Below are 84258 nucleotides of genomic sequence, written 5' to 3'. Positions count from 1 at the left end.
TTGTTTTCGAGGTCGAGAATAATCAGGTTAGTCAAGGATGCTAGCGGTTTAATGTCGTTGATTTGATTTTCGCCGAGACCGAGCCCAGTCAGGTTAGTCAAGGATGCTAGCGGTTTGATGTCGTTGATTTGATTGTTGTTGAGGCCGAGCGTAGCCAGGTTAGTCAAGGATGCTAGCGGTTTGATGTCGTTGATTTGATTTTCGCCGAGGCCGAGATCAGTCAGGTGAGTCAAGGATGCTAGCGGTTTGATATCGCTGATTTGATTTTTGAGGAGGTGGAGATCAGTCAGGTGAGTCAAGGATGCTAGCGGTTTGATGTCCCTGATTTGATTGTTGTAGAGGAAGAGCCTAGTCAGGTGAGTCAAGGATGCTAGCGGTTTGATGTCCTTGATTTGATTGTTGTAGAGGAAGAGATCGGTCAGGTGAGTCAAGGATGCTAGCGGTTTGATGTCCTTGATTTGATTGTTGTGGAGGTAGAGCCGAGTCAATGTAGTCACGGATGCTAGCGGTTTGAGATCACTAATTTGATTGTTCCAGAGTTCGAGCGCAGTCAGTTTAGTCAAAGATGCTAGCGGTTTGATGTCGCTGATTTTATTGTCAATGAGTCTGAGTCCCGTGAGACTCGAAAGTTTCCGATCGGCTGCATCGCACTCAGTAGTCTCAGCTTTCTGCAACAGCACATCAACAGTATGTTTAGTTTCAGGACTCAAAGAAGCTTTTTGGCGACACCAATCGGCAAATGTTCGTCTACTATTTCCCGGTTGCGTCTGTGCAACTTCGGCTCCAAGTAGATTTCCAGATAATGCTAGTACGATCGCACTCAAAGCAAATACTATCAATCTTGGTAAATTCATCTGTTTCTGTGCAACTATAATTTTCATCATCTTGCATCCCTAATTTTTTAAATAGACAATGGCAGGTTGGCAAACTGTCACGATACTGCCATAAAGTTGTAAAATAACTGCGATCTTAAACTTATAGCCAATAATTTTATCTCCATAAACTGAGGAAAATACCCTATGAACGGCCCAGCATCTTACACATCATCTCAAATGACCGATCGCGATCGCGCTAACCTCAGCCGCCTGATCGATTACAGTTCCATCCAATCAGTACCCGAAATTTGGGCGATCGTCAAACAAAAATTCGGTCAAACCGTCGCCCTCCACGACCCCCACAGCAAGCCAGAAATCAAACTCACCTACACCGACCTCTACCAGCAAATCCAGCAATTCGCCGCTGGCCTCCAAGCCCTCGGCATCGAACCAAATCCCGAAGAAGCAGTCCCTCCCCGCGTCGCCCTCTTCGCAGACAACAGCCCCCGCTGGCTGATAGCCGACCAAGGTATCATGATGGCCGGGGCCGCGAACGTTGTTCGAGGCGCCACCGCCGACCCCGAAGAACTCCTGTACATCATTCAAGACAGCGGCAGCACAGCCGTGGTAGTCGAAAACCTCGCATTACTCAAAAAACTGCAACACCGCCTCCCGGATTTGCCCATTCAACTCATCGTCCTCCTCTCCGACGAAGAACCGGAAACCAGCCAAACCCTAAGCACAGTCAAATTTTCCCAAGTCATGACCACAGGGGCCAACCGTCCCCTCAAACCCTCCAACTACAAGCCTCAAACCCTCGCCACCCTCCTCTACACCAGCGGCACCACAGGCAAACCAAAAGGTGTCATGCTGACCCACAGCAACCTCCTGCACCAAGTCACCACCTTCGGCACAATTCTCCAGCCCGAACCGGGCGACTCTGCACTCAGCATCCTGCCCAGTTGGCACGCCTACGAACGCAGCGTCGAATACTTCCTGCTTTCCCAGGGATGCACCCAAATTTACACCAATATTCGCTATTTCAAACAAGACTTTAAAACTTGCAAACCCCAGTACATGGTCAGTGTTCCGCGCATCTGGGAATCGATTTATGAGGCCGTACAAAAGCAGTTTCGGGAACAGCCGCCTAACAAACAAAAATTGGTGAATTTTCTGTTATCTTCCAGCCAGCAATACATCGAGAACCGCCGCATTTTCCAAGGATTAACTCTTAGTTTGAAACCGGCTTCTGCTTCCGAAAAATTAATCGCCCGCACCAAAACCATTCTGTTGTCGCCGGTACACGCCCTCGCCGAAAAATTGGTTTATCAAAAAGTCAGGGAAGCTACGGGAGGACGTTTTAAGTGGGCGATTAGCGGTGGCGGTTCTTTGGCAACGCATTTAGACAATTTCTTTGAAATAGCGAATATCGGCTTGTTGGTGGGATACGGTTTAACCGAAACTTCGCCGGTTTTAACTGTGCGTCGCCCTTGGCACAATCTTAAAGGTTCCGCAGGACAGCCGATCGCCCATACGGAAATTAAAATTGTAGACCCAGAAACCAGACAGCAACTGCCCACAGGCCAGCGCGGCTTGGTATTGGGCCGCGGGCCGCAAATCATGGCAGGTTATTATCTCAATCCCCAAGCGACTGCCAAAGCCATAGACTCCGAAGGCTGGTTCGACACGGGCGATTTGGGCTGGCTGACACCGGGAAACGATTTAATCTTGACCGGGCGGGCCAAAGATACGATCGTCCTCAGCAACGGCGAAAACATCGAACCCCAGCCCATAGAAGACGCCTGCGTCCGCAGCCCCTACATCGACCAAATTATGCTAGTAGGTCAAGACCAGAGATCCGTCGGCGCGTTAATTGTCCCTAATGAAGAAGCCGTGCAGAAATGGGCAGAAACTCAGAATCCCCCATTACACGAAATTGACTGGAATAGCAAGACAATTCAAGACTTATTCCGCAAAGAATTGACCCGAGAGGTGCAAAATCGCCCTGGATACCGCGCGGACGATCGCATCGGCCCGTTCCGGTTGATTCAGGAGCCATTTTCGATCGAAAATGGAATGTTGACCCAGACCCTGAAAATTAAGCGCCCGGTTGTGACGCAACACTACCGCGATATGATTGACGGGATGTTTTGAAATATTCGCAGGACTTGGGGAATGGAAAAGAAAAAATTATCCCAACACCCGAGTCCCGAGTCCGAGTCCTCAGTCCTGGACCATTAGTTCATATTTACCAACTAATGGCCCAGGACTAATGCCTAATTCCTAATTGACAAGCAACAACTTTATGGAACCACAATTACTCTTGAAGCGATCGATTAACGTTAAAGTCGTCGTTACTCCCCGCTGGAAAGAAGAAGCTCAACAGCAACTCCAAGCCCAAATCAACCAAATAGACTCTCAGCTACAACAGTTAGAAATGCAAGGGCAGCGGATGATTTCAGAAATCAAACAGCAAAATCTACAGCCCCCAGGCCCGCAAGTACAGCAGCAAATAGAAAACATTCAAGTGCAGGTGAATCAAAGAAAAAGCGAACTGCTAGAACAGAAAAACCAAAACCTGCAACAGCTTCAGCAAGTGCAGGTGCTAGACCTGGAACAAGAAGTGAGTCAAGGTCAAATTGACGGCACATTCACTGTCGGGCTCGGAGAAAACTTGATTCAAAAAATGCAAGTAGAAATTCTCCTCCGCGACGGTATAGTCGAAGAAATTCGAGGTGATATTTAGAAATTGGTAAGTGGTAATTGGCGATCGGTAATTGGCAATAGATTTTGAGTCAACAGTCACACATCAAGAATGCGAGAGACTGGCATAATAATAAGTATTGCCGGTGGCCGATAGCCAATGATCAATTGCCAAATACCGATTACCTATTACCAACACAAAAGGACTTTTTACAGATGATTCGCGAAGTTTTCATGCCAGCCCTGAGTTCTACCATGACAGAGGGCAAAATTGTTTCCTGGGTCAAATCAGCCGGAGACAAAGTAGAAAAAGGCGAAACGGTGGTAGTGGTTGAATCCGACAAAGCCGACATGGACGTGGAGTCTTTCTACGAAGGTTATTTAGCAATAATTATCGTAGCTGCGGGCGAAGTTGCTCCCGTGGGAGCGGCAATCGCTCTGGTAGCAGAAACAGAAGCCGAAATCGCCGTAGCTCAGCAGCAAGGAGCCGCCGCCCCAACCGCAGCAGCAGCCCCTGCTCCCAGCCCCGCTCCTGTGAGCGCAGCTACATCGTCAGCAGGTTTGCAGCAAAATGTTAGTCGCCAAAACGGCCGCAGCGTCGTTTCTCCCCGCGCTCGCAAATTAGCCAAAGAGTTTAAAGTAGATTTGAATTCTATCAAAGGCAGCGGGCCCAACGGTCGCATTGTCGCAGAGGATGTAGAAGCAGCAGCCGGCAAAGCCCAACCCGCTCCGGTTCAGCAAGCCGTAACAGTCCCCGCAGCACCAGCACCCACAGCACCCGTACCCGCCCCCGCAGCAGCCAAACCTGCACCCGTACCAGTCCCCGCGATCGCACTTTCGGGCCAAAGAGTACCGATGAATGCGCTGCAAAATGCGGTGGTGCGGAATATGGAAGCAAGTTTGAGCGTGCCGTCTTTCCGCGTGGGTTACACAATTACTACTGATAATCTCGACAAACTCTACAAACAAATTAAGTCGAAGGGCGTCACGATGACGGCTATGCTGGCGAAGGCTGTAGCAGTAACTTTACAAAAACATCCTCTGCTGAATGCTTCTTATGTGGAGTCGGGAATTCAATACCGCGCTGATATTAATGTGGCGGTAGCGGTGGCGATGGATGGCGGCGGTTTGATTACGCCGGTGTTGCAAAATGCCGATCGCCTCGATATTTATTCGCTCTCGCGCACTTGGAAGGATTTAGTCGATCGCGCCCGCACCAAGCAGTTGAAGCCTGATGAGTACAGCACGGGAACTTTCACTCTTTCCAATTTGGGAATGTTTGGTGTAGATAAGTTTGACGCGATTTTACCCCCGAATCAAGGCTCGATTTTGGCGATCGGTTCTTCGCGGCCGCAAGTAGTAGCAAACGAGGATGGTTTGATGGGAGTGAAGCGCCAAATGCAGGTGAATATTACTTGCGATCACCGGATTATTTACGGTGCTGACGCTGCATCTTTCTTGCAAGATTTAGCTAAATTGATTGAGACAAATCCTCAATCTTTGACACTTTAATTAGGACTAAAGTCCTGACTACAAACCTTACTCTGAGGTTCGTAGTCAGGACTTCAGTTGGGAACATCTCAGTATTGCAAAAAGGATTTTTATTATTATAGAACCCATTTGACATCTTTTGTAAAATCCTTACAGGGCAACTATTCTAGCCTAAATTTAGGATTCTACTGATTCGCCCCAAACCTAGTTGTGGTAATAAGTCTGGAATAGATGTCAAATGGGTTCTATAGGCCTGAACTATGCCTACAGCCATACCCTCGATAATAAAGAAATCATCTCCAAATTGAACGTTAATAACGTGTAATTTCTCAGCGTTAAAAAAGCACGCAATTTGGAAACACGTAAAAGAAAAATTATGAAAAATACTGTTTATCACCACCAAACTTTAGATTCAGGATGCCGGTTACGAAATCGCAAAGAAGGCTTTTGAAATATCTTTAGTGTGAGTGTGCAAAAAAGGGGATAACAGCCTAAACTTTTGCCTGCATCCCCTAAAAATCAAGTATTAAGTAGTTGTACAAAATTAATCACACAAAATATCCCCTGAAAGCCTTACAACGTAAAGAGTCTTTATCTAATTAATTTCGTTTGGTTACTTACGTAGGCTCTAAATACCACGCGATTCCAATGCTTTTGCTAAGCGTTCTAAAACTTCTGTCATCTTTTCCTGGTTGAGAGTAGCAGCATCAACAAGTGCAACTTCTGCTTCTGCTTCTGCTGCTTGCCGACGAATTAATCTTTTTTTTGCAGATTCTACGCTTCGGAGTAATAGAAAAATAACAAAGGCGATAATCACAAAACTAATTACAGATGCCAGGAAAACACCCCATTTTATACCTCCTGGTGCCCAACTTTCCAGGTCTTTAGCTCCTGCAGCCGTTAAAGCAGGATTAAGAAGAATGGGAGTAATAATATCTTTGACTAAAGAATCAATGATTTTTCCAAAGGCTCCACCAATGATGACGGCAACTGCCAGTTCAAGGACATTTCCCTGAACTAAAAACTTCCAGAAATCGCTCCAAAATCCGCTACTACTTCTTGCCATGATGGATGTTCCCCTATAGATAGGCCAGTAAAATTTATTTTCTCATGATTCAGGAAAAACTTTATTATATTTTAAACGAAACAAACTGGTCAAAGGCGATCGGGTTCAATCTAAGAACGGAGTGGCGCGACTTTTTGGTGCAACGGATGTTGTCCTTACTTTTCACGCTATCTCTGAAAGCCTTGTCAGGCAAGGGTTTCATCTGAAGACGTTTGTCAATGATTTCTACTTAGGGCTTGCTGAAAAAGTGTACGCAGTGGAAAAACGAGGCTACACAGCTTGAAAAATAGTAGGTTTATTGGTGAATTCCCAAATTTAGCCAGAGACGAACAACCAAGGTGCAAAGGTTTTGAGCCTCTATAAAACCCGTTTGACATCTTTTACGCTGTTATACGTGACCGCAAAAGCATTATCCAGCAGCAGCCATGCCTTATTGTAGCAGTCTAACGGATTCAGAATGGGAAATAATTGAACCCATACTACATGAGATATTGCCCAGGAAGAAGCTAACTAAAACCATGTAACTGGACAAAAAGAGAAATCTTAGATGGAATCTTCTATCAACTAAAAAATGGCTGCAATTGGTAAGACCTACCCAAGGATTGGCCCCCTTACAATGGCCGTATATTGGCTTTACTTGCAGTGGCGAACACAGGGAGTGATAGAAGAGCTGATGAGAGTGCTACATGGGCAAGTGCGTGAGCAGGTAAAAAAAGCCAAATGGACTACATTTTAGTTTTTCTTGATGCGGACTAAAGTCCTCACTACAAACCTTTGACTACTGACTACAAACTAATTACTCGATCGCACTGTCAAAACTTGCGGCGGCGTCGCATCCGGCGGATACAAGAAATCCACCTGCACCAAACGGCGTTCCCCCGGCTTCATATTCACATTCACCAAAGGTTCCCCCTGCTGTCCCCGCCGCTGCACAATGTGAATGTAGCGCGTCAAAGTCTTGCCCGTATCATCCTTAAACATCACCCGCACCGTACCTCGGAAAAATATCCGATTTTCAGGAGGGTCATAAAACATCAATCCCCCCGATTCTGTATTTGCTTTAATCGGTGTTTGCATTTTAATGCTAACAGATTGAGACTCGCGAGATTTGTTATAAAGCGGAAAAGTTAAGTTGTATTGAATCCCGTAATTACCGTGAGCAAAATAAGCAGTATCGGGATAGCGAGCTAACATTTTAGCGCTTTGAACTTGGCCAGTCCCAAAAGTACCCGTGTCCGTTGTGCTCAAAGCATAGGAAAATGACTCGCCGCGTTTGGGAATAGTTAAATAATCGGTTCTCGAATTGTCCGTAATTTTAGCTTGCCACTGGGAACCTTCAGCTACTCCTGCCACGCGCCCATAAATTTTTTGCACCGGATTTTCGCCTCTGGGAGTTGGTGCTAAATCTCTCGGCCCCGCTAAACCTTTGGTATATAAAATATTTTCCCACTGTTCTAAAGTCGGATCTTGCTCGACTCCTCCTTGACTTTTAGGAGCAAACATTGCTAATGATGCTACATAAACCGAATTGCTGCTGGACATTCGCATTAAAGTCGATCGACCATTGGAAGAAGGTGTGACATTCCCCACAGGTATCGGCAAATTCATCAGCATTCGGCTCTGATTTGCCGGAATCTCGATCGCAGCAGGCAAAATGCTTTGTCTGTATCCCCGCAATACATCGCTCGTGATGCGGCTTCCAGGCCCTGCAAACACAGTCCCAAATCGATTCTCTAAATACGACGGCAAATCGATAAACAAGGCATCCGGCCGAGTTAAATAAGTCGCTCCTTGCAATACTTTTAAAGTAACAGGTTCGGAGTTGGGATTGTGGACAATTATTCCTTGAAATAAGGTGCGAGTTTCGGCGCGATTTTTAGCTTTGGCGATGTGGTGGGCAAAGATATCAAATCGACCTTTGAAGGGAAAGTTTAAGTGTGCAGAAGGTACTTGTTTTCCTTCCGGGGGAAATGTGGAGAGCAAAATGCCTTCCGTTTGCACAACTTCGGGGCTGTTGCTGTTGAAAACCGGGATGTTGTCGAGTTGTCCCGGCAAAACGCGCACTTGCTGGGGCACTGTCAGGGTTTTCAGCGGGCTGCTGCTTGGCGGCAGCGGCAAATCCAGTTCGTTTTCGGGTACGGGGACTTCGGGCTGGATGAGCAGTTGTTGTTGGGCGGGAGGTGCGGCGATTGTTTGAGCGAGGGGGAAAAGTGGCAAAAACATTGCTGTAAGAGCGTTTAACTAAACTTGTATTGATATTTGGCCGATCCTCTTCGTTGGCGTAGCCCCCGTAGGGGCGGGCTCGGCTAACCGGCGATCGACACAAAACTTTACCACAAGTTGGTTGATGTGTTTGAGGAATTTTGGATTTTAGGTGGATGTTTGCAGTAAATTCGCCGATCGCCCAATTTAGCACAGACGTGGCGCTCAGCTTTCGATCGCACCTTCCTGAGTCCGCGCACCATTTCCAAAATTGTTGGGCGTGAAGTCGGTTTAGATCGTCAGCCGCTCAAACAATTTACCAATTACCAATTACCAATTACCAATTACAAACTTGCGTTATTTCTGTTTTATGACTACCAACGTAATGTCGTCAAAAACTGTATGTTTGTCAATATGTTGCAGCAGATCATCGATTACTGCTTGTCGAATTTGTTCAGCCGTTTTGTGGCGATTTTTTTTGGTTAATTCGCACAATCTTTCTATGCCGTAATACACTTTATCTATATTTATAGCTTCGGTAATTCCATCTGTGTAAAGCACTACTACATCCCCTGGATTAAGATGCACTTGAACTTGGGAAACAAAATCAGCAATATCTTCCTCTAATCCCACAGGAAAGCCGAGTTCCATTGTATCGATTCGTTCGATGTTACCATCAGTACGGACTACAATTATTTCTTCATGTTGACCGCTGAGGGTAAAGTTACTATCTTGATAATCTAACAAAGCCAAGGTCATGTTTTTAGACGAGTCGATGCGCTCGATATTGGCATAAAGGGTGCGGTTTAACACATCAAGAAACTTCACCGGATCGGTTTCGTTCATTTGTTGGAGAGTGCGGACGGCGGTTTGCGCCATAATCATTAATACGCCACTTTCTAAACCATGTCCCGTAACATCGCCGATGCTAATTTTTACCTGATCATTTTGGGTTAGCACGTCGTAGTAGTCGCCGCCAACTTCATCCGCAGGTTGCATATATCCAGCTATTTCTAATCCTTTAATTTTATCTAGTTCTGATTGTTTGGGCAAGATCATTTGTTGCAGTCGTTTCGTGACTTCTAACTCAGCACTGAGGCGGATGTTTTCGGCTTTAAGTTTGTTATTGAGGCTGCTAATTTCCTGGTTTGCTTGGGCGAGTTGGGCGGTGCGCTGTTGCACTTTTTCTTCTAAAGTTTGATAGAGACGGGCATTTTCGATGGAGATCGCAGCTTGGGCGGAAATGATGTTGAGGACTTCTAAGCGATCGCGCGTAAAAGCTCCCGCTGTTAAATTATTTTCTAGGTATAAGATGCCCACCAACTTACCTTGATTAATCAGGGGGCTACACAAGATAGATTTAGGTCGCTGCTGAATAATATACGGGTCAGATGCAAACCTAGTTTCAGTGGTTGCATCATCGATCGCAAGAGTTTCTTGCGTGCGTTCTACATAATTAACCAGCGAGATAGGAATCTCTTGACTTTCAGTCGCTGACTTGGATATTAATTGACATTGTTCACCCGTACATTGAGCTTCAATTTTCCACTTACCTGCTGGGTCAGGTATGATGAAATAAAACTTTTCTGCTCCGGCGTTTTCCAGCAAGACTTGCATCAAATTCGAGAGTAACTTATCTAAATGAACTTCCCCTGAGAGCGCTTGGGAGGCTTTGATAATTGTTGATAAATCCAGCTCGTTTGCAGCACCTGAACTGGTAGAAGTGATAGTGTTTCTGGTCTGAACAATCGTTGCGTCTCTTCGACTCGGAGGGCTGTTTTTCCTACCGACGACTGGTGCGAGTAATTCAGAATAGCGCTCTTCTAAATCTTTAACTTTTGCCTTTGCTCCCCAGCGAATATAAGCATAGTAAGCGTCAATCAGGTAGGTACGCGCTACTTTCTGACGACCTAAAGTTAAATAAAATTCTGCTGCTAGTTCATTGGCGAGGGCTTCGTGCTGGACATATCCATTTTCCTTGGCTCCATCTATCGCCCGGTCGTAATATTCCATTGCTGAGAAAGATTGCCCCAATACGCGGGCTTTTTCTGCCTCTACTAAGTCATACTCATGCTGGTAATTCATTGGGCAATGTTGAGCCCAATATTTCATCTTTTCCTGATTTTCTTCTACTTGTTTCAGGTATTGTTGCTGCTTTTCCTCACTTTCCTGAAAATACTGAGCTAAGAGAGCCAGAGAATAGTAATAAACATGGTTATTAAAGCTAATATTAGCTTGAACAAGCATTGAATTCTCTAACGCTGTTTTAGCATGAATTATAGCATTTTTATAATCTTTAAATAAATAGCAAAGTAGGGTTTTTGCAAAAAGCACTCTAAATAAAGACATTAAATTATTAATTTTTGTCAAATAAGCAATAGCTTCTCCCTCATTCAAAAATTCACCAGTTAAAATCAGGCTATTATCTGTTATGCCTCGTAAATTTGCGACTAATTGACCAATTATTTTGAGCAGATAAAACTGATATTCTTGGGAAAGATTATCGGCAAAATCAATATAGTGTTTTTGTTGTTCTTGCACGTAGTCTAGATGATCGCCATTAAAAAACAGATGAGCGCAGTAGTAATCAGCAGCATGACAAGCATATTCTATATCTCCAAATTCTAAGCCGCTATTAATTGCTTGACGAAGGGGTTCTATAGTTTCCCTAGTATGCTTTTTGAAGTGCGTAATACAGATGGAAACATTAACCAATATTTTAGAACGAAACTCTTTGGCATCTAACTGCTCTAATACTTGTAAAGAAAGTTTACCAAGTTGATAGGCAAAATCTATATCTGGTATGAGCCAAGACACCAGTGCTCCGTAAATAGAATAGGCAAAAGTACACTGTGGCGAATTCCCATAGTAACGAGAAAGTTCGATCATAGTATATAGAATTGGTAGCGATAGCGGGCTTTCTGCGAAGCAAGCTGGTGGGAAAATTAGAACTAAAAGCTCCATACCCGCCAGCTTGTAGGGATCGGTCATTTTTGGCAGCGTAGCTAACTCCTCAATATTAAGTTCTTGCGGGGCTAATTGAGATATTGTCACTCCCAGTATTTCTAGGATTTGTAGCCCAGTATCTAAAGCAGATTTAATCTGGTTTTTAGCCAGTTCAAGCCTAATTTTCAGCACATATAAGTTGACTTCTTCGAGGACTGTTTTGGCTTTTTTGAGAGTGCTATCGCACAAAATTACTGCTCGTTCTAAATTGGCATTGAGATATTCGGCTTCCGCCACTTCCCGATAAAAATCAAATGTCAGATCGTATCTACTTTCCCAGCTATCTTGACTCAGGAGTTCTATACCTACATTCAAATAATTAACAGCGGCTTCATATGCAGTAGCTGCCTTGGCTTTCTGTCCAGCAATCAGGTTTAATTGGGCCAACTCATCTTTTTCTGACTGATTAGTTAGCAAATCTGTGCCAAAATTCAGTTGGTTAACCAGAGCAAAAATATTATCTTTTCGCTCTTGCTCTGTTGTATTATTCAGCAACAGTTGACCAATTTTCAGGTGAGTGGCTTTTTTCTCTGACTCTGGAATCAAAGAATAAGCAGCTTGCTGCACGCGGTCATGCAAAAATTTGTAGTCAACTTTGATATCGCGTATAGATGCCAACTCTTCCTGGGCAAAGAGTAGAGGAATTTTGTAATTTTCAGACAGCGGCAGAATCAAACCCGCTTGCAGTGCTTCCCACAAATGAGCAGCCGTCGCTATGTTTGATTCTTCATTGACAATTGATAAAACTTCTAAGTTAAATTGGTTACCGATACAAGCGGCTAATTTTAATAATTTCTGGGTTGTGTCAGGGAGTTTGCGAATATTGCGAGCCACCAGTTCAACGATATTGAAGTCGGCGATGCCAATTGCTTGTATTTGTTGAATATCCCACTCCCAGCGGTCTGTGTCTACCTGATAAACCAGCAGATTTTCCGAATACAGGGTTTTGAGTAGCTGGGTTAAGAAAAACGGATTCCCTTGGGTTTTATTAAAAAGTAACTCTGAAAAAACTTTTATTTTGTCTGAATTTACGCTGGCATCGAGAGTGTCGGCGATTAATTGGTTGACGCTATCCAAAGCCAGCGCCTGAATGGTGATATTATTCACCACCGTTTCATTTTTTTGAATTTTTTCTATTGTCTGAATTAAAGGATGAACGGGACTGACTTCGTTATCTCGATAAGCTCCAATCGTTAACAAATATTTGTTATCTGGGTCAGTTACTAAGAGTTGGATTAACTTTAGAGATGCCGAATCTGCCCACTGTAAATCGTCTAGGAATATGACTAGCGGGTGTTCGGGTTGACAAAAAACACGAATAAATTGTTGAAATACGCGATTAAATCTGTTTTGAGATTCCGATGAACCCAGTTGAGGAACGTCAAGCTGTTTACCGATAATTAGTTCGACTTCGGGGATAACATCAATAATAACTTGACCGTTATTATCTAGCGCATTTAATAAGTTTTCTTTCCAAATAGCAATCTGTTCAGAACTTTCGGTTAATAGCTGACGAACTAATTCTTGAAATGCTTGGATTAACGCCGCATAGGGAATATTGCGCTTAAACTGGTCAAACTTACCCGCAATAAAATATCCCCTAGCTGCTACAATTGGTTTATGAACTTCATTGACGATTGAAGTTTTACCAATCCCGGAATAACCGGAAACTAACATCATTTCGGTAGCACCGAGGCTGACTCGTCCAAAGGCATCTAGAAGAATTTGGACTTCGGTTTCTCTACCATAAAGCTTCTGGGGAATGAGTAATTGGTTGCCGCGATCGCGTTGACCGATGGGAAAATTTTCAATCTTTCCAGTTGTCTGAAATTGCTGCAAACAAGTTTCCAGGTCAAATTTTAATCCCGCTGCACTTTGATATCGGTCTTCCGCATTTTTTGCTAACAGTTTCATGACAATATCTGAAACCGCTTGAGGAATTTCTGCTACCTCTTTAGGTGGGACGGGTTGTTTGGCAATATGACAGTAAACCAACTCCATCGGATCGGTGGTAGTAAATGGCAACTGGTTGGTCAGCATTTCATAGAAAGTCACTCCTAAAGAGTAGAAGTCGGTGCGGTAGTCAATTGCTCGATTCATCCTCCCCGTTTGTTCGGGTGACATATAAGCGAGAGTCCCTTCCAGCAAGTTGGGATTGCTAATGCTTTGGTTTTTCAATTCCAAGCGCGATGAAATACTAAAGTCAGTCAGTTTTACTTTTCCGGTCGCTGGATTGATAATGATATTTGAGGGCTTAATGTCTTTGTGAATGATCGGTACTTGATGGAGATAGATCAAAGTTTCGGATAGAGCGATCGCTACCCTCAGAAACTCCGTTATTGACAGGTTATTGGCTGCCATCAAATGATCGAGGGATAGACCCCCAAAATCTTCTAATATCAGCGCTAAACTATTGTGATAATTTTCTAAGTTGTAAGTTTTGACAATTCCTTCACAATCTAAATTTTGAGTAATTATAAATTCTTGCCTTAAATTGGTGATTTGTTCAAGGCTAGGATAATCATATTTAATAATTTTAATGATAACTGGTTGTCTGTAACCATCTTTTTTAGCTCTATATACAATAGTCCTTACTCCTTCGTAAATTTTTTCTATAATTTCGTATCCCGAAAGAACCATCATATTTTTCACCTTACCCTTTTCATTAACTATTGTAAATCGATGTTATCCAGTTCATCCTGACTTGCGGTCATAATCGACTGTGGAAAGGCACAGCCTGCTTTGGTATTGCTTTTAGTGGGTTAGTTCATGTGGCTATCCTGAGTTAAAATGTAATAATGGTAACAGTGTAGATAAGTATTTGATTTATGAATGGGAAATGAGGACTGTAACTTAGATACTATCTTTGATAAGAATTTCATATCTATTCTCCCATCCCCTGCCTCAAAGCGCAATAGGAATCGACATTAACTTATTATCGGCTCTCTCATACTTATGGTGATAACGCAAGCTAATAATTTAGCAGGAGCGAGGGTTTCAACGTTCAGTCTCAGATACTTAGTATCATCTCCTACTTTTAACACCTAGCATCGGGGAGAGCCGAGGAAAAAATTATGTGATTAATTGATGTTTGCATCGACACTGATGTCATGAATGCTGCACTGGGGCAAGCGTAACAAGTCGCTTTAGCTGTCATATCAAGGTGCGACTGGGCTAAAATGTGGCGCGCCACATTTCTGGGACAACTGTTCAATTAATGCCATGATATAAATGTGTGGCAATGCTCATACTGACGATCGCCACTAACCAACAACCAATTTGGGCTAAAGCTACCAGAAGGTTGCCAGCATCTGCGCTCTCAAATCGGTTCTATAAAACCGACACATTTTTAATGACGATAATTTTAACCAACGACGACGGCATAGACGCTCCGGGGATTCAGGCACTTTTGCAGGCTGTCAGCGGCAAAACAATTATGGTGGCTCCGCAGGGGCAATTGTCGGGCTGCGGGCATCAGGTGACGGCTCACAGTCCGATTCATGTCGATCGGCGATCGGAATTTGAGTATGCTGTAGGGGGAACACCGGCCGATTGTGTCCGCATCGCTCTTCATCACGTTTGTGCGAAGCCGGATTGGGTGCTTTCGGGTATTAACGCGGGTGGCAATTTGGGGGTTGACGTGTATATTTCGGGTACGGTTGCGGCTGTGCGCGAAGCAGCCATGCACGGTATTCCGGGAATCGCAATTTCCCACCGGATTAAAAGGCCGCTCGAAATAGACTGGGATGTCGCGACTCGCTGGACATCGCGGGTGTTGGCGGATTTGCTGAACCGAGAACCAAAGTCTGGGTATTTCTGGAATGTGAATTTGCCGCATTTAGCCCCCGGAAGCGGGGAACCGGAAATTGTGTTTTGCCAGCCTTCGACGCAGCCACTGCCTGTGGTTTACCGGGTGGAGGGAGAATACTTTTATTATGCCGGAGAATATGGGTCGCGCGATCGGGCGGCGGGCACTGATGTTGACGTGTGTTTTGAGGGTAATATTGCGGTGACTGAGATATCGCTGTGAGAGATTGGGGCGATCAAACTATATTTTTATTCAACAAAGTCTAAATAGACGGTCTTAAATTCTATCGGCGACAGAATGTTTCATATTCATGGCTAAAAACAGATTTCATTATACTTTGGGTTTAGGACTGCATATACCCTAGGTATAATAAACCTGTTTTCGGATTATCCCAAAATAGGATATTGCAATTTATTCAGGATTGATACTAATAAAACTTAAACAAAATTAATCACAGTTCAGAGAGTGCCAGCTATCTCTACTTGCGGCCCTCGGTGCTACCATAATTTTTTTTGTCATCCTTCGGCTTAGCAACACCATCAGGTTGTTTCTTTGGCTTTTTGACTTCTTTATTGCTTTTTCTTTCTTTTGACATGATCGTTCCTCAATTTTGACTCACCATAACATAGATTGACACATTTGCCTAACAGCCCGTAGAGGGGGTGCTCCTATACAGATACTACTCGCTTTTAGTTTTGTACCATCTGCAGTATATTATCCGCTAGGTTGTGAACGTCTACCCTCTACCGTTAGGCATATCGATAAATTCCTCAGAAGTACAAGGTCTGAAATTACTTTTCAGCCCGCTCGACTCAAAGAAATATTGAAAAGCACGATCGTATAACTGCTGTGAGACAACAGAGAAAAATTATCGCTGATTAAGGTGTTGTTCCACATCTAATTTTCCTGAAAAATGACAGTAGATAAAATATGGAGCTATGACCATGCCAGCCTTCGCGACACCTGACGCAAACACAACTAACAAATTTGCAGTCTCCGCTTAAAAAAGCTGTTAGCCAGAGTGGACAACAAGAATATTGATTTTAACTATTGATTAACACTTCGGACAGTGTTTGATGGCTTACCTACTGAGAATAACGGTTTCACAGGGTTCAGTACGATCGCAACGTTTGCCGAAGCACACTAGATACCCACGATAAATCAAGGGTTTCAGACTATGACCTCAAAACGGTCGGGACTCTGGAAAAAGCACAAAGTATATGTATAAATATAAATTTAATTGTCAGCTTTCTTGAAAGTGCGCTCCAGTCAGCTCCGTTTGAGATAAAATACTTATAAAGAGTGTTTATTTCTAGATAAATTTCCGCTATAAGGAATGTGACCCGTATGGAAGTAACCGAGCTGCTCAAAGAGTACGAAAATGGAAACAGAGACTTTGCTGACGCAAACCTCAGCGGAGCAAACCTCAGCGGAGCTATGTTGGCTGGCGTAAACCTTTCGAGGGCTAACCTGTCGGGAGCTAACCTGAGTCGGGCCAATCTGACCAAAGCAGAACTTAACGACGCAAACCTTTACAGGGCAAATCTGAGTTTTGCCAAAATGGGCCAAGCCAGACTAGCGGACGCAGAGCTTACCAAAGCCAATCTCAGCGGAGCTTTCCTCGTCAAAGCAAAACTGCCCAGGGCCAAGTTGAGTGGCGCCCAACTCATCGGTAGCAACCTGCGGAGCGCCATCCTCTGGAACGCCAATTTATGTACAGCCGACCTGCAGTTCATCAACCTGCGGGGCGCTAACCTGACCGGAGCCAACCTCAACTGGGCCAACTGCGGAGGGGCAAAACTCAGCGGTGCAAAGCTTTTTGGCGCTCAACTAACAGGCATCTATCTCAGGAAAGCTTACATCAATGGCATCGACCTGAGCAGGACGGATCTGAATGGCGTCAACCTGAGCGAAGCCAAACTAAACGGGGTAAACCTGGAAGGCTCGAACTTGTTAGCTGCCAATCTCAGCGGGGCTCAGTTGCGGGGCGTCCAGTTGATGGGAGCCGATTTAACCAGGGCAAATCTGGTGGGAGTTTCTTTGGTGCAGGCAAACCTCGATTGGGCTAGACTGTGCTATGCAGACTTGAGTGAAGCCGACTTGAGCGGGGCAACGTTCACGGGAGCCAACTTTGAGGGTACTCAGTTAGCCGGATCAACAATTCCCCCATCTTTGAGTAATGATGTCTACTTAACAGCAGCCCGTGGTGTAGCAGCTTAGGCAACGCCAAAAATTAATTTCGCATCCGAGTGGACGACTCTCGCATTGGTTTAACTTTTGATGCAGACATCATTACTTTTGTGAGAGTGTTGCACCGGCAAGAAATTTACTGATATTTGCGAGAGTTTGTAGCATCACAATTGAGCTCACCCGATTAATTTCGAGACTCGCAAAGCAGAGGTAATGGCTCCTTCGTGCAAACCATCCCCCAAATAAGCTCCCGCATGATAAGTGTTGTTCTCGCCATTAGTCTCTATAACTTCATCTCGATATCGAAAAGACTCGACAGTGTAGAGTGGCGTGTGATGTTTCTGAATGTGAATAATGTGCTTTTGGGCGATCGACTCCTGCAGTTGAAAAGCTAAACTGTACTCTCGTGGCGAGGAGATGCCGCAAAGCTGATTCAAGCTCGCATTATAGCCCCACCCTTTGTCCGTCTCGAAAAAATCAAATTCTGATAACTTGCGGATACCGTAGCGATCGTACATTGATGTATCCGAATGCAGTACAGTGGTTGCATAATTGGCTTTCCACCCCGAAAACCGCTTTGTTTCCGCATCCGTCGGATCAGACAATAGCCTCATAACTTGATCTGGTGGCATCGCAAAAACCACCTTATCAAATTCCTGGATTTCCCCATCAGAAAGCACAATTTTTACAGCATCAGCACTTCTAAAAATATTGGCAATCTCTACATTTAGCCGTATCTCGCCCTTAAACCGCTCCAAAATCTTTTGAATGTAAGAATACACCCCGCCTTTAATCCTCACCCAGTTGACCGAGGCATATTCGCGTAGAACAGGCATCGCTAATTCCGCCGGAAAATTGTCGAGCAATTCAAAGGGTATCGAGTAGCTATACATCGTCAGCAATCTCAGCCAATAATTGCGGATGCACGAGCTTTTCAAAGACTCAGAAAGCGGTACATCGTAGAAATCGTGCTGTTTAGCAAACCGCATTTTTAAAATAAATCCAGCCGAACGAGCGTAGAGACTATCCAGTCGCAAATACTCCATCAGGCGTTGGATTCCGGTGAAATTCTTTTGGATAGAAACCGCAGACAAAAAGTGGGTGCCATCTTTAAAAAACAGCGCTGAACCAATCTGCACAGGTTCTAATTCAACGCCTAGCTCCTGCATAAAAGCCATGAAATTGTAAAACACAGTCGGAAATTCCAGTACCCCATTTTCTAATATTTCATTACACTCAGATTGATTGGCTGCAACATTTTTGTTAAGTGTCCGAATGTGTCCGCCTAAAATCGGCTGACTTTCCAACACAGTGACGTGATGTCCCTGTTTATCGAGCCAGTAGGCTGCTGCCATACCGCTCGCTCCGCCCCCAACAATTGCAATTCTCATAGTTCACTCCTACTTGATAGAATGGAACATTAATCATCGAATGCTTAAGAGCTGTTGGAGAGACGATCCGATCCCCCCCTTAATAAGGGGGGAGAAGAACGTTTTTCTAGCTTTCTCTCGTTGCCCGGTTGGATGTGATGCCCTTTTTATTTTTTAGTCTGCGGAGGCAGACTTCGTTTCTGTAGTAGCGATTTCAATCGCCGCGTAACCAATTCCTCCTAGCCTAAAATCGCATCGCCGGATAAACGTTGATAAAGCAGCGCCCCCGTCCAAAATGTCGGCGCAAAGCCTGGATAGCCCGATGAGGCGTTGCAGAAATAGAAATTGTTGAGGGATGTTTCATGATTTAGCCGATCGACCCCCATGTTGCGCGGCGTCAGGCTGGAACCGTAGGAATTACCGTTAGGACACCAACAGAAGCGCTCGTTAGTCGTCGGACTTCCGGTAACATGAAAAACCATGTGTTTGCGGAAATTCGGAACATAGTGTTTTTCCACAACATCTAAAATCGAGTCGAGAATCTCTTGTTTCTTCTGTCTGTAAGCTTTGCGATCGCTCTCCCAAAGTTGTTTAAAATAGCTGTAATTAGCAACAGTCAGAAATTCCACAATTTGACAATCTTCTGGACAATCCCGCCGCGCTTCCGTGAGTAAAGTTGGCGTTGTAATTGCAAAACTCGGACGAGAAAAATCATTTTGGTCATACATTTGAGCAAAAGCTTCATTTAGATCCAAGTGTTCCGAATGAAACGTATTCCACTTGCCAAATCCATAGTCTCGGAGATCGATATCTTTGACAACGCAGTACACCATGTAGTTAGATGCAGAATACTCATAGTTGAGTTTCCGTCGTACTTTTTTAGAGAACAGTTCCTCTCCAATCATCTTGGCCGCTCTTTTCGGGTCAAGGTTGCAAATCACCGTGTCGCCCGTGAATTCATGGGTTTGATGGGTAGTCAAATCCATCGCTTCAACTCCCGTTACTGTTCTGTTTGTCACCCTAAAATTAGTGACTTCATGGTTTAATAAAACTTTCCCCCCGTTGGATTCAATGACTTTAACTAAAGAATTAATGACATCTTCAAAATGCTGCGTCGGGTAAAATGCACCTTCTTGATAGCCTCTAAACAAGGCAATCCAAGCATAGAAAGAAAGCTGATTTGGGGGCAGCAAAAAGTCCGGCCATTGCAGGGCTAATAAGGTTTGGGCGGCTTGGGGGAGTTGGAACTTGTCGAAAACGTCCTGAAGTGTACTGTTGAGGTGTTGGACGGCACAGAATACGTCACCGAAGTTTTTGAGCAATTCAATTGGTTTTACAGGAGGAGCGAGTTTTCTGAGTCCCTCGCCGGTTTTCTCGACTTCGTTGACGAATTGGCGAATTCTCTCGCCTGCTTCGGGGAACAGCGCCGACAATCTGCGGATCAGTTCCTCTGGTTCCGAGGGTATATCTAGCGCGTACCCAGGCATTCTCATGTGGTCGTAGCCATTCGGATCGTACCGCTCAAAGGTGACATCTTGATCGAGACCGAGTTTTTTGAGAACTCGATTGACTGTATGTCCTTCGCCGCAGTCCCAAACGTAGTGGAATTGGGCATTAAAGGTGTATTTTTTGGCCATCGTAAAGGTGTGACCAAAGCCTCCGGGATGCTCGTGAGCTTCGAGGATGTGTACGGTTTTGCCGGAGTTTGCCATCAAAGCTCCGAAAACCAGTGCTGATAAACCACTGCCGACGATGAGGTAATCTGTTGTCATGGTAAATTTCCTCGATCGATTGAATGGGGCGATCGTTGTTTATTTAAACTAGCTCTCAATTCTGAGAAAATTGTGAAGAGGGCTTACCACGCTATTTGTGGGGTACACACTGCGTACCTTACGCCTTTTTGGGCGGGCTAGAAGCCAACCCCTACTCGCCACAGTAGGGTGAAGCATCTAAATTTTACAGTCAAGTTTGAGCGAATTCTTGTGGGGTGGGCGTCCCGCCCGCCCAAAAAATACAATTTAGGTGGGCTTACTTACAGCTTATTTGTGCGGCACAATCACATCAAAAAAAGCATCGTCCAAATCATAACCAAACATCTGCGACATCGCCATCAACTTTGATTTACTGGGAATTCCCTGCTGATTAAACCAATCAGTCAACACGAATATTTTGCTCATCAAAAACATTTCCAAAGCTTCAGGATTGTACTGAATACCTTGGGTGCGGTGGAACTGGTGTGGCACCAACATCGCGGCATAGCGCGCCAATTCTCCCGCTTTCCAATCCAGCAAAAATGGCAGCCAAGGGTAACAAGCATCCAAGCGAATAAACCACAGCCGCACTTCGGGAATTTCCGAGATTTCTCGCGGATCTAACTCTTCGCGCGGATACTCAATTTCAAATTGTAGCTGTTGTTCGTTGTGGGCGATCGCTCCTTCTGCCAGCCACTTTTCAATCACAGTCCGCACCGGAGACAAATCTAAACTGTTTATGCGATCGGCATCTATCGATATCATAATACTCATAAAAAGTCAACCTTATAGCATTAAGTTACTATCTATAATACCACCAATTACCAATCACCCATCACCAATTCTATCAAATTTGACTGATTAATGTATTAATGTAAATCCCTTAAACCCCTTATACTGCTTCGTTCCCAAACTTCCTGTTACCCGTTTTTCCCAAACTTGGTATCTTGCAAAGAATTACCAATCCCCTGGATAATTCCCCGCCCGATCAAACCAATTCCCCGCCCTATTACCTGGGTCAAAACGTAAACAACAGCAGCACCCAACAGCGAAATAACCGCGCGAACTCTAGGTGCGATCGCATCCCTGGTTTCCAGCAGCAAAGTCAAGGCTAACTGCCACCCAGAAAGCTGTGCTAACTCCCGATTTCTCGGAGAATAAATAGAAATTCTCTTAATTCCCAAATCGCCCAAAACAAACAGCCAAAACTTGCTTTCAAAAATCGCTTTCGGCTCCACAAAATATCTATCCCAGCTATATCTCCACGACAAATTATTCCGAAACCTCTCAATTTCTCGCGTCGAAATCAACTTCCCATCGTAAAAAATTTGCTTAATTTCTTCAATATTTGCCAAATTATTTAGTAGAGGCTGTACCACTCCGCTAGCAACTTGTATTGCCAAATTTTCCAACAAAGCTTCAGCTCGCTGCATTGCTTCCGGGCTGCCTGAAACACAAGAAACATTGTCAACTGTTAGAGGAATTTCAAATAGCAAATGTGCAAAAAAATCAACTGTCATCGGTATTTTGTCAAGGATTTCTGCGGCAACTACATCAGCATCTGCCAGCAGCATCGGCACTACTTCTACGCCCCTGCCAGCCAAGAGATAAGCACCGCTTCCCCCTTGGCTTTCTTCCAGTTTTAAGCTTGCTTGACTGCCATCAAAAACCAGATTTTCTTTCGTTTGCAGTGTATAGTATCTGCCAAAAAAATCTATGATTGTCGCCTCCCACAAATTCCGTAAAATAGCAGGCATTTTTTGCGACAAGTGAGTTTGCTGTACTTGCGAAAAGCGCAATTCCTCCAGCAAATCCTTTAACTTCCGCAGGATGGAACTCATCAATTCACGCTTTTTGGGCGATCGCAAAATATCGATTTCCAAAGGCAAGCCAGTCAAATTCACCAACTCAAACTGGAATTTAGTCGCCACAGAGTCAAACAAGCTATTTTGCCAATTAGTTGCCACGTCCAAATCATTCGCCGAAACTTGAGAATTCGCTACTTGCAACAGAGAATTATTCAACAAATTCTCCCGTCTTCCTTCTGCCTCTGCCTTCTCCCTTCTTCCTTCTTCCTTCTTCCTTCTTCCTTCTTCCTTCTTCCTTCTTCCTTTTGCCTTCTCCCCTTTTCCTTCAAATAATAACTGACTGACAATCCAACGAGCTGCGAGTAATTCTCTGCGGCGCCCGCTGAGTACAACCCCATCTAAAATAGAGGGCAAATCCGTCGCATCTGCGGCTCTGAACTCTTGCAAATCAGCTTGGACAACCGCCAAAGTTGCATCTATTTCCCGTAGTCCAGAACGACAAAAATAAGCCAGCATTTTTTTGTGTACTGGCGTATCAACGGTCGAATTATCTGCATTTTTATCTGCAATTGCTGCGGAGTTTTCTACGGTTTGAACCACCGCTGCATTTAGTTCTATTTCCGAGTTAGCTGCCGCATCCGTCGCCCAATAAGTGTGACCAAATGCCACCGCGCGAACAGCTTCGATTGTCAGAGAAATATCTCTACCTTTAGGAGAATACCCATTCGCGCCTGCCGCCTGTAAATCCGCCAACAACTCCGGTGTCAGCGGCCCGCCTAGCAGCAACAGGGGCAGGTTGGGGTACAAACTTTTGAGTTCGCGACAAAATGCCAGCGCCTCTGTTTGACCCGATCGCAAATTTAGGGTCTCAACAGCCAAAATTGCCAAATCTCCCGGCTTCTTGGCTGTTTCAGAGCCGAGGGAGCGAGCTTCTAGAACCCGCAAAGCCTCGTTTCGCGTTGAAACCTCTGCGACAACTTGCAAGTCTGGATACTGCTCGCAAGCGACTCGCAGCCCCAGCCGGAAAATGGGGTCGCTATCGATCGTCAGCAGTTGCAAATTACTCACTTGATTTTAGATTGGAGATTTTAGAGCTCGATCGCGCGAAAACCCCATTACTCGGGGATCAAATTAGCATCAGGAGGACCAGCCGAGTCAGGAATCGAGGGCGGCGCGGGTTCCGGAGCCGGAGCCGGAGGAGGAGCAGGTTCCGGAGCCGGAGCCGGGGCCTGTTCTCTCGCGGGGGGATAGTAAGGTTCCGGCTCCCTCGCGGGGGGATAGTAAGGTTCCGGCTCCCTCGCGGGCGGAGAGTAAGGTTCCGGTTCCCTTGCGGGGGGATAGTAAGGTTCCGGTTCCCTTGCGGGGGCCTGTTGGCTCGCGGGCGGATAGTAAGGCTCGGGAGCCGGAGCCTGCTCGGGAGCCGGAGCCTGCTCCTCTTGTCGGGGAGCCGGCGCGTACTCCTCTTGTCGGGGAGCCGGCGCGTACTCGCGAGCGGGTTCTGGCGCGGACTCGCGAGCGGGTTCCGGCGGCGGTGCACTGTTGGCTCTGAGTTCAGCACTCCAGCGCCCGATCGCACCTGCAGCCTCTGAATACAGCGCCCTACCGTAACCGATTTGGGAAGCCGTATCGATCGCCGCTCCTAGACTGCCTTGAGATGCCAATTCCGCAGCTCGATCGAGAATCGGTCTGTCTTGAGCAACTTGCAGTTCGCTCACCCACTGATAGACATTATCCTGAGCTTTCGCGTACAAAGTCCTACCGCTCTTAATTGCCGAAGCTTTTTCAATAGCAGCACTAAGTTTTCCTTGCTTCGCTAGAGCGATGGCTTCATCCAAAAAAGGCTGATCTTGAATAACTTCTATGCGTTTCGTCCACTGAGCCAAGAGAGTTTGCGCTTCTACCCTGCGGGGGCGGTTTTGAGCAATCAGAACTACCTGAGCGATGCCCGCCTTGAGTCCTTCAACGGTTTGCGCTTCTGCCAACTGCTTCGCCAGAGTCAGAAAAGATTGGTCTTCGATCCGCTGAATTTCCCGACGCCAAGCAGCCACCAAAGTTTGAGCGTGAACCCGCCGCGGCTGCTTAAGTCCGATGGTTTGCGCTTGCTCGATCGCGAGTCCAAACGTCCCTATCTGACCGACACTAGCGATCGTGCTCGCCACTTGCAGACGCAGCAAATCTTGAAACTGCACCTGCAAATTTTCAATTTGAACTTGAGCTTGCTTGTACAGAGGGCGACCCGGAGCAATTTGGCTAGCAGCCCCCTGCCCTTCCAGCAAGCTAAAAATGTGTTGTGGCAGCGGAGTTGATATCGACTGGTTCCACGTCACTGCCTGAGCCCTACCCAACTGCATCAAATCTTGAGCTTCCGCAAACAGCGGGGAATCCTGCGGCACAACAGAAGCAGCCTCGATCGCCCCCGGCAGGTCTTTCGCCCCCAACCGTTTAGTAGCCATTGCCAGCAAAGTCCGGCTCCAGCCCTCAATTTCCTTCTCAGCTTTAGCGCGGGCAAAAAGCTGCGAGTCTATTTTACGAGCCAGGACGATCGCCTCAGCGAACTTTTGCGGAGTTCCGTCCTTCGCCAAATCTCTAGCCTCTTGCAAGCGCTGCCAGCCGTTTCTTTCCAAAGAAATCTGCTGGATCAGCTCGTTGTACCGCTTCTGACTCCAGAAAACATTTTCCAGCTTGAACAGAGCTTGAGCATAATCCCAGGCCTTCCTTAAATCCTCACTTTTCAAAGCTGCTAGGGCTGTATCGTAGAGTTTTTGACCCTCCTGCCAATTTTTTTCCCAAGCAGTCACAGCTTCCTGTACATCAGGGTAAGACGGACTGGTTTTCGGAATTTTCGCCACAATCTCCAGAGCGCCCTTCAAATCGCCCACCTCAATTTTCGCCCTGGCGAATCCCAGCATGGCTTTCGACCATTCCCCGATCAAATGTTGACCCTGCGAGTATAGAGGGTGTTCTTTCGGCCAAGCCTGCACCAGTGCTATTGCCGATTCTAGCTGTTCTAGCTTGCCCGACTTAGCAGCTTGCTGAGCGCAGTAAAGTCGCTCTCCATCCGCCGCGAGCGGCGACAGTTGCTGGCAATTGGGCGGCGGCGGCATCGTCAGCAACCACAGAAATGCAGCGGCACCGGTTACTCCAAATCCCACCAGGAGACTCAGCCAGATAAGTTGCCACTGCCAAAAAGTTCTTTTGCCCTCAATCGGCAGCGCCGTTACTGAGGAACTCGCATCGCCTGTCGCCTCTGCACTGAACTGTGCCGTCGGTTTGGGGGATGGGTTGTATTGCGGTGGTGTGTGGAATTGGTCAGATTGTCGTCTCGCCATTACTTCAGCCTGTCCTGTAATGCGCTGTAAAGCCTGACACTCCCACATCAAATCATAGATTGTGATGTCGGCTTCTGACTCTTGTTAAGGAGATCGAGAACTTCCTTCAAGGTACTGGAAATTTTTCCCTCTACGGCGTTTTATAGTGAGGTTCGTGTCCAGCCCCACTGGTTGCTTCCGAGTATTTTAGGCTCTCGAAGCACGTAAATCATACCAGTTATCACACAGTTATTGACAGATCCCGGGGCCGTTTAGCAGAAAAAACAGTATTAAGCCCCCGTCTGTCGAGCAATTTTAGATTTTAGATTTTAGATTTTAGAATTGACTCTGCACATAAATTGTGGGAGGGATTAAACTAAGGTCTAATATTAAATCCGGGTCAGAAATTCCCTTATCAGACTCAGCGGTTGAAACCAATCCTCCACAAACTTTCGTCTCCTACAAGCCGATTTCAAAATAAAGGGGTACTACAGCCGGATTTGGTCTACACTTTTACGTGTAGAGGGTAGAAATGATTTTTTGGGTTTAGTCGTAAATTTTATTCCCGATCGCCAAACTTGCCGATCGAGTTTCATTTTTCTGTTTTCATTTTTTTTCTACTGTGCCGAATTCCGGCTGGCGACTGCAAAGAAACCGATCGCACCCAGCAAAATAATTAAATCATTTTCTACAACCGCCAGGCCGAGCACAAAGATCTGTTTTGCTTCCAACAGCCGCTGCTTTATCCGTTACGAAGCCTTTGGCGTATCGCTGACACTCGATGCTTGCGTGGCGGACTCGGCAGATCGATATCCGTAGAAATCTATCCGGTAGTCTACAATTTTGACACCCGTTTGCTCTTGGATTAGCTCGATCAAGTCGATCGGCAATTCCACATGAACGTCCAGAATCTGAGCCGTATCAAGACAATTGACGTGAGAGTGAGAGTCGCTGACATTGCCGTACAAGCGTCCCTCCGAGCGTTCTATGCACTCAATAATCCCTTCTCTCGACAAAGCTTCTAGATTTTGATAAACCGAAGTATGACCGATCGAATGCGCTTGTTTGTTGAGGCGATCATAAATTTCGCGAGCCGAGAGGTGTTCTTTTGCCTCCCACAAAAGTTCTAGAATAAATCGACGCTGGCGGCTCAAGCGCATTCCCATCGCCTGACAGCGGTTTAAAGCATCTTCTAATGAACGAATTGGTTTCACAGCTACCGCCTTATAAAGCCTGCTCGATTTTTAATTCTGGTACAATATTGCACGCCTACATATCCAATCATTCTAACGCAGGGTTGCCCAACAGTAGAAGATAGAGCGCAAAAATCTCGAATGAGTGAATTTTTTCGAGTTGCTGCTCAACGAGCGGCTGCCAGCACCCACCATAAAATTATCCGCCTCACAAATATTGCTTTGATTCTATCTTCTACTGCAACAACTCCTAGTTCGAGGATTTGATGGCGTTAACCAGTAACTTGGCGATTTCCGAGAGTTGCTTTTTGTTGAAAGTTTTGAGCAAAAGCTTGACTACCGCCTTCGGTTCGGCCGGAAGTGCGACTTGCTTCGACGCTGCTGCTGGGGCGGCTGGGGCGGCTGGGGCGGCTGGGGCGGCTAGTTTTGGGCTTGCTGCCAAAAGTAGCAAATTTTTACTCGGAACGATCGTCTTGGCTTTCCCCCCTTGTACTAAATCGCCAGCTTCCTTGAGTTCTTTGATAATCAGCGGAGCTAAGACTTGATAAGAGTTTTTGGGATTAACGATCGCTGCTCTAGCTGTTTTTACTAAATTTTGCCAAGTCTCTATTTTACCTCCCAACTTATAGAGGCGAACGCACACAGCCGTCAACTCAGAGCGACTAGCAGCCGATTCTTTCTGCTTGAACACCTGCAACATTTCTTTCAGTAAAGTCATCACTTCAACAGCAAAATTTGGCGGCACAGCGCCCGCTGTTGGAGCTGAGGGCGTACCAGACCCAGCAGCAGCCTGCACTTTGCCCGACGCCAATTTATTGAGGTGAGTTTCCAGTTGAGCAAAAACAGGCATCACCTGCTGCACGAGTTTTTCTCCCTCCTCATTCCTCAAGCCGAAAGGCCCCTCCAGTCGCCCCAGCAAGTCCTTAAGCGTATCAACTCCCTTTAAAAATAGGGATTCTGCCGTTTGGTCAACCTGCTTGACGGGCCCGTCCTTGAGCACCTTAAAACAATCTTCCAAGCGGTGAGCGGTTGTTTTAATACTATCTAAGCCGAGCATAGCCGCCCCTCCTTTCACGGAATGGGCGGCTCGAAACATCTCTTGGACGCTTTCGGGGTCTTTCATCGTGGACTTTAAATCCACTAAACCATTTTCTAGAGTATCGAGGTGCTCCTTAGCCTCCTCTATAAACAAACGCATAATTCGGTCTTGCTGATCTGACACGACAGTCCTCCTAACAATCTGTGCACCCTCCAGAAAGCACCCTCTTCCCGAGAGAAAACGCGACTCCTGCCAAAAGTCGGAAGCTCCCATGCAAAACATTCTAGCCTGCCTCAGCTAGCAGACTCAAAATACTGGTGTCGCGGCAATCTTAGCTCTAAAACTGGTGCGGTGGAGATTGAGCCTAGAGTTCTGAGGGAGTATCTGGAGCGACTTCAATACCCATCCCTTGTTTCATCATCTGCTGAGCCGTAATCAAGTCGCTTAACTCCTTGACTTCGACGCCGATGTCTTGGCAAGCCTTTTTCAGTTCCCGCTCGAAGGTGTTGAGGTCGCTCCCGTAGCCGCAAAGGTTCGCGGCTGTGGCGATTCCTTGTTGGGCGTTAGCTTTGGCGCAGTCGATCAATTCAATGCCTTTGAGGGGTTGGGAGGATGCCATAATTTCAAGCCACAATTTATCTTTTCTCCCACTGTACCTAGAAGGTTGAGGTCGATCGATCTATCGAAAGGCATGAAAAATCCTGCCTGTGTTGCGTGTTACCAATTCATTATTTTTTGCGATTTCCTGGCAATATATCAGTAGTTAGCATTTTCTAACCCTTACTGTTCCTAACTTCATGGTGAAAAACGTTCGCCTATCTAAAATGCACTGGCTCTGGAGCGTCCGGCACCGCCTGTTTGCGTCTGTTCTGTTCGCTATAGCAGTCGCTGTTTTCCTGCCACCTCAATATTTCCTCCTGACTCGGACACTGTGCATTTGGAACGCGGGCGCTGTCAGTTTCCTGCTTTTGACTTGGATGCTGATGCTGCAAGGCACTCCCGAAATAATGCGCCACCACGCTCAGCAGTTGGATGCTGGCCGCTTGGCAATCTTAAGCACGATCGTAGCAGCCGCTTGTGCTAGCTTGTTGGCTATCTTCTTCCTGCTGCGCGATACCAAAGGCTTGCCCCCCGATTTGCTATTTCTGCACTTGGGGCTTTCTGTTCTTACAATTGTTGGCTCTTGGATGCAGGTCCACACTATTTTCACGATGCACTATGCCCGCAGCTACTACAAAAACCGCAGCAAACAGCACGGCAGCTACTCGCAGGCGAATGGTTTGGACTTTCCGGGCGACGAGGAACCAGATTACAAAGATTTTTTATATTTCTCCTTTGGTATTGGGATGACTTGCCAAGTTGCAGACGTGCAGATAACTTCTCGTTCCACGAGGTATCTCGTGCTTTTTCACAGCGTGCTGTCGTTCTTTTTTAACACCGCTATTCTGGCTATGAGCGTCAATATTATTGCTGGATTGAGTTGACATTCTGTCCCAGTGGAAAGTTTCACCCTAATAATAGTTCGACTGCTTAGGTTATATCGGGGCGGTCTATCAAAGTTATCTGTCCGAGTTGAGTATTTTAATAAAGTCCCGCTATCATTGGGATGGAGAACTAAGTATCAGGGTTTAGGTGAGTTTTTCAGTGACCAAGAAGAAACGGAAGAAAGAGAAAAATTCTGCTCAGGCAAATAATAAAAACCAGTCTAGAGGTTTTGGTACTCGTCGCGTCGAAAAAGAATTTACTGGATTCACTTATCACAAGATGCCATCACCGTTTGAGGGAATGACTGAAGACGCAAGAGTTGAATTAATTAAGAAATTAGGTGAAAACTTCGGGCAACAATTTGAGACCTCTTTTGAAACATTGCAAAAACAAGTTTTTCAGGTTGAGCCTTGTTCTTTACTATCGTTTTTTGCCTACTACGATTTAACTACTTCACCCGGTATAAATCGTGAATGGACTGAAAAAAATCCAATCCTTCAACATCATGTAGAATTTCTACAAGGTCTTCTTCTTCAGCATTCACAAGATTCATTTGATTTCAGATCAGCTCTACCACAAGACTTTGTTGAGTTTCGCCAACTGGTTCAGGATGTCACACGTGGATTTCAAATGAAGCCTTTATCCCTAGCAGATCCATCGACAACCATAGAGCAGCATCAGAAGCTTATCACAGTAGAAAGGATCAGGGCAGATACTCAAGCTGTACGTAACTGGGGATATCCACAACAAGTTAAGCGGATTGTTTCGGATTTATTCTCAAGCCTGGATGATACGATTGAGCAAAGAATTGGAGTTCGAGTTGGTTGTTTAGTTGAAATGTGGTTCCAAATACTCGATGTTGTTGAGTACAGAATTAATCAGCATCGGAATTTGGTTATGCCTGCGCTCCGCGCCAAAAACATCGAAACAGCTATCAAAGAATATTATCAAGCTTTTCCCGATCTTACTTCATCTCCAGAAGACCTCTCAGCCTTTGTTCAAGAGAAAGATTTAACTCTTGACGGCTTAAGAAGTATTATTTTCAGTCAAAGTGATCTACGACTAAAACATATTTACACATTAACACTCGATACGTTTGTAGATGCTTACCCAAAAGCTATTAATCCAGAAGCATTAAAAAATGTGCTGGATTCCTGGTCGCTATCTTTCGGAGATTTATCAAACTGGAATTCAGAACATTTATTTCTTGGCAATCCTGTTTGGCAGAAACCTCTCATCAAGCTTGAGGTTGGAACTTATTTCTGCCCAGTCATAACACTCTTTTTAAATTATTTAATAGATATTATGGAAGCTATTATTAAACCTCATCCTGAAATTTATAAAAAATATGAAGAGCGTAGAGGAAAATTTTTGGAGCAAGAGATTTATCAGCTTTTCCAAAAAGCTTTCCCATCTGCCAAGCTTTATCAAGGTAGCAAATGGTTCGATGCTACAACCAAGAAGACTTTTGAAACTGACCTTCTGGTTTTACTCGACTCTTATTTGCTAGTTGTGGAGGCTAAATCAGGTAGAGTGACTGAAGCGACAAAGCGTGGGGCATTTGAGAGCCTAAAGAAGATTGTCAAAAAATTAATGGTAGAACCATCCCTTCAATCCAAAAGATTTTCTGATTACCTAATAAAAAATCCAGGTTTGCATCAGTTGAATAATCGCAAAGGCGAATTAAATGAAGTTGACTGTTCAAAAGTACGTGAGGTGGTTCGCTTGAGTATCACTTTAGAGTCATTGGGGACTCTTTTTTGTCGAGCCACCGATTTGAAACAAGCGGGTTTAATTGCATCGGATATTGAAATGTCTCCAACTATGTCTCTTGCAGATCTCGAAATTATCTTTGAAATTTTGGAGGGAAGTTGTGAGAAACTACACTACTTAGTACGGCGAGCAGAATTTGAGAAAAATGCTGATTATAATGGCGATGAGATTGATTTGCTTGCGTTCTATATTGATACAGGGTTTAACATTGGGAATGCTGAGTTTACTCAACAGCGTCTTTCCTTACTTGGTATGTCCAACATTTTTGATCCATTTTTTATGAAGGAATTACCTAAAAGTGAAACTCCTAAACCGCAGCGTAAATTAACACGTTGGTGGAGAAGCATTATCCAGCATATTGAATCACGGCATTCTGAGCGTTGGACTGAAGTTGGTTGTGTACTTCTCAATTTTACTCATGACGATCAAACAAATTTTGAAGAAGGGTTCAAACGAATTAAAAAAATTGTCCATAAGTTTTGGCAACTACCCGATCACAATAATACTTGTATCTTGACTAATGAAATAGTTCCAGAGCGCGGAGCAGTCGTTGGCTTCGCCTATAAGCGTATTGATAGAGAAAAAAGAAATCGAACAATGGAAAATGCTCTGGATGAAGCTATGAGCATTTATCCTGTCAGTCGAGTTGTGGTTATTGGGGTAGATGTTGAGCAAAATGATTATCCATACAGTGTAGTTGCCCGTCATCTCAGTGAAGATGAGAATGCTTTTTAGTAAATGGACACTTGACAAGGGAAAATATAGTTTGAAAGCTCGAAACTTGAAAAGTGTAGACCGCAATCGAAGAATCTCGTCGCAACGAACGGTTGAGCGATTTCGGTGTGGATGCAGAGTTTAGTAGTCGCTGAACGAAATCATTATTCCGTTATCAGCAATATTGGCTTCAAGGGTTGTTGCTGATTTCGACGATCGCCTCTCCTTGACGCAATCGTTCTATTGCATCAGGTAAAGTGGCAGTTAACAATTGTCGCAGGTTACGGTTTGTTACATTGCCACAGGTCAACCACAAAATTTGAGGGGGCGCTCCTAATCGACATACCAAATCGATGAAGTCGCTGTCTTTGGTCATAATCACAGCTTTTTCGGCTTGTGCTGATTCAAAAATTTCGGTATCTTGGGCATCTCGAAGTTGAATATCTCGCAACGCAACCGCTTCTAAATTAAAGTTATCTGTCAGCCAATTTGCGAGAGTTGGTGGCAGTTGAGCATCGATCCATATCTTCATGCCGTCAGTCTTGGGAAATCGGTACGTCGTGCAGCAAACAGTAAGCAAGCTTGAATATCTGCAAGCTCCAAGTCCGGGAAATCTTCTAAAATCTCAGTAACGCTGACGTTCTCAGCCAGCATTTCTAAGATGTCGGTGACTCGAATTCGCATTCCTCGAATGCAGGGACGACCACCACACTGACCGGGGGTTTGGGTAATGCGAGTTAACAAGCCAGTCGTTGAGTTCATCAGGGGTTGCCTGTAAGTTGCTTTGTTCGTCTCCATCTTACTGAGTAATCATCTCGAAAGCAGGTTTTTGGGTAAGTCCTCATATTTGTGGCCAAAACGAAGTCATTACGAGTATGATTTAATAAGAAGCAAAAGAGACAGTCGCCATGAGGATCGAAGAAATACCCCTCAACCAGATTCGCCGCCCCCTGCCGCGAGTCAACGACCAAACCAAAGTCGCCACCCTCATGGAATCCATCCGCGAGGTAGGTTTAAACGAACCCATCGATGTGCTAGAAGTAGATGGCCAATATTACGGATTTTCCGGCTGCCACCGATACGAAGCTTGCCAGCGTCTCGGTTTAGAAACTATCCGCTGTAAAGTACGCCGAGCTCCCCGTGCCGTGTTGCAGATGCACTTAGCCTGAGCCTCTCAACAGAAATTCACAACAGGCAAACATTCGATCGCCCAAAGCTTTCTCAGATGTTCGATCGACAATCACTAAATAACAAGGTAAAAACCTATGACTACCAACAACCAAAAACAACATCTTTACCCGACCCGCATCGATATGTCAGCCGCCACCCGCTCTCAAGTAGTCGGACTGCTCAACGCCACACTAGCAACGACTCTGGACTTAAAAACTCAAGTCAAGCAAGCTCACTGGAACGTTAAAGGCATGGACTTCTACCAGTTACACTTGCTATTTGACGAAATGGCAACAGAACTCGAAGAATACATCGATTTGGTTGCCGAACGGGTCACAGCTTTGGGCGGTTTGGCTGTAGGAACAGCCCGCACAGCCGCCGCAGATTCGATTTTGCCAGAATTTCCTTTCGACATTTTAGACGGCAAAGAGTACGTGACGGCTTTAGCCGATCGCTACGCACCCTACGCCCAACACCTGCGAGTCGCCATCGACACAACAGGCGAACTCGGCGATGCCGATACAGCGGATCTCTACACCGAAATTTCGCGGACAATTGACAAGCGTTTGTGGTTCCTAGAAGCACATTTGCAAGGTTCGGCGACAACTGCAACAGCCACAGCCCCGGAAAAAGTAGGCGTCAGATAGCCACAAAAACATTTGTGGGGTGGGCGCGGGAGCCCGCCCCACAGATGTATTTCCTTAAGGCTCGTGACAGTTTACGATCGAGAATATGTCCATTTATTAATTTGGATGAGTTTTTCGTGACTGCCAATATTCCAGATTATGCTCCTCAACTGCAACGCCTGATTGAACAGGCGGGGCTTTCGAGCGATCGAGAACTCAGCCAAAAAGCAGGAGTTCCCGAAATTCAGGTCATCCGCCTGCGTCGTGGCTTAGCTTTGAAAACCCGAGCCGACATCCTGCTCAAAATTAGTCAAGCTTTGCAAATTTCCTTAACCGAACTGCTGACAACCTTGGCACCAGACTATGTAGAGTTAGAAAAGGCACCACCGACCGCCCTAGAACAAGAATATCAGCGCCTGCAAGCTTCGATCGAACAGCAGCGAGAATCTTTGATGCAGGAATTCCAGCTATCTAGCGTGCAAATTTTAGAATCTTGGATGTTGCAGTGGCCGACTGCTGCGAGCAAAGCTCAGGAAAATCACAATTTGCGGGCTCAGAAACTACTGCCCTTGCTGCGGCCCGTCGAGCAGTTATTGGAGCATTGGGGAGTGGAGTCGATCGCCCCAGTCGGAGTCCAGATTCCCTACAACCCCCAACAGCACCAGCTCATGGAAGGAACAGCCGAGCCAGGAGAACCCGTCAAAGTCCGCTACACAGGCTACAGACAAGGCGACAGACTGCTCTACCGCGCCAAAGTTAGCCGAGTTTGATTAATACCAGAAGGCATTCGGCAGAACAAAGATTGTCCCTATCTCAAAATTCACTCCCGGCGAAGCGCTGCGACTCTGATCAGCGTTACGATCCGCGACGAGCACCATCTTTTGCACTCAAAACTATTCTCCCGCTCTCAGGCTCTGGCGCTTTCCCCCTCTCTTATTTGGCTCGGAGTCCATCTCGCAGCTATACTAGCCTAGTCTGGCTAGAAATTCTGACATTCCCACCGCAAAATATGAGTCCTGTAGTTAAAATTATTCAGCCCTCTGGCATTTTAGACGGCACCAAGGCAAGTCAATTCCGCCAAGAGATTAGCGACCTAGTGGAAGCGGGAGCCGATGTGGTATTGATAGACTTCACGGATGTGACATTTATGGATAGTTCTGGTTTGGGCGCTTTAGTCTTGGCGCTCAAAACAGTCCGGGCCGCTGGGAGTCAATTAGTTGTCTGTTCTATCAACGAGCAAATCCGTATCTTATTTGAACTCACCAGCATGGATCGAGTTTTCGAGATATTTCAGACCCGCGATGCTTTTAATAGCAAAATTCCTTCCACTAACTAAATCTTTTGGCTGCTAGCTTCTTGCTATTTGGTCGCAGATGCAATGCAAGAAGTCAGCTAGCCAAAGTTTACCTTGAGTAAAGACCAATCATCATCAAAAACTGCTTTAGCGTTCAACTTTTGAATGTAGTTCAAAACCAGCTCTAACTGGTCGGCACTTGCACCGTTGTAAGCTGCTAACAAATCTACGAAAGGGTCAAGCCCCCAGATATTGCCGTCAGGTTGGTGGATCTCGTATACCCCGTCGCTAAAGATGTAGAGAGTGCTCAAATCCTCGACATCGCAGCAATTATCGACATAGGGGGCATCGGGGAACATCCCCACCGGCATTCCGGGGGTTTTTAATCGCTGGATTTTAGCAGTGCTCGCAGGGGACTGGGAAATCAACACGGCCGGTGGATGGCCGGCGCTAGCATAAACTAGCTGGCGAGAAATGCGGTTGTAAACGCCATACCAGATGGTGAAATACTTATCATTTTGGTAGCTCATCTGGAAGGTGGTGTTCAGGGCGCGCAAAACGTCGCTGGGTTTGTAGTAGTCTATGTTGGGGAGCGTGCGCGATCGCAGCAAATTCAGCACGGCCACAGAAGGCAGCGCCGCCCGCAAACCGTGACCGGCTACGTCGAGCAAGTAAATCGCTAAATAATCGGCATCTAGCCAGTTGTAGTCGAAGCAATCTCCCCCCAACTGCCGCGAGGGAATGAATTTTGCTTCGATGCTGAAAGGTTCCGTCATCGGATCTGGCAACAGCGATTGCACGTACTCAGCGGCCTCAGCTAACTCTGCTTCCAGACTTTGCTTGGCTATTTTCAAATCTCGGCTGAGTTGGTGCAGCCTCAATCCGGCGCGTACTCTCGCCTGTAACTCGTTGAGTTCGATCGGCTTCGAGATAAAATCGTCGGCACCGGCGTCGAGGCCTTTGACTCGATCGGCGATCGAGCCCAAAGAAGTCAACAAAAAGAATTGTGTAGTTGACAGATCCGGATCTGCCTTAACTCGACGGCAGACATCGATGCCGGTCAAGCGCGGCATGATCCAATCGCAAATGATCAGGGCCGGACGCAATTTTTGCGCCTGGGCTACACCGTCTTCGCCATTGCTTGCTACTGTTACTTCGTAACCCTGTTTTTTCAGGGTTCTTCTCAGCAGTTCTTGAACAGCCGTATCATCGTCAATAACCAGAATTTGAAACATGGGCACTTAGGTACTACAAGTTTTTCAAGGTCTGGGGGTCATTTAAAATATATCCTGTCAGCGCCCTTGTCTGAGATTGAGTATAGTTTATTGACATCGCTTTCGAGGTAATTGCTTTTGACGGCGGGTGGTTGAGTTCAATTTACGTTAAAGTTTGAGGAAAATTTGGCGCGATCGAACTTCACTCAGTTTATACTCAGAATATAAATTTTTATAGACTTTTATTTGCCACAGGTGCTGGTTGACACGGAAGTTCAATTTATGGTATGCTCGCTAACCGATTAGTGTATTAGACATCGCTAGACGGCCCACCAAAGCTAGTATCCTCAAACTACCATTCAATTTTGCCGCCGTTGTATTGTGTCTGGTTGTATTGTGTCTGGTTGTATTTTGCCCACCGGCCGATGAAGAACTTCTGTGGTGAGCGTGATTGAATTAAAAGGTTCCGAAAAGTTGCCGATGCTAAAAAAAGCGGATCTTCAAGTCAATACAGGTCTGAACGGATTAAGCTGGGTTTTGTCGTGGTTTGCACAATTGTACGACTCGCGAATTCCTACAAGTGTGTGGATACGGTGTCAGTTAGCTTTGGCGGAGGGCTTTACGAATGCGGTGCGTCACGCTCACAAGGGCAAACCAGCGGATTTGCCTGTTGACATTCAGGTGGCGGTGTTCGCTGAATCTTTAGAGATTAAAATTTGGGACTCGGGCGATCCGTTTGATTTAGAGAAAAAAATCAAAGATATTTCGGAAAAAGTCGATATTCACTCTCCCGGCGGGCGGGGCCTAAAATTGATTAAAGACATCGCAGACAGTATTAGTTACGAGAGAACGGCTGATGGACGGAACTGTTTGTCGATCATCAAAAATTATACTCCTGTCTCAAGGCCGAACAATGAACAGGATATTTTGGAAGTGGTAGAGGAAATTTCTGATTAATGGGTTCATCGGGTTTTAAACGCGGGATACAGGATTAAGCCACCGCAGAATTGTCCGTTTTAACTCATTTAATTCTCGATACACTTCTTGTTTGACCCATTGCCCGATCGCATCGAATGGCGTAAAAATTTGACCCATCGGCCAGCTAACATCTTGACCCAAGGGCGTTTGATGGTTGCCGGCGAGAGTCTGAACTGTAATCATGTCGGGGAATCTCTGTTTTAGCAGACCAGTCAAAAGTAGGGTTTGGTCGATGTTGTCGCCGTTAAATTTGACTAAAAGATTGCGCCGGATTTGATAGCTATCTTGGACGAGGCGATTAGTCTCTTGCGGGGAAGGGGTAAACTCGACTTTAAAGACGGGGGAAATTTGCTCGACGATCGGGATTGCTTCGGATGCCGCATAATTGTTGAAAGAAATCAGAATATTGCCTGCTCGTTCTACGTCAAATACAGAACCGATCAGCAAGTGCAGCTTGCATCCCATGCTGTGTCCCATACCGTAAATGGGGAGATAGGAAGATTTGAGCAATTTAGTGGCGCGTAGGCGATCGAGGGCATTTTCAAATTTGTTGAGGACATCGCGGGCGATCGCAATATGATCCAAAGTATTGACAAACGGCGTTGCGACTACAACATATCCTTGATTCCCTAAAGCCTCTAATAGCCAGCGATAGGTGAGTTGCGGTGCTGTCGCCACAAATGCACCTCCGAGAAAATGTACGATCGCGATCGGTCTTGAAGGAATTAATACCCAGTTGCCAGAAATTTCTTGCCAGTCCATAAATTAAATCTAATTCTAAGTAAAAAGGCGATCGTCCTCTGAAGGTAGAAGGCATAATTTTTTATAAATTTTTGCTTTTATTTTCTGCCTCAAGAATGGGTTTGCTACCCATTTTTTAATTCAAAAAACTTTGCTTTTTACTCATACATTGTTTAGTGTAACTGTTTTGACAGCAAATAGCACTGCGGGCGAGCGCTGCTATTGGCGCCCTGTATAGGGTGGAAGTTGGCGATCGAATAAATTAAGGCTGACATCGGCTGGCGGCTTTCAAAGATTTGTATATCGTGTCCGCTCGCACGACGGCAAGGCACTGTAGCTGGTATTGCGGGTAATTGACCCGACAGAATATTAACAGTCAAATACGGCTCAAAACCCCAATCTCGCGTATTAACCAGTCTCTGGGCGCTCGGCTTCGATTTGGCTTTATTGGCAGCACCTAATTTCTTAACTAAACCCCCATACAGCTATAACATCCTTTAGGAAAGCCGCCCGATTTCAGACGATCGCTGGGGGTTTAATTGTGGCGAATGACTGATACCTTCTGTCCTTTCCTTACTCAACTTTTCGTGAGTCTTCATCCATTTCCACTTGTTCACAGTAGCTTGCGGATTGAGAACTGTGGTAGCGAGGCCGTAAAAAATAGTAGGCAAAACCTCCCGATTTAACCAACTTTGTCCCAGCTTTCTCATGTAGTGCTGTGCCAAAACTTCTCGAAATTTGTTAAGCCTTTGCAAAAGCGGCAAATTCTTAAAGAATAGCTGTTCGTACTCGTTGAGCGATAACTCTTTTTCTCCCCGCAAGCGCCGGAGTTGGTTTTCCTTGACACAATCAGAAGCTATGCGCTTTTTCAGCCAGTGCTTATCTGTGAGAGATGTGCCTCTAATTCGATAATTTCCCAAAGGTGCCGTCGCCGCTAGCAAGCCGTACTTTTGAGCAAGTTTGGTAAATAACTCTGTATCTTCTCCTACCTGCCAATCTTCTGCAAAGCCACCTTCTTTGAGAAGAATGGAGCGATCGACTACAACAGAAGACGGGAAAACCCAAGGACATTCGCCTGTCTCCTTAATCGCCTGCATTTCTGCTTTAGTGGTAGGATAGGTGGGAATATAACTCAACTTGTTGCCACGCTTGTCTAAATATCGCAAAGCGTGAGCCACAGCTTTGACTTCGGGATTGTCTGCGAGCATCTTCAAACAAACTTCTAACTTATTGGGTTCCCAGGTATCGTCGCTGTCGATAAACGCTACATACTCGCCCGTTGCCAGATATATCATTAAATTTCTCGACTTAGAAACCCCGTAATTTTGGGGATTCCTGAAGTATTGAATTCTCGAATCTTGCTCGACCAGCTTAGCAGCAACTTTGTCAGTAGCATCAGTAGAGCAGTCATCAACAATTAAAACTTCTAGATTCTGGTGGGTGCCCTTAAGTACGGAGGCAACTGTCTCGGCCAGAGTGTCGGCAGCATTGAATGCAGGAATGATTACACTGACTTTTTGGCTGTTCATAACTTGCATTAAGGTGTGGTTTGGTAGTTGTTCGCCGAAGTATAGTCTCTCAGCAGACACTCTAACTCCTTTACGTGCAAGTACCTGTAGCCAGGAAACTTGCCTAGATACTGCCAATATAACAGGCTTACCAACCTCAGTGTTATCTACCATAAGGGGGGAAAGCCGTTAAAAGACGGAGTGCAGACTATTTGGGCGGCAATTTTTCTGACACAGGCCTCGGCTGCGAGGCATTTAGGGTTGGGTAGGGGGATGGGAATTTTCCTAAAGTCGATCGCATATTTTTGCTTTAATAGAACTTACCCAGAAAAACCCCACCTCACCCAAAATTATTGGTTTGAGAATTAGATATCTACTAAAAAACCTGGTTCCTGACTCAGAGCGATTCGGGTTAATCGCTGATAATAAAATTGTTTCTCGTGGAACCGGAGCGGGCGAGTGAGGAATCTTAGTCCTGACTACAAACCTAATTATCATCCTTTAACCCAACTTGATATCAAGAGTCTGTAAATCCTGTTTTATTGATTAACTCACCAGTCGAACAACTGCCAAAAAACTGATACGCTAACTCTGCTATGTGTGGCATTACCATAGCAATGACCTAAAAGTTTGAGTTAATTATTTTTGAGGTTTCATTTACTGACGAGGCTTAATCAGGCTAGGAAAAAAAATATTTTGAAAATTGAGAATATTGGTTTATCTAATTTGCCTCTTTAGGATTTCCCACCCTCAATCAGCAAGGTAGTTGGTCTGGGATTATCAGCTTTTTTGAAATTAGTAGCTTTTCAAAAAAGATGCTTTCTTCAACTTGTTTAATTATTAAATTGCCATAAGGTGTCACTCTTTTTTCTCTTCCTCTTGTACCGCGAGAGGTTCCCAGGGTCAAATCGTTTCCCCATCTGCCATAACAGGTAATTTATTTGCGGTTGAACTCAGTACCGCTAGGTTTTAGGGAAGATCCTTCTAAAAGTATACTATAAAAAATCCTCGCCTCACCCGTAAAAAATGTTGCCAAAGTTCTTGAGCAAAGTGCAAATTTATACTTGTTGCCTAACAGTCTTTGTGTTGGGCGGCTGCCAGCAGCAGCTACAGCCAAACTTGCAGCAGCAACAGCGCAGCAAACAGGGCATGGCAGTTTCGGCTCACCCTCTGGCGAGCGCTGCGGGGCTGGCCCTGCTGCAACAGGGAGGCAATGCAGTGGATGCGGCGGCTGCTACGGCTTTGGCGATTTCGGTGGTGGAGCCTTTTTCGGCGGGTATCGGCGGCGGGGGTTTTTTGCTCCTGCGGCGGGCAGAAACGGGGACTGTGCAAGCGCTGGATTTCCGGGAACGAGCTCCGAAACGGGCGGCGCGGGATATGTACCTCGACAAGCAAGGTAAGGTGCGCCCAAGGGCAAGTCGGGACGGGCATTTGGCGGCGGGTATTCCGGGTACTGTTGCTGGACTTTATACGGTTCACCGCGAGTATGGTAAGTTGCCTTGGGCTGCGGTGGTGGCGCCGGCGATCGCCCTGGCGGAAAATGGCTTTCCAGTAAGTTCGCGGTTTACCACGGCTACCGGGCGACGACAGGATGTGTTCAAAAAAAACCGGGCGGCGCGGGAGGTTTTTACTCGTGGTGGCATTTTATACCAGCCGGGTGAGCTTTTGGTGCAGCGGGATTTGGCGCGGACTTTGCGGCAGATTGCACAAAATCCGCAGAGTTTTTATACTGGGGACATTGCGCGGGCGATCGCCGCCGATATGGCTAAAAACGGCGGCCTTATCACTCTGGAAGATTTGAAAAACTATACGCCGATTTGGCGAAATCCGGTTTGTGGCAACTTTCGCACTTACGAAATTTGCGCGATGTCGCCTCCTTCTTCCGGCGGCGTTCATTTGTTGCAAATCTTAAATATTCTGGGAGATACGGATCTCAAAAGGTTGGGGAGGCAAAGTCCAGATACGCTACATTTACTGGCGGAGAGCATGAGGATTGCTTATGCTGACAGGGCTGAGTATTTGGGCGACCCGGGTTTTGTGAGTGTACCGGTCAAAGCTCTGACTAGCACCAATTATGGCAAATTGAGACGATCGCAAATCCAAATGTCCAAAGCCAGACCTTCGAGCGAGGTAAAGGCTGTTGACGCTGAAACTTTGAACCGTCTGGTGTGGGAGTCTCCCGAAACTACCCACCTGACGGTAGTTGACAAAGAGCGCAACGTAGTAAGCTTAACGTTTACGGTGAATGGGGGTTTTGGGGCTGGAGTCGTGGCCGCGGGTACGGGAATTTTGCTCAACAACGAGATGGATGATTTTGCAGCGGCGCCGGGAGTGCCGAATTTGTCGTCTGGTTTGGTGGGCGGGGAGGCAAATTCGATCGCCCCGGGCAAAACTCCTTTATCGAGCATGACGCCGGTCATTGTGACAGAAAATGGCAAATTTCGCCTCGCTGCTGGGGCTCCCGGAGGCAGCACGATTATTACCACGGTGTTGCAAATAGTGCTGAATGTGTTGGTTTACGACATGAATGTCGGCGATGCTGTATCTGCACCTAGAATTCACCACCAATGGCAACCGGATCGCCTGAGGGTGGAACGGGGAGGTTTTGAGGCTGCGACGCTTTCGGAGTTGCGGCGGCGGGGACACCAGATTGTCGAAGCTGACGGCTGGGGAAACGCTAATGCGATCGTCCTGACTGCGGATGGTTGGTTGGAAGGGGCTGCCGATCGGCGCGGGGAAGGAGAAGCAAGGGGGTTTTAGTCATCAGTCAGTCGATTAGAAATTTTAGATGTTAGACGGGGGTGAGACTTCGCCGACTCAACGATTTTAGATTTACTCCACAGATGAATCTGGGATGTTGAACTAGCGTCAAAAATTTTGATATCTCTACGACAGGAATCTGAGGCTGGTATACGTTTTTTGGGCGAGATCCTTAGTCATTAGTCATTAGTCATTAGTCATTTTGGATCTGGCAAACGGTATTTAAAACCTGGTTTCTTTTGTCTCCAGTGCGTAAGTCCTGAAATTATTAGTCTGTGTACGTTTATTTTTGCATCCGTATTTTTGCGCTGATGTTTATTGGCTGACTAACTGCCAACAATTACCAAAACAAATAATCACCAAAAGCGTAAATTCACTTATGTGTAAAGTTATTGTAAAGGCACTAGACATTGATACTTATCTAATGTAAAAATGAAGTTGGGCATAAAATCAGGTTTGTATCTTCCAGGAAAATTTTATGATAATTACTCACAAAATTGCTGCCTTAACAGCTACATTAACTACTGCTCTGAGTTTGTTGGCAGCGCCAGCAATGGCATTTTCCGTAGGGGCAACTAATAACACTGAGACTTTAAAAAATAATTTATTGGGGGCTAATACAGCAGGGTTGAGTAATTTCTCTGTTTCAATTACAGGTAATCCGGCTGCTTTTGGTACTTTCACTAATGACCCCTTCGGTTTGACATCAGGTGTTGTTCTGAGCACTGGTAAAGTCACCGATATACGGGGTAAGAATCGGAAAGATAACTTCACGACCACAAAGATCAGCGATTTAAGCACGGACTTTGGACCTGAAGGTGAAGAGGGGGATTTGACTCAGCTAAACCTCAGCTTTTTTGCTAATAGCACGGTTAAAAAGTTAGTCTTTCAATATGTATTTGCTTCGGAGGAGTTTCCTGAGTTCGGCAATTCTGAATTTAATGACGATTTTGAACTGCTGCTGAACGGCACTAATATGGCAAAACTGAGCGACGGAAAAACAGTTACGATTAATAATCTTGTTCCCGATCCATATAATCGCTCTACATATCACCCAGACTATATTGACAACCCAAGTTTGACAGGTATTGCTGCTAACATAGTTAAGCTCGACGGTTTTACTAAAGTTTTAGGTTTTGAGGGTTTGCTCAAGCAAAATCAGACGAATGTTCTCAGTATCCGCATTAAAGATGCGGGCGATGGCAAGTTAGATTCTGCTGTATTTATTAAAGGCGGTTCTGTGGAGACGGTTCAAGCTGAGCCGGTTCCCGAACCGATGAGTGTGGGGGGTTTGATGGCGGGAGGCGCTATGCTGGCTGCTGGACGAAAGTTACGCAATCGCCGTGGCGGAAGTAATTAATAAGGGAAGGAAGAAGGAAGAAGGAAGAAGGAAGAAGGAAGAAGGAAGAAGGAAGAAGGAAGAAGGAAGAAGGAAAAAACAGAACAGGAACCATTTTGGCGGTTGCTGTAATATGAATCTCGATTAGCCGTGTTGGAGACAGAAAGGGGGTTTGGTGAACGAAAAGAGCTCGTTGCAGTTCTTGAACAGGGTAAAAAAAACTCGGTTTGTGCGATCGCGATCGCGTAATATCATGTCAAATAATTTAACCATTATGGGTACGCAGCGAGGAATGCAAGTCCTCATACAATTCTGACGACGAATGCCCTCACTACGAACCAATTTTATTGCGGTTGTTCTAGCGGACAGAATATAAGTTTTTATCCAAAATTCGCGAAGGGCAAATTTTTTTGTATTTGGAGTTGCAGCAAATATTTTGGGTAAAACCCGCCTCTACAACAACTGACTAAAAACTAAATCTTTTAGCTATGAACAGTACCGTCGGGTAAGATTGTACCTGTTAATGTAGTCCGGGTAAGTTTGACCATAACTCGATCGCCGTAACCGATTTTCGCTCCTGTTAAGTCAGCACCGCTCAAGTCAGCACCGCTCAAATCGGCTCCGATTAAGTTGCTTTCTCTCAAGTTGGCATTGATCAAACAAGCTCCTAACAAATTGGCCCTGAACAAGTTTGCTTGGTGCAAATTCGCGCCTGTGAGATTGACGTTGTGTAGAAAAGCATCACTTAAGTCGGCTTCACTCAGGTTTGCATTGCTCAAGTTTCTTCCTGAAAAATCCTTTTCTTTTAAGGAAGCTCCTTTGAAGTTGGAACCGCTCAAATCGGGAGCTTGGGGCCCAGCTTGGCGGTAAGACTGAGATGGCGGCGGCTGCGATTGGTAGCGGGACGCCTCTGAATACGGCCCTGCAGGGTTTCCCCCATAGTTTCCCGCATAATTTCCAGCATATTTTCCTGAAGAGGGTTCAGAAGAGTAGCGGGATTCTTTTGGGGTGGCCGGTGGTGGCTGAGTGTTTGGATACTGACTATTTCTGTACTGAGTATTGGGTTGCTGAGTGTTTTGGTACTGAGTATTGGGTTGCTGAGTGTTTTGGTACTGAGTATTGGGTGGCTGGGTATTTTGTTGCTGGGTATTTTGTTGCTGGGTGTTTCTGTACTGAGTATTTTGTTGCTGGGTATTTTGTTGTTGGGTATTTTGTTGCTGGGTATTTTGTTGCTGGGTATTTTGTTGCTGGGTATTTTGTTGCTGAGTATTTCTGTACTGGGTATTTTGTTGCTGGGTAGTTTGTTGCTGAGTGTTTCTATACTGAGTATTTTGTTGCTGGGTGTTTTGGTGCTGAGTGTTTCTGTACTGAGGGTTTTGTTGCTGGGTGTTTTGGTGCTGAGTGTTTCTGTACTGAGGGTTTTGTTGCTGGGTGTTTTTGTGCTGAGTATGTTTTTGCTGAACGTTCTGATTCTGACCTCTTGGTTGAATCGATCGCAATTTTTCGCGAGCTTGATTAATTTCCTTAATCTTTTCTTCAGCTTTCTGTAGTAGTCTGGGATTATCTTTGGGGATGCGATCGGGGTGCCAAATGAACGCTAAATCCTTGTAGGCTTGGCTAATTTCTTCTCTGGAAGCTCCGGGCAACAGTCCCAGCACTTTATAGTATTGGTCGAGGTCGTTCATTGTACCACCTTTCGCTTTAAGAAATTAGGAATTAAAAATTAAGATCGGAGCAAAAGCCGTTCTCAAAGCTTGCGTGTCCGATCGTACATTAGATGAACAATAACTCAGCTAAGCCGCTGCTGGCAAAAATTCTCGAATTCGCTGCAAGTATGTTGCGGCATCCTCCAGCATCGGAAAGTGAGCCGTATTAGGAATTATAACAAATTCTACTTTTTTGCTGAGGGAGGCCGCTTGCTCTCCCATGACGGCGGGGATAATTTGGTCGAATTCTCCGGCAATAAGCAGTGTGGGAACACTCAGCCGCGCAAATTCTTGGGGCATTTCCTCGGCTGCTCTTTTGCTGACTGCCGTCACCATTGTACCTATAGCAGCTTGCTCGTCTGCCATTAAAAAATCCTTGAGAAACGCCAGACTTACCTCTGTGGGCAGGGAACGGCGCAAAAACCGAGCCATAAATAGCCGATCGGCAAAGGGAATCGATGCCAGCCAAGAGGGTCTAAATTTTACCACATAGCCACCGAATTTGTGAAAAGTTGTAAAAGATTTTTCGTCGTATTCAAAAATCCCGCTGCAAGTGAGAATTGCTTTTTCTACTTTTTCGGGGTAAAGGTTGAGAAATAAAGTAGCAATTGATGCACCTGTAGAGTGAGCATTGAGAAAGACGCGGCTTAAATTCAGAGATTCTAATAATTCCGCTAAGTCGTGGGCGTAGGTTTCGAGTTCGTAGCTGGACTCAGGAGGCTCTTTCGGCAAGGGCGATCGACCAAAACCTCTCATATCGTAGAGCAAACAATCAAAATCATCAGCAATAGCCCGTGCCGTGCTTTCCCAGTAGCGCGCTGATCCCGCCCAGCCGTGCAGAAATACCATCACTGGTTTCCCGCTAGGTTGGGCTGTGTTATCTGCCGTTATCCACTCGTAATAATGTTCTACACCGCGAATTGAAATGAAAGACATAATATTGATTTTGGATTCTGAGATTTTAGATTTTAGATTTTAACTCATAATTGTTCACTAAATACCAAAATTCCCGGCTTCTTAAAGAAGTCAGGAATCTCAAGACTACATCTATCAAAAAATCTGCGTTAATCTGCGTCAATGCGCCCACATCTGCGGTCAAAAATTACCAACATAGGAACCAATCATAAATCTTAAGCCGCAGATGCAGCCAGCCAAAATAAACCATCTACCAAAAGCGTGCTTAACACCGCGCCGCTGAAAGCGCGCCAGTGCAGTTCTCGATCGCGCAAACTCAGCAAACCGACTGTTAGCAACACAGCGATTAAAACTATAGCACAGCCTATGCCCCAAGGAGTTTCGATTTGACCGATAGCACTTTGAAAAATCGGCATTGCTAATTCCGGTTCCGCGTGCATCACTTGGCGCCAGTAGGGCATCAAGCCTGTTAAGTAAAAATATAAATCAGTAATGGCAGTACCCAATAGAGAACCTAAATAAAAATAGCCACCAACTTTTCCCCAAGATTTGCCCAAGCACCAAATAGCAAAAGGCAAGCCAATTGCTTCTATAGGTAGATGTAAAATTGGTTCCCATCTAAACCAACCCCAATAGATAGAACCTGCCAGCCAGCATCCGGCAAATCCTAATAATAAATCTCCCCAAAGTTGGGTTTTGGGGCGGAAAATTAGAATTAAACTCAGAACGAACCAGGGGATAGTTGATAGCAAACTGATGGTTGGATATAAACGCACTAACGGTGCTTGCACGAAGACTGGAATTGATACTAAAAATGCTGAGGCGCTAAATATTAACCACGGTTTGATGCTGTTTGTTGTGGCTGAAGTGACAGAATTGTCGAGGCGGGCGATGGTGGCAATAGGTGCGATCGCGGAGGATACTAAATTTAGATTAAACAACTGATTGGACTCCGTATTGTTTCAATAGGTGGACTAAAAATTTTGCTGCTGTTGTGGGTGCGACAGTCTCAATCCCGGCGGCAGTTTGGCTGACTTGCCAGCCTTTTGCCGTTTGGGGAGCTCGCCATAAATCCAAATGTTCGATCGCGGGCTCTGCATAAAAGCTTTCTCCACCGCTGCCGAGAATTGCTGAACTCCAGTGCGTGAAGCGATCGTGGCTGATTCTGTGGATGGGAAAATTGCCCACCAGAGGTACTCCCCAACCGTCTAAGGCAAAAAAAGCCCCGACTTTGCCGCCGAGTTGCTGCCACATCCAAGCCGCCCCGATCGCCCCGGCTACTCCTGCCGAAAAGCTGACAAATACTAGACTTTCTCCTCCTAACTCTTCGCTGCACAAAAAGTGGAATATGTCAAGAGCTGAAAAAGGCGGATATTTATGAGCGGGAAAAATCTTGACAGGCTCGACTATTTGCTGGTTTGGGCGATCGGCTGCCAGTCCCCAAAGCCCCGAAAGTCCCGCCAGGAAACAGTCGGTTAGCTTTGGTTCGTGGACTCCGGGGCAAATTACCAGTCTCATAGTTCGTCAAGAAAGTTAATATACTTCGCAACATAACTTTATCATATGCCTACTATATCATATACTACCCCTGGGGATAGGGTGTTAAACTTATAATAGAGTCAAGTTTGAAGAGTATCCCCCCAAGTTAAATGCTGGGAACGCTCCAAACCGCATTAATCTGAGGCAAGGTGAGGGAGTCTTAAGAAAACATGAAACTTATCCCCCCCCGCCCCATCTCCTGTCAAGCTTAGCAAAGGCTGATTCTAGTTTTAAGCTGTTCTGTATTTAGATTTAACTTTTCCGGCGGCGTCGAAGCCGACCCCACAAAAGCTTAAAGAAACAGGATTGTGAAAATTAGAGGCCTGCCAGCTTAGCTGCCCTACGAATTTCGGGTCAGGGTAAAAAAACCGACTTAGGACTGATGCTCATCAATCCGGTTTTTAGGATAAATAAGAGGTTTGACCGGGAAGTATGGGCGCAGAAACCGGGAATCAGCCCCGCGCACGTCAGTCGTGCGATCGCACACAATGAAAAATCTCTGATTCCCCCTTCATCCTGTCTGGATCTCTTAGAATAAATAAAATTGAGGAATACAAAGTGGTTGCTTCTCCAGAAAAAATCGATTTCAAAACATCTGCAGCACCCGCAAGTAACGATCGCGTTGCTGTATTGCTGATGGGTTACGGCGAAGTCGAAAGCTACGACGATTTTGCCAACTACAACGAACAAGCTTTAAATTTGCTTACGGCAAAGTTTGCGCCAGTACCGCTTTGGATTTATCCGCCGCTGGCGAAGATTTTAGCAATCTTTGACTTGCACGAGTGGAGTCACCAACACGGTCAATTCGTTTCGCCGCACAATGCAATTTTTGAACAGCAGCGCGCCGGGATTGAAAAGAATTTACAGGAGAAATGGGGCGATAAAGTAAAAGTGTTCAAAGCTTTTAACTTTTGCGCGCCATTTTTGCCGGAACAAGTAATCCCTCAAATTCAAGCAGAAGGATTTGACAAAATTCTGATTTATCCGCTGTTGGTAGTTGATTCTGTTTTCACCAGCGGCATTGCAGTCGAACAGGTGAATAAAGCTTTAGCACAAACCTTTGATGGTAAGGAACATTGGGTAAAAGGACAGCGCTACATTCCTTCTTTTTACGATGAACCTGCTTACATCCAGCTAATGGCGGATTTGGTTGAAGAGGAAATTAAAAACGACTTAGCTGTAGCGCATTTGCCTTCTCAGATTGGGATTGTGCTGATGAATCACGGTTGTCCGCACAAGGCTAAGGGCTTTACTTCGGGTATTGTGGAAAGTCAAGCTTTGTACGATCGCGTGCGGGAACGTTTGATGTATCGCTATCCTTTGATTTCGGTGGGTTGGCTGAACCACGACACGCCGCTGATTGAATGGACACAACCGGATGCGACGTTGGCTGCGAAGAATTTGATTGATTTGGGTGCAACTGCGATCCTCTTTATGCCGATCGGATTTGCCACAGAAAATCACGAAACATTGTTAGATGTAGACCACATTATTGAGTCTTTGCAGAAACAGCGTCAAGGAGTTACTTACCGCAAATTGCCTTGCGTGAATGACCATCCAGAGTTTCTGAAAATGGCCGCTGAGTGGGCAAATCCGCAGATTGAAGCGTTGTTGAGTGAGACTGCGGTTGCTGTTAATCCGAGTTTGGCTGCGGCGCAGCGCGAGCACAGTCATTCTCACGAAGGGCACGGTCATTCTCATGGCGGGCACGGTCATTCTCACGGTGATCACGGGCATTCTCATGGTGATCACGGGCATTCTCATGGCGGGCACGGGCATAGTCACTAATAGGACTTGGGCCTGAGAGCTCAGAAACCGGGTTTTTTGCGAAGATACTGCATGGAAATGGCAGATTGAGTGAAAAACCCGGTTTCTTTTGTTGGGGTGCGTAGGTCGAAATTTGGGCGAAAAGGGCGATCGTCCTTTGCTGTTGTTAGAGAAGGGGCGATCGACTTTTTTGTCAAATTTTCTGTGCTTGTCAAACATCCGCTTAGTCGCTACACTGTAGATACTCTGTATATACTTTCTCTTAGAAAGGGTAAATTCCTCAGAGCGATATCACTAACTAGAGGTTCAGGCTATGGTTGCGACGATCGCAAAATGGGGAAACAGTCTTGCTATTCGGATTCCACAGAATTTAGCTAAAGAGATTAATTTGGCTGAGGGTTCCGAAGTGAAGCTTGTCTTGATAGATGGCAAGCTGACGATCGAGCCGATAACTCGTCGGCGGTATTCGCTTGAGGAGTTGATCGAGGCAATGACGCCAGAGAATGTTCATACTGAGATTGATACTGGAGTTGCTGTGGGGAACGAAGTTTGGTGACACAATCAAATCCCTACATTCCGAGTCGAGGCGATATCGTTTATTTAGACTTTGACCCAACTAAGGGACACGAGCAAAAAGGACTTAGACCTGCTTTTGTGCTGTCGCCTCGCTCCTACAACGAGAAAAGCTCCTTAGCTCTATTTATGCCGATTACAAAACAACAAAAAGGGTATCCTTTTGAAGTTATCCTACCCACTAGATTAAAAGTTCAGGGAGTAATTCTTGCAGATCAAATTAAGTGTTTAGACTGGAAAGCTCGCGGTATTCGATTGGTTGAGTCAGTATCTCAAGATGTAATTGAAGAGGTACAAGCTAAAATAGAGCCGTTGTTATTGTAAAAGCATGAAGTTCACGGGGCTGCATAAATCAGACGAGCGCACTTTTCCTGAAATTACTTATGTGCGGGGCGCTAGTGGCGAACTCGTACCCGTTTTGTTTGCACTCGCTTGCGGGTGCAAACAGTAGTAGTTGCAGCCCAGAAATGGGGTTTTTCGCCAAACCAAATTGCCACTGAGTATGATTTAAGTGAAGCTAAAGTGAACGATGTTTTCGCTTTTTATGCGGCCCACTCTCAGGAAATAGATGCCTCTATTGCCGCTGAGCAAATTCTCGAAGCTGCTAATGTCTAGAATGAGCAGTAGCATTGATCGGCGATGGTTCCACTTTGCCGTTAGGCTTTCGATCTCATTTCTGTTTCACTAGCACCTGCTCGCACCATAATTGTCCGAACAAGAGAACCAAATATCCTCCACCCGACAAGACTTAGGCTGGCGTGCCGTGTCGCTAATAACAAATCATCAAGGCGTATCTGTATAACCCCATCAAATACTACAGCATTGCCCACTACATTGCTAGAGTCCCCTGGTAATGGTGGAAGATACATTCGCTTAGTGGATTTGAACTTTAGCATTTCACTGAGGAGTTGCTTTGCATCAGGATCGTCAGAAAAAATTGGTTGCAATCGCAGCAGTGAGGCATAATCGCGGCGGCCCTGAACAAGGTCACAGGTTGAGCTTGCGATAGCAAATTTCATGTTAGTAATGCGCTCTCCCAAGAAGTAGCCAGCATCACTACTAACAATATCTCCCTGCAAAAGGGCGAAGGCATCTTCATCGTCGCGAATCAGACCTTTTACTAACATATCCTGATATTCAATTGGCTGACGCACCAGCGCTCCCTCTGCTCCGAAAACTTTCTGACGGTCTTTTGTCTTACCAAGTCTTACGGCAAAGTCCTGAATAATTGTGAGAACTGTATCGTCGTGAGAAAGTGCGCGTAGCTGATTTTCAAGAGTTTCCAGATTGTTAGGCTCATTATTTGCTACAGCCATCACAATCAATCTATCGTATTGTCGATCGCATTCTCAGATTGCAGAGGACGCTCAATTTCATCAGGGTCAAGCATCACTTCATCATCCTCATCCAAGTCGAAATTCTCTGGAACTAATCGATCGAAGCTATTGCGGGTAGGAAGCTCAGGCAAGTCTCCCAGCATAGCAACCGCTTCAGCAAGTAGATTAAGATTCTCTGGATCGGGGTGTTTTTTTGCCGCACGCACAGCCAAGATGACGACACGCAATCCTCCCCTTAGCCGATCGACATCACGAGCTAGTCCATACATTTCTTGAAAGTCACGTTCCTCAATAATGCGGTACTGTCCTGTTTTTGTTTGGAGGGTAGCAATCACACCATTGCCGATCGAACTGAGTGCTTCGGCGCCCGGCAAACGGAACTTCTCAGACGATGTCCAGTTTTCACCGCTTCGCAACCTAAATTCTTTTTTATTTGTAATCTGCATAGTTTAACCTCCTTACCATATCCTAAGGTAAACCCAACGAAAAAACAACTGGTAGTAAATCCTAGCTTAAAATATTCGCAACCTAATTTTTTTATTTATAGTCGGCATAGTTTAACCTGCTTACCATATCCTCAGGTAAACCCAACGAAAAAACAACGGGTAGTAAATCCTAGCTTAAAATAATAGGACAGGATTTACGCACTCCAACTCCTCGAAACCGGGTTTTTGGCTGTTTCTGCGGCTGTAACGCGTCTTCTGGGCAAAAACCAGGTAGGTTTCTGACTACCCGGGCGTCCAGGACTATAAATAAACCCGCCCCGGCTATACTAATTGAGTTGCGATCGCCCCAACCAACTTATCAATCTCCGCCTCAGTTGTAAAATAGTGAACACAAGCCCGCACACAATCAGGATTAAGAATAGTCCTTACCATAATTCCCTGTTTTTCCAACAAATCGACAAGCTTTTTGTGCGGCATCCCATTAGTTAATCGAAACGAAACCAAACCCGCTTCCGGCGCAGATTTTCGCAAACATTCCACATCGGGAAGTTCCGACAAACGCTGCCAGAGATACTTACTCAAACGGCAGATTTCTGCATACCTTTCCTCGATCGTACCCCATTCATGTTGCAGGGCGATCGCACTCCGCAAACCCGCATACAAAGGATAAGCCGAAGTCGCAATTTCATAGCGCTGCGATCCAGGCTTCCAGCCAAGGACTTTAGCATTAGCATCCGTCACAATTCCCCGCCAACCGATAAACACCGGATGCAAATCTGCCAAAGCTTCCGCACTCACATAAAGTCCCCCCAAACCTTCCGGGCCACACCACCATTTGTGACCAGTAAAAGCATAAAAGTCAACCCCCGATTCAATCAAATTCAAAGGCAAAACCCCCACAGATTGAGCCGCATCAACTAGCACCCTAACTTTGGGCTTCTTTGCAGGCAATTCATCTTGTACCCCCCCTTGAATCAGGGACAAATTCGCTTGCCCATCCCCTTGAACCAGGGAAAACTCCTCTTGTCCCCCCCCTTGGCAGGGGGGGGTTAGGGGGGGTTCATGACACACTTTCACAATCTCAGCAAGAGGCAAAACTTGGCCAGTATTCCACAAAATGTGACTGATAACCAACAAGCGAGTATTTGGCCCCAAACTATCAGCAATCACCGCCACCGGATCACCTTCATTCAAAGTAGCCGCCAACGGACAAACCGAAACCTCAATGTTGAAACGGCGCTGAAGTTCCATTACACTAGCTACAATGCCGGGGTGTTCGCAGTCAGAAATCAGCAAATGGTCGCCTGCTTTCCAGTCAATGCCCCACAGCGCAATATTGCAGCCGACGGTGACATCTTCAGTTAGGGCGATGGTTTCAGGAGGTACGGTCAATTCAGATGCGATCGCACGTCGCGTCAGCATCGCCTCCTGAACCACCCAAGCCCCCACCTCCGCCGAAAACGGCCCCCCAAGCTGCACCCGTTTGTAAGCCTGATAAATCGCGTCTAAAGCAGGCTCAGGCAGCGGTCCTTGTCCGCCGTAGTTAAAATAAGCTTTATTGGCCAAAGCTGGGAATTGTTGCCGATGATTGTCCTTTGTCATTTTTTTTGGGGAATTATTGATAGCGTTAATATTGAATAACTAATGCTGTGAATTTTATACCTTTTGCCTGATACTCTATGCCTTGCGAATACTAAATGTTAATAACTGACAAACTACTACTTTCCTATCAGCGATGCCATCTCCGAGCATTTTTAGATACCTGCGGAGACTGGAAACAACTAGACCCCCCCAGCGACTTTCTGCTGAAACTGATGCGCGACAGCGCCGCATACCAGCAGCAAGCTTTGGAAGACGAGACTTACCAACAACCATATTATCCTAGAGGGGATTGGGAAGCCGGCGCGGCCGCTACATTGAGTTTAATGCAGCAAGGGGTCGATCGCATTTACCGAGGAGTTCTGATCCAGGGCGAATTCGGCAAAACCAACGCCGCAACAACTTATCTGGTAGGAATTGACAGTCAATATTTCCCAGAATTTGGCGAAATCCCCGAAACTCCCGTTCATCTTTCATCCTCCAATCTGCACTCTTCAAACATTACCCTGATCAGCCGCCCCCATTTATTAATCAAACAGCCGGGACAATCAAAATTTGGCAATTGGAGTTATATTACTGCGGATATTTGGCTTAGCAAGCGACCAAAACAAGAGTATCAAATTATCGCAGCTTTTCACGCCCAAGTTTTAGCTTCCGTGCAGGAAACAATGCCAGAGACTGCGTGGCTGATGCTGCGAAAAAAAGGGCTGTGGCAGGTGAATCTCGGCCAGCGAACTCCTCAGATGTTCGAGATTTTAGACAACTGCATTCAGATGATAGAAAATCGGGATAAACCCGAGGTGTTCATTTCCCGGCAAAAGTGCAATCTTTGCGGTTGGTATACTATCTGTCACGCCGAAGCCGAATCTATTAAACATCTTTCCTTATTGCCGGGAGTTACTGCCAGCCGCTATGCTAGACTAAAAACTCTCGGAATTACTGATGTAGAATCTCTAGCTAATGCTAGTTCCGAACTGCTGGCTGAGTATCCAGAATTCCCGGACAGAGTTGCTTTTGATGTGGTGCAGCAAGCTCAATCGCACTTGCTAAATCAACCGCTGTTGCGGGAAGAAGGAAGAAGGAAGAAGGCAGAAGGAAGTTCGGCAACGGATTATGTAACGGATGTAACGGATGTCAGGAAGAACGAAGAAGGAAGAGGGAAGAAGGAAGAAGGAAGGCACGACACGGATTTTGACACGGATACAGGGATTAACGATCGAGAAGAACGTAGAAGTGAGAATTCAGAAGAACTTAACTCATCTGAAATAGTACCAGATATTGTAGACAATATCTTGAATGACATCGCAGTTGAGGAAGTAAAAATTAGAGAAAATAAACCTGCCACATCTTCTATAGCTGCGCCAATTCTCCGCAAGAAACCAATTCCGTATTCTCAATCTGTGTTTTTGCCGATCGCCCCAATCGAACTCTACTTTGACATTGAAGCAGAACCCGAGTTAAACTTGGATTACCTCCACGGAGTCTTAGTTGTTGACAGGTACAACAATACGGAAAAATTTCACGGCTTTTTAGCAGAATCAGCAGCAGAGGAAGGTGCAATTTGGGAGCAATTTTTAGAATTAATGTGGGCTTATCCTATTGCTCCGATTTTCCATTTTTGCGACTATGAAGTCAAGACTTTTAAGCGACTGGCTAAACTTTACAATACTCCAGCTTATTTGTGGAAACCCGTCCTGAAACGGTTTGTAGATATTCATAAACAAGTGACGCAAAAGGCGATTATGCCCGTGGAAAGTTACGCACTCAAACCAATTGCCCGCTGGCTGGGTTTTGACTGGCGAGATGCTAAGGCTAATGGTGCTCAGTGCGTCTGCTGGTACGACGATTGGCTCAAAACTGGCGATCGATCGCTCTTGGAGGCGATCGTCCGCTACAATGAGGACGACTGTCGTGCTACTTATGTGGTTAAAGATTGGTTGACCAATTTTTTGCTAAATCATGAGCCGTGATTTTCAGAGGTAATGAACCGCGAAGACGCGAAGGGCGCGAAGGAAGAAAGGGAAGAGGAAGATAGGTAATAATGTATTTATTGGTAAAATGCGAAAGCTAGTAAAAGCAACTATATTTATTGTCTGTTTTTTGATGGCAGCAAGTGTTGCTATTTGGGTAAACCAGTCAGCCAAATCTTTCGCTGTTACGAAAATAGATTTTATTGGCAGAGCAATATTTCCTACAGGTTCTCCGTTTCAGGGGACGGAAATAGGCGGACTATCGAGCATTACTTATGATGCCGAAAAACAAGTTTATTATGCCATTTCTGATGACCGCAGCAGCAAGGCTCCGGCGCGCTTCTATACTCTCAAAATTAACTTGCAATCTGGTAAACTGCAAAAAGAGCAAATTACTTTTACGGGTGTCACTACTTTATTAGATGAAAACGGCAAAGGTTTTCCTGAATTAAGTTTAGATCCTGAAGGGATAGCTTTTACGGGCAATAGCGTGTTTGTTTCTTCTGAGGGAGATGTCGATCGCCAAATAAATCCTTTTATCAAAGAGTTCTCCCTTGATGGTAAACTCCTGAAAACCCTGGCAATTCCTGAACTATTTTTGCCCGACGACAAGGGCACTAAAGGCATCCGCAACAATCTCGCTTTTGAAAGTTTAACTTTAACGCCCGATCGCAAATACCTATTCACCGCTACCGAAAACGCCTTGGTTCAAGATGGCGCCGTACCTTCCGTGGAAACCGGGAGTCCGTGCCGGATTTTGCGCTACGATGCGGTGAGCGGCAATCCAGAAGCGTCGTTTCTCTACATCACCGAACCGCTACCGCCTGGCGCGAATCCTGTGGGAAAATTAACTAGCAACGGTTTAGTGGATTTGGTGGCGATCGACGATAACCGCTTGCTGAGTTTAGAGCGTGCTGTCTCCCTGGAAACCGGCATAACTATCAGAATTTTTGAGATTTCTCTGGAAAAGGGCGATCGTATTGAAGCACTCGAAAGCCTCCAAAGCCGTATCAGCGAGGTTTCTCCCGCTCAAAAACGCCTGCTGCTGGATTTGGAAACGCTGAAAATTCCCCTAGACAACATTGAGGGGTTGACATTTGGCCCCGCCCTGGCGGATGCTAGCAGAGGTCTGATTTTGGTAAGCGACAACAACTTCAGTCCCCTGCAAGAGACTCAAATTTTGGGCTTCCAAATAAAAGTTCAAAAAACCTCTTGACAAAAGGTGAAGTTATAGGCATAATAGAAATTGTGCCTGAAAAAACGGCAAAACGAGGGACAGTAGTTCAATTGGTTAGAGCACCGCCCTGTCACGGCGGAAGTTGCGGGTTCGAGCCCCGTCTGTCCCGTTCTCTCGTAAATAGAAAGTTTAAACCTTTCATAAATCTCTTTCTAAATTGAGTTCGTTTGTAGTCAGGACTTCAGTCCTCCTGCGGATAAAAAAGGACTAAACTCCTGACTACGAATCTTATGCTATTTAGATAGCAGGACATGATTAAGGAGCGGGAAAATATGACCGTTACGAACATTAAGCCCTCACCGGAAGAAACGACACAACGGGTAGTATTATCTAATATCAGTTGGCAGACTTACGAAAGCTTATTAGCAGAAGCAGGAGACAAGAGATCCTCGCGATTTTCATATTCTCAAGGAGTCTTAGAAATTCTCATGCCATCCGAATTGCATGAAACTATTAACTGTTTGCTCAAACGGATTGTTACAGCTTTGACTGAGGAACTGGACTTGAAGATTAAGGGATTTGGTTCGACGACTCTCAACCGTGAAGATTTAGAACAAGGTGCAGAGCCAGATTCATGTTTTTATATCCAAAATGTCGATCGCATTCTAGGGAGAAGGCTTGACATCTCAACCGATCCTCCCCCAGACTTGGTAATTGAAGTTGATATTACCAGTCCTTCTTCTAATCGATTTGTAGTTTACACACAGCTAGAAATCCCTGAAGTTTGGCGGTATCGGGGACAAACTGTACAAATTTATCAATTGCAAAATCGGGAATATATTACCTGCGATCGCAGTCCGACATTTCCGATCCTTTCTGTAGCAATGCTCAATCAATTCTTGCAGATGGCAGAAACTCAAGATGACAATGCCATAATTCGGTCTTTGCGTCAATGGGCGAACGACCAGTTGCGATCGCCCGAAAATGAGCAATAATATTTAACTTAATTTAACTAATTCCTTTCTTCCACGGACGATCGACTCCCAGCAGCGCTCAAAGGTGTGGAATAATAAACGGTCGGGCTATCTGATATGTCAAAACCAGGACGATGGGCACGAGAATAGGAATAGCAACTAGCAATCCCCATTTGCCAAACCTAAGTTTTTGACCGTCCGATTTTAACAGGAAAATCACAGCGGCAATTCCCATAAGTATCCAGAGACCACCGAAGCCCATGAAGACTGTATAGCCTGCATCTTGCATTTTTTTTGACCTTTAATAGTAGTCCATCTTTAATGTTAGTTGCAGTCTGTTTCTGCTGACATTTTCTGATCGAGCGATCGAACTTATTAAATATTACTCATTTCGAGTTGGGTCGGCAGCGGCCTTGACTTTCGCACTCAATTCGCTGAGTTCGATCGCTCATAATAGTTGCTAAATCCGGCCTTCCCGTCAGCATCAGCCGCCAGTCCGCCCAAATTCCGTACAGCCAATTGGCGATCGCCCCGAGCACTGGTAACTTAGTAACTGCATAAATCCATCCCATCCCTAAAATCTCGTAGGTGCGGCGAAAAACCTCTACATTTTTAACCGTCGTACCGTCGGGTAATATCGCGTGAATCCGACCCATCGCCGTTTCGTAGTCGATTCCGCCGTGGGCTTCGGGGTTGTAGCCATCATCCGCAATATCCACAAACGACACTAAACCTCGCCCCGCGTCGCGTTTTTTCAAGAAATTAACCTCCCGCACGCACAGAGGACATTCACCGTCGTACAGCAACTCAATCTGCCAAGCAGGCGCAGCAGACTCGGGTGAGGGCGCAACAGATTCGGAAAACTCGGTTTTAGCAGCAGACATAGGGAAATATATTTTAATTTCGTCGATCGCACACAAACATTTTACAAGCATCAATAGTTATCAGGTGCGCCTTGGGTACTCCTAAAGCAGTTATTTGTGCTGTGAAAAATAGTCCCAAAGGTGAATCCAGTCTTGGTCGCCCGCAAGCTAATATCATCAAGATGCCCTCTCCTGCCTTGCCGGAGACTTTCGCCCGATCGCTCGTTAGCTCCGCGATCCGAAGGAAAGCCCTCGAAGAGGATCGCCTATTATCAAGCAATTCGAGGCAAAGCACCTGCCAAGCACAACTGTTAATTCGGCAACAAAATATAATAAAATTTAAAGTCTTAAACATCAGCTATTCCCCCAACCAGCAAATCGCCCAATCTAAAAGCACAAATCTACATGAATGTCAGAGTCCGTCTAGCCCCCAGTCCCACCGGAAACCTACACATCGGTACCGCCAGAACCGCCGTATTTAACTGGCTGTTTGCCCGCAACCAAGGCGGAAAATTCATCCTGCGGGTAGAAGACACAGACGTAGAACGTTCTAAAAGCGAATACACCGATAACATCCTCGAAGGACTCACCTGGCTGGGTATGAACTGGGACGAAGGTCCGAGTTTTCAGTCGCAGCGTCTGGAAATATACCGCCGAGCAGTCCAAACCCTTCTAGACAATGGACTCGCCTACCGCTGCTACACCACGTCGGAAGAACTCGACGAAATGCGGGAAGCACAAAAAGCCAACAAACAAGCCCCCCGCTACGACAACCGGCACCGCAACTTGACAAGCAAAGAGCGCGCAGCTTTTGAAGGCGAAGGGCGACAAGCTGTGATTCGGTTTATCATCGACGATGATCGCACGATCGCGTGGAACGACATGGTACGCGACACCGTAACCTGGAAAGGTAGCGACCTCGGCGGCGATATGGTGATTGCCCGTGCATCCAGCGGCGGCGTTATCGGCCAACCCCTCTACAACCTCGCAGTAGTTGTCGATGACATCGACATGGGCATCACCCACGTCATCCGCGGGGAAGATCACATCGGCAATACTCCGAAACAAATATTGCTCTACGAAGCTTTGGGCGCGACAATCCCAGAATTTGCCCACACGCCGCTGATTTTAAACTCCCAAGGGCAAAAGCTTTCTAAACGCGACGGCGTAACCTCGATTTCTGACTTCAAAGATATGGGCTACCTGCCCGAAGCTTTAGTTAATTACATGACTTTGCTCGGTTGGACTCCGCCGGATTCAACGCAGGAAATATTTACACTGTCGGAAGCAGCAGAATTATTTACATTCTATCGAGTCAACAAAGCCGGTGCAAAATTTGACTGGGATAAACTCAATTGGCTGAACAGTCAATATCTGCACAAAATGCCAGTGCCGCAATTGACAGATTTGCTGATACCTTATTGGTGGCAGAAAGGCGGTTATGAGTTTGACTTGGAGGCAGACCGCCCCTGGCTCGAACAAATAGCTGCTTTAATCGGCCCGAGTCTCGTTCGCTTAACCGATGCTGTGGATATGTGTAAGGTATTCTTCTCCACCACCGTGGAACACGAAGAAGAAGCACTCGCACAATTGCAGCAAACAGGGGCGGCACAGGCTTTACAAGCAGTTTTAGAAGCTATGGAAAGTCATTCATCCCTGACATCAGCGGAAGCTCAGAAAATCACTAAAAAGCTCAGTAAAGAGAAAAATCTTAACAAAGGGCTAATTATGCGATCGCTCAGAGCCGCTCTGACAGGTGCAATGCACGGCCCCGACCTGATAGAATCTTGGGTAATCCTTCACCAACGAGGAACGGCTAAAACCCGTTTGCTTGATGCCATTAGCAACTTGAATTTGCCGGCTGTTGGTGTCGCGGACGAAACTTCTACCCCAGAACAACCAAAGGCAGAAACAGTCGCTGAAACTTCTGCTACAGAACAGTCAGCAGCAGAGGTTTCAAAAGTCGAAACACCGACTATTGAAACAATCAAAACCCCGGTTGTTGAACCATCAGCAGCAGAGGTTTCAGAAGTCGAAAAACTTGCGCTCGAAACAGTCGAAACGCCGACTGTCGAACCAGCAGTGGAAGTTACAGCAGTCGAAATACCGACTTCAGAAACAGGCGAAGTGTCGGCTCTTGAACCAACCGACGGGGAGGTTGCAGCAGTCGAAATACCGGCTCTTGAAACAGTCGCAGCAGCAGTTGAAATACCTGCCGCCAACCAGCAAACAACTATTGCGAGTGGAGAAATGACTTCATCAAACGAACCAGAAACAACCGTTATCATCACCGAAATTCCTGCCGGAAATGAAGCAGACAGTTCCAGCGATACCACAAAAGTCATAATTACCGACGAAACACCAAGTCAGACCCAGCAGATCAAAGAACAAATTATCGCAATTTTGTCCGAGTTTCCCGCTTACATCGGCAGCTTTTACGAACAGTACAAAAGTCCCCTGACTGTTGTCGGTGTAATTTTAGCCTCGATTATCTCTTTGAAAGTGCTTTTGGGCATAGTAGACGAACTCAACGACATCCCCCTGCTAGCACCCACATTCGAGCTAATTGGTATCGGATACGCGGTATGGTTTGTCTACCGCTATTTGCTGCGATCGTCCAATCGGCAACAATTAGGTCAAGAAATTCAAGCCTTGAAAGAACAAATTTTCGGCAAAAAGTCCTAAACTTTTGCTAGTAATTTGTTGAATTTGTACCCGGCATGGACAACTTATTTAAAGTTGTGAGTGTCGGGTTTTTAAATGACTAATGACTAATGATACCAATTTCGCTAGCATCGGAATAGTAAAATCCCGTCAACAGTCAACAATACGAATGGTGCAACCGGAATTGATCTAATTCGTCTGCGTTAATCGGTGTTTATCTGCCCTCATCTGCGGTAAAAAAAAGAGGATTTCTGAACCGCAGATGACAAGGTATTGACGCTGATTCACGCACAGGTCGAGAAGAGAGATAGGAATCATTCCGATGCTAACAGATTGGATAAGTAATGATTAATAACAATTAACTAAACCCCAGCCGCAGTAAAAGCCGCCCAATAATAAGGATTGGCAAAAGGATAAGGTTTGCGGTTGCGAATTTGCTGCAAAGAAGCCTCCGCAATTAGGCGAGAACTTGGAGAAAGCCGATCGAACATTTGCGAAATTTGAGGTTGAAAATCCGCCAGCAACACCTCCAACTCCTCGCTAGTCAAATCCCGCAGCCACCTTTGAGCGTCCCCCAGCGCGATCGCCACATCTCCCACCTGCAACGCAGAAAACCGTCCCAGATTTTCATAAAACTTGCTCGTCAGCAGTAGCGTAGAAACATCGTTCACCTTCCAAAGACTGCTCACCACACTAGACGTGCCAGCATACAACAAACCCGCCGACAAACCCACAAAATCTCCTCCAGCACCGCTAACTCCGCCAGCGGCAATTTCGCAACCCGATAAAGTAACTAAAAAATATGGCCGAAAATCCAGATTAAAAATTTCCTCCAAACTCAGAGAATCATTCCTCAAAAACACTGCGGATTTCAGCGGCCAAGCCAAATTAAGCAAACTCAAACAAGCAAAATGAGCGCATTTTTTCTGCTGCAACTGCCCTATTTGCTGGGGCAAATTCCCATTATCAGCAGACCTTTCTTGGGAAAAAGCCCCTTTAATTGCCGGCTTATGGCGCACAACTTCTGTACTGGCAAAATACTGGGAAATATTGCCGATTTCAATGTTGCTGTAGAACGCATCTCTGGTGAAAGTTGGAATTGCCAAAAGGTGCTGCAAACCTGGTCTGTACCGACCAATAGCCGCTCCGTGTGCACTTTGTCTCAACAGCAATAGCTGACAGCTAGGAGCATAGCGAATTCCTCCAGGAAATCGATCGATCAAATAAGCAGCAGGCGCTGCAACGTCGCCAAAAGACGAACTTTGAGAAAAATCCGAAAGGCTGTAGGTTTCCACATCAAAACCGCTGCGATCGCTCCACCCAGACCTAAAAATTCCCCCACCGTCCTCAAACCCGTCTCTCCCCGCCAAAGGCAAAGCGTGGAGTGGCAAAGCGTGCAAAAATCGGTGTGGCACAAAAATCAGCCGATCGCAATTATCAGGAATCAGCGCCACCACTTGATCGATTTCCAGCATCGTAGCCAAGCGTTTGAGGCGAGTCGGGAGATGATTGATCCAGCGACCTTTTTGTTCAGAATAAGCGGTGAGGTACTCCTGGCCCCAACTTTCGGCAGCCAAAGCATTTTCCGGGGAACACAGGTGAACGGCGGGATATTGTTCACTCTTCACCACCACAAAAGCAACCAGCAACTCCCCCAAACTCGCCCACACCACAGCAGCGCAATTGTCATCAGGCAACAATTGGCGAATTTGCTCGAAAGCGATCGGTTCAACTTTGTGAGCTAGGCTGAAGAAAGGATCGTTTGCCTGCACCTCCCGCGCAATCAACCTATCAAACTGCTTCCACAATTGATTTAAGTGCAAGAAGTCCGAGTTCGGCAGTAGAGAACCGCTGCTCAAACCTTGGCTATCGCCCTCAGAAATCAAGGTCGTATTCGGGTCAGGTTCTCCCTGTTCTTGGTGCCGCTGTTCCCCCGCTATTTCCAGTTGCAGCGACTCCAACTCGCTTCGCACCGCTGCAGGAATTTCGGCTTTCGGAGTCAAGTGGCATTTAACCAGCAGTTCTACCAAATTCCGATTTTTGTGGCGTTCGGCGTATTCCAGAGCCTTAGCGTAATATTCAGGTTGGCTAGCGCCGAGTTCCAGGCAAACTTGCACTAGGCATTTATAGAGCCCAGCCCAGGTGCGGGTTAATTTGACTTTTGCGGTACTCGTCTGATCGCCAAAATCGACTGTATCAACCCCAACTTCGCAACGCAAGAATTCAACAGTATCGACCGCAGCAGTAAAAACCCCGTAGGCGCGAAGCAAGTCGCCTCGAACTCGGTAAGCTTGACCCAAATAAAATAAAATTTCAGCCCAGCGGTGGGGATAGGTTTCGCGAGTGTAGACTTGGCAGGCGCTGTGATAGCAGGCGATCGCACTTTCCATGTGGGACAAGTTTTCCGCCTCGGTCAGTTGCGAATAAGCCCTGCCGAGATAAATTTGCAGCATGGCCCAGCGGTTGGGATATGCCTGCCTGGTGTAGACTTCGCCCGCATTTTGATAGCAGGCGATCGCGCTTTTTAGGTTGCGGTTTTTTTCCCCTTTCACGTGTTCGCAGAAAGCGCGGCCGAGGTAAGCACACAGCATTGCCCAGCGTTCGGGAGTTTTTTGGCGGTTGCAAAACAGCAAAGCATTTTGATAGCAGACGATCGCCATTTCCATATTTTCGGCTTTTTCCCCTTTCACCCGCCGACTGTAGATCCTACCGAGGTAAGTTTGGATCGAAGCCCAAGCTTCGGGAAATTTGATGCGGGTGTAGACTTGTAAAGCATTTTGATAGCAGGCGATCGCCATTTCCAAATTTTCCACCGGATCGCCTTTGATGCGATCGACAAACACCCGACCCAAATTCCTTTGAGTCGTCGCCCACTGCTGCGGAAAAGCTTCCCGAGTCCGCACCTGCAAAGCTCTCTGATAGCACGTAACCGCGTATTCGAGATTTTCAGCTCGGTTGCCCCGCAGCAACTCGCAGTAAGCATTTGCCAAATTATTTTGAGTTGTAGCCCAACGCCGGGGAAACACCTTGCGGTTGTAGACTTGCAAAGCATTCTGGTAGCAAGCGACTGCCAGTTCCAAATTTTCAGCTCGGTTGCCCCGCAGCCGCCGGCTGTAAGCACGGCCGAGATTGTTTTGAGTGCTCGCCCACTCTTCCCCGAAAGTTTCGCGGGTGCGAACTCGCAGCGCGTTTTGATAGCAGGCGATCGCCTGTTCTAGATTGTCTGCCGGATCTCCCCTGAGACGCTCGCTGTAAGCGTTGCCCAGATTGTTTTGTAGCGTCGCCCACTGTTCCGGGTACTGTTCGGGCGTGCGTACTTGTAGGGCATTTTCAAAGCAAGCGATCGCCTGTTCGATATTTTGAGCCTTATCACCTTTGGGACGATCGCTGTAAGCGTTGCCCAGATTGTTTTGCATCACCGCCCATTCTTGGGGAAAGTCTTTGCGCGTAAACACCTTGGCAACTGTTTCGTAACCGGCAATTTCGATTTCCAAGTTATTAGCTTTGCTGCCGAGGGGAAACCGCCCAATTTTGTTGCTCAGATTGCCGATTAACGCTGCAATGCGCCTAGTCTCCGATTCTTTGGCAGCAGAAAACACCAAATTTGCCCAGCAGCGCAGCAGTTGTGCAAAATTCTGGTCGAGTTTATCTAAATTGTTTCTCAGCAGCGAGTACAGGTGCTGCGAATCAGCGCTGCGCGTCACTGCCTGCAATACTTCTGCTAAAAAAGCCAGATATGCTGCCCCGGTTGCGGGCAATTTATAATTGCCCTTTGCAGATTCTAAGGGTGCGATCGCCCTTTGGAAAAATTTTGCAGCTTTCAGCAAACTTTCTCGCGTCAGTGCCGGTTCTTCCAAATAAAGCGTTTGCACGAACCCAAAGTCGATCGACTTTGGGTTCGTCCTCAAAATCAAATCTATTCCTGAGTCCCCAGGATTTTCCAGCAGCGCTTGGAGCATATTAACATCAGTTTTGCGACGCTGTTCGTCCATCGTGCATTCCGCCAAACTATTAACCATAGGAGCGCTGATTCCGTGCAACCAAGTGAACTACCCACCCCTAAATCGTAGTACCGAATATAGTAGGGGCTTCTGTACTCATAGGCGAGTGCCTTAGCTTATACTTTCCTCCCAGCTTTGGTCTTACCTCGCATCCTACTAAAGCCGAAACGGCTGAACCTTCCGCCTTTAGTATTTTGATACCTTCTGCTTTCATCTTTATCGCTGCGTTCCCCTCCCGATCGCGATCTGTAGCACAGTGAGGACAAGTCCCTTCCCTCATATCTAATGGCATCTCGGTCATTGGATAGAAACAATTAGAACAGAGTTTAGAACTGGAAACCCCTCTATCAAGCTCGACTAAGTTCCCGCCTTTGCGTTCCAACTTGTAGGCTAAGAAGTTGGTAAAACTTCCCAAAACCTCATCTAATATTGCTTTCGCCAAATTTGAATTGCGAATCCTGTTCCCGAAATGAAAGTTTTCTACTATGACCGCGAGGCGATCGCTGACCAACTTATAACTAAGTTTATGTAGAAAATCTTGCCGTGAATTCCTAAATCGTTCGCATACCTTGGCAACAGCTTTTCTATATTTATACCTAGAATTACTTTTTTTCTGCTGGTTCCTTAACTTTGGCTGCTTGCGCTTCCAGTTCTTCTTGTGCTTTGCCTTGTCAAATTTAGATACTTTTTCGCCCTCGGTGACAATAGCAAAGTATTTCACTCCTAAATCAATGGCATAAATCCTACCTTCTTTTGTTGTGGGGTTCTCACTCTCAATTTCGGTCAGTATAGATGCCAGATATTTCCCTGAATAATTTTTACTAATAATAATTCCACTCTTAATTTGACCCTCAATGAATCTCTGTTTTTTGGGTGTGGCTATTCCTATATTGCGGAAATTTTTAACATGGGCATCTACCTTGGTGAACTTTTGAGCATACGAAAATGACTGTTTCTTACCCTGAAATTTTAACTTAGGAAACCCCGCAAGTTTATCAAAAAACTTTTTGTGAACCGTGGTTAAGTGGATCGTAGTAGCTTGCAAAACTTGGCTATAACCCTCGCCTAACCCTGCACTTCCATCGGATTTTTTGATAGCAGCTAAAACTGTGTTGAACGCGGAGCAGCCAAGTCTTTTACCAGTTTTTTTATAAACTTCAGTTGATTTATTTTGACCATAATTAGACCACCAACCCGCACCCCCAAAAGTTGAAGCTACTTGTATTTTTTGATTTTGGGTAGGATACAAACGAACTGGGATAGCCTTGGGTAGCAATCAACCTCACCTCCTTGGTTCTTATATTCTCTCACAACATACAGTTGACGAGCAAAGTATTACGAAAAAATTTGCTGCCGAGGATTACATCTTTTCTCTGTTGAAAGCTGTCCCAAAAATTGCTTGAGGATGCAATCTTCGTCACCCGCCCTTCCCACTATAACGGTACTCCGTTTAGTGGGAAGGGCGCTAGTTAAACCAGGATTCACAAGTCCCAACAGACACGCCGATAGCGAAACTAGCACCTGCAATGGCTAATAGTATAATTTTGCCCGTTGCTTTTTATTGACACTCCCGGTTAAAAGCGCCGTCAGTCTTTCGGGGCGGGTTTCACAGACAGTTCTAAACTTGACAAACCCGCCCTGACAGACTTGCAGCGGGGCGGGTTTACTTTTACCCCGATCGGACTTAGGCTAAGAAACCCGGTTTCTGCGAAACTCTTGGGTTTAGTAACGAGAAATCTCGAAAGAAAGCGGGTTTCTGACGAAGAGTGTGTCTTGGACTAAGTGAGTTATCTAGGATATGGCGCGAGTTGCAGCGCTACAGCTAACAAAAATCAACTCACTAGATTTTACTGTACCGCTTGAGAGCGCAGCGCTGATTCCACTGCCTGCAGAGCTCGATCGACTTCAGCGGCAGTGACAATCAGCGGCGGGACAAACCTCAGCACTTTCGGCCCTGCAGGAACCAACAAAACTCCTGCGGCGATGGCAGATTTGACGATATCAGCGGATGTAAGTTCGATATCAGCTTGTAATTCCATCCCGACAATCAAACCCCAGCCGCGCACCTCAGCAATTAAATGCAGATATTCGGCCGCCAACTTGTTGAGCCCTGCTTTCAACTGTTCCCCGCGCTGCTGCACGTTTTCTAGAAGGTTTTCCCGTTCCAAAGTTTGGCAAACGCACAAAGCTACAGCGCAAGCAAAAGGATTGCCGCCGAAAGTGCTGGCGTGACTTCCCGGTTCAAATACATCGCAGAAAGATTTGCACAGCATAGCGCCGATCGGGATACCGCCGCCCAATCCTTTGGCAGATGTAAAGATATCCGGTTCAATGCCGAGGTTTTCGTAGCCCCAGTATTTGCCGCTGCGTCCCATCCCGACTTGCACTTCGTCGAGAATGAGCAAAATGCCTTTTTCGTCGCAAATTTCCCGAATTCGCTGGAAGTAGGCGATATCTCCGGGGCGAACTCCGCCTTCGCCTTGCAGCGCTTCCAGCATAATTGCAGCTACTTGGCGTTCGTCTTTGTCGAGTTGCTCGATCGCACTTTTGATCGCACTAATATCGTTGTAGGGCACATAGTGAAATCCCGGTACCAAGGGGCTAAAACCCTTTTGGTATTTAGGCTGTCCCGTTGCCGTAATTGTCGCCAAAGTCCGCCCGTGGAAACTCGCAACAGCGGTAATGATTGTCGGATTCGAGATATTTAATTTTTCGTGGGCGTACTTGCGGGCGAGTTTAATTGCCGCTTCATTAGCTTCCGCACCGGAGTTGCAAAAGAAGGCTCTGTCCGCGCAAGAATGGTCTACAAGCCACTTCGCCAGCTCGCCCTGTACGGGGATGTAATAAAGGTTAGAAACATGGTGCAGGGTCTGAATTTGCTGAGTTACCGCTGCAATCATTGCCGGGTGCGCGTGTCCCAGAGTGCAGGTAGCAATACCCGCCACAAAATCGAGATATTCGCGGCCCTCGGTATCCCAAACGCGGCAGCCGAGGCCCCGTTCTAGGGCGATCGCAAAACGCCCGTAAGTTGTCATTACATAGCTGTCGAAGCTTTCAGAACTGAAGGGACTGGCTTCGGCTTGCACGGTTGGTTCTTTTAGTAAGGTTTCTGGACTCACGAATCGCTCCTTAACACATAATATTCAGACCTCGATTGTACGGTAAAAATCCAGGTTAGCGGTGCAGGCTGTTAGTTTTGTCATAAAATCATAACAGTAACAACAATTAATCCCTCACAAATCTACTGATGAGTTATTACATTTCTCCTAACTTTCTCGATAAAGTTGCGGTGCACGTCACTAAGAACTTTTTAAATTTGCCCGGGGTAAGAGTTCCCCTAATTTTGGGAATTCATGGCCGAAAAGGAGAAGGCAAAACTTTTCAAACCGAACTGGTTTTTCGGCGGATGGGCTTTGAACCTGTGATGATATCTGGCGGGGAATTAGAAAGCCCGGATGCAGGAGATCCGGCGCGTTTAATTCGCTTGCGCTACCGGGAAGCGGCGGAGCAAATTAGGGTGCGGGGCGAGATGTGCGCCATCTTTATTAACGATTTGGATGCTGGTGCTGGCAGGTTCGATACTACTACTCAATATACTGTCAATACTCAGATGGTCAATGCCACTCTGATGAATATTGCTGATAATCCAACTAACGTGCAGTTACCCGGAAGTTATGACAGCACGCCACTGCATAGAGTGCCGATTATTGTCACCGGAAATGATTTTTCTACGCTGTACGCGCCGCTGATTCGCGACGGGCGGATGGAAAAGTTTTATTGGGAACCCAGCCGGGATGATAAAATTGGCATTGTTGGGGGAATTTTTGAGTCTGACAAATTGTCAAAAACCGATATTGTGGCGTTAGTTGATAATTTTGCAGATCAGGCGATCGACTTTTTTAGTGCTTTGCGATCGCGCATTTATGACGAACAAATCCGCGAATTCATTCACAAAGTAGGAATCGAGCGAGTTTCCAAGCGTTTGGTAAACACTTTGGAAGCAGCGCCAGATTTCCATAACCCGAATTTCAGCCTCGCTCATTTATTAGAAATGGGCAGTTTGATGGTGGGTCAACAAAAGCGGATTAAGGAAATGCGCTTAGTAGATGAATACAACCAATCGCGGCTGTTTAACGTTCAAGGAACGCCCAATCCCCCTGCTGCTGCGCCCACGCAAAGTCAATTAAACGACCCCTCCTCGAAATATTATAAGGCTTACGAGGAGCCAAGTTCTGAAGTGGGTAACGGTCATGCGGCGCGGCTGAGTTCCGAGGTATTGGAACAAGTAAAGCAGTTGTTAGCAAGAGGCTGCAAAATTGGCATGGAATATGCAGATAATCGCCGATTTAAAACGGGTTCTTGGCAAAGTTGCGCGACGATTAAAACTGCACAGGAAAAAGATGTGGTTGCATCTTTAGAAACTTGTTTGGCGGAACACGGCGGCGAATACGTGCGGCTGATTGGTATCGATCCAAAAGTCAAGCGGCGGGTAGTTGAAACAATTATTCAGCGGCCGCAGGGTTAAAGCTGAAGTAGTTGAAGTTATGAAGGACAGAACATTGTTCATAGGTGTCAACTTAAGCTGTCAGCCGGCCCACCCGGTAGTCCGCCAGTCCGCCAGGGAATGAATTCCCTGTCTAATAGCTAAAGTCCTCTGAAGAGGACTAATGAGTTTAAAAATTTTTATTCTCATATCAATTCCGGTTGCATTGGATGATTAAACCGCAGAGTACGCAGAGAACGCAGAGGAAGAAAACAGAGAGATGAATAATTCCGATGCTAACGGATTTGATATCAGTCCTCTTTAGAGGACTTTAGCTTTGAGGCAGGGGTTTCAACCCCTGTCGGACTATCGGTTTAACGTTAAGTTGACAGCAATGAACACTGTTGTGTCCCTACAGGCAATATCTTCTTACTCTCGCTGTAGACTACTGGACAGACAGAGATGATGCAAACCAGCGGCGAATTAATTCAACTTGGAAACGGTAGCCCTCACTAACTTCCTCAATCAATTCGCGTTGCAGAAGTAAATTGAGAGCATGGGATTTATCGGGAAAGTGTTGCAAAATAGTTAATCGGCTGACTGTTGCCCCTTCTCCTCGTGCTGCCAAAAACTGCAAAATATCTAATCCTGCTGCATCTGCTTGATTGCTTTGAATATCGGCAAAAAAGAAACTGCCAACACTTAAAGCCTGTGGTATTGCTGCTTCTACATCCGCTAAAGTTGCCAGTCGGCGGCTAGATGGATCTTGCTCGTTTTTTAGTGCGATAATTTCAGCGCAGAGGAGTTGTATTAGGAAAGGGTGACAGCGGGTGAGTTGCAAGACTCGCTCAACCGCATTGGGTTCGTAACGCAGGGTAAAATCTTGGACGGGTTGCTCAATTAGTTGACGCGCTTCGGGTTGTTTCAGGTAGCTGATATGAACGACTTGGACATTGATTAAATAGCTAGCCCAACGCTGAAATTCTTCTATTGTATGGGAACCAGCTAGCAGCACTTTGAAGCGGGGACGATGTTGAATCAGGTGACGCAACATTCCCAGAACATCCTCCTCATCAAAGCGTCCTTTTGTGATGGCATTATCTAGGACCTCGAATTCATCCAAGGCAAGCAGGGCAATATTTTGTTGTAGCGCTTGAATCGGTGTAGGCGTTGCGCGGCACATTTGGGGAGGTCATCCGATTTTAGATTTTAGATTTTAGATTTTAGATTGAGCCCACAGATAAATGCGAGGGCTTGCGATCAAATTGCTTTACGTACTTAATTTTGAGTGGTTCCATAAATATAACGATCGCTAGAAAAGTAGATCAAATAAAGGATTCAATAAATGATCGAAGGACTGCATCTGTTTTAACCCTTCTTCCTGCCAATCATCCCCCATTTCCTCATCTTCCAAACTAAATAATCGTTCTTGACAAAGGATTTGCAGCAGCAGAGGCCAGCATTTACTTTGAGTCAAAATCCACTCGACATCCTCAGCCGGAAAAGGCATGGGCGAACTGGCTATCAACTCGCGCGCTTCAGCTTCAGTCATAGCTCCGAGAGTTGTGGTATTATATCGAAAGATATTGAAAAAAGGCAAACTATGTCCGGTGCTACGCGCTAATTCGATCGGCGATACTGGAGTTGCCAAGACAAACCCTAAATTCCCATTGGTTTGGTATGTTCTCAAAGAGTGCAAACTCTCCCAAAACTCATCATCTAATTCGGGACAGCGCTGTAAACCTACACCAATTTCATCAAATAAGATGACTGTAGGCTGAAGTAAATTACTGCTAACCACATCCATAAATCCCTCTAAGTCGCAAGGGCTGGGAACTGACATTTTTAGGCATTCTAAAATGTAGCGCAGCAACCCTTCCCGACTCTGCCGTCGCGGATCTTGAAAATCTACCAAAATCCAGCGATAGTTTTCTGGAGAGGGCAACCAGTCAGATTTTTGACCGGGACGCAACTGTGCTGTTGGGGTGGTGGTAATATTTTTCAAGTATTCCAGCAAAGAAGTCTTGCCACTGCCGCTCTTGCCGATAATGGCAGCATTTTGCAGGGGACGGCGTTTCAGTAAGTCGAATAAGCGTTTTAGTTCCTTCTTCCGCCCAAAAAAGTAGCGCGGATGGGTGATGGGAGTGCCAATTACAAACGAGGAAGTTTCGCTATCTTCTGCATTTTGCAGTTGATTTTTAGGAGCAAAATCATAGTCACCCTCCTCCAGTTTTAGCCGAAGCGCCCTAAAAACAAGTTCAAGAGAGCTTTTTTCGACTCCCTGACCCCGCACTATCTTCCTGACTGTATCAGGATGTAACGTTTCGCCGTTGAGCTCAAGTTGAATTTGTTCATGGATTTTACGGACGGCGTATCTTTCGCTGGTGATATCTAACCGATGTATCTCAGCCTGAAGTTTCTGCTTTCCTGTGGGTGTCAGTATCACACCGCGATCGCGCTGCTGCGTCCGTGAATTCATAAGTTGGCGAAGTTTAACGTTCGGGTGACGATATTCCCGAACTTAAGGAAGATAATAATAGTTTATATGAACTTAAGCCAGTAAACCAAGTTTGCTCGGATCTCAGCCTCCCAAGCTGAAAAGCTAGCTGGAACTGAGATGGCAAAGTTAATTCTCAAAATCTACAAAGTTCCTGCCTATCGTCTTCAGAATCGTCCCAAAGCTGTTTCAGTAGGTGGAAGATAGACATTGTAGAGTTAAAAGAAATGAAATGCTTCTTAATAAGTCCACTTCCAACCCACCATTCCGTTCTGATGATTACCCAGAAATGGAGCGAGATGTCATTCAAGAACGTTTGCGTCAAGCTAAATTAAGTTTTAACGTGACTATTGGGTTAAAAATAGTAAACGCCTTTATCAGTATTTTAGTCATCGTACTGTTGTTTTCTGGAAAAGTCACAGAAGGCTCAGTTGCCACCGCTGGCGGATTAACATTAAATATTGTCAGCGGTAGGTTACTCAAGTTTACAAAAGAAACGAACGATCGACTCGATCGCCTAGCCAAAGAATTCAAAGACGACAATTAAATAAAAATAGTTAAAGTAGGGTGCGCCTTCCGCACCTGACAAATTACCAATTCAACTAATGCGCGCTTTACAAGTCAAAGTAGGGTGCGCCTTTCGCACCTGACAAATTCAACTAATACGCACCTGACAAATTCAAGTTAAATTCTGCAAAAATTTATCAAAGGTTGCCCGATCGGGCATAGCACCTTGAGCACCCACTTTAGTTGTGCACAGAGCGCCCGCTGCTGCGCCCCACCGCACCGCTTCTGACAAGGACAGATCGGCATCTAATGCAGAGGCCAAGCCGCCGTTAAAAGCATCGCCAGCAGCCACAGTGTCGATCGCCTCTACAGCAAAAGCCGGTACAAAAAAGGTTTCATCCGCCGTAACAGCAACAGCCCCGCGATCGCCCAATTTGACAATAACATTCTTGACCCCACGCTCCTGCAAGTGTTTGGCAGCTACAATCGCTGTTTCCGTGTCATTCACCCGAAAACCAACTAACTGGCCCGCTTCCACTTCATTCGGCGTGATAATGTCAATTAGCGGATAAAGTTCCAGTGGCAAATCTGCCATAGCCGGTGCTGGATCGAGAATAACTCGCACCCCCGCTTGATGAGCAATTTTCGCAGCTTGTTGGACAAATTCCTGGGGAATTTCTAACTGTAAAAGCAAGGATGTAGCTGACGGTAACAGTTTTTTGAGACGTTCTATATCTGCTTCACCGACATTATTGTTGGCGCCCGGAATCACAATAATATTATTTTGACCTGTCTCGTCTACGGCGATAATTGCCACTCCTGAATGAGTGTTTTTGTCTATTAATACATTGTCTGTACTTAAACCATAAGATTGTAAAGTTGTCAATAATTCTTCAGCAAATTTATCGTTACCGACGCGACCGATGATGTGGGTGGAAGTGCCGAGACGGGCGGCGGCGACGGCTTGATTTGCTCCTTTACCGCCGCCGGCGGTGAAAAAATTGCTACCGATGATAGTTTCCCCTGGCTGCGGCAACCGGGGAGTTTTTGCTGCTAGGTCGATGTTGATACTGCCGAATACGATGATGGTCATAATTTAAATTGGGAATTGGGCATGGGGAATTGGGCATGGGGCATGGGGCATGGGGCATTGTAGAATTGGGAATTGGTAATGGGTAGCAACTCGCAAATAACCCATAACGAATAGATATCTCCCATAATTATCGTGGAACAGGCAGGATGCCTGTTCAAAATCTGCTTTTTAGGAGAAGTCTAATAACAGCCAACAGTCAACAGCCAACAACCAACAGTTAACAACCAACCGCCATCAAACGTGCTAGAACAGTTATGGTCTTCACCGGTCAATTCAATGGCTGCAATTACTCTCGATCGCAATCCCTGTGTCCTGCTAGTTGAAACAGACGAAGTTCTCGCCGGACACTTGAGTCTCGACTTAAAATCCTCCGGCTATGAACCGGTAGTAGCTTCTAACACCGCCACCGGCCAAAATTTAGCTCATGAATTGCAGCCTGCTTTGATTGTAATTGACCGGATACTTGGCGCTGAGTCGGGGCTATCACTGTGTTCTTACCTCAGAAGTATTGGCAATCGGGTGCCGGTGCTGCTACTGGTCGGTCGTGATACAGTTGACGATCGCGTAGCTTGTCTGGAAGCTGGGGCGGATGATTATTTTCTCAAACCTTACCGCACTGAGGAGTTTTTGCAGTTGGTGCGCTTGTATTTGCAGCCGGATAACACCAGCAACGAACAATTGAGGTTTGGCGATTTAGTTTTGGATTTGGCCTCTAGGCGGGCCCTACGCAATGGACGGGCGATCGACCTGACGATGAAGGAATATGAGCTGCTAAAGTATTTGATGGAACATCCCCGCGAGGTTTTGACTCGGGAACAAATTCTGGAAAATGTTTGGGGTTACGACTTTCTGGGTGAGTCGAATGTAATTGAGGTTTACATCCGCTATCTGCGGCTCAAGATTGAAGATGAGGGCGAAAAGCGCTTGATTCAGACGGTGCGCGGTGTTGGCTATGTGATGCGGGAAGCTTGAAGCAGTCAGTTGACAGTTGTCAGTTGTCAGTCGTCATCACTCAACGCAGTCAACAGTTAACAGTCAACAGTCAACAGTCAACAATCTAAAATCATTATGAGTTATTTAACTAATTTGCTCGGTATTGGAGTAAGTATATTTTTGCTGGGATGTTCGCCGACTTTACCGATCGCAAATGCTGGTGCTACTGGTATTTTGGCGGCTCAGTCTCCGACGGCGACAACATCGGGTCAAGTGCTGGCTGTTTCTGCTAGAGCTCGGATAGCCGATCGCCCAATTGAACTCGAAGTGGCTAAAACACCCGAACAACAGGCTATCGGTTTAATGTACAGAACTTCTTTGGCCGATGACAGAGGAATGCTGTTTGAGTTTAAACCGGCGCGGTGGGTCAATTTTTGGATGAAAAATTGCAAGATTTCTCTGGATATGATTTTTCTGCGGGATGGGGTTGTTGAAGCCATCGCAGCCGGAACACCTCCTTGTACTGCGGAGCCTTGTCCCACCTACGGGCCTGATACTGTTGTCGATCGAGTGATTGAACTCGGGGGCGGGCGGGCTGCTGAACTCGGTGTCAAAGTGGGCGATCGTATTGAAATCGAGTTTTTCCAGTAAAACTTCGGACTCTTTCAGTAAAACCTGCAAAAAGACACAATCCCCCGGTTCCCATCGCCCAGAGAGCCCCCTACCTTCGGAATACCGGAGAAAATTTAGAAACTTTACAAAAATTGATTAAATTTGTTAAGACATTAATGTAAGATTCAGTACAAACACCGAAAGATTTGCTACGATGTCGATCTCAGTCAGTCAGGACTTGAGCTTGTTTCCGGAAGTTGTAGATTGTTGGTCGCAGGTATGAGACGAGTCAGCGACTCGTTACCAATCCTGAGAGACGATACTCAGCCTCAAGGTGTAGCAACACGAAAAGAAATTCTCTGGAAGTTCTGGCGATCGAGCTAAATCTACTAAACCTATCTAAAGTAATATGCTACGAGCCAAGTTAATTGGCGGTAATTGGCAAACTTAACTTGTGGTAGCAGTTTCGGGTTTGCTCGAAATATCTAACTAATTTTGCCGAAGTAGATTTGCGGATTCTGCATTTCGGCAGATGAAGTTAAACTCTGAACCTGGTTTAGTAGTTTTAGGTAGCAGAATTTATTCTGATTCGCGCTGCAAAGATGCCGAGGTATTCAGTTTAGGTTCGATCGCGATCGCAAGTCGATCGGGCCGACATCAGCAAAATTGCAAAACCTTTCACTTTTTGGGAAAGGTTAGCTTGTGCGCTCGCACTCAGCATTACGTTTGGCAGTTCAACCGCTAATAGCGTTTTAAAAGCTATCGACGGTAACAAGACAAATTTAAAACTGGCTTATTACTCATCCAAAACATCAGGTTCACATCAGAAAATGGTGTCCTATACTTAGAGGTGAAATCACATGGCACCCGCTACATACACTCGATTAATTCGATTTTTACAAGAAGATTTGGCAATTTCGCCCGCGTCAATTGCTGTCGCCGAACGTGTCGGCGATAACAAACAGCGGCAGCGTGATAAAGACCCGAATTCCTTGCCGATGGTTCTTTGGCAGTATGGTTTAGTCACTCTCGACCAGTTGGATAAAATCTTTGATTGGTTATCCGAAGCATATTAAAAGGATTTTAGATTTTAGATATAAATAATCCAAAATCCAAAATCCTTTAACAACTGAGATTAGGATTCAGCCAAGAATTTGGCAGCAGCGGCAACGCCGGCACCAGGAGTGTAGCCTTCATGACCCAATTCTCGCAACACGACTTCTAAAGAGGAAATTGCTGCTAGAATATCGCGATCGCACACAAAGCCCAAATGACCGATGCGGAAGATTTTACCTTTCAAATGGTCTTGTCCGTCGGCGAGAGCAATGTCAAATCTCTTTCTCATCAAAGTCCGCACTTTTTGAGCATCTACGGATGCTGGTGGCATAACCGAAGTAATCGCAGGGCTGGCGGCATCGTCAGCCGCAAACAACGGCAAACCTAAAGCTTTAACAGCAGCGCGAGTAGTTGTCATTAAGCGTTTGTGTCGCGCGAAAACATTTTCCAACCCTTCTGTTTTCATCATCTGCAGCGATGCTTGCAGGGCAAAAAACATATTGACAGGGGGAGTAAAAGGAGTGGTATTTTTGGCAGCGTCTTTGCTATATTTGCCCAAATCCAAATAATAGCGGGGCAGTTTCGCCGTTTTGTAAGCTTCCCAAGCTTTGGGACTGACGGCCACAAAACCCAAACCTGGAGGAATCATGTAAGCTTTCTGAGAACCGGAAGCAATGACATCGATTCCCCAAGCGTCCATCGGAATATTGACCGCGCCTAAGCTAGTGACAGCATCGACCATAATTAAAGCTTCACCGTGGGCCTTAACGTGGCGGTTGATGGTTTCGAGGTCGTTGAGGACGCCGGTAGAGGTTTCCGAGTGGGTGATGATAACAGCTTTGATTTGCTTCTCTGTATCTGCTTCGAGTTTTTCGCGGAAGTGTTCGGGGTCTAAAGGTTGGCCCCACTCGGCTTTAATAATTTCGGCGTTTAAACCGTAAGCTTCGGCGACTTCAGCCCAGCGTTCACCAAATTTGCCGTTGGTACCGATTAAAACTCGATCGCCCGCACTCAAGAAATTAATTATCCCAGCTTCCATCGCGCCGGTACCAGAAACGGTTAAACTCAGCACGTCACTTTTAGTTTGGTGCAGCCATTTGAGGTTTTCGGTACATTCTGCAAAAATCCCGTCAAATTCCTTGCTGCGGTGGCCCATCGGGTGTTTTGCCATCGCTAACAAGGCCGCTTCAGGTACCGGCGTCGGGCCGGGAATCATCAGCATTAATTTGTTGTCCATGATATTGTCCTAAGTTTTTCTGTGGGAGTTATATAGAATAAATCAAATACGATACGTCACGTCGCTACTCTAACTTTTTTAACTTTTAACTCCCTTGTGGTTAATTTCATTTAGAGACCAGCGATGTTCTACCGCTAAGTTCGATCGCTCGCAGCTTTGTTCTAATTGCTTTTGAATGGCAAGGGCTTTACGCAGTGTAATAATAAGTTGGTGCACTTGTTGTTGCTGCGGCGATTGTGGACTGACAGCAAACATCGTTTTGCGCTCTAACAATTGAAGTAGCAATTCATAATGAATGTACGAAGGAAGGGGGATTGGCTCCATGAAAGCTAATATACCTCAGCGAACCGACACCCCATTGCAATTGCATGAGGCATCACAGGTGAACATTAGATGCCCGATTTTTTATTTGTTTTCTAACCGTACAAAAAGCCCTGCTTTGCCGATCGAATATTCGGGGCTGGGTGCGTTGTACACGCTAAATTTTGCGATCGACAGGCTTACAGAATAGATTTAATTGCTTTCTGGCAAAATATTTCTATGCAATATAGCTTTCAGTGCTATTTCTTTTTTACAGTAGCGCTTGAGTCGATGCAGGCTAGAAATTCTCATTATTTACCTACTTAATCATTTTTTATCAGAATTAAGGGTGGTTTGTCAAGCGGTCTCGCCTTTCACAGGCTGGGAGGGCGATCGGCAAGGGAGGCTAAAGCCGCACCCGGATCGGGCTGCTTGACCAGAGATTCGCCGATGAGGACGGCTTCTGCTCCGGCGCTGGCAACTTGAGCGAGGTCGTCGGGAGTGTGGATTCCTGACTCGCTGACGATGAGGATGCCTTTTGCTTGGATTTCGGTTTGGCGCGAGGCTAATAGTTGGCTGGTGGTTTCTAAGCTGACGGAAAAGTCTTCTAGGTTACGGTTGTTGATACCGATCAGGTTGACACCTTCTAGGGTTAATACTCGATCGAGTTCTTCGAGAGTGTGAACTTCTATTAAAGCTGTCATCCCCAAACTCTTGACAATTTTTACAAAGTATTGTAAGTCTTTGTCAGATAGAATAGCTGCGATTAACAGTACGGCATCAGCGCCGTGAACGCGGGCGAGATAGATTTGGTAGGGATAGATAATAAACTCTTTGCAAAGTAAGGGTAAATCGACGGCGGCACGGATTTTAGCTAGGTTTTCAAAGCTGCCTTGAAAGAACTTTTCATCGGTGAGTACGGAGATGCAACTGGCGCCGTTTTGTTGGTAAGCTAGGGCGATCGCCACCGGGTCGAAATCTTCGCGAATTACACCTTTGCTGGGGGAAGCTTTTTTAACTTCGGCGATGATAGCGGGTGTGGTTTTGCCGTTTTTAAGGGCGGCAAGAAAGTCGCGGGTTGGCGGTGCAAAGGGTAGTTTTTTGTGAAGATCGGATAAGGGAGTGCGATCGCGCTTTTGGGCGACTTCAGCTTCTTTTTCCCAGACGATTTCTTCGAGGATGTGCCGGGGTTCGGCGTCGGGTACGGCGATTTGGTAGCTGAGGTAGAGGACGGAGACTGATGTGCTGGGGGGACGACGGCGGATTTGAAGCATGATAGGGGGATAAAGGGCGATCGTAACAAGTTTAAAAGTATTATATAATAGTTACAGTAAATCCTCCTAGCCTGAGAGCTAACACGTGTCAGCTAAAGATATATATCACGAGACAGTTAAGCGTGCCTTACAAAAGGATGGCTGGACAATTACTCACGATCCATTTCCCATGCAAATTGGTCGCAAGCGTTTATCAGCAGACTTGGGTGCAGAGCGTCTAATTAATGCGGAAAAAGGAACCCAAAAAATTGTTGTTGAGGTCAAGAGTTTTGTGGGACGCTCGGATGTAAAAGATTTGGAACAGGCTTTGGGACAGTAAGTTCTTTACCGCCATGTGCTTAATGAAATGCAGAGCGATAGAAAACTCTATCTTGCTATTTCTGAGGAGGTTTTTAATAGTGTATTTTCTATAGAATTAGGGAAAGTGTTATTGAAAAATCAGACAGTTAAACTGATTGTTTTTGATAAAAAAAGTGAGGCAATACTTCAATGGATACCCGATTGAGATACCAAGAAATTATCAAAACCATACTTCAGGAACACGCTAACTTCCGCAATACTATACCTGATGGCTATCATTCTCAAATGTTATTTGATGATGAACGAGGAGGATATTTAGTTTTGGATATTGGTTGGAATGAGAACCAGTACCTTCACGCCACACCAATCCACCTTGATTTAATCGGAGATAAAATTTGGATTCAATATGATGATACTGAAGAAGGAGTGGCGACTGATTTACTGGCGGCAGGTGTTTCTCAAGAAGATATTGTACTCGGTTTTAGGCATCCTCAAGTGCGACAATATACTGAATTTGGAACTGGTTTGAGCGACAAAGATGAAGAAATTGTTGCTGAATCTGCTGTGCGATCGGCCTAGGTAGAGTAAGGCAGAGGTTTGACAGTTCTGGCTTTTGCCTGTTTCAGAGCACTTAATAAGCGATCGGCGTTTTTGGGCGAGCGCAGTAGGTGTAATGTCTCCAATAAGCTTGCCAACTCGTCAGTGGCAATTAAGGCTACGTTTTCGCCGTCTTTGCGGGTGATGATGATGGCATCGCGATCGCTTATGACTTGTTCGCACAGTTCATCAAGATTGGCCAAAGCTTCAGTATAGGTTACTTGGGTTTGTGTGAGTGACATGGTTTTTGGCTTCCCAATACTAAGGATATTATAAAGGCGATCGGGCTTCTTTTTCTATGTTTGGGCGGGAATAGTTAGTTTTGACATACTCTTTTAGGATCGGGCAAAGGGTGAAAAATGTGCGATCGCCCTCCGGGATTTTTTCAACTAATGAACGCCGTCCCAAGGATTGCATAACTTTCAAGAGTTGCGATCGAAATAATTGCATATTCTCTCAAAAATTTCGCTAGGATGCCATTAAATAAATCTTGAATCATTGTTGCCACTATTTTTCACTTCTTGCAGAGCGTCTAAGTGTTTTCCCGTATTGACTGAACCAGATTATCTGTGATATTCAATACTTATTGAACCTCACCTAGTTACAAGCTATGGCAAAAGGCGATCATATCTACATTCAACACGTTGGATACACTCATCACGGGATAGACTGTGGCGATGATAGTGTTATTCATTTCGGAAGGCGTGGGGGTGAAAAAATTTGTCGTATTTCTAAAAATGATTTTGCATCAGGAAACAAAATCAATGTAAAGGAGTATGGAAAATGTTATTCAGATGATTCAGTAGTCAGACGAGCAGAGGGCAGGTTAGGCGAAAAAGGATATGACATTTTCAGCAATAATTGTGAGCATTTTGCTTATTGGTGCAAAACAGGAAAATATAAGAGTGAACAAGTCGAACAAGCTCAAGGTGGAGTTACTGGTTTATTTCAAGGAATAGCTATTGGCACAGGAACCAAGGTTGCAATTGAAATCGCAACTGAAGCTGCGATTCAATCTGCCAACCCTATATCTAAATTTCTCATCAATGTAGGGCTGAAACAAGCGCCTGCTGTAGCTGGTAAAGCGGCTGCTGGTATTGTAGGTGTAGGTGGTATAGCCAGTGGAGTTGCTGCTGATTTTATAGTTGGTAAAATGCTTGAAGATGATGAAGCTTTGACGGAACGTGAACGTGAAGCACGAAAAAATGGAAGAATAGCAGGACAAGTCGCATCAACAATTGGAGGTGTTGGCGGAGGTATTGCTGCTGCTACGGTTGGTGGTAGCGTTGCAATTGCTGCTGCTGTTGCGGCTCCCGCAGTATTAGGTATAGCAATTGGTTTAGGTACTTATCACCTACTCCAAGGCGAGTGAAAATTGATTTAGCTGCTGAAAGAGCGATCGCTCTTATATGATTGAAGTGCGATCGCTCTTTTTTTGAGTATCACTAATTCTGTTTCTCTAACACCATAGGGGATTTTTACCGCTTTGACAACCATTGATAAGACAAACTATAGTGAGTAGGAGAAAATCGGAGTGGGGTATTTGGTATAACGAAAGAATCCCGATCGCAGACAACCCAATGGAATCTGATGAATGCAGTAACTGTGACCAATCACCAAATTTGGGATGAACTTGCTCAACTATTAGCACCGATAGCCCTGAATCACCTGATCGAGAAACATCTAGAATCCTGTAATTACAAAATACGCGGTTACTGGGATAGCAATAAGTTTTATGAAGAAATAGCTTTCATTCATCCAACCTATGCTGAGTTAATCAGCCGATCAATCGGCACAAATATCATCAACAACCATTGCACTTCTCACTGGATTAAACTTAAATTTTTACTCAAAGCCGATTTATCTGCTGGCGAAAACAACCTGGTTAGCGATGATGGCGATGATGAAATTGGCGAACTGACTCTAATTTTAGACGCCAATCTCAAAGTTATTGATGAAAACTGGTCGATCGATATCGAATCCCCTTTTGTTGTTGCCAAAATTCAGCCAGTTTGCAGCATTCTGCCTAAAGTGCGTGAAGGGTAGCTATCCCGTCGGGAATCGCACTTTAACTTAAACCTTTTCCTGCGATTGAATTTCATCGCCTGCAACGCTCTCGATGCCGCCTCAACTACGCTTGTCCACTCAGAAGATTTAATATACTCCTCATCAGAAGCTCCTGTCCCCAACGCCTCAAAAACTAAGTCTATAGCCTGACAAACTGCTGAGATCAAGCGGGCTTCTTTTTCATTTTCAATAATTACTCCGATTGCCGCATTCGGGTTTTCTGCCAGCACTGTATCGTCGTAAAGAAAATGAACCGCCTCATCAAAACTGTCGCAATCAATACCGGGCGGATAATCGCTCTCTAGCCAAGCTTTATGTTGATATTCTCTATCTGCCAAACTTCGGAGAGTTTCTAATAACTCCTCTCTCATTTTCGGATACTTTACCATACAACTTTCTCCTTTACTAAGGTGCGTACCAGGTTTGCCATTGCAACCATTCATCTAAAGGGATGTGAGCTTCTGTGGGATTATTTTTGATGCTACCTGCAATGGGTTGACCATTTTTACCGATAACTTGACCGTCTTTTCTAAGAATAACGTGGTCTACCTGTTGAGAAGGAAAACGGCTATCTGCATCCCCTTTGTCAATCCTTACACCATTTCCCTGATTTGTTGGATCTTGCCACCGCCAACCTGGTTTCTTTTTGTTTGGCTGTGCATCGCCCCAGGATTCGGGTATTTTCTGGCTGGCTGCTTCGGGAAATGTCCAATCTTGACTTGAAATCACCTCGCACCTGGTTTATGCTTAATCCTGTTCCTAGACACCAATTTTAGCACAGAGGATATATCGACCTTAAATAATTTATCACTAATATGAGTATTAACGATAAACTCAAGACCATCCTAACTCAGTTACGATCGCACTTCGAGCAACTCTACGGCGATCGGCTCACGCAAATGGTGCTCTACGGTTCCCAAGCCAGAGGCGATGCACATCCCGACTCAGATATAGATGTTTTAGTAGTTCTCAAAGCGCCAGTTCAAGCAGGCGAAGAAATTGATAGAACTCTTCAGATTGTAGCAGATTTGTCGCTGCAAAATGATGAAGTGATTAGCTGCCAGTTCATGAATGAAGAAAAATTCACTAATTATCAAAGCCCTTTGCTCAGAAATATCCGTAAAGAGGGAATTTTAATATGACATCTGCTCAATTAAACTTACTCGCAAAAGCTCGTCAAAGCCTTTCAGCGGCTAAGTTAATGTTAGATGGCGAATACCCGGATTATGCAGCCTCTCGCGCGTACTACACGATGTTTTATATTGCCGAAGCATTTTTAGAAGGGGAAGGGTTATCTTTTTCTAAACATTCCGCAGTCATTAGCGCCTTTGGCCGAGAATTTGCTCGTACAGGAAGAGTTCCTGTTAAGTTTCACCAATACCTCATCAGAGCTCAGGAATTGCGAAATGCTGGAGATTACGGCGAACTTGATGCCGTTACCAGCGATCAAGCCGCAGATTCGATCGCCCAAGCTGAGCAATTTCTCGAATTAGCCCAAAATGCGATCGGCACTCTACCACCGCCCTAAAACAGAATACCGAAATCCCCGACTTCTTCAAGAAGCCAGGGATATAAAACAAGAAAACAGCCCCTACAAATTAATGACTACCCGCTCCAGCCGCCCGTTTAAACGCCTCATCCAACACTTCCGAAAGCGTCGGGTGAGTGTGAACTCGGAATGCTAAAGTGTTCACAGAATCGCGCTGGGCGATCGCATTTGCCGCCTCCTGAATTAAATCCGAAGCGTGCAAACCGAAAATGTGAACTCCCAACAACTCCCCAGTATCTTTCCGGTAAATCACCTTAGCCGTACCGTCGGTTTCCCCTTCAGCAATAGCCTTAGAATTTCCCTTAAAATAAGTCTTGACAGAAGCTACCTCAAACCCTTCAGCTTTTCCTAACTCTTTGGCCGCAGGTTCCGTCATCCCCACATAGCTAATTTCCGGGTGAGTAAACGCCGCCGCCGGGATACTCAAATAGTCAACTTCGCGGGGACGGCCGCAAATATTTTCCACCGCAGCAATTCCCTGAGCAGACGCAGAATGCGCTAACATCATTTTGCCGTTAACATCGCCGATCGCCCACAAATTTTGGACCGGTTCTCCCGCCGCCAAAACCTGCATCTTATCGTTAACTGGGATATAACCGCGCATCGTTTCCACGCCAACAGTTTCTAACCCCAAATTCTTGCTCACCGGAACCCGACCAGTTGCTACCAAACAAGCATCAACTTCCAAAACTTCGACAATTTCTTTAGTCTTGAAATCAGCTAATTCAATAATGACCGGTGAACCAGGAGTAATCTTCTTCGCCAAAACACCTACTTTTGTTTCAATATCGCGGGGTGCAATTAAAACTCGTTCTGCTAACTTAGCAATATCCGGGTCAAAAGTCGGCATCAACTGATCTAGAGCTTCAA

General features: G+C 45.8%; 75 protein-coding genes, 1 tRNA gene and 2 pseudogenes (1 of these 78 running past the window's edge). 38 read left to right on the top strand and 40 right to left on the bottom strand.

What is annotated here, in order from left to right; genetic code table 11:
• Nucleotides 1–854: leucine-rich repeat domain-containing protein (locus QT994_RS03870; RefSeq protein WP_333171923.1), on the bottom strand; the 854-nt coding region annotated here is incomplete at its 3' end.
• A gap of 165 nt (nucleotides 855–1019) precedes the next feature.
• Here QT994_RS03870 and QT994_RS03865 point away from each other — a divergent pair.
• The 3 genes from QT994_RS03865 to QT994_RS03855 all read left to right on the top strand — a co-directional run bounded on the left by QT994_RS03865 (nucleotide 1020) and on the right by QT994_RS03855 (nucleotide 5030).
• Nucleotides 1020–2969: a long-chain fatty acid--CoA ligase gene (locus tag QT994_RS03865; RefSeq protein WP_333171921.1), complete on the top strand. Its 1950-nt coding sequence runs from the start codon at nucleotides 1020–1022 to the stop codon at nucleotides 2967–2969.
• A 151-nt stretch (nucleotides 2970–3120) separates the two neighbouring features.
• On the top strand, nucleotides 3121–3561 hold the full coding sequence (locus QT994_RS03860) for a YlqD family protein (protein ID WP_333138001.1): 441 nt from the start codon (nucleotides 3121–3123) through the stop codon (nucleotides 3559–3561).
• A gap of 173 nt (nucleotides 3562–3734) precedes the next feature.
• Nucleotides 3735–5030, top strand: coding sequence for a dihydrolipoamide acetyltransferase family protein (locus QT994_RS03855; protein ID WP_333171919.1), 1296 nt, complete (start codon nucleotides 3735–3737; stop codon nucleotides 5028–5030).
• A gap of 607 nt (nucleotides 5031–5637) precedes the next feature.
• Here QT994_RS03855 and mscL read toward each other — a convergent pair.
• The 3 genes from mscL to QT994_RS03840 form a co-directional block, all read right to left on the bottom strand.
• A complete protein-coding gene (mscL, locus tag QT994_RS03850) occupies nucleotides 5638–6075 on the bottom strand; it encodes a large conductance mechanosensitive channel protein MscL (RefSeq protein ID WP_194067975.1) in 438 nt (145 codons plus the stop codon).
• Nucleotides 6076–6867: 792 nt separating this feature from the next.
• Nucleotides 6868–8298: a DUF3370 domain-containing protein gene (locus tag QT994_RS03845; RefSeq protein WP_333171918.1), complete on the bottom strand. Its 1431-nt coding sequence runs from the start codon at nucleotides 8296–8298 to the stop codon at nucleotides 6868–6870.
• 336 nt (nucleotides 8299–8634) lie between these two features.
• On the bottom strand, nucleotides 8635–13926 hold the full coding sequence (locus tag QT994_RS03840) for an AAA family ATPase (RefSeq protein WP_333171916.1): 5292 nt from the start codon (nucleotides 13924–13926) through the stop codon (nucleotides 8635–8637).
• A gap of 709 nt (nucleotides 13927–14635) precedes the next feature.
• On the opposite strand from QT994_RS03840, the gene surE reads away from it, so the two are divergent.
• Together surE and QT994_RS03830 are read left to right on the top strand one after the other, a co-directional pair.
• On the top strand, nucleotides 14636–15313 hold the full coding sequence (gene surE, locus QT994_RS03835) for a 5'/3'-nucleotidase SurE (RefSeq protein ID WP_333171938.1): 678 nt from the start codon (nucleotides 14636–14638) through the stop codon (nucleotides 15311–15313).
• A gap of 1125 nt (nucleotides 15314–16438) precedes the next feature.
• Nucleotides 16439–17311, top strand: coding sequence for a pentapeptide repeat-containing protein (locus tag QT994_RS03830; protein WP_333171914.1), 873 nt, complete (start codon nucleotides 16439–16441; stop codon nucleotides 17309–17311).
• 146 nt (nucleotides 17312–17457) lie between these two features.
• Here QT994_RS03830 and QT994_RS03825 read toward each other — a convergent pair whose 3' ends face one another.
• From QT994_RS03825 to QT994_RS03800, 6 genes are all read right to left on the bottom strand, one after another.
• Nucleotides 17458–18672, bottom strand: a complete 1215-nt coding sequence (locus QT994_RS03825; protein WP_333171912.1) for an FAD-dependent oxidoreductase — start codon at nucleotides 18670–18672, stop codon at nucleotides 17458–17460.
• A 218-nt stretch (nucleotides 18673–18890) separates the two neighbouring features.
• A complete protein-coding gene (locus QT994_RS03820) occupies nucleotides 18891–20423 on the bottom strand; it encodes an NAD(P)/FAD-dependent oxidoreductase (protein WP_333171910.1) in 1533 nt (510 codons plus the stop codon).
• A gap of 267 nt (nucleotides 20424–20690) precedes the next feature.
• The gene (locus QT994_RS03815; RefSeq protein WP_333047144.1) at nucleotides 20691–21176 is read right to left on the bottom strand and encodes a CRR6 family NdhI maturation factor; all 486 of its coding nucleotides are present in this window, start codon (nucleotides 21174–21176) and stop codon (nucleotides 20691–20693) included.
• A 146-nt stretch (nucleotides 21177–21322) separates the two neighbouring features.
• Nucleotides 21323–23278 carry a DUF3685 domain-containing protein gene (locus QT994_RS03810; RefSeq protein WP_333171908.1) on the bottom strand — a complete coding sequence of 652 codons (1956 nt, stop codon included), beginning with the start codon at nucleotides 23276–23278 and terminating at the stop codon, nucleotides 21323–21325.
• A 47-nt stretch (nucleotides 23279–23325) separates the two neighbouring features.
• The gene (locus tag QT994_RS03805) at nucleotides 23326–25587 is read right to left on the bottom strand and encodes a hypothetical protein (RefSeq protein WP_333171905.1); all 2262 of its coding nucleotides are present in this window, start codon (nucleotides 25585–25587) and stop codon (nucleotides 23326–23328) included.
• A gap of 680 nt (nucleotides 25588–26267) precedes the next feature.
• Complete coding sequence (locus QT994_RS03800) at nucleotides 26268–26732, bottom strand: Fur family transcriptional regulator (RefSeq protein WP_333041514.1); 465 nt, start codon at nucleotides 26730–26732, stop codon at nucleotides 26268–26270.
• A 120-nt stretch (nucleotides 26733–26852) separates the two neighbouring features.
• Between QT994_RS03800 and QT994_RS03795 the strand changes: the two genes are divergently transcribed.
• A complete protein-coding gene (locus QT994_RS03795; protein WP_333171903.1) occupies nucleotides 26853–26978 on the top strand; it encodes a hypothetical protein in 126 nt (41 codons plus the stop codon).
• Here the strand turns inward: QT994_RS03795 and QT994_RS03790 are convergent.
• Together QT994_RS03790 and QT994_RS03785 are read right to left on the bottom strand one after the other, a co-directional pair.
• On the bottom strand, nucleotides 26962–28032 hold the full coding sequence (locus tag QT994_RS03790; protein WP_333171900.1) for an Hpt domain-containing protein: 1071 nt from the start codon (nucleotides 28030–28032) through the stop codon (nucleotides 26962–26964). The two genes, QT994_RS03795 and QT994_RS03790, sit on opposite strands and share 17 nt — an antisense overlap.
• Nucleotides 28033–28114: 82 nt before the next feature.
• Nucleotides 28115–28369 carry a hypothetical protein gene (locus QT994_RS03785; RefSeq protein ID WP_333047151.1) on the bottom strand — a complete coding sequence of 85 codons (255 nt, stop codon included), beginning with the start codon at nucleotides 28367–28369 and terminating at the stop codon, nucleotides 28115–28117.
• 178 nt (nucleotides 28370–28547) lie between these two features.
• Here QT994_RS03785 and QT994_RS03780 point away from each other — a divergent pair, with 178 nt between their 5' ends.
• Together QT994_RS03780 and QT994_RS03775 are read left to right on the top strand one after the other, a co-directional pair.
• Nucleotides 28548–29234 carry a DUF1345 domain-containing protein gene (locus QT994_RS03780; RefSeq protein ID WP_333047152.1) on the top strand — a complete coding sequence of 229 codons (687 nt, stop codon included), beginning with the start codon at nucleotides 28548–28550 and terminating at the stop codon, nucleotides 29232–29234.
• A 160-nt stretch (nucleotides 29235–29394) separates the two neighbouring features.
• The gene (locus tag QT994_RS03775) at nucleotides 29395–31743 is read left to right on the top strand and encodes a hypothetical protein (protein WP_333171898.1); all 2349 of its coding nucleotides are present in this window, start codon (nucleotides 29395–29397) and stop codon (nucleotides 31741–31743) included.
• 169 nt (nucleotides 31744–31912) lie between these two features.
• Here the strand turns inward: QT994_RS03775 and QT994_RS03770 are convergent, their stop codons facing one another.
• Both QT994_RS03770 and QT994_RS03765 read right to left on the bottom strand, forming a co-directional pair.
• Nucleotides 31913–32254 (bottom strand): DUF5615 family PIN-like protein, encoded by a 342-nt coding sequence (locus QT994_RS03770; RefSeq protein WP_333155903.1) that lies wholly within the window; start codon nucleotides 32252–32254, stop codon nucleotides 31913–31915.
• A complete protein-coding gene (locus QT994_RS03765; protein WP_006632006.1) occupies nucleotides 32251–32484 on the bottom strand; it encodes a DUF433 domain-containing protein in 234 nt (77 codons plus the stop codon). Before QT994_RS03765 ends, QT994_RS03770 begins: the two co-directional genes overlap by 4 nt.
• 146 nt (nucleotides 32485–32630) lie before the next feature.
• On the opposite strand from QT994_RS03765, the gene QT994_RS03760 reads away from it, so the two are divergent.
• The 4 genes from QT994_RS03760 to QT994_RS03745 all read left to right on the top strand — a co-directional run bounded on the left by QT994_RS03760 (nucleotide 32631) and on the right by QT994_RS03745 (nucleotide 34854).
• Nucleotides 32631–32891, top strand: a complete 261-nt coding sequence (locus QT994_RS03760; protein ID WP_333171896.1) for a sulfiredoxin — start codon at nucleotides 32631–32633, stop codon at nucleotides 32889–32891.
• A gap of 96 nt (nucleotides 32892–32987) precedes the next feature.
• On the top strand, nucleotides 32988–33539 hold the full coding sequence (gene dps, locus QT994_RS03755; RefSeq protein WP_333171894.1) for a DNA starvation/stationary phase protection protein Dps: 552 nt from the start codon (nucleotides 32988–32990) through the stop codon (nucleotides 33537–33539).
• Between the two features lie 44 nt (nucleotides 33540–33583).
• Nucleotides 33584–34288 carry a helix-turn-helix domain-containing protein gene (locus QT994_RS03750; RefSeq protein ID WP_333171892.1) on the top strand — a complete coding sequence of 235 codons (705 nt, stop codon included), beginning with the start codon at nucleotides 33584–33586 and terminating at the stop codon, nucleotides 34286–34288.
• Between the two features lie 239 nt (nucleotides 34289–34527).
• A complete protein-coding gene (locus QT994_RS03745) occupies nucleotides 34528–34854 on the top strand; it encodes an STAS domain-containing protein (RefSeq protein ID WP_333047161.1) in 327 nt (108 codons plus the stop codon).
• Between the two features lie 56 nt (nucleotides 34855–34910).
• Here the strand turns inward: QT994_RS03745 and QT994_RS03740 are convergent, their stop codons facing one another.
• Nucleotides 34911–36047 (bottom strand): PP2C family protein-serine/threonine phosphatase, encoded by a 1137-nt coding sequence (locus QT994_RS03740; protein ID WP_006632014.1) that lies wholly within the window; start codon nucleotides 36045–36047, stop codon nucleotides 34911–34913.
• 417 nt (nucleotides 36048–36464) lie between these two features.
• On the opposite strand from QT994_RS03740, the gene QT994_RS03735 reads away from it, so the two are divergent.
• Nucleotides 36465–36983 (top strand): anti-sigma regulatory factor, encoded by a 519-nt coding sequence (locus QT994_RS03735; protein ID WP_333171890.1) that lies wholly within the window; start codon nucleotides 36465–36467, stop codon nucleotides 36981–36983.
• Between the two features lie 15 nt (nucleotides 36984–36998).
• Here QT994_RS03735 and QT994_RS03730 read toward each other — a convergent pair whose 3' ends face one another.
• The 3 genes from QT994_RS03730 to QT994_RS03720 form a co-directional block, all read right to left on the bottom strand.
• Nucleotides 36999–37766 (bottom strand): DUF1350 family protein, encoded by a 768-nt coding sequence (locus QT994_RS03730; RefSeq protein ID WP_333171888.1) that lies wholly within the window; start codon nucleotides 37764–37766, stop codon nucleotides 36999–37001.
• A 152-nt stretch (nucleotides 37767–37918) separates the two neighbouring features.
• Nucleotides 37919–38125, bottom strand: a complete 207-nt coding sequence (locus QT994_RS03725) for a hypothetical protein (protein WP_333171886.1) — start codon at nucleotides 38123–38125, stop codon at nucleotides 37919–37921.
• Between the two features lie 117 nt (nucleotides 38126–38242).
• Complete coding sequence (locus tag QT994_RS03720; protein ID WP_333171884.1) at nucleotides 38243–39427, bottom strand: glycosyltransferase family 2 protein; 1185 nt, start codon at nucleotides 39425–39427, stop codon at nucleotides 38243–38245.
• An 852-nt stretch (nucleotides 39428–40279) separates the two neighbouring features.
• On the opposite strand from QT994_RS03720, the gene ggt reads away from it, so the two are divergent.
• From ggt to QT994_RS03705, 3 genes are all read left to right on the top strand, one after another.
• A complete protein-coding gene (ggt, locus tag QT994_RS03715; protein ID WP_333171882.1) occupies nucleotides 40280–42013 on the top strand; it encodes a gamma-glutamyltransferase in 1734 nt (577 codons plus the stop codon).
• A gap of 478 nt (nucleotides 42014–42491) precedes the next feature.
• Nucleotides 42492–43373, top strand: coding sequence for a choice-of-anchor L family PEP-CTERM protein (locus QT994_RS03710; protein ID WP_333171880.1), 882 nt, complete (start codon nucleotides 42492–42494; stop codon nucleotides 43371–43373).
• Nucleotides 43357–43500 carry a hypothetical protein gene (locus tag QT994_RS03705; protein ID WP_333171878.1) on the top strand — a complete coding sequence of 48 codons (144 nt, stop codon included), beginning with the start codon at nucleotides 43357–43359 and terminating at the stop codon, nucleotides 43498–43500. The genes QT994_RS03710 and QT994_RS03705 overlap by 17 nt, the downstream gene beginning before the upstream one ends.
• Before the next feature lie 334 nt (nucleotides 43501–43834).
• Here QT994_RS03705 and QT994_RS03700 read toward each other — a convergent pair whose 3' ends face one another.
• The 4 genes from QT994_RS03700 to QT994_RS03685 all read right to left on the bottom strand — a co-directional run bounded on the left by QT994_RS03700 (nucleotide 43835) and on the right by QT994_RS03685 (nucleotide 47491).
• On the bottom strand, nucleotides 43835–45037 hold the full coding sequence (locus QT994_RS03700; protein ID WP_333171876.1) for a pentapeptide repeat-containing protein: 1203 nt from the start codon (nucleotides 45035–45037) through the stop codon (nucleotides 43835–43837).
• A gap of 108 nt (nucleotides 45038–45145) precedes the next feature.
• On the bottom strand, nucleotides 45146–45994 hold the full coding sequence (locus QT994_RS03695; protein ID WP_333171874.1) for an alpha/beta hydrolase: 849 nt from the start codon (nucleotides 45992–45994) through the stop codon (nucleotides 45146–45148).
• A gap of 194 nt (nucleotides 45995–46188) precedes the next feature.
• A complete protein-coding gene (locus QT994_RS03690; protein WP_333171872.1) occupies nucleotides 46189–46914 on the bottom strand; it encodes a DUF3120 domain-containing protein in 726 nt (241 codons plus the stop codon).
• The gene (locus QT994_RS03685) at nucleotides 46907–47491 is read right to left on the bottom strand and encodes a hypothetical protein (RefSeq protein ID WP_333171870.1); all 585 of its coding nucleotides are present in this window, start codon (nucleotides 47489–47491) and stop codon (nucleotides 46907–46909) included. Before QT994_RS03685 ends, QT994_RS03690 begins: the two co-directional genes overlap by 8 nt.
• 579 nt (nucleotides 47492–48070) lie before the next feature.
• On the opposite strand from QT994_RS03685, the gene QT994_RS03680 reads away from it, so the two are divergent.
• From QT994_RS03680 to QT994_RS03665, 4 genes are all read left to right on the top strand, one after another.
• Entirely contained in the window at nucleotides 48071–49300 is a 1230-nt protein-coding gene (locus QT994_RS03680; RefSeq protein WP_333171869.1) for a ferrochelatase, read from the top strand.
• Between the two features lie 292 nt (nucleotides 49301–49592).
• Entirely contained in the window at nucleotides 49593–49835 is a 243-nt protein-coding gene (locus tag QT994_RS03675; protein ID WP_333171867.1) for an AbrB/MazE/SpoVT family DNA-binding domain-containing protein, read from the top strand.
• Nucleotides 49832–50176: an endoribonuclease MazF gene (gene mazF / locus QT994_RS03670; protein WP_333171865.1), complete on the top strand. Its 345-nt coding sequence runs from the start codon at nucleotides 49832–49834 to the stop codon at nucleotides 50174–50176. Before QT994_RS03675 ends, mazF begins: the two co-directional genes overlap by 4 nt.
• Before the next feature lie 114 nt (nucleotides 50177–50290).
• A complete protein-coding gene (locus QT994_RS03665) occupies nucleotides 50291–50467 on the top strand; it encodes a hypothetical protein (protein WP_333171863.1) in 177 nt (58 codons plus the stop codon).
• Nucleotides 50468–50508: 41 nt separating this feature from the next.
• On the opposite strand, the gene QT994_RS03660 is transcribed toward QT994_RS03665, so the two are convergent.
• The 3 genes from QT994_RS03660 to QT994_RS03650 form a co-directional block, all read right to left on the bottom strand.
• Nucleotides 50509–51168, bottom strand: a complete 660-nt coding sequence (locus QT994_RS03660; protein WP_333171861.1) for a hypothetical protein — start codon at nucleotides 51166–51168, stop codon at nucleotides 50509–50511.
• A gap of 5 nt (nucleotides 51169–51173) precedes the next feature.
• Nucleotides 51174–51635 (bottom strand): hypothetical protein, encoded by a 462-nt coding sequence (locus QT994_RS03655; protein WP_333171858.1) that lies wholly within the window; start codon nucleotides 51633–51635, stop codon nucleotides 51174–51176.
• Nucleotides 51636–51956: 321 nt separating this feature from the next.
• Nucleotides 51957–53237, bottom strand: coding sequence for an aminotransferase class V-fold PLP-dependent enzyme (locus tag QT994_RS03650; protein WP_333171856.1), 1281 nt, complete (start codon nucleotides 53235–53237; stop codon nucleotides 51957–51959).
• A gap of 95 nt (nucleotides 53238–53332) precedes the next feature.
• Between QT994_RS03650 and QT994_RS03645 the strand changes: the two genes are divergently transcribed.
• From QT994_RS03645 to QT994_RS03630, 4 genes are all read left to right on the top strand, one after another.
• Nucleotides 53333–55204, top strand: a complete 1872-nt coding sequence (locus tag QT994_RS03645) for a TM0106 family RecB-like putative nuclease (RefSeq protein WP_333171854.1) — start codon at nucleotides 53333–53335, stop codon at nucleotides 55202–55204.
• 88 nt (nucleotides 55205–55292) lie between these two features.
• Nucleotides 55293–56420: an esterase-like activity of phytase family protein gene (locus QT994_RS03640; RefSeq protein ID WP_333171852.1), complete on the top strand. Its 1128-nt coding sequence runs from the start codon at nucleotides 55293–55295 to the stop codon at nucleotides 56418–56420.
• Between the two features lie 56 nt (nucleotides 56421–56476).
• A tRNA-Asp gene (locus QT994_RS03635) sits at nucleotides 56477–56550 on the top strand.
• A 163-nt stretch (nucleotides 56551–56713) separates the two neighbouring features.
• Entirely contained in the window at nucleotides 56714–57376 is a 663-nt protein-coding gene (locus QT994_RS03630; protein WP_333171850.1) for a Uma2 family endonuclease, read from the top strand.
• A gap of 365 nt (nucleotides 57377–57741) precedes the next feature.
• Here the strand turns inward: QT994_RS03630 and QT994_RS03625 are convergent, their stop codons facing one another.
• Nucleotides 57742–58290 carry a DUF393 domain-containing protein gene (locus QT994_RS03625; RefSeq protein WP_333171848.1) on the bottom strand — a complete coding sequence of 183 codons (549 nt, stop codon included), beginning with the start codon at nucleotides 58288–58290 and terminating at the stop codon, nucleotides 57742–57744.
• A gap of 333 nt (nucleotides 58291–58623) precedes the next feature.
• Between QT994_RS03625 and gltX the strand changes: the two are divergent.
• Nucleotides 58624–60066: pseudogene (gene gltX / locus QT994_RS03620) on the top strand (glutamate--tRNA ligase); the annotation flags it as partial.
• Between the two features lie 402 nt (nucleotides 60067–60468).
• On the top strand, nucleotides 60469–60903 hold the full coding sequence (locus tag QT994_RS03615; RefSeq protein ID WP_333171936.1) for a CAAD domain-containing protein: 435 nt from the start codon (nucleotides 60469–60471) through the stop codon (nucleotides 60901–60903).
• 341 nt (nucleotides 60904–61244) lie between these two features.
• Here QT994_RS03615 and QT994_RS03610 read toward each other — a convergent pair whose 3' ends face one another.
• From QT994_RS03610 to QT994_RS03600, 3 genes are all read right to left on the bottom strand, one after another.
• Complete coding sequence (locus QT994_RS03610) at nucleotides 61245–64901, bottom strand: CHAT domain-containing tetratricopeptide repeat protein (RefSeq protein ID WP_333171846.1); 3657 nt, start codon at nucleotides 64899–64901, stop codon at nucleotides 61245–61247.
• Nucleotides 64902–64941: 40 nt separating this feature from the next.
• Entirely contained in the window at nucleotides 64942–66132 is a 1191-nt protein-coding gene (locus QT994_RS03605) for an RNA-guided endonuclease InsQ/TnpB family protein (protein WP_445243863.1), read from the bottom strand.
• Between the two features lie 598 nt (nucleotides 66133–66730).
• Nucleotides 66731–68002 (bottom strand): aspartate aminotransferase family protein, encoded by a 1272-nt coding sequence (locus tag QT994_RS03600; protein WP_333171842.1) that lies wholly within the window; start codon nucleotides 68000–68002, stop codon nucleotides 66731–66733.
• Between the two features lie 128 nt (nucleotides 68003–68130).
• Here QT994_RS03600 and QT994_RS03595 point away from each other — a divergent pair, with 128 nt between their 5' ends.
• Nucleotides 68131–69408, top strand: a complete 1278-nt coding sequence (locus QT994_RS03595; protein ID WP_333171840.1) for a ribulose bisphosphate carboxylase small subunit — start codon at nucleotides 68131–68133, stop codon at nucleotides 69406–69408.
• 403 nt (nucleotides 69409–69811) lie between these two features.
• Here the strand turns inward: QT994_RS03595 and QT994_RS03590 are convergent, their stop codons facing one another.
• Together QT994_RS03590 and QT994_RS03585 are read right to left on the bottom strand one after the other, a co-directional pair.
• Complete coding sequence (locus tag QT994_RS03590; RefSeq protein WP_333171838.1) at nucleotides 69812–70549, bottom strand: hypothetical protein; 738 nt, start codon at nucleotides 70547–70549, stop codon at nucleotides 69812–69814.
• Between the two features lie 129 nt (nucleotides 70550–70678).
• Nucleotides 70679–71845, bottom strand: coding sequence for an nSTAND1 domain-containing NTPase (locus QT994_RS03585; RefSeq protein ID WP_333171837.1), 1167 nt, complete (start codon nucleotides 71843–71845; stop codon nucleotides 70679–70681).
• Nucleotides 71846–72095: 250 nt separating this feature from the next.
• On the opposite strand from QT994_RS03585, the gene QT994_RS03580 reads away from it, so the two are divergent.
• Nucleotides 72096–72410 (top strand): TRADD-N-associated membrane domain-containing protein, encoded by a 315-nt coding sequence (locus QT994_RS03580; protein WP_333171835.1) that lies wholly within the window; start codon nucleotides 72096–72098, stop codon nucleotides 72408–72410.
• 132 nt (nucleotides 72411–72542) lie between these two features.
• Here QT994_RS03580 and rbsK read toward each other — a convergent pair whose 3' ends face one another.
• A complete protein-coding gene (gene rbsK, locus QT994_RS03575) occupies nucleotides 72543–73463 on the bottom strand; it encodes a ribokinase (RefSeq protein WP_333171833.1) in 921 nt (306 codons plus the stop codon).
• 276 nt (nucleotides 73464–73739) lie between these two features.
• Here rbsK and nblR point away from each other — a divergent pair, with 276 nt between their 5' ends.
• The 4 genes from nblR to QT994_RS03555 all read left to right on the top strand — a co-directional run bounded on the left by nblR (nucleotide 73740) and on the right by QT994_RS03555 (nucleotide 76084).
• Complete coding sequence (gene nblR / locus QT994_RS03570) at nucleotides 73740–74435, top strand: response regulator transcription factor NblR (RefSeq protein WP_190737859.1); 696 nt, start codon at nucleotides 73740–73742, stop codon at nucleotides 74433–74435.
• A 96-nt stretch (nucleotides 74436–74531) separates the two neighbouring features.
• Nucleotides 74532–75047 carry a DUF192 domain-containing protein gene (locus QT994_RS03565; RefSeq protein ID WP_333171830.1) on the top strand — a complete coding sequence of 172 codons (516 nt, stop codon included), beginning with the start codon at nucleotides 74532–74534 and terminating at the stop codon, nucleotides 75045–75047.
• Nucleotides 75048–75540: 493 nt separating this feature from the next.
• Nucleotides 75541–75753, top strand: coding sequence for a hypothetical protein (locus QT994_RS03560; RefSeq protein WP_333048950.1), 213 nt, complete (start codon nucleotides 75541–75543; stop codon nucleotides 75751–75753).
• A 115-nt stretch (nucleotides 75754–75868) separates the two neighbouring features.
• Nucleotides 75869–76084, top strand: a complete 216-nt coding sequence (locus tag QT994_RS03555) for a DUF2949 domain-containing protein (RefSeq protein ID WP_333048949.1) — start codon at nucleotides 75869–75871, stop codon at nucleotides 76082–76084.
• A gap of 59 nt (nucleotides 76085–76143) precedes the next feature.
• On the opposite strand, the gene QT994_RS03550 is transcribed toward QT994_RS03555, so the two are convergent.
• The 3 genes from QT994_RS03550 to trpC all read right to left on the bottom strand — a co-directional run bounded on the left by QT994_RS03550 (nucleotide 76144) and on the right by trpC (nucleotide 78875).
• Complete coding sequence (locus tag QT994_RS03550) at nucleotides 76144–77301, bottom strand: alanine--glyoxylate aminotransferase family protein (protein ID WP_333171828.1); 1158 nt, start codon at nucleotides 77299–77301, stop codon at nucleotides 76144–76146.
• Between the two features lie 78 nt (nucleotides 77302–77379).
• On the bottom strand, nucleotides 77380–77625 hold the full coding sequence (locus QT994_RS03545; RefSeq protein WP_041623669.1) for a DUF5340 domain-containing protein: 246 nt from the start codon (nucleotides 77623–77625) through the stop codon (nucleotides 77380–77382).
• A gap of 350 nt (nucleotides 77626–77975) precedes the next feature.
• A complete protein-coding gene (trpC, locus tag QT994_RS03540; RefSeq protein WP_333171826.1) occupies nucleotides 77976–78875 on the bottom strand; it encodes an indole-3-glycerol phosphate synthase TrpC in 900 nt (299 codons plus the stop codon).
• 85 nt (nucleotides 78876–78960) lie between these two features.
• Here trpC and QT994_RS03535 point away from each other — a divergent pair.
• Nucleotides 78961–79380, top strand: a pseudogene (locus tag QT994_RS03535) (element excision factor XisH family protein).
• Nucleotides 79365–79754, top strand: coding sequence for a XisI protein (locus tag QT994_RS03530; protein ID WP_333171824.1), 390 nt, complete (start codon nucleotides 79365–79367; stop codon nucleotides 79752–79754). Before QT994_RS03535 ends, QT994_RS03530 begins: the two are co-directional and overlap by 16 nt.
• On the opposite strand, the gene QT994_RS03525 is transcribed toward QT994_RS03530, so the two are convergent.
• Both QT994_RS03525 and QT994_RS03520 read right to left on the bottom strand, forming a co-directional pair.
• Nucleotides 79751–80014 carry a type II toxin-antitoxin system Phd/YefM family antitoxin gene (locus tag QT994_RS03525; RefSeq protein WP_333171822.1) on the bottom strand — a complete coding sequence of 88 codons (264 nt, stop codon included), beginning with the start codon at nucleotides 80012–80014 and terminating at the stop codon, nucleotides 79751–79753. The two genes, QT994_RS03530 and QT994_RS03525, sit on opposite strands and share 4 nt — an antisense overlap.
• Nucleotides 80015–80042: 28 nt before the next feature.
• Nucleotides 80043–80222, bottom strand: a complete 180-nt coding sequence (locus QT994_RS03520) for a hypothetical protein (RefSeq protein ID WP_333171820.1) — start codon at nucleotides 80220–80222, stop codon at nucleotides 80043–80045.
• Nucleotides 80223–80382: 160 nt separating this feature from the next.
• Here QT994_RS03520 and QT994_RS03515 point away from each other — a divergent pair, with 160 nt between their 5' ends.
• Nucleotides 80383–81144, top strand: a complete 762-nt coding sequence (locus QT994_RS03515; protein ID WP_333171818.1) for a lecithin retinol acyltransferase family protein — start codon at nucleotides 80383–80385, stop codon at nucleotides 81142–81144.
• A gap of 218 nt (nucleotides 81145–81362) precedes the next feature.
• A complete protein-coding gene (locus tag QT994_RS03510; protein WP_333171816.1) occupies nucleotides 81363–81818 on the top strand; it encodes a hypothetical protein in 456 nt (151 codons plus the stop codon).
• Here QT994_RS03510 and QT994_RS03505 read toward each other — a convergent pair.
• Nucleotides 81776–82228 carry an SCO4402 family protein gene (locus QT994_RS03505; RefSeq protein WP_333171815.1) on the bottom strand — a complete coding sequence of 151 codons (453 nt, stop codon included), beginning with the start codon at nucleotides 82226–82228 and terminating at the stop codon, nucleotides 81776–81778. The two genes, QT994_RS03510 and QT994_RS03505, sit on opposite strands and share 43 nt — an antisense overlap.
• Nucleotides 82229–82244: 16 nt before the next feature.
• Nucleotides 82245–82568: a hypothetical protein gene (locus tag QT994_RS03500; RefSeq protein ID WP_333171813.1), complete on the bottom strand. Its 324-nt coding sequence runs from the start codon at nucleotides 82566–82568 to the stop codon at nucleotides 82245–82247.
• A gap of 86 nt (nucleotides 82569–82654) precedes the next feature.
• Here QT994_RS03500 and QT994_RS03495 point away from each other — a divergent pair, with 86 nt between their 5' ends.
• Together QT994_RS03495 and QT994_RS03490 are read left to right on the top strand one after the other, a co-directional pair.
• Nucleotides 82655–82981, top strand: coding sequence for a nucleotidyltransferase domain-containing protein (locus tag QT994_RS03495; protein ID WP_333171811.1), 327 nt, complete (start codon nucleotides 82655–82657; stop codon nucleotides 82979–82981).
• Nucleotides 82978–83367, top strand: coding sequence for a HEPN domain-containing protein (locus tag QT994_RS03490; protein ID WP_333171809.1), 390 nt, complete (start codon nucleotides 82978–82980; stop codon nucleotides 83365–83367). Before QT994_RS03495 ends, QT994_RS03490 begins: the two co-directional genes overlap by 4 nt.
• Nucleotides 83368–83437: 70 nt before the next feature.
• Here QT994_RS03490 and lpdA read toward each other — a convergent pair whose 3' ends face one another.
• Nucleotides 83438–84258: the 3' portion of a dihydrolipoyl dehydrogenase gene (gene lpdA, locus QT994_RS03485; RefSeq protein ID WP_333171807.1), read on the bottom strand. The gene runs 616 nt beyond the window's last position; the window shows 821 of its 1437 coding nt (coding positions 617–1437); the start codon falls outside the window, past its right edge — the gene reads right to left on this strand; its stop codon occupies nucleotides 83438–83440.

The organism is Microcoleus sp. S13_B4, assembly GCF_036700885.1.
Taxonomy (GTDB): domain Bacteria; phylum Cyanobacteriota; class Cyanobacteriia; order Cyanobacteriales; family Microcoleaceae; genus Microcoleus.
The sequence above is the reverse complement of the archived record's forward strand: the minus strand, read 5'-3'. Positions and strand labels throughout refer to the sequence as shown.

Coding starts and splice junctions, on each gene's coding strand:
- QT994_RS03710 (WP_333171880.1), top strand. CDS start 42,492: ATGATAATTACTCACAAAATTGCTGCCTTAACAGCTACATTAACTACT.
- QT994_RS03610 (WP_333171846.1), bottom strand. CDS start 64,901: ATGGTTAATAGTTTGGCGGAATGCACGATGGACGAACAGCGTCGCAAA.
- QT994_RS03805 (WP_333171905.1), bottom strand. CDS start 25,587: ATGTGGGAGTGTCAGGCTTTACAGCGCATTACAGGACAGGCTGAAGTA.
- QT994_RS03700 (WP_333171876.1), bottom strand. CDS start 45,037: ATGAACGACCTCGACCAATACTATAAAGTGCTGGGACTGTTGCCCGGA.
- QT994_RS03645 (WP_333171854.1), top strand. CDS start 53,333: ATGTTAATAACTGACAAACTACTACTTTCCTATCAGCGATGCCATCTC.
- QT994_RS03825 (WP_333171912.1), bottom strand. CDS start 18,672: ATGAGAATTGCAATTGTTGGGGGCGGAGCGAGCGGTATGGCAGCAGCC.
- QT994_RS03820 (WP_333171910.1), bottom strand. CDS start 20,423: ATGACAACAGATTACCTCATCGTCGGCAGTGGTTTATCAGCACTGGTT.
- QT994_RS03745 (WP_333047161.1), top strand. CDS start 34,528: ATGAGTCCTGTAGTTAAAATTATTCAGCCCTCTGGCATTTTAGACGGC.
- QT994_RS03695 (WP_333171874.1), bottom strand. CDS start 45,994: ATGTCTTTCATTTCAATTCGCGGTGTAGAACATTATTACGAGTGGATA.
- QT994_RS03815 (WP_333047144.1), bottom strand. CDS start 21,176: ATGAGTATTATGATATCGATAGATGCCGATCGCATAAACAGTTTAGAT.
- QT994_RS03640 (WP_333171852.1), top strand. CDS start 55,293: ATGCGAAAGCTAGTAAAAGCAACTATATTTATTGTCTGTTTTTTGATG.
- QT994_RS03865 (WP_333171921.1), top strand. CDS start 1,020: ATGAACGGCCCAGCATCTTACACATCATCTCAAATGACCGATCGCGAT.
- QT994_RS03685 (WP_333171870.1), bottom strand. CDS start 47,491: ATGAGACTGGTAATTTGCCCCGGAGTCCACGAACCAAAGCTAACCGAC.
- QT994_RS03830 (WP_333171914.1), top strand. CDS start 16,439: ATGGAAGTAACCGAGCTGCTCAAAGAGTACGAAAATGGAAACAGAGAC.
- rbsK (WP_333171833.1), bottom strand. CDS start 73,463: ATGACCATCATCGTATTCGGCAGTATCAACATCGACCTAGCAGCAAAA.
- QT994_RS03845 (WP_333171918.1), bottom strand. CDS start 8,298: ATGTTTTTGCCACTTTTCCCCCTCGCTCAAACAATCGCCGCACCTCCC.
- QT994_RS03790 (WP_333171900.1), bottom strand. CDS start 28,032: ATGTTTTGCATGGGAGCTTCCGACTTTTGGCAGGAGTCGCGTTTTCTC.
- QT994_RS03590 (WP_333171838.1), bottom strand. CDS start 70,549: ATGTGCCGCGCAACGCCTACACCGATTCAAGCGCTACAACAAAATATT.
- surE (WP_333171938.1), top strand. CDS start 14,636: ATGACGATAATTTTAACCAACGACGACGGCATAGACGCTCCGGGGATT.
- QT994_RS03495 (WP_333171811.1), top strand. CDS start 82,655: ATGAGTATTAACGATAAACTCAAGACCATCCTAACTCAGTTACGATCG.
- QT994_RS03490 (WP_333171809.1), top strand. CDS start 82,978: ATGACATCTGCTCAATTAAACTTACTCGCAAAAGCTCGTCAAAGCCTT.
- QT994_RS03655 (WP_333171858.1), bottom strand. CDS start 51,635: ATGCAGATTACAAATAAAAAAGAATTTAGGTTGCGAAGCGGTGAAAAC.
- QT994_RS03510 (WP_333171816.1), top strand. CDS start 81,363: ATGAATGCAGTAACTGTGACCAATCACCAAATTTGGGATGAACTTGCT.
- QT994_RS03840 (WP_333171916.1), bottom strand. CDS start 13,926: ATGATGGTTCTTTCGGGATACGAAATTATAGAAAAAATTTACGAAGGA.
- QT994_RS03555 (WP_333048949.1), top strand. CDS start 75,869: ATGGCACCCGCTACATACACTCGATTAATTCGATTTTTACAAGAAGAT.
- QT994_RS03580 (WP_333171835.1), top strand. CDS start 72,096: ATGCTTCTTAATAAGTCCACTTCCAACCCACCATTCCGTTCTGATGAT.
- QT994_RS03565 (WP_333171830.1), top strand. CDS start 74,532: ATGAGTTATTTAACTAATTTGCTCGGTATTGGAGTAAGTATATTTTTG.
- QT994_RS03855 (WP_333171919.1), top strand. CDS start 3,735: ATGATTCGCGAAGTTTTCATGCCAGCCCTGAGTTCTACCATGACAGAG.
- QT994_RS03615 (WP_333171936.1), top strand. CDS start 60,469: ATGACTTCATCAAACGAACCAGAAACAACCGTTATCATCACCGAAATT.
- QT994_RS03660 (WP_333171861.1), bottom strand. CDS start 51,168: ATGGCTGTAGCAAATAATGAGCCTAACAATCTGGAAACTCTTGAAAAT.
- QT994_RS03750 (WP_333171892.1), top strand. CDS start 33,584: ATGTATTTCCTTAAGGCTCGTGACAGTTTACGATCGAGAATATGTCCA.
- QT994_RS03760 (WP_333171896.1), top strand. CDS start 32,631: ATGAGGATCGAAGAAATACCCCTCAACCAGATTCGCCGCCCCCTGCCG.
- QT994_RS03780 (WP_333047152.1), top strand. CDS start 28,548: ATGGTGAAAAACGTTCGCCTATCTAAAATGCACTGGCTCTGGAGCGTC.
- QT994_RS03520 (WP_333171820.1), bottom strand. CDS start 80,222: ATGCAATTATTTCGATCGCAACTCTTGAAAGTTATGCAATCCTTGGGA.
- QT994_RS03785 (WP_333047151.1), bottom strand. CDS start 28,369: ATGGCATCCTCCCAACCCCTCAAAGGCATTGAATTGATCGACTGCGCC.
- QT994_RS03740 (WP_006632014.1), bottom strand. CDS start 36,047: ATGTTTCAAATTCTGGTTATTGACGATGATACGGCTGTTCAAGAACTG.
- dps (WP_333171894.1), top strand. CDS start 32,988: ATGACTACCAACAACCAAAAACAACATCTTTACCCGACCCGCATCGAT.
- ggt (WP_333171882.1), top strand. CDS start 40,280: ATGTTGCCAAAGTTCTTGAGCAAAGTGCAAATTTATACTTGTTGCCTA.
- QT994_RS03770 (WP_333155903.1), bottom strand. CDS start 32,254: ATGAAGATATGGATCGATGCTCAACTGCCACCAACTCTCGCAAATTGG.
- QT994_RS03560 (WP_333048950.1), top strand. CDS start 75,541: ATGAAGTTAAACTCTGAACCTGGTTTAGTAGTTTTAGGTAGCAGAATT.
- QT994_RS03630 (WP_333171850.1), top strand. CDS start 56,714: ATGACCGTTACGAACATTAAGCCCTCACCGGAAGAAACGACACAACGG.
- QT994_RS03625 (WP_333171848.1), bottom strand. CDS start 58,290: ATGCTTGTAAAATGTTTGTGTGCGATCGACGAAATTAAAATATATTTC.
- QT994_RS03595 (WP_333171840.1), top strand. CDS start 68,131: ATGAGTTATTACATTTCTCCTAACTTTCTCGATAAAGTTGCGGTGCAC.
- QT994_RS03525 (WP_333171822.1), bottom strand. CDS start 80,014: ATGTCACTCACACAAACCCAAGTAACCTATACTGAAGCTTTGGCCAAT.
- QT994_RS03505 (WP_333171815.1), bottom strand. CDS start 82,228: ATGGTAAAGTATCCGAAAATGAGAGAGGAGTTATTAGAAACTCTCCGA.
- QT994_RS03650 (WP_333171856.1), bottom strand. CDS start 53,237: ATGACAAAGGACAATCATCGGCAACAATTCCCAGCTTTGGCCAATAAA.
- nblR (WP_190737859.1), top strand. CDS start 73,740: ATGGCTGCAATTACTCTCGATCGCAATCCCTGTGTCCTGCTAGTTGAA.
- QT994_RS03675 (WP_333171867.1), top strand. CDS start 49,593: ATGGTTGCGACGATCGCAAAATGGGGAAACAGTCTTGCTATTCGGATT.
- QT994_RS03585 (WP_333171837.1), bottom strand. CDS start 71,845: ATGAATTCACGGACGCAGCAGCGCGATCGCGGTGTGATACTGACACCC.
- QT994_RS03550 (WP_333171828.1), bottom strand. CDS start 77,301: ATGGACAACAAATTAATGCTGATGATTCCCGGCCCGACGCCGGTACCT.
- QT994_RS03730 (WP_333171888.1), bottom strand. CDS start 37,766: ATGGACTGGCAAGAAATTTCTGGCAACTGGGTATTAATTCCTTCAAGA.
- QT994_RS03530 (WP_333171824.1), top strand. CDS start 79,365: ATGGATACCCGATTGAGATACCAAGAAATTATCAAAACCATACTTCAG.
- QT994_RS03765 (WP_006632006.1), bottom strand. CDS start 32,484: ATGAACTCAACGACTGGCTTGTTAACTCGCATTACCCAAACCCCCGGT.
- QT994_RS03795 (WP_333171903.1), top strand. CDS start 26,853: ATGAGTGAATTTTTTCGAGTTGCTGCTCAACGAGCGGCTGCCAGCACC.
- QT994_RS03860 (WP_333138001.1), top strand. CDS start 3,121: ATGGAACCACAATTACTCTTGAAGCGATCGATTAACGTTAAAGTCGTC.
- mscL (WP_194067975.1), bottom strand. CDS start 6,075: ATGGCAAGAAGTAGTAGCGGATTTTGGAGCGATTTCTGGAAGTTTTTA.
- QT994_RS03720 (WP_333171884.1), bottom strand. CDS start 39,427: ATGGTAGATAACACTGAGGTTGGTAAGCCTGTTATATTGGCAGTATCT.
- QT994_RS03515 (WP_333171818.1), top strand. CDS start 80,383: ATGGCAAAAGGCGATCATATCTACATTCAACACGTTGGATACACTCAT.
- trpC (WP_333171826.1), bottom strand. CDS start 78,875: ATGCTTCAAATCCGCCGTCGTCCCCCCAGCACATCAGTCTCCGTCCTC.
- QT994_RS03545 (WP_041623669.1), bottom strand. CDS start 77,625: ATGGAGCCAATCCCCCTTCCTTCGTACATTCATTATGAATTGCTACTT.